The sequence below is a fragment of the Patescibacteria group bacterium genome, from assembly GCA_028717685.1.
Taxonomy (GTDB): Bacteria; Patescibacteriota; JAQUNI01; order JAQUNI01; family JAQUNI01; genus JAQUNI01.
Genome location: JAQUNI010000004.1, coordinates 1 through 101,276, shown reverse-complemented (window position 1 = coordinate 101,276; position 101,276 = coordinate 1). Strand labels below are relative to the sequence as shown.

Here is a 101,276-nt window from a genome sequence, read left to right as displayed (position 1 = left end):
TTTGCCCGCCGTGGGATTTTATGGCTTTGCGCAAGGCGCAAAGCCCGAATGCCGAGCGGCGAAGCCGCGAGGCAATCCTTTCCCAAAACGGCGAAAGTTGCGATTGGTGGGATATTCTAAACTTTGCTCGAAATTTCTTTGAACGAAACTGACGCTCCGCCCCGCCGCCGCTCGCTAACGCTCGCCACCCCGCAAAAAAGTTTTCTCTACATTTTTTATTTTGCGCGCGCCCGATTTTTTCTTCTAAAAGGAAAAGAAAACTTTTTCGCGGGGTTCTGCTCTTGGCGAGCAGGGCGGCGGGGCTTCGCTTCGGCTCGGGCGCGGCGGAATTCCCCCCACACCCCCCTTCCGCCGCGCCCTCGCTTCCGACGGCGATTTTTTCGGCGGGCTTTTTTTTCTTTTCCTTGTCCCACCCTCCCGACGCGGAAAAGATTGAAGAACTCCCTTTTTTCTTTACTATTTCCAAATATTTTGGTAATATTATATTGTGGTTCAGAAGTTCTAGCATAATTCAATTATACCACAATTTAATATTACTATTCAAATATGGTAGAGTCAAGCAAAATAAAACGATTGAGGGAAAAACTGGGCTTGTCGCAAGAAAAACTGGCCCGGCTTGCCGATGTTTCCAATAATACGATAATCAACATTGAAGCGGGCAAGCAACAAAACCCGACTGTTGATACAATCAAGAAAATCGCAAAGGCGTTAGATGTCCCGATTGAGGATTTAATCAAATGAGTATGGCCACCGCACAAAAAAATAACTTAAAATTTGTGGATTTCTGTGCTGGAATTGGCGCGGGGCGTCTTGGACTTCAAAACCTTGGCTTAAGTTGTGTCGGATTTTCGGAAATTGATAAATACGCCGAGCGAACATACCGAGAATTTTTCGGACAGGAAGAAAAAAATCATGGCGATTTGATGAAAATAAACGCAAATGATTTACCGGATTTTGATTTAATGATTGCCGGTTTCCCTTGTCAATCGTTTTCCGTTATCGGTCAGAGAAAAGGAATGAACGACCATAGAGGGCAAATAATTTACGGCTTGATTAAAATAATGAACGCCAAAAATTTGCCTTATTTTATTTTGGAAAATGTAAAAGGTTTAGTAAATCATGAGGGCGGAAAAACTTTGAAAGTCATTTTGGAAGAATTAGACAAAGCGGGATACAAAGTTTATCACCGAGTTTTGAATAGTTTGGATTATGGAGTTCCGCAAATGCGCGAAAGAATTTATTTTGTCGGAATAAGAAAAGACCTTGTGAACGGTAATAATTTTGAATGGCCAAAACCAGTTTTTCCGCCCGATGTTCAAGAATACTTAATTGACAACGGCGAAATGGAGTTTAACGAAAAAAAGAGAGCTTACGAAACATTTTTGAAATATCTAGACAATAAATACAACAAAGGATTATTCAAAATTGAAAAACTGCTCAAAGAGGATTATCTGGTTTTGGACACCCGCCAATCAGATTTAAGATTGTACAAAAACAAAGTGCCAACTTTAAGAACGGGACGGCACGGCGTTTTGTATGTTAGAGGCGGAAAATTTAGGAGATTATCGGGTTTTGAATCTTTGTTATTGCAGGGATTTCCAAAAAATTTGAGCGAAAAAACAAAAGGCAAAATCGCCGATGTTTATTTGTTGAGCCAAGCCGGAAACGCTATGACGGTTAGCACGATTGAAGCGATTGGAAAAAGTTTGCTTAATTATACAAACCATTATGAATAAAAAAGATTTAATCAAATGGGGTTCGGAAACCGCAAAAGGCGGATTTAGAAACGAGGACGATATTGTCCGAAAATTTAACGATTGGAAAAATGATATAGACGCTCAAAAATGGTTGGCGATAATGGGCTATCCGATAAAAGAAATTAATAAAGTGGAAGCGATGAAATTGCACGGATACAAAACCGATGTTCAGGTTCAAATAACGATTTATCTCAAAAAAGCGATTGCCGCCGAAAATTTGTCTGTAAAATTAGTCAGCAATCCGCAGGGATTTAACCAAATAGATAAAAGGTGGGTAGATAAGTATGTTGAGATGTGGGAAATTCCGGCGGACATAACCAAAATTTTGAAAACTTTTACAGGCGAAATAGCGCCAACAAAATCAAAATTAAAAGACAGACGAAGAATGTTTTTGAACGAAATGAGCGAAAGCGATCAAAAGAAAATTATTGATTATTTCACCAAAAACAAAATTTTGGTCGTTTCCGATATTTTGAAAGGCAGAGGCAAATTTTCGGCGGGCTGGATGTTAGTCGCTTTGGTCGCCAACGGCGAAAGCAGTTGGATTTTGAAATCAATAAATCACGCCATGAATGTTTTTGCCGACGGCCCGGTTAGAATTACAACGCAGGGCAGTTTGAAAATCGGAAAAATAACAATGCAAAGAAAAGGCGGAGACGCCGGGCGGGATTCGGCAAAAATGTTGCAGTTTAAGATTAACCCCGTTGAACTGTTCAGCAACTGATTATGTATGGACACAGTATCAAAACAAAAGCGAAGCGAAATAATGTCTCATGTCAAAAGCAAGGACAGCAAAATGGAGATATTGTTTCGCAAAGAATTGTGGAAAACCGGTTTGCGGTATCGCAAAAATTCTGGCAAGTATTTTGGAAAGCCGGATATTGTTTTGCCAAAATACAAAACAGCGATTTTTATTGATTCTTGTTTTTGGCACGGATGCAAAAAACATTGTCGTATTCCGTCCGTTCGCAAAAATTATTGGACGCAAAAAATAGAGAGGAATACGGAAAGAGACAAGGAAGTTTCAAGGCATTATAAAAAGCAAGGTTGGAAAATTTTTAGAATTTGGGAACACGATTTGCCTCGCAAAATTGAAAGTATCATTAAGCAGATATGAAAATTACAAAAATCACGATTGATAACTATAAAAGCATTAAGCATTTGGAATTTGAGCCGTCCACCGGCTTAAATGCTTTTATCGGGGCAAATAGTTCTGGCAAAAGCAATGTTTTTGACGCTATCAATTGGATTTTAGGACCAACATATCCGTCTTTTAATTCGGTTTGCAAAGAAGATCATTTTTTAGGTAAGGAAGAAAATCGTATAAAAATCAGATTGGAATTTGACGATGACCACAATCTTGAACTTAATGAATATAAAGAAGTTACTAATACCTATAGAAATGAAAAAGAAATTAAATCAGGGCTTTTTTATGATGACAATTCTTATAATTGCAAAGGAGACATAAGAGAGCAGTATTGTTCGGCGTATCTTGGCGTGGATAGAAAAATTCTTGATTATCTTCCTTCAAGCCGTTGGTCGCTTGTGGGTAGAATTTTACAAGAAATCAATAAAAAGTTTTCCGTTGAAACATATAAGCACAATAACGAAGTTAAAGCGAAAAAAGAATGGTTGAAGGATTGGCTGCAAGTAATAAGGGACAGATTGCTTTTTTCGGTTAAAGACGAGAGCGGACAAGAAGTGATGCATAAATTTTTGAATATTTTGCAAGAAGAAAGTGCGAAACAATTAAATCGACCGAAATCTGATTTTGTCGTTGATTTGAGCTTGTATGATCCGTGGAATTTTTACAAAACCTTGCAATTGATAGTTAAAGAGCAAGATATGGGTATGGAATTTCAAGCGTCTAATTTGGGAATGGGCGTTCAGGCCTCAATATCAATCGCTATTTTAAAAGCGTATTCGGAATTAAATTTGGCAAATAAAAGTCCGATATTCATTGACGAACCGGAATTATTTTTGCACCCCCAAGCACAAAGAAATTTTTACAAAATTTTGCGTGAATTGTCAGAGGATAAAAAAGATATAGATGGAAATATAATCAGGGAGGGAACGCAAGTTTTTTATACCACTCATTCGCCAAATTTTTTATCTGCTGGAAATTTCAATGAAATTTTTATCGTCAGAAAAACAAAAGATAAAGGAACATTTTTGAGATATGCCAAAGTTGGAGATTTTGTTAAAGATTTGAAAACGAGAAATAATATTGACTCATCGGAAGAAGATTTATTTTTACACTACAAAAACGCATACGAAAACACAGGCGACACTCAAAAAGCCAACGAGGGATTTTTCGCAAAGAAAATCATTTTGGTTGAAGGTCAATCGGAAACGCTTTTACTTCCTTACTTTTTTGATTTGGTCGGCTTTGATTTTATAAAAGAGGGTATCTCTATCGTTCGTTGCGGTAGTAAAAGCGAAATAGATCGTTTTTATCGCTTATATTCTGAATTTGGAATACCTTGCTATGTGATTTTTGACGGCGATAAACAGCTTGATAACACGAGCGAGAAACAGGAGAATATAAACAAAAACAAGGCAATTTTAGAATTGTTTGCCGAAAACGGAATAAATTATCCAGACGGCACACCGAAAGATAAGTATTTAGGTTTTGAAAAAGAATTTGAAAATAGTTTAGGGTTTGATACATCAAAAAAGGGTTTAGATTTATTCATTGAGGTAAAAAGAAGAATGAGCGAAAATTCAATCAGCGTGCCGTCTTGGGTGGAAACACTGAAAAACAAGATTAAAAATTTGCCAGAATCGGAGATTGAAAGTGTTTTGAGAATAAGCTAATATACTAGAAAAGCCCGCCGAAAAAATCGCCGTCGGAAGCGAGGGCGCGGCGGAAGGGGGGTGTGGGGGGAATTCCGCCGCGCCCGAGCCGAAGCGAAGCCCCGCCGCCCTGCTCGCCAAGAGCAGAACCCCGCGAAAAAGTTTTCTTTTCCTTTTAGAAGAAAAAATCGGGCGCGCGCAAAATAAAAAATGTAGAGAAAACTTTTTTGCGGGGTGGCGAGCGTTAGCGAGCGGCGGCGGGGCGGAGCGTCAGTTTCGTTCAAAGAAATTTCGAGCAAAGTTTAGAATATCCCACCACTTTTAAAAAGTCAACCTCGTTAAAAACTCGCGCGCGGCATGTTTCTAACGGGGTCAATAATTTCGTGGTCATCTCGCGGAGTTTATCAAATTAAAGGAAATTTTCCAACAAAAACTGAATTTTTAATTACTCTTTAAAATAAAAAAGGATGGTTGAAATCCGTCAACCATCCCTGATTATTAGAGAACTGTTAGAGCAGTGGTGCACTAAGGGGTGCGCCAATTCTTAATATGCAGGGTGCATCATCTGTAGTGTAAAAAAGAATGCCGCCTTGCTCTTTCTTAACAGTGCTACTTTGTACATTGTGCAAAGTAAGTTCAACCGTGGTGCTTGCGCCTCCCTCTTCAGGAGCTTCACTGACTTTTATTTTCAGGAAAGTATCGTCACCTCTCTGTTCCTGCTTTTCAGTTTCCATCTTCAGCGGGGCATTTCTTAATTTACTTCTTTCCACGGGGTCATGGGCGTGTGCATTTGCAACCCTGATTCCTTCTGGAGAGCCACACGGCTCTTTTCGCCATACTTCTTCCTCTTCTTCGGAAAGCGGTCGCATCATTTCTGCGTATGTTTGCCCTCTCTCTTCCAAAGTGTGGTCACACTGTACTCTTCCGCAAACTGGGCATAAACTCATAAATCTTCCCTCCTTCTGTTGTTTCGCTAGCTCTACTTAATATGAGCTAGACATCTTATTTAAATATACTTTAGAATAAAAGTCAAGGATTTGTAATGGTTACTTTTTATACCCTGGATGTTTTCAATATATTGAACTATTACAACTATTTGATGATTTATTTGATATATGCTATATTAAGACACCTTAAAGAAAATAACTTTAAGGTGTCTTTAGGTTGATGATCTTTGCATTTTCTAAAAATGGGAGGTAAGGAAAATGATAGGTTGGGATGGAATCAGTAGACAATTTGTGAATTGTTATGCCCTTCAGGAACTTTTCTCTAAAGGACACTATCTTGTGAATTCTCCGCAAGAATTACAGTTGGAAACAGAGATTTCTAAATACACCGGCGCGGAAGCAAGCGCTGTCACTAATTGCGGTATGGCGGCGATTGGCGCGGTGGTGAACTTTTTAATTCAGCCGGGTGACTGCGTTCTGTTTTCTAAAGCGTTATATCCAGGGGCAATACGGTTTGCGGAAAATCTGGGGCAGAAAATAGATATGATAAAGGTTCATTTCATTGATCCTGCAGATGTCGTTTCGCTACAAGAGATGATAGAGCTGCAGCCGCGGTTCTATTTCTTTGAGATGATTGGTAATAGTCCGGGGATGCCGGTTGTGAACTATAAAGCCACTTTAGATATTTTGGTTAGCATGAACACCGTTGCGGTCGTGGACACCACCTTGATTCCTACTTTTCATCCCTTTTTCCAAGAAAACTGGAGTGTCAAAGTGATTGAGGTCGCCTCTTTGTCCAAGTGGGAATCAGAAGGCAAAGTTGCTGGCGGCAGAATTTCGGGTTCTGTGGATATAATCCAAGGCATCAAGAACTCTGATTACTATCGGCAGGTAGTAATGCAGCCGATTGTGGCGGAACAAATTGCGTTGCCGCGGCTGGAGCGGTATTTTTCCCTATACTGTGAAAACGCTATCAGTGCCGCTCAAATAATGGCTCGATATCCCAGTAAGGTTGAAGTATTTTATCCGGGTTTGGTGTCACACCCCGGCTACAATCTTGTCCATTCCCAGTTTGATGGTCTGGCTGGTGGCATTTTCTATGCTGCGATGAAAGGCGGGCAAGAGATGGCAATACAATTGGCAGATAAGTTGTGTGCTTTCGACCACTGGTCTATTACCCCTTCCTTTGGCGCTGAAGACTGGCGGATTTTACCACTAGGTGTTATTTCAGAGAATTATGACCCCGCGTTAATTCGTATCGCAGCGGGTCATTCTAAAGAAGGCGTGGATATTCTTGAGGATGTTCTTACGCAATTATAGTTATTTTTTTGCGTCGATTTATGGAGCTTATCGCGATGGGCTCCATTTTATTTCGGCGCTTTTTTTATTGACTTTTTAGAGAATTTGTTTTATTTTAAAGAGAATTACCATTAAACTTTGGGTTAGGAAATACATCGTCATTGCGAAGGACGAAGCAATCTCATAAATAAGTATAAATACTGCCTGATGAGATTGCCTGCCCGCTCAAATGCTTCGTTTCAGGCGAGGCGGGCGGGCTTGGTCGGGCTTGATGTCCTCCTTCTGGTGATAGATATTTAATTTATGTTTTGAAAAAAAATAATATGACTCATCACGTCTCTATTAGTTTAATCCGAGGGAAAGAATATTGGTTTAATACAGCGCAGAATCGGTGGTATAAAATGAAACCCCCTATCCGACCATCCTCGGCTGATTTAAAAATTTACAACCAATTTTTGCATAATGCGGTCAAAGGTCAAAAATCTCCCAAGGTTCTAATTTTAGGCGCCACACCCGAATTAAGGGATTTGGCGGCAAAATATACCAAAGAAGTGACGGTTGTGGATGTGAATTTAGAAATGATTTTAGCGATGACCAAGCTGATGCGGAAAAAGAATCCCAGTGAGATTTGGGTGAAGGCGAACTGGCTTTCCATGCCGCTTGCCCATAATTATTATGATGTGATTCTCGGTGATGGCGTAGTAAACAACGTGGCTTGGTCGGAAGTAAATATTTTTTGGAAACATTTAGCCCAAATTCTAAAACCCAATGGTAAATTTACCACCCGTATCCTTTTCTATATCCCGCCCAAAATTTCTTCAGGCATAGCTAGTGAAATTATGGAGCATATGTGGAAAAGAAGAGGACCTAACGCGGCAGACTGCGCGGAGATGCACATTGCGGCGCAGGTCTTGAGCTTTGATTTTAAAACAAAGACTACCCCCAATCCGAGTGAAAGACAGTATAATCAAATTTTCCAAAATCACCCTTGGGCGAAGAAAAATAAAACAAAAATCTATAAAGCAATTAAAAAGATTTATCCCGCGAGCAAAAAATCGTGGCGCGCTCTAACCCCGCGAGAGACAAGACGCGAAGTTTCTCCATTCTTTAAAATTATTATGCAAAAGTCTCCACCCCATTCTCTGTTTGATAAATTTTTTGCGGTTTATTATTTACAGAAAAAATAATATGCCTGCTCATCAAAAATATATTTTATCGGGAAATATCAAAAAAATCGCTCAAGATTGGCAGAAATGGCAAGGCACGACGATCCGGCCCCTTGCCGAGCACATTGCGATTTATGAAAAGCATTTCCGGAAATTAGCGCAGGGTAAAAAACCGCGGCTTTTAATTTTGGGCGCCACTCCTGAATTGCGTACCTTAGGTCATAAATACAAATTTGAAATCACTTGCGCGGATCGCAACTTGAATATATATTTAGCAATGAATCTTTTGACACGCGGTCAAGTGGAAAAGGAAATCTTCGTGAAAAACGATTGGCGTGATTTATCTTTAGAAAATGGTTATTATGATTTGGTGGCAGGGGATGATGTTTTAAATATGCTCTCTTGGCCAGAATGGGACTCTTTATTTGCAAAAGTGAGTTCTCTTTTGAAATCTAAAGGTTATTTTTCTACCCATCTTATTGTGAAGCATTGCGATGAATGGAATCGAGAAAAACTGGAAAATGTTTTTAAAAAGTATGAGCGAGGGGAAATTAAGAATCCGCAGGACTTTTTAGTCCAAGCCGCAGCGACAATGTGGAATCCGCGAACTTATGAGTTTTCCTGGCAGAAGTTTTTAAAGAAGGTTAAATATTTAAAAGATAGAAAGAAAATCAAAAGTGACTTCGGCATTTATGCTCGATATAAAAATTTTGCCGGGGTTTCAGTTCTACCGCCACAAAAAAAATTTGAAAAATTAGCGCGAAAATATTTCAAGATTATTTCTTGCGATTATGCCAAGCAATTTGAATATTGTAAGAGCGAGCCGGTGTATTTGTTGCAGAAAGTTTGACCAAAACGATTTAGACGTTACCAATAAAGGTCTCTAATTCCAGATCTTTTATCAATTTGAAAAGGAGGGGACGAGGATGTTTAGGTTCAGGAAAAAAACAGAAGAAAAAATAATTTCATTTAATACATATATAGAGACAGGTTTTAAACCTGTCTCTACTGCAGAATTGGAGGTATAATAAAGTAAAGTCAAATTTCTCTTCTCATAAAGGAAGATGAAACCACTAAATCTATGCAAACCCAAAAATATTCTTGGAAAAGTCTGGCGGAAGTTTGGAAGGATTTAAAGCCGCCGATGCGGCCATCAAGAGGCGAAATTAAAATTTATGAACGTTTCTTAAAACAAATAATCAAAAAATTGGGCAAAAAGCCTAAAGTTCTATTGTTTGGCGCCACTCCTGAATTACGAGATTTATTTGCCAAATATAATCTTAGTGTTACTATGGTTGACATTAATCCGGAAATGGTTTCGGCAATGGATAAGCTCACCACGCGCCAAAATCCCAAAGAAAAAAAAGTCTGGGGCGATTGGTTAGAATTCAGGGTAAAAGAAAAATTTGACCTCGCCTGCGGCGATCATCTTTTCTGTAATATACCTTTTTCTAAATATAATGCTTTTTTTGAAAATATTATAAGGCATCTTAATCCTGATGGATATTTTGTTATTAATGTGGTTTTAAGAGAAATCAAAGAAAAAATAGATTTTCCAAAATTCTTAGTCAAATATCGCAAGGATAAGAAGCTGCGCCAAGATAAAGAGGAAAAATGGTACTGGCTATATGCCTTGATGTTTAATAGTGATTTATATCATAAAAAGGACTATGGTCATTACTGGTTGTCTATTAATGAACTTTTAAATCAAGCCCGCGCGCGTAATATAGAAACTAGCGCTGAAGAAGTTGGCGCCATTGCCGATTACATTTTTTTCCCCCGCCGATATTTATATATTGTCCCGCCCCGTAAAATTTTTGAAAAGGCATTAAAGAAATATTTTAAAATCATAGATTCCGATATCAATAAAAAACATCCCGTATATAAATGCTATCGGATTTATTTTGCGCGAAAAAACTTATGAAGAAAATGATTCAGAAGAAAATCGCTGCTTGGGAAAAAGTCGCCGGCGAATATTGTAAAATTTTAGTGCCCAATCGTCCGAGCCCTGACGATTGTAAAAATTATGGCATTTTGATTGCCAAATTTTTAAAGAACAGAAAAAATTCTAAAATTATGGTGATGGGCGCGACACCGGAACTGCGTCGGATTTTATATACTTATGAAAGCTTGGCTGGCGCCAAAGTTTATTGCGTGGACATCAACCCCACGATGTATCGCGTGATGACGAATTTTTTAGCAAAAGGTCGCCATCCCCAAGAGAAGTTTTTCCCCCGCTCTTGGCTTGCCACTCAATTTCCTAAGCAACATTTTGATTTGGTTGTAGGCGATGAAGTGATTTGCAATGTGGACGCGAAATTGCACCCCCGGTTATTCCAAGAAATAAGCCGCATTTTAAAAAATGACGGCATATGGATTACACGGCATAATTTTTATTTACCCGAAACCAAAGAAAACAGTGTCAGTAAAATCTTGATAGATTTAGCAGTTAAAATAGAAAAAGGCGAATATTGTTTTCAGCTTGCGATGAATATTTTATATCTGCGTATGTTTTATTACAGCAGCGCCATGAAAAAAATTGACAACACAATGGCGAATCTTTTAAAAATTATGCGCAGAGAATGGGAAAAGAGTTTGAAAAATCATCAATATAGCCTCATTATTGAGGAACTCATCAATTTTTATGAAGACAATTTTGTCCCGATGGCTGCTGATTATCATTGGTCTGTTTTATCAGAAAAAGAAAGCGAGAGAGAATTAAAAGAATTTTTCACCATTGAAGGCAAGGTTTATTCTTCCGATCATCCTTTTGTGAAAAACGGGCCGATATATACATTAAAGAAGCGCACTTCCCCTGTTTTGAGCAAGGAGGGGTAAGAGACTCTTCCTCTGCCCTGCCTGCCCGCTATCGCTTCGCTTCAGGCGAAGCGGGCGGGGAGGGGGTGGGAGAAAAATCAATTTAAAACTATGGAACAAGAAAAATTTATAGAGCAAGAGCCTACTCCGAAATTTGAGGCACTAGAAAAACTATTTGGGGAAAATTTTAATCCCGAGAAGACAATTAAACTGGAAAAGGATTTAGACGAAGATAATGAGCTGCGCGAGCTCGGCAATTATGAATCTTATTGGACGGAATTTAGAAATCCAGATTCTGATGAGGTCGTGGAAGGCAAGGTTTACTTGCCCAAAGAGGGGGTAGCGAAGGATATTTTAATTATTAGTCCGGGATACAAAGGCGATTTTGCCATGCAGGAAGCAAAATATGCCGATGATTTTAGCCAAGATGGTCGCGCGGTGATCTTTTTGCGGCATAATGGTTTAAGGATAGAAGGCGAAGATGTAAAAAATTATATTCACTGCCCGGAAAAGCAAAAGGAAGCTTCCGAAAAAAAGCAAAAATACATTGGCAATGAGGAAAAATTTAGTTGGCATAAAGCGAATAGGGAAATTTTAACCGCGCTTAAGTCGTTAGGGAATAAGATTGACGATATCGGCAAAATAGATATTATTGGTCATTCTTGGGGCGGCAGTATTGCCGTTAATTCAATGGTGGAATTGCATAGGGATGCAAGCGAAGCGGCGAAAAAAATTGAGCAAAAAATTGACAATGTTATTTTAATGGGCGCAATGTTGGAAACGCGGTCAGAGGTATTTGAAAACTATCGTGAATTTTTTGAAAGCGAGGCGGGGAAAGATTATTTTAAAGGAATGGACGCGGAAGCGGTGATAAATGATTTAATTTCCGACGGAGAGGCAATAGGGAAAATGACCGCCAAGGATTTACCTCTAAATGTGCGTTTGGTTGGCGTGGAATCTGTAGCTGATGCCGACATTGATTTGCAGGGCGAAACCCTGCCGTTTTTTACAAGGATGAAAGAGCTAAATAGAAAAGGCAATATTGTTTTCAAGGATCTTAAAGAATTTGACATGCCGGAAAAAATCGGCGGCAGAGACACCGAGGTGCACGATTATCCTTTGGATCGGGTGAGAAGATGGATCGCAAAAATTATTGAGAGAAAATAATAATTATTTTAACTTTATGTCCAAAACCAATCAAATCTATAATCCAAAGTGGAACTCATATGTTGAACTATGGCGGGGAATCCAGCCACCTTGGCGGCCTAATCAAAATCAGCTTAATTTTTATTTGAAATATCTCAAAAAATATCTTATCAAACAGCCGAAACCCAAGGTGCTGATTTTTGGTTCTACACCGGAAACCAGAGATATCTGCGCTAAACTAAAATTAAACGTTACCTGTTTTGACGCTAATGAAGGGATGTATTATGGAATGAAAAAAATGATGCGACAAGACCCCAAAAAAGAAAAATTTATCCAAGGCAAATGGGAAAATACTGATCAATTCTTTCAGAAGGAAGAATTTGACATTATTTTTAGTGATGAAACTCAAGTGAATATGGTATTAAAGGATTGGAGAAAAAATTTTCGAGACATAAATATAATTTTGAAAAAAAATGGCTTTTATTTTTTTTCAACAATGGTTGCAAATTTAGATCAAAAAATTACTTTTGAAAAAGTCTTCAAAAAGTATCAATATAATCCAAAATTTTTTAGGAATTTTCAAAATCAAGTAGATATATTTTATTCCCTTCTCGCTAATTATTCTTTTAATTCGGAGGCCAGAGCCTATGCCTTTCATGACTTAAAAGAGAAATTGAAAGCTTATGCTTCCAGAAATCAAATAGAATCTAAAGTGCTAGGAAAAATTTGGCCCATTCAAGGAGATATTAAGAAAGAAATACTTGGTAGTTATATAGAGGTAGATCCGACAGTGGGTGAAATTTATGAATTATTATTCCCTTATTTCTATGTAGAAGATTTTTATATTGATTCATCTCATTCTGTTTATCGTTTAAGAAGAGATATGGTTTTAAGACCGAAAAAATAAGGTGAACCATATGAAAAAGCTATTTTTAAAGTAATTGGATTTATGAGATTTATTCTTCCTTTCCTTCAAATTACAAAAAAAGACATTGCTATTGCCGGCGGCAAGGGTGCTTCCCTAGGAGAAATGACAAAAGCAGGGTTTCCGATCCCCCCTGGTTTTGTCATTTTAGCTTCGGCCTTTGATAGCTTTTTAGAACAGACTGATCTTAACGTGGAAGTGGAAAGCGAACTCAAGAAAGCTGATCCGAAAAAGACCCATACCATAGATGATGCCTCGGAAGTGTTGCGTAGTTTAATCGGCAAATATCCAATGCCCCAAGGCATAGAAAAAAAAATCGCAATAGCTTTTAACAAACTGAAAGCTCGATATGTTGCCGTGCGTTCTTCCGCCACAGCCGAAGATTCTCGTGTTGCCTCTTGGGCTGGAGAATTGGAAAGTTACTTGGGGGTTCAGAAAAAAGAATTAATGGATGCGGTAAAAAAATGTTGGTCTTCTCTGTTTACGCCCCGCGCCATTTTCTATCGCATTGAGAAAAAAATAAACGGCAAAAAAGTTTCGGTAGCGGTTGTGATTCAAAAAATGGTGGAATCAGAAGTGGCGGGAGTCTGTTTTACCGTGCATCCCGTGACGGGCGATAGAAATCAGATGGTGATTGAGGCAAGCTGGGGGCTAGGAGAAGCAGTGGTGGGGGGCAAAGTGACGCCGGATTGTTATGTGGTGGATAAACAAAAAATGAAAATTATAGATATTACGGTCAATGAACAATTAATAGAAATAAAAAGGATAGGCGAAAAGACAAAAGAAATCAAAGTTTCTTTAAGCCGTGCCAGCAAACAATGTCTCCCTCTCCCTAAAATCATTGCACTTGCCCAAATTTGCAAAAAGATAGAAGCCCATTATGGCTTTCCTTGCGATATTGAATGGGCGGTAGAAAAGGATAAAATTTATATTGTGCAGAGCCGACCAATTACGACTTTGTGATTTGAACTATCTTGAATTCGAAATTCACTCCCCCTGCCCGAGGGGGAGATGCCTGCCCGCCATCGCTTCGCTTCAGGCGAGGCGGGCGGGCTTCGTCGTCCCTCGGCAAGCTCGGGACTCCTCGTAATGACGGTGTATTCCATAATTTAGGGTATAAATAAAAAATTATGAAAAGAGCAATATTTATTTTATCCTTGTTCTTAATAATGGCTTTTCTTTCAGGTTGCAAAAAAGAAGTGGAACAAAGAGTTGATGATTTGACAGGCGTGAGCACGGTCAGAACTGGTCAAGAAGCCGAAAAAGATTTAGCAATCGCGCAATGCAAAGAGTTGTTTCAAAGAGAAAATGCAGATGGTCGGGATATTTCGGAAGGCCCTTGCCTTTCCAACGAAATTATTCCAGACTGGGTTTGTGACACAGCGCATAATCCGCGGCAAGAGGTGGATAACAAATCTGAAAACCAATGTCCCGCCTTCCGCGAGGGCAAAGCGCATCATTTTGTGGAATTAGACCAAAATGGCGAGGTCGTCAAGACATATTAAGAGGAGGTGGAAAAGTGAAAATTTTATTGTCAGTTCTTTTTTATCTTTTTCTCGTTGGTACGCCCGCGTTTCTTGTGGGCTACCTCATAATAATACCTTTAGTGTCTAGAGTGAGACAGTATTGGCCTTTATTTAAATTGGATTTGGGCACCGCTTTAGATAGACTGCCTCGACCTTCTATAGAATGGTATGGCATTAAAGCCATCTTAGATTTATTCTCTGATGACGACGAAAGATAAATTTTTTTGTAAGCATCAACCAAGGTTTGACGCTTTTTATTTTGACGAAACTGTTTTTTTATTATAGGATAAAGTTATCCCATATCTCTTGGTTGCTATATGCAGGCATATCATTTATCTTGTGCCTGTATTTTGTCCTTTTAAAGAGGAGGTATATTATGCCAGAAGACAAATTAGTAATTTTGAGTGGCAATGCTTATCCAGAATTTGCCGATCAGGTCTGCACCTATTTGGGTATTCAGAGAACCCCTGTAACGATCAAACAGTTTTCTAATACTCAATATCTTGTGAAGGTTGATGAAACAGTGCGGGGGAAGGATGTATTTATTATTCAAACTGGCCATTCGCCCATAAAAGATTCCGCGAATCTTTTTGAGGAACTTGCCATGATTGCCTTTGCGACAAAAGACGCTGCCGCCGGCCCTAAACGGATCGCCGTGATGCCCTATATGCATTCGGTACGTAGTGACAAGAAAGATGAACCAAGAATAGCCACAGGGGTAAAGTATAAAATTATTGCTTTAGAAAGGGCTTGTGGAGTAAATGGTTTCCTGTCGATGCATTTGCATGATACCCATATTCGACATTATACGGATGATGCTAGTCTTGATGAACTTTATATCCCGCCGATTTTAGCAAAAAAGTTGAATGAGGATTTAGATATAGTTCATTATCCAAATGATTTTGTTTTGGTGGCGCCTGACGTGGGGATGTCTAAATTAGTGCGCAGGATAGCTCAAGCCATTGGAGTTGATCCCACTCAATGCACTGCCGTTATTGATAAAGAGCGGATCGGGCATAATGAGCAGACAGAATGCAAAACCATCATTGGTAGTGTGAAGGGACGAACAGCAATTCTTATTGATGACGAAGCTTTAGGCGGTGGAACGCTTGTTACTGATGGCGATGAGCTAGAAGAAGCGGGCGCTAAAGAGTTGTGTACTTTTTTCACCCATCCGATCCTTTCTGGTAATTCCTATGAAGTTCTCCAGAAAAGGTTTAATCGCATCTACACTACCAACACGGTACCTGTAGATAAAAAAAGAACTACGGATAAGTTTGTGATTATTGATGTCGCACCCTTATTTGCCGAAGCAATCCGAAGGATTCATTACGGCGAGTCTTTAAGCGAATTATCCGATAGTTTTATCAAAGATTATTAGTATTGGTACTAAGAAATATATGCTTTGCGCAGATTTTAGATCTGCGCTTTTTTTATTTAACATTATTTGACTTTTCAGATAATCTGGGCTATAATAATTTTGTCTTCTAGCAAGCCGGATGATCGCTCTGGTATGTTGATTTATTTAACATACTGGGGAGGAAAGTCCGAACACCAACCCCCTCACTTTATCAAAAGTGAGGGGCGAAAGCGGCAGTCGTTAACAGCGACCGGGAGCAGTGATATTTTAAGCTCTTAAGACTTGAAATATTACGAAGCCTAGGGAAAGTGGCACAGAAACAAAACCGCCCTTTTAACACCTCACTTGCGTTCAGTAAATTTTCAATTGAACAATTTTTTGGCTTCGCCAGATCTCGCATAGCGAGACAATTTTTATTAAATTAACAATTTCTAATTTTTAAACATTAGAAATTAAATCATTAAAAATTTAATAAAAATTAAGAATTAAAAATTAAAAATTACACCGAGCGTTAGCGAGGTGTTAGGGGTAAGGGTGAAAAGTGAGGGCCTAAAAATCCTCTCTGGCTTAAGGCGACTTAAAGCTAGTGCTAAACCCTGCCTGGTGCAAGTCTGCGCTCCGCGTTTTCTAAAGACGTGGGGAAGACGCTTGAGCGCGCTGGCAACAGCGCGCCTAGATAGATGGTCATCAAGGAGTGCCCTCGTGGCTCTCCAAACAGAATTCGGCTTATAGGCTTGCTTAAAGACAACTAAAAAGCGTAAAATATGAAGGGCAAAATTTTAGTTCGCGCTTTACGCTTTTCGCTTTCAACTGTTAGCTTACATTAATGAAAAAATCAGAACTTTTTTTTAGTTTTTTATTAGTCCCCGTGGATTTCGCGATGATTCTCCTCGCGGTTTTTTTCGCTTACCATTTAAGATTTTCAGAGAGTATTACGGAGATTAAGCCGGTTATTTACAACTTCTCCTTTCGTGAGTATATGTTCTGGAGTGGCGTTGCGGCATTAGTTTGTTTGGGAATTTTTGCTTTGACCGGACTTTATAATTTAAAAACCACGCGCGGCGGTTTGCGCGAGGCTTATCGGGTTTTTATAAGCATCTCTACGGCAATGATGGCGCTAATCGTTTTATTGTTTTTTCAGCGCGAACTCTTTTCTTCGCGCTTTATTTTTTTGGCTGTTTGGCTGCTCTCGGTTGTCTTTGTAATTTTGGGACGTTCTGTAATCCGCGCGGTTCAGAGGGTTTTATTAAAATATGGTTATGGCGTGCATCGTATCGCTTTAATCGGCAATGGCAATGCTGGCAAAATTCTAGCTGAAAAATATAAAAGGGAACCGCGTTTAGGCTATAAGATTATGACCCATATTTTAGCCGAGGACGATGTTATTAAAAAGCTGGATCTGGCACGCTTACGGCGCGGTGTGGATGAAGTGATCCAATGCAGCTTGGATTTGTCGCAAAGAGAGGTTTTAAAAATTGTGGATTATTGCGATGTGCATCATTTAGTTTATAAATATGTGCCAGATATGCTTGGCGCCCAAGTGACTAAATTAGATATTGAAACTGTTTCCGGTATTCCGATTGTGGAATTAAAAGATACCCCTCTGGACGGTTGGGGTCGGATTTTTAAACGCATTGCCGACATAGTTATTTCTGTAATTTTGATTATTTTGGCAAGTCCTGTTATGATTGCCACTGCGATAGCGATTAAGCTTGATTCAAAGGGACCAACATTTTTCTCCCATCTTGATAAAGGACAGCCCCTAAAGCGGGTTGGTCAGTACGGCAAATTGTTCCGTTATTTTAAATTTCGTTCTATGCGGCCAAAATGCGACAGTTTGCGTTACACAGTTTTAGCGAAGCATAATATACGCAAAGGCACGCCGATGGTTAAGATCAAAAATGATCCTCGTGTAACCCGCGTAGGCAGATTTATTAGACGGTTTTCCATTGATGAATTAGCAGAGTTTTTTTTAGTTTTCATTGGTAAAATGAGTCTAGTCGGTCCGCGGCCGCATCTGCCTGAAGAAGTGGCAAAATACAAAAAACACCACAAAAGGGTGTTAAAGATTAAGCCGGGGATTACAGGACTCGCCCAAATCTCGGGCAGAAGCGACTTGGATTTTGAAGAGGAGGTGCGGCTAGATACATACTATATTGAGAATTGGTCGCCGCGGTTAGATCTCTGGATTTTTCTAAAAACACCGATGGCAGTGCTGAAAAAGAGAAAGGCGGAATAATCCGCCGCAAAAAGGAGGTATATTTTGAGAGGGATAGACATTGATTGTGCGATAGGCGACAAAGAAGATGGTTTTAGTTATTGGTGCGATGTAACTATTGGTTGCAACGGAAGGCTAATGATGGTAGTAGGTATAATGGTTTGGGAAAAAAGAAGCGGCAAGACCATCGCCACATTCTATGGAGATGGTATAGAGTTTAGAGAGAATGAAATCGTTCTTACTAAATATGGAAAACTCTTAATAATTTTTCCCTTCAATCCCCAAACTGTTAGTTGTAAGGAGTGAAAAATGAAAATGAAAAGGTTTATAACGATTGTATTGTTAACTTTTGCAGTTTTGATTACTGGATGCGTGACACAAGATGAATCGGCTAAAGTGCTCGATAAAAACGGAAAGATATTAGTCGATTTAGACCACATCCGGAACTGTATAGGTAAAGAGGTTGTCATTGAATTTGAAGGTTCAGATGAAACTAGATTTGACTATGGGGTTCTATACCAAGTCATAAGAAGACAATCAGGAAAATTGGATTGCTACATTTGTGAACCAACAGGTAATAATGCTAACATCGAACTTTGGGATGCGCGCAGTATTAGACTGGTTTCTGTTTCCAATCCGCCACTGCAAATTGAAGTAATGAAATTACCAGAAAAAGGAGGCGAAAAATAAATGGGGGAAGCTGTCGTATCAAAAAAAGGATACATAACGGATATCTTGGGTATGAAAGTCATCCAAGATGGCTCATTTGTTAAAGAAATTGTTACAATAATCAAGTTTGTCGTAAGCGAGTTTTATACGCCAATTGTTATCAAATTTTATGGTTTCATTGATTCAGATGTATTCGATCGATCTATTGCATATTCCGGCAAAGCATCCTGTGGATCAGGCGGACGAAAAATAGTCCAATCCTTCAGTTACACAGGCAATAAGAGCCGGGAGGTAAAATTTGAAGCGATATTTCACGACCCGAATAACCAAGAAGAAATATCAGAAAAGGATCTTGAATCTTTATTATACACAGTTGATATCGGCTAAATAGGTTATATATTAAAGTATAACCTTTTTTATTTTAAAATATTTTTAACAAAATATGCGATCCTCTTGCGTTTTATGCTTTTAATTTTACTGCCGCCTCTTCGTCTAAAATCACGGTTAGATTCGGATGTTTCTGTAAAACCGAAGCCGGCACTTTCTCTGTAATTTGTCCCTGTAAAGCGCGCGCGATAATCTCCGCTTTGTGCGCGCCATTCACCAGCATCAAACATTCTTTGGCTTCCATAATGGTGCCAATACCCATTGTAATCGCTCGGCGGGGAACTTCATTCTTATTCTCAAAAAAACGGGCATTATCCTCAATGGTTACAGAATCTAAATTTACAATATGGGTGCGGGAGGCAAAAGAAGTGCCTGGCTCATTAAAACCAATATGCCCGTCGCGGCCAATGCCTAAAATTTGCAAATCAATGCCGCCGCGCTTCTTGATTTCATACTCGTATTGCTGGCAGGACTCTTCAATATTTTCCGCGATGCCTTTGGGAATAAAAACGTTTTCTTTTTTAATATTGATGTGTTTAAAAAGATTTTCCCGCATATAATAATTGTAGCTTTGGGGATGAGAAGGGGCTAGTCCCGCGTATTCATCCAAATTAAAAGTTGTCACTTCGCTGAAATCTAAACCTTCTTTTTGGTGCGTCCTAATTAATTCTTGGTATAAACCAAGGGGGGTGGAGCCTGTAGCCAAACCTAAAACCAAATTTGGCTTTGCCAAAATTTTTTGTTTAACAATTACTGTTGCTTGTTTACTTAGCTCCTCATAATTTTTTTTAATAATGATATACATAAATGAAAAATTAAAAACCATAATTTAAAATCTAAAATTATTTTTCCGTCGCGATGAATTTTGACCTTATATTTGATCTTTTTGAATTTTGCATTGTGATTTTTCATATTTCACTTTTCATTTTTAATTGATAAAACACCTCCATATATTTTGCAATCTTTTGATTCTTTGTGCCATATCCCCCCATTTTCTGTTCAGGCACAATCGCGGAGCGGAAAGAGGCTAAATTTTCCGCCGCCCGATCAAAAGCGGTGCGTTGAAGTTGGGAACGATGCGCTCGGATTGCCCGTATTTTTTTTGCCATTATCGCGGATGGAATTGTAAAAGCGCTATTAAAACAAGAAGCGCCAAAAAGGCTCCACACCGATTCATAAAAAAATAATTGTATCCTCTTGCCGCCTTTTATCTTTTCAAAAGCGGCAAGCGTAAGTTTCGCGGCAAGTTTGTGTCGGGGTTGTAAATCGTTTTTTTGAGGCAGAAAAATAATATCGGGTTGAATTTTTTGCAAATAAGAAGCAATTTTTTTAATATCTTTTCCGAGTATCAAGGAATCATTTTTTTCATAAGATCCCAAGCGCAAAAAGATAGGTTTCTTGAGTCCTAAAATTTTTGCCTCTTTTTGCATCTCTCTTTCGCGAATTTTTGTCCCTTGTTCAGGATTAACCTTTTCCACTCCCCTGTAACCTGCGTAAAATAAGACAGGGATAATTTTATTGCTAGGCGCTAAAATCGCCATCGTTCCTCCGCAGTTAACTGATAAATCGTCCGAGTGCGGAGAGATGGCGATAATTTTTTGTTTTGAGGGATATTTTTCTATTTTTGCAGGATGTGATTTATGAAAAGCTTCTTTGGAATATAGGTGAAATATTGCCATAATACAGCGGCTTCAAGGATTGGTATATATCTAGATTAAAGGGATGGGGAAAAGATGTCAAGAAGCATTATTCTTTACATATTTTGCCTAATTTACTATAATTAAAAATTCAATAATTGTAATCAATATGAAGGTAGCATTAGTTCATGACCATTTGGCTCAAGATGGCGGCGCGGAACGCGTTTTAACTATTTTTCACAAAATATATCCGGAGGCGCCGATTTTTGTGTTGGTTTACGATAAAAAAGGGGCAAATCGCGTTTTTAGAAAAACAAAAATAAAGACGTCTTTTATTCAAAAGATGCCTCTCGGACTTAAGCGATACCAATGGTATTTGCCTTTAATGCCTCTTGCTTTTGAAGAATTTAATTTATTTGATTATGATTTAGTTATCTCCTCGGCTTCCGCTTTTGCCAAGGGAGTGATTATCCGACCTGAAACCCTGCATATTTGTTATTGCCATACTCCTACCCGCTATCTCTGGAGCGATACCCATAGTTACACTAAAGAATTGAAATATAATAAAATTATTAAAAAGTTTATCCCCCTTACCTTGCATAAGATTCGCCTTTGGGATTATTTGGCAAGCAGGCGCGTGGATTATTTTATCGCGAATTCCGAAAATATCGCTCGGAAGATTAAAAAATATTATCGGCGCGAGGCGGAAGTGATTTATGCTCCCGTGGAGTTAAAAAAGTTCCATTTAAGCGCTAAGATCGGCAATTATTTTTTAACCGGAGGAAGATTAGTCGCTTACAAAAAATTTGATTTAACCATTCAAACTTTTAATAAATTAGGCTGGCCTTTAAAAATCTTTGGCGTCGGGTCAGAATTCAAATCATTGAAGAAAATAGCGCGGCCGAATATTGAATTCTTGGGCAAAGTGTCTGATACCAAACTAGCGGAGGTCTATTCTCATTCTCGCGCCTTCATTTTTCCTCAAGAAGAGGACTTAGGGATTACCGCTTTGGAAAGCATGGCTAGCGGCAGGCCGGTGATTGCTTATGGTCGCGGAGGCGCTTTAGAAACCGTGATCCCTGATAAAACAGGAATTTTATTTCCGGAACAAACAGTAGAGAGCTTAGCGGAAGCTATTAAAAGTTTTGACCCTAAAAATTTTAATGCCAAGAAAATTAGGGAATATGTCGCGCAGTTTGATGTCGCGCTTTTTGAAAAGAAGATAAAAGAATTTATCGCGAAAGCATTGGCAGAATATCACCAAAAAAAATCTCCCCTTGAACTTCCCCTTAAAGATGTATCCTCAAAACAAGTTAGACCATTAATGGTGTAGATAATTTGTATTTGGTAGTTGATAATTTAATTAAAGAATAAATTACCGATTACTAATTACTGATTACCAATTACTAAATTATGGATTTCAAAAAATTTCTTCAAATTTTATGGCATGAAAAAAGTATTATCGCGGGGGTGATAATTTTAGTTATGGTCGTCACTCTTTTTTTCGGTTTATTTCAACCCCCTGTTTATCGGACTTACCTGGATGTAGAGGTAAAAAGAGCGAATCGACCCCCCGCGCAAGACTATCAGTATGATGAATATTACGCTATTCAAGCCGCGAATTTGGTTACCGATACAATTCAAAGTTGGTTGAGAAATAAAAATTTTAGCCGGCAAGTTTTTATTGAGGCCGGCTTTTCCGAAGATCAGTATGGAGAATGGAATAATTTCATTGCAAGCCGGAAGTTGTCCTCCCAAAATTTAGAATTAAAAATAACCGCTGACAATAAAAAAACTGCCTTGCAACTTGCCAAGATTATCAAAACGGTGATTGAAAGCAGGGTCGCTCGTTTAAATTTAGATCCGGAGGGGCAATCTGCTTTTATAGCGGATATCCAGGTCGGTTCTGTGGAGCAAGAGATGGTTAACTTTCTTTTTCTATTCCTAGCTTCGGCGGGCGGCGGTTTACTTTTAGGCGTTTTTCTGGCTTTAGTTTTCTTTTATTGGGAAAAATAAATCCGTTGTTCAATTACTTGATTACTTCAGAATTAGCTTGTCTTAGATTTTGTAATAATCAAAGAACAATAGAACAATCGAACAATCGATATGGTTATTGGCGTTGATTTAAGACCAATAAATACGGGCGAAAAATCAGGTGTGGAAGAATATACGATTAATCTTCTCTCCCACCTGTTTTTTATTGACAAAAAAAATCAATATAAACTCTTTCTTAATTCCTTTAGCGCACCGAAGTTGAATTTTAAAAAATTAGAGCTTCTTCCGAATGTCAAATTGTATTTTTTCTCTTATCCTAATAAAATATTGAATTCCGCCTTTGTGTTTTTAAAATACCCTCGGGCGGATGAAATGCTGAAAGGCATTGATTTATTCTTTAGTCCCAATCTTATTTTTACTAACCTTTCTCCCCAATGCAAACAAATCGTCACTTTTCATGACTTGTCGTTTGAGCGGCATCCGGAATTTTTTTCTTGGAAAAGAAGGCTTTGGCATCAATTTGTTTTGCCGCGCTCTGCCGCTCAAAGGGCGGCGGGTATTATTGCCGTTTCTTCCTCCACTCGTTTTGATTTGGAAAAGCTATACAAAATACCTCGCCGTAAAATAAGAGTAATCCATTCTGGTATTTTAAAAAGATTCAAACCACGGAGCAGAAATCACCCTTTCGTAGTTTCCGTACGGCAGAAGTATAATTTGCCCCCTCATTTTATTTTATATCTAGGTACGCTTGAACCGCGCAAGAATCTTGAGGGTTTAATTCTAGCCTTTAATGAGTTTAAGCGGCGCTATAAAACCCAGTATAAACTGGTCATTGCCGGTCGGCCGGGTTGGATGTATCGCAATATTTATAAGTTAGCTGGCAAATCTCCCTTCAGTCGTGATATAATGTTTATAGGATTTATTAGCGTGCAACATAAACCGTATCTTTATAATCTAGCGGATCTTTTTGTATATCCATCATTTTATGAAGGCTTCGGTTTTCCACCCTTGGAAGCGATGGCTTCGGGCGTGCCCGTATTGAGTTCAAATATTTCTTCTCTGCCCGAAGTGATAGGGGAAGCGGGTATTTTAATTGATCCTTATAATGTTAATGAAATTAGTGAGGGGATAAAATTTGTTTTATTTAATTCTCGTCTGAAAGATAGATTAATCAAAAAAGGTATCACAAGAGCGGCGGAATTTTCTTGGTCGGAATGCGCCCGCGCCACACTTTCTTTTTTTGAAGAAGTAAGCCCCGTTGGAAAGCAAGATTCTCTAACGGGGTAAACCAAGTAAACATATGACCATAGGTATTGACGCGAGAATGTATGGCGCTAAGCAGACGGGTATTGGCAATTATATTCGCAATTTAACAGATTGTCTCTTTGCCCTTGATCAAAAGAATCGCTATATCATTTTTCTTTTAGAGCCTGAATTTTCTTCCTATGAGCCTCCATCGTCTCGGGTCAGTAAAGTGAAAGTCAAAGCTTCATGGTATACTTTCTCCGAACAATTTTCTTTGCCTCGAGATTTAAATAGATATTCTGTGGATTTAATGCATTTTCCTCATTTTAATGCCCCTGTCCTTTATCGCAAGAAATATATCCTCACCGTCCATGATATTACCCAAAAGTATTTTCCAGGACTGGATTTTCTCAGCGCCTTGTTGCGCAAGCAGGCTTACGAATTAATTTTTGCCCACAATGTTAACTATGCCAAGAAAGTAATCAGCGTGTCTCGTTATACCAAGAACGATATTTTAAAAAATTTTTCCGTGGATGCAGACAAAATTCAGGTTATTTACGAAGGGATTGACTCTCGCTTTACCCCGTTAGAAAAAATCCATCCCCTTAGAAATAAATTTTTAACAGGGTTTAGTGAAAAGGGTAGGAAAGAAGCTGCCGCGACCCTAAAAAATAAATATAATTTAGACAGCCCTTTTATCTTATATGTTGGTGTACTGCGAGAACATAAAAACGTGGTTGGACTAATTTACGCTTTCAATTCGCTCTTGCAAAGATATCACTTGGATTGCAAATTAGTTCTCGTGGGTAATCCGGACCCGCGTTATCCAAAGATTCAGGAGACAATCCAAAAACTAAAATTGAACAAAAGAATTGTTCAAGTGGGTTTCGTTCCGGAGGAAGAGCTGGTTTCATTCTATCAAGCGGCAAGTGTTCTAGTTTTGCCTTCTTTTCGCGAAGGATTTGGCTTTACTCCTCTGGAAGCGATGGCCTCTGGCACCCCCGTCGCTTCCTCTAAAAGCACTTCCCTGCCGGAGATTTTAGGTGGTGCCGCTCTCTATTTCGACCCTTATAAGATTCCAGAAATGGCGGCAGCGATCCTGAAAATTTTAAACAACCGTGCGTTAAAAGACGATTTAATTAAAAAAGGGCGCGAAAGGATAAAGATGTTCTCTTGGGAAAAATGCGCGAGAGAAACCCTAGACCTTTATAATACCGTACTGGATGAATCATAAAAAGAAGTCCCCATTTTTCAGCTACCATCGGAATAAAAAGACCTTCGGGAAAATAAGAAACTTCTCCGCGAGCCTAGGTTTACGGAGGGTATTCCTCCCTGAAAAGCGCAGGATAAACCCCGTTAGAGAACCTCGTTCTCTAACCCCCGTTTAGAAATTTATTTCTAATGGGGCAAAATATTCAAAATAAAAAGATGCAAAAAGAAAATTCCACTCCTTGCGGGTGGTCACCGAAAATGGTGAAAAATCAAAATTTTTTTCCTCGCAATATCTTACTTAAAAATGGCCGCGTAGTGAATTTAAAGGTTTTGGAAAAACCAGCGCGTCAGAATGGTGTTATTATTTCGCCTTATGTTTTAAATCTTAAAACAAAACCAGAAAAGAATATTCAGAAAGACATTCCCAATCTATTAAATTTAAAAGCTGCGGCTCCAGGCTATCGCCTGGAAAAAATATATCAAAAAAAACAGGAGTCCGCTTTTCCAAATACCAATGTTATTTCTCGCTCCCTGCCTCCGAAAAATTTTATAGTCCGAGAAAAGCGCGCGTCTTCTGTTTTTGATTATAAAGAGGTTGAATCTCCAAGGAGATTTACAAAAAAAGCCCCCCGGAAAGCTCCTCATCGAAGGGCAGGTCTCGCATCGTCCCAATTTTGGAATCCGCTTCAAAAATGGTATAGGAACCAGACCAGCAAGATTAATTTCTTGACCATCCCGCGCCTTAGCTTAAAGCCCGTCAAAGTACCTATTCGCAGTAACCCCGCTTTAATTTATAAAAAGAAATCCCTGGCAGCCTTTCTTATTTTTTGCCTTCTAGGATCTACTGTTATTTCGGGTTTGTCTTTTTACCAAAAGACCTTTGATTTAAAAGAGAGTGTTTTCGCGAAAGCGAATATCGCTTACGCGCGTCTTAATGATGCCCAAAATTTCTTGGGCGAACAAGATTATAATCAAGCTTCCTCGGCCTTCGCGGAAGCAAGCCAGAATTTTGCCGCAAGTTTAGGGGAGACGCAAAAACTAGGCAAGATCACCCTCCAAACCTTGGAATTGATGCCTTTGTCTAACCAATTATCGCAAGGTCCGAAAATTTTAAAAGTGGGGGAGTATTTGGCAACGACCGGGGAATATCTAACCCTTGCTGTACAGCCATTTCAGGATGTAGAAGCGATTTATCCGTCTCAAGTTAAAACATCGGAAAAATCTAGCCATACCTTGACCGCGGCAATTTTAGAATCCCGTGATAATCTCAATATCGCTTTATCCAACCTGCAAAATGCCAAAGATGAAATCAATAAGGTGCAGGTAGACAAATTAGACAAGGACATTCAAGAAAAGATTAATCTTTTACAACAAAATATTCCTCTTCTTGAGGCGAATTTAAAAAACTTTTTTTCCTTCAGCCAAGATTTATTGAAAATTTTGGGGCACGAGAAGACGAAACGTTATCTCCTGCTCTTTCAAAATAATAACGAAATTAGAGCGACAGGAGGATTTATTGGTTCTTATGGCCTTTTGGATTTAGATGAAGGTCAAATTAAAAAGCTTGAAATTGACGGCATTTATAATCCCGATGGGCAACTATTGGAAAAAATCACTCCTCCCTCTCCTATCCGTTTTGTAAATACGCGCTGGCATACGCGGGATGCTAATTGGTTTCCTGATTTTCCCGCCTCCGCGGAAAAGGTCGCTTGGTTTTTTGAAAAAACTGGCGAACCTTCCGTTGATGGCGTAATCGCTATAACTCCCAATTTAATGGTTGAACTTTTAAAACTCACTGGTCCTATTGAAATGCCAGAATACGGGACTACGATTGACGCTAATAATTTTGTGATGCAAACGCAGAAAGAAGTGGAATTAGAATATGATCGAAAACTTAATCGTCCAAAGCAATTTTTAGCCGATTTAGCGCCCCGCGTTTTGAATGAAATTTTAAACACGGAAAAACCTCAATGGCTCTCTCTGCTTCGCGTGTTTTCTAAAATGCTGGCGGAGAAACATTTGCTTTTTTATTTCTTTGACCCGGAATTACAGAGTTTTGTGGCAGGGCAAAACTGGGATGGCAGAATAAAGGATGCCTCTCAAGATTACTTCGAGCTGGTGAATACCAACATCAACGGAGGTAAAACAGATAATATGATCAAAGAAACGATTAATTTAACGACAACTATTAATGACGATGGAACAATAGTAAACGACGTAGAAATCATTCGTCAGCATACAGGCAACTCTGAATGGCCAAGTATAAATAATATTGATTATTTGCGGCTTTATGTGCCCAAAGGCAGTGAGCTCATAAAAGCGGAAGGATTTGACAAAGTTAACCTTCCTCCTTTTTCTTATGAAGAGATGCAATACGCGCGCGATCCGCTTTTAGAGGAAATCAGAAAGACCAGCCGCACCGAAGAAACCTCGGGAACGACCATTACCGAGGAGTTCGGTAAAACTTGTTTTGGCAATTGGATTTCTGTTAAACCCCAGGAACAAGCGCGGGTGAGGTTTCAATATAAATTGCCTTTCCAGGTCAAACCTTCAATGTTGAATAATCTGGATAAATATACGCTCTTAGCGCAAAAACAAGCGGGGAGTTTTGGCAGTACTTTGAACTTTAAAATCATTCTACCCTCTGATTTAAAGTTAATTTGGCAATATCCGGAGAATGTCAGTCTTTCTTCTGAAAATATAATTTCAGGCACTATAATTTTAGATACAGATAAATACTTCGGAATAGCAGTGGAGAAAAATTAAAATTCCACGGGCTTACGCTCATGGCAATCTAATAAACGCCGCCGCTTGAAGCTGAAAATGGAAAAATAATAAATTCCGCGCCTTCCTGCGGGGTCTTTCTATTCCGCAGGAAGAATCTCCAACTTGCCTGCCTACTGGCAGGTAAATAGTAGGTAAGTAATCAGGCGGACACGTCCCCGCGAGCCTAGGCCCGCGGGGATCTTCTTCCATAAAAAGGCGCGGAATAAACCAATGAATCAATGAAACAATATAATTTAAGCCGCTCCACAATCGCTTCTGCCAGCCTTATTCTTGCTTTCACGGCATTCCTCTCTAAAATTTTAGGGCTACTCCGTGATCGCCTTCTTGCTTCTCATTTTGGCACCGGCACTATTTTAGATGCTTATCAAATATCCTTCCTTTTGCCTGACTTTATTTATAACCTTTTTATCGTCGGCGCCCTTTCCGCGGCTTTCATCCCTATTTTTTTGGAAGTCTACCAAAAAAGGAAAAAACAAGCCTGGAATCTGGCCGCGGAGTTAGTAGGTCTTTTAAGTATTGTTATCATCTTAATCTTATTTGTAAGTTACATCTTTACGCCCCAAATCGTGAATCTTTTGGGTAAATTGGCGCAGTCTGCGGGCACAAAATATAACGCCGGCGATCTTTATTTAATTATTAAACTGACGCGGATAATGTTGATTGCGCCTTTGCTTTTAGGTCTTTCCGCTCTTTTTACGGGCATTCTCCAAAGCTTTAAGCATTTTCTAATGCCCGCCCTTGCCCCTATTTTTTATAACCTCGGCATTATTGGCGGCATTCTATTCTTAACTCCCTTTTGGGGAATCTACGGCGTGGCTTTCGGTGTCCTTGCGGGTTCTTTTCTCCATTTGGCAATTCAATTGCCTTCCTTGGCTACTGCCGGGTTCCGTTTCAAACCAAAATGGGGGTTTTCTATGGAGGTAAGAAGAGTGATAAAGCTGGCGATCCCGCGCACCTTCGGTTTAGTGGCTCAACAGGCGGGTTTTTGGATTAATAAAATTATTGCCTTTACTTTAGGAGTTGGCGCTGTGTCTGTGTATTATTTTGCTAATAATCTTCAATTTTTACCCATCAGTTTATTCGGCGTCTCTATCGCGACCGCCACTTTTCCTGACCTAGCTTCTTTTAGCAATGGTCAGGGGAAAAAACAATTTATTCAAACATTGTCTCGTTCTTTTTGCCAGATTATTTATTTAACCGTTCCAGTGAGCGTTATTTTTCTCCTTTTACGCGCCCAAATTGTGCGTTTAGTTTTAGGCACGGGTGAATTTGATTGGTCTAGCACTATAAGGACGGCGGCTACTTTAGGATTCTTTTCCATTTCGATTTTTGCCCAGAGTTTAATCCTTCTTCTTGCTCGCGCCTTTTTTGCTTTAAAAGACACTAAAACGCCAGTCATCGTAAGCGTAATTTCACTTTTAATCAACATCGTCTTGAGCGTATTTTTATCCAAAAGAATAGGCGTCGCTGGGCTCTCCTTAGCTTTTTCCATTGCGAGTTTTATGGATATGTTGGCTCTCTTGATCATCTTAAGGTTGAAATTAGAAAATTTAGACGATACTAAAATTATCAAATGCGGTTTAAAAGTTATTTTGGCGACTATTCTGATGGGTGGCGCGGTTTATGGCTCTTTATACTTAATCGCGCCTCTTGTGGATATGCATAGATTTTGGGGCGTTTTGGTGCAAGCTATGGGCGCGACGATCATTGGCACAGCGACCTATTTTTTCTTGACTTTACTTCTAAAATGTGCAGAAATTAAGTTAATTCTTGAAAAAATTAAGAAAATAAATGTTAGACCAAATCAGCAGAGCCTTTGATAACTATTGGCAAATTACTCTCTATAAAATGCCGATTCTCATTATTGCCCTTTTGGTCTTTTTGATTTTTGTGGTTATTGCGAAAATCACCCGCTCTTTTTTTAATCGTCTGGGGAATAAAATCAAATTGCAAACTCAAGAAAAATTTCTCATAGGTTATATTGCTAACTTGCTCGTCATCGCTATGGGGGTAGTGATAGCGCTAGGCATCTTGGGAATTAATCTGACGGCTCTGATTACCGGTGTTGGTTTAACTGGTTTAGTGGTAGGTTTCGCGCTTCAGGATGTGATCAAAAATTTCGTGGGCGGAGCGATGATTTTAATCCAAAAGCCGTTTCGAGTTGGAGACCAGATTCGGGTGGATCGTTATTCCGGCAAGGTCAAGGAAATCAAAGCCCGTTATACCGTCTTGCGCACTTTTGATGGCAATGATGTCCTTATTCCCAATCAAATAATTTCAAACCAAATCATTGTTTGCACTACCTCTTTTCCAAAAAGGAGAAGTGATTTTATTTTCTGTATCAAGGACGATAACAGTATTAAAAGGGCGATAGAAAAAGGGATAGAGGCTCTTATCCAAACTCCGGGAATTTTAGAGAAGCCAGCGCCTCAAGTTTGGATCAATAAAATTGAAAGGGGATATATCGCGCTTAGATTCTTTTTTTGGTGGACGCATTGGCAAGAGGAAGGCGAAATCCTTTCGGTTAAATCTTTAGCGCTGAAAAATGTTAAGGAAAAATTTGACCGCGAAGGGATAATGCTGCACAAATAAAGTTTGTCCTATTCGTTTTTGCTTGTTTAGATATTGCGGCGAAAGGGCAGTTCATACTCTTTTTTTATTATTTATAATATTCCGTTAAGCCCGAGAGATATGAATCAAAGCGAAATCCGCAACTTTTGCATTATCGCCCATATTGATCACGGCAAATCCACGCTCGCTGACCGTTTTTTGGAATTAACCGGCACAGTGGAAAAACGAAAATTAAAAGAACAAACCCTGGACACTATGGATCTGGAGCGGGAAAGGGGGATTACGATTAAATTGCAGCCTGTGCGCATGGAGTGGAAGGGTCATATTTTGAACTTAATTGACACGCCCGGCCATGTTGATTTTACTTATGAAGTTTCACGCAGTCTTGCCGCTTGCGAAGGCGCGATTTTACTTGTGGACGCGACTCAAGGGATTCAGGCGCAGACTTTGGCAAATTATAATTTAGCGCGCGAACAGAATTTAAAAATTGTCCCTGTTGTAAATAAAATTGACTTGGTAAATGCCGAAACGGAAAAAGTGCGCCAAGATTTAGCAGGTCTATTGCGGATATCAACCGAGGAAATTCTGCTAGCCTCTGGCAAAACAGGAGAGGGAGTAGCGGATATCTTAGACAAGGTTATTAACATTGTCCCCGCGCCATCAGGGAACCCCCAACTGACATTACGCGCTTTAATTTTCGATTCTTTCTATAATACCTATCAAGGCGTGGTGGCCATGGTAAGAATTGTGGATGGAGAAATCACCCACGAGGCAAAAATAAAAATAATCGGCACCGAGACGCAAGCGGAAGCGTTAGAAATTGGTTACTTTATTCCAGGGAGAAAAAAAACTGAAAAATTGCAAGCGGGTGAAGTAGGTTATATTGCCACAGGGTTAAAAGAGGTGGCGAGGTGCCGCGTTGGCGATACTATAACGGAATTAGTAAGCATGAATCAGGAATTAGGAATCACTCCCTTGCCCGGCTATAAGGAAATTACACCAATGGTGTTTAGCCAGATCTTTTGCGTGGACAGCAACGAATACAATAAATTAAAAGCCGCTCTTGGTAAATTAAAATTAAACGACGCTTCGCTCTCTTATGAACCGGTTTCCTCGCAAGCTTTGGGTTTCGGTTTTCGCTGCGGATTTTTAGGCCTTCTGCATATGGACATTATCCGCGAACGTTTGGAAAGAGAGTATAATGTTAATTTAGTTCTGACGGCGCCGACCGTAAATTACAAAATCTATCCAAGGAGCGGAGAAATGACGTTTTTAAATAACCCCGCGGAATTGCCCCCGCTATCAGAAATTGACTATATTGAAGAGCCATACGTCGCAATGGACATTATTACACCTGTTCAATACCTGGGGCAGGTGATGGAGTTGGTGCAAAAACGGAAGGGGGAATATCTTAATCAGCAGTATTTAACGTCTGGCATTACGGTTTTAACCTATAAAATTCCGCTGGTCAAAATTATTTTGGATTTTTATGATAACCTCAAAAGCGTTTCTTCAGGCTACGCCTCTTTAAGTTATAAATTAGCCGGTTATCAAAAAACAGAAATTATCCTTTTGGATTTTTTAATCGCCGGAGACAAAATCGACGCTCTCTCCATGCTCGTATATCCGGATGAGGCTTTCGGCATTGGTCGCGCGATGACAGGGAGATTAAAAAAAATCATTCCCCGCCAAATGTTTGAAGTGGCAATTCAGGCGGCAATCGGCGGTAAAATTATCGCCCGCGAGACATTAGGCGCTTTTCGTAAAGATGTTACCGCAAAGCTTTATGGCGGTGACCGCACGCGTAAAGATAAACTTCTGGAAAAACAAAAAAAAGGCAAGAAAAAAATGAAAAAAATTGGACGGATAGAGTTGCCTTCCGAAGCCTTTTTAGCTATACTAAAAAGAGAATAACTTGATCTATCAGATTTAACTTTTAACCTTTTACTTGAATTCTATGCGTTTAAAAGGTAAAAAAAGAATTTTAGCCACCATTATTGTTGTGATTGTCAGCCTATCAATGGTTGCATTTTACGTTCTACCTTATTTGAGATTTTAAGTTCTAATGTGAAACATCACGATAAACAAGTCACCACATTGAAGAGAATTTTGAGTTCCAAGCTGATTTTAGTAGGCAGTTTGATTTTATTAATCTTTATTTCCATCGCCCTGGGCAAGGCGATCTATCGCCGCCACGCTATTCAGCAGGAAATTCAAGCAATCCGTCAAGAAATTGAAAAGGCTGAAGGCAAAAACAAAGAATTATCGGGGTTAATCGGCTATTTTTCCACCGATGCCTTTAAGGAAAAAATGGCCCGCCAGAAACTAAATTTGCAAAGAGAGGGAGAAACAGTGGTCGCCATTCCTGTCAAAAAGAAAACAGAGGATGCGACGATTTTAGGAACGAATGATATCCAGCAAAATTCCACTGGCGAGAAAGTGGACGCAGGCAGGGACAATCCCCGCAAATGGTGGTATTATTTTTTTTCTAATCAATAACTTTGCGAATTCGCGTTCCTTGCTTTGTAAATTAAGGAAGGCAATTCGCTACACACTCAAAATGCAAGAAGAAAAACAGAAAAATGAACCCGCGGAGGATATAAAAAAGAAAACGCAATATGGTAAAAAGTTTTTTTTATGGATAACAGGCGGCGGTCTCATTATTTTAGTCTTGGGTTCTTTGGTTGTCCTGGGATTGGGCGTCTATAAATATCCTTGGCAATCCGAAGGACTTTCCGTGAATAAAGATGGTTGGCAACAGAAAATTTTAAGCGCGGCGATTGGTAATTTTCCTTTTCCTATCGCCGCCACCAACATTGAACAGTATAACTTCTTAAATCCGCAAGGAATTTTTGCCTTCCGCTTTATTCCAATTAAAAATTGGGAGTCAAATGTGGAGGCTTTAAAAAAGTATTATGAAAAGGAAGGAATGGACTTCACTACCTCCGATGGTCAGGAACAATTAAAGAGTTTGCAAAGCGCGGTTTTAGAGAAAATGATTATGGACAAGATTGTTTCCGACCTGGCGCGAGACAAAAATATTGTCATTGAGGACAAAGATATAGAAGCGGAGTTAAAACAAGCAGAGACCACTTTTGGTGGTTCGGATGAAATCGCAAAAATGGTTCAGGAAATGTATGGGTGGAGTATGGATGACTTTAAACAGCAGGTAATCGTGCCGTATTTGGAACAGACAAAATTATTGGAGAATGTGTTTAACGCCGATCAAGAAAATGAGGAAGTCCAAAAAAAAGCCCTAGAAGTCCTAGCCAAAGTAAAAGCGAAAGGCGCTAATTTTGAAGATTTAGCGCGTGAATATTCCGAAGATCCTTCTAGCAGCGAACAAGGCGGGGATTTAGGAACGTTTGGTCGCGGCGCAATGATGCCCGCTTTTGAAGATGCCGCCTTTGCGTTGAATAAAGGGGAAATAAGTGATTTAATCCAGACAGAATATGGCTATCATATCATTAAAGTGGAAGATAAAGGCAAATTAGATACTGGCGAAGAACAAGTTCATGCCCGTCATATCCTTATCCGCACCGTTGACCCCACAGAATGGTTCCAAAAATGGCTGGAAGAACAAAAGGCAAAAATGAAGATTTATAAGTTTATTGACTTAGGCAGCACTGAATAATATTTCAATAATTTTAAAAATCAATATTAATCTCGCTCCAGCGGATGGGTTGATTAAGTTTTTGGCGCACAAATTTAATCATCAATAGGGATATGATGACATATTGCGAGAGTAGCACAGTGGTAGTGCACTTGTCCCAAAAATGTCCAAGTTTTACTTGGTAACATTTTCGAGGATCCCGTGAATTCAAAATCTATCAGTTTAGAAGCTATTTAATTTCCTCAACCACTTGGACATAACGGGATCGCGAAAAATTTGCAAAATCAAAGATTTTGAATTTTTCGGGACTTCCCGAAGTTCCATATCAATTTTGCGGAGTTAGTTGAGCGGCTCAACGTAACCTTCCCAAGGTTGAAAGACGGGTTCGACTCCCGTACTCCGCTCCATTTTTTGCCTGCGAGCCGTCGGGTTTTTCTGCCCGCCGCCTGTGGCGGCGGGCACTGGTTTTCATCAGGAATTTCTGATAAAATGAGCCCAAGCGAAGTCGTAAATATACTCCATAAACTGATATAAAATAACAGTATCGCCCCCCCCGCCATCGCGAGCCTAAGTAGCTCGTTCAGGCGAGGCGGACGCGGCCTGCCCGCCATCGCTCTCAAGCCCATGTAGCTCAACTGGTAGAGCAACGGTATCGTAAACCGTAGGTTGTCGGTTCAAATCCGACCGTGGGCTCAGTCGAAAAAATAATGTTTGTCTAAAAAACATATGGACCCTTCTAATAGTCAACCTCGCCAAATGAAATTTGAAAAAGTAAGTTCCTCTCAAATCTTCGGGAAGCCGACTTATCACATTTGCTGGGGCAGAAATGATGACGGTACTGTCTCTATCGCTGACAAAGGTTTCATTAATATTGGGCTGAAGGCAAAGGGCAGTATTGCGATTGGTATTTTTGCAAAAGGCAAGATTGCTATCGGCTTATTTACAGTTGGTTTACTTTCCATAGGCAGTTTGAGCGCTGGCCTTATCTCTTTTGGCGGGTTGAGCTTGGGATTACTGTTCTCCATTGGTGGTTTGTCAATTGGCGTTATTGCTTTTGGCGGTCTCGCCGTCGGGATCATAGCTATCGGAGGATTGGCAATCGGTGGCTATGCGGTTGGTGGTGGTGCCATTGGTTTATACGCATTCGGTGGTTGGTTTAAAAGCTTATACCCATTTTCTGAAGCACCGGCCTTTATCCAATCAATTACATCTTTTTTTCGGTAGATAACTGTTGCCGCTACTCCTCCGCTAAAGCTACGGACGTGCACAGTAAAAAGTTGGAAATTGTTAAACCCTGCAGTAATAAACTTTACTTTACTACTGGAGCTCGGACTAATTCAAAAATACTGCCCATATGAAAAGTATAGTAAGTCTCATCAAAGGCAACAATCGTTACGAAAACATAAAAAGATCCCTTGCTATTTTAGAGCCGGAAATTAAAACCAAAATCCAAGACAAGAGAAAAATTTTAGTGAAACCGAATTGTGTCGCCATTCGCGCTGATCGTACCGAAGCAGTAACCCATGTTGACGCCCTGCGTGCGGTTTTGGATTTTATTTTTGCGGTCAAAGATAAAGAAGCGCGGGTAATCGTTGGCGAGGACTCCGGAGTGGGCGATACAGCCGAGGCTTTCAAAAACTTTGGTTATTTAGATTTGCCTCGCCTATATGATCTTGAATTAAGGGCTTTGGATAATGATGAGGGAGCGGCAATCAAAATTTATTCTAAATCTTTAAAGCGGGATCTTACCCAGCATATTTTTAGAGCTTTTCTAGACAGCGATTTTCGTATTGCGGTCGGACCGCCCAAAACCCACGACGCGGTAATTTTAACCTTGAGCCTGAAAAATATGGTAATAGGGGCGCTCAAGGAGAAATATAAAACCGGCAACCGCAATTTTCATCAAGGTCCTAAAGCTCTTCATTTAACTATTGCTTATTTAGCGAAAATCATTCCTCCCCATCTCGCGGTGATTGATGGATTTCACGCTATGGAAGGAAACGGACCTTCTGCCGGCAATATTGTTCCTCTGCATCTAGCCCTCGCTTCCTGTGATTTCTTGGCGGCGGATAGTGTAATGGCAAGAATAATGGGCTTTAACCCTAAAGATATTGGCTATTTGTATTATTGTGATAAACTAAAGTTAGGAAATATGGATTTCGCTCAAATCAAAATCAAAGGCAATACCAGTTTAAAAAATAATATTCATAAATTTAAACCCCATCTTACTTACTTTTTGCAGAAAAGATGGAAAATAAATAATCGAATCAGGAATAATGAATTATGAATAAAAATAAAATATTCCTAATTCCTTATTCATACTTTAGAGAGGAGGTGATTATATGTCTCTCACTTGGATATTATGGATTTTAATCGCCATTGTGGTCATTCTGATTATTATTTGGATTGTGAAGAAAAAAGGCAATAAAGGAGGCGGTGGCGAAGGCGCCGGTCCTACAATGCCCACCCCGCCACAATAATAATTTTCTGAAGAATCCTTTCGGATAAGAAAATATAAAAACAAGATTATACTTGCCGTTTATTTTGGTATAGAATGAAATAAAACAATAGACGGAATAAAATAATCCAAAATAAAATATAGACAAACCGAACTATTCTGAAAATAAAAAGGCTAAGATGACCATTAATCTAGCCTTTTTAGTTTTTACCCCAAAATACCCAGCCTTTGTTTAAGAGGCTATATATTATTGAAACGGTCTTCCGTCGCAGTTATTATTTTCTTCAGTGCAGCCTAGCTGTACCCATTCATAAAATACTGCTGGTTTGCCTTCAATGGCAAAAATAACTTTTTTGATATTGGGGAATTGCTTTAAAGTAGTCTCTATCTCAGCCATAAATTCCGCGCTGCCGCAGCTAGCGCTGACATTGGGAATAATACTCCGAAAATCGTAAAAATTGACATAAGCCGTTTCGTCTTTTATTTTCAATTCTTTTAAAATAAGTTTAGTTTTTTCCGAAAAAAATGAGATGTAACCTTGAGAAATCTCCTCGGGAGAAGGTCCTTTCAAAAGTTCTGTAAGAGACTGCAGGGCTATATTTTCCGGTATTTTATCAAATTCCCGCGTCACCGGATAAACCTTGCGGCAATCCTCCAGATTGGGATTAAAATTACTATTATTAAAATAGAGTTGCAAGATTATTTTGTTTGTCGCTCTCTCCTTTTTACTTTCCGAGCAAGGCGGTCGTTTGTAATTTAAAAAAACAACAGTTCCTTTGTTTTCTTGAAAACCAATCTTAAGCTCTACTGTTTCCAATTTCCCATCTTTTTCTTTATAAAATTCAAAGACATTGAACCCTTCTTCATCTCGCGCATCTTTCATTTCCCAACTTTTCAGAATAAAACCTTCTTTCAAAGAATCAATCACGTATTTAGACAAATTTCTGCCTTTATAAAAGCGATAAGCATAGCTCGCCTCAAAAGAGCACTCGCCTTTTTGGGAGGAAATTAATTGCATTCCTGGAAAACGGGGCAAATGCACTGTCTCCCGCTTGCCTTCTATAATAAAATTAACTCCTTGATCGCGTGCCAAAAATTCCCAAAACCCAAAAAGGATGACTATCAAAACAGCCGCAAGAATAATAATTTTGTTCTTTCGCCGCATAATTTATCTCACCAATAAAAAAGAATATTTTAATCTTATCATAGCATAAAATCTTTATTTCTAATATAATTTGGATTTTTATTATCTTAACGTTGAAATTTCCTGATAAATGTTCTAAAATAAGAGAAAAGCGAGCTTAAAACTGTATTATATAAATATAATGGATTTATTCAACCATCAAGGAGAAAATAACGTGACTATGCCTTTGGCAGAGCGGATGCGGCCTCAAGATTTAGATTATTTTGTCGGTCAGGAGGAGATTGTGGGCAGAGGTAAAACCCTGCGCCGCGCTATAGTGGCGGATAATTTAAGTTCCCTGATTTTCTGGGGTCCACCTGGATCCGGTAAGACCACTTTAGCCAAAATTATCGCCCATAAAACGCGCGCCAATTTTGTTCCCTTTCCCGCGGTAACAAGCAGCATTAAAGATTTAAGAGTGGTAATCCGTAAAGCCAAGGATGATTGGAATTTTCGCAAATGCAAAACTATCGTCTTTGTGGACGAAATCCACCGTTTTAATAAAGCGCAGCAAGATGCCTTTTTGCCGCATGTGGAGAATGGCACGATTACTTTAATTGGCGCCACCACCGAAAATCCTTCCTTTGAAGTAATCAATCCCTTGCTTTCCCGTTCTCAAGTTTATATCTTAAAGCCATTGTCCGATAGTAATATTAAATTTATTTTAGAACAGGCTCTGGCTGATAAAGAAAAAGGGTTAGGCAGATTTAAGATTAAAATCTTGCCGGAAGCTTTAGCATATCTTGCTAAAGAAGCGCAGGGCGATGCCCGTATTGCCTTAAACACCTTGGAACTAAGCTTTAAAGTGGCTACTTTGAAAAAAGGCGGCATGCGCGAAATTAATCTCAAAACCGTCCAGAATGCCCTGCAACAAAAATTGTTATTATATGATAAAGACGGAGAAGAACACTATAATATTATTTCCGCTCTCCATAAATCCCTGCGTGATTCTGATCCCCAAGCCGGACTCTACTGGCTCGGAAGAATGTTGGAAGCGGGCGAAGACCCTTTATATATCGCGCGGCGCTTGATCCGTTTCGCGTCTGAAGATGTGGGTATAGCCGACCCTCACGCGCTTCTCGTGGCTGTCGCCGCCAAGGAAGCCTGCCATTTTGTGGGGATGCCCGAATGTGAGTTGGCGCTCGCGCAAGCTGTCGTGCATCTAGCCTGCGCTCCTAAGTCCAATGCTTTATATTCTGCCTACCAAAAGGTAAAAAAAACAATCAAAGACACAGGTGCCCTGGCTGTCCCTTTGGTGATCCGCAACGCGCCCACGCATTTAATGAAAAAATGGGGTTATGGCAAGGGTTATCGCTACGCCCATAATTTTCCGGACGCGGAAATTTCCCAGCAGCATTTGCCTGATGAAATTACAGGAACAGTCTTCTATAAGCCAACGGAGAGGGGATTGGAAAAAAACATAAAGGAAAAATTAAATCCGGAGGTTAAAAAATTTTAAATTCTAAATTTTTAATTTTAAGTCCATTTTAAATGCTTGAATTTTAAATTTTAAAACAAAGAAAAAAAGTTTTAAAATTAAGAATTTAAAATTTGGATTTGATTTAAAATTTAGAATTTAAAATTAAAAATTGGTTTATGTTTCTCGCCGATTTTCATATCCATTCCAAATATTCCCGCGCCACATCGCGCGATATGGATTTAGAGCATTTAAATTATTGGGCAAAGGTGAAAGGAATCAATGTGATTTCCACGGGCGATTTTACCCATCCCGAGTGGTTTCGCGAGCTAGCTCTAAAACTGGAACCAGCAGAGCCCGGTCTTTTCGTTTTAAAAGACAAATATCAAAAGAGCCAAATGGAAGGAGTGCCCTATGCGCTTCCGCACCCTGCATCCACCCGCTTTATTCTAACAACCGAGCTTTCCTCAATTTACGGGAAACACGGCAAAACCTACCGCATTCACAATATTATTTTTGCTCCTTCCCTGGAAGTCGCGGAAGAGATTAATACAAATCTAGCTTGGGAATTTAATTTAAAGTCGGACGGTCGCCCGATCCTGGGCTTAGACGCGAAGGATTTAGCGGGACGGATAATGGCGATTTCTAAGGATTGTATGATCGTCCCCGCTCATATTTGGACGCCTTGGTTTTCGCTTTTTGGATCCCGTTCCGGCTTTGATCGGTTAGAAGAATGTTTTGAAGAGTATTCTCCCTATATTCACGCGATAGAAAGTGGTTTATCAAGCGATCCCGCGATGAATTGGAGATTATCCGCCTTAGACAAAATTGCTATCATTTCTAATTCGGATTCCCATTCGCCGCGCAAGATCGGCAGAGAGGCTAATGCGTTAAATTGTAAAATGAGTTATAATGAAATTAAGAAGGCGCTGGAAACCAAAGATAAAAACCAATTTTTATTCACAGTGGAATTTTTTCCCGAGGAAGGCAAGTACCATTACGATGGTCACGCGGCTTGTGATGTTTCTTTAAATCCCCAAGATTCTAAAGCAAAAAATAATATCTGTCCTGTTTGCCATCGGCCGCTCACGATTGGCGTCCTGCATCGCGTGGACGATTTAGCGGATCGCCCCCAAGGTTTTATACCCGAAAACAGCATTCCTTTCAAAAATCTTATTCCCTTGGAGGAAATCATTGCGGATGCGATAGGAATCGGAGTAGGCACGCGGGGGGTAAATGAAAAATATTTCGCGTTAATCCGCGAACATCGTAATGAATTTGCGATTTTACTTAATGTGAATGCGGAAGGCTTGCTCCGCGCCACCACTCCCGAAATTGCCCAAGCGATTATTAACACCCGGCTGGGGAAAGTGGAGGTTATTCCTGGTTATGACGGCATATATGGCAAGATTAAAGTCCAAAGCCCTAAAGTAAAAAAGAAAATCCAAGAAAAATTATTTTAACTTACTTTTCGCTTTTAGCTTTATATTATGCCCACAATCTTAGGTTCAGAAATAAAAAAAGAAATAGAAAATAGGCTTCCGCAAAGCCCGCAAGACAAGATAGACCAAATCCTAATGTATAGCAAGAGGGCGGCGGAAGCAGCGGAGAAAACCCGCAAATACATCCTTTGGAACACAATTATCCAGGTGGGGATGGTTGTTTTGCCGCTGATTGGTCTTTTGATTGCGATTCCTTTTATGCTAAAAAGTTTTTCCTCGGCTTATGAAGGCCTGCTCTAAGTATTTTTTTATTTTTTAATTCTCTGTGGACTCCATAGTCCCGACCGAAGGGAGGGCTGTGGAGCCCACAAAAAAAATAAAAAAATCAATTTATGAATAAGCTGATAAAATCTCCTTTTAGTGTCAAATGTCAGAAGTCAGATGTCAAATATTCTTTGAGGGGGTTCACCCTAATTGAACTTTTAGTTGTTATTGCCATAATTGGACTCTTAGCAACCATTGTCGCCGTTTCAGTAAACAGCGCCAGAGCAAAAGCAAGAGATACCAAACGCAAAGCTGATCTGAAACAACTGCAAACTGCTTTAGAATTATATTTTGATAGCAATAATGCGTATCCATCGACTGGCGGTAACTGGTGGGGCGTAAGTGCGAATGGCGGAAGCCGAGCTACAAGCGGCGCGAACGCATATATACCAGGATTAACTCCTACCTACATTTCTGTTTTACCCATTGATCCGCGGGGAGATACCAGTGGTTGGTCTGGGTATCTCTACGCCTCGAATGGAACAAATTACAAACTACTTTCTCATGCAAATGGACCGGAAAGTTTCCCAAGCGTAGGCCAGCCATTTTACGATCCCATACGCCCTACTTGGGCATGGATGTTGTGTAGCGGGGAGCCTGCTTGCAGTTCTTGGTAGTATTCTATTCAATCTTTTGCGCTGTATTGAATTCCGTGCCGCCAGCCAAAAAATAACTGAAAATTCGGTATTAAAAATGAATTATTATAATTACAAAAATAATTTATGCTATCATCCCCGTTAGGAATAATAGGAAGTAAAAAACGTCATTTTAAAAAGTATAAATTTCCAACTGGGTTCACCCTAATTGAACTTTTAGTTGTTATTGCCATAATTGGACTCTTAGCAACCATTGTCGCCGTTTCAGTAAACAGCGCCAGAGCAAAAGCAAGAGATGTAAAAAGGTCTTCGGATCTCAAAAATCTCACCACTGCTTTGGAAATGTATTATGATAAATATAATGCCTATCCCGTAGCTACCGCTTGGACAAGCAAACTAGGCTGTTATGGTCCCGCGAGCCCTAATTGGATTCCCGGCTTAGCCCCCGAATTCATCCCCGCCTTACCCTCCGATCCTCAAGGGGATTGTTCTGTGGGCAGGGATTATTTATATGCCTCTAATGGCACTGACTACAAACTCCTTATCCATGTTCCGGAAAATTGTTCTAACCCTGTGTACAAAAACATTATTGATCCTGTAAGAATTTGTTGGGCATGGGCAAGCTATACGGCTGGCTATAGAAACTGGTAATAATTTTTTCAAATAATATGCCTCAAGAAAAAAAATCTCTTTTTATCGTCTTTGAAGGGCTAGACGGAGCGGGCACCACCACGCAGGTAGATTTATTGGCGGGCTATCTGCGCAATGAAAAGCCGGAGCAAAAAATTTTAATCACCAAAGAGCCGACTAATAATATTATCGGGGGGCTCATCCGCGGTTGCTTAACCGGCGATTGGAAAACAACGCCGGACGGTTTACAGCTATTATTCGCCGCCGACCGCGCCCATCATTTAAGCCAGGTAATAGAACCGGCGCTTCGCGACCACTACATTGTAATTTGCGATCGTTACTACCTGTCTTCTATCGCGTATGGCTCTATTGATTGCGACCAAGAATGGATTTACAAAATTAATAAGAAATTCAGAAGACCGGATCTGACTTTCTTAATTGACGTGACCGCGGAGACAGCCATGGAACGAATGAAAAAAATCCGCTACAATGTTGAATTATTTGAACGCAAAGCGATATTGGAAAAGGTAAGAAAAAATTATCTTGATATCGCGCAGAAAGAAAAAAATTTGCATATTATTAATGGTGAAGAAATAATTACCCGCGTGCGGGATGACATTAATAAGTTTATAAACAAATATTTAGACACGTAAGCATTTCTGTCTTTGGTTAATGCAATTCTTTCAATATACAAATCAAAAAATTAGTGAGGTCTTCAAGGAGTTGGATTCTTCTCAAAATGGCTTGAGCCAGGCGCAGGCGGCAGGTCTCCTTGGTGAGATTGGTTTAAATGAAATTAAAACCAAGAGGACAAATCTTCTTGATGTTTTTTTAAGGCAATTTAAATATGCCTTTTTTTATCTTTTATTTTTCGCCGCCGTTTTCGCTTTCCTCACTAAAGAAATCACAGAAGGGATAGTTATCGCGTTTTTTATTGTCTTAAATGTTTTATTCGGCTTCATCCAAGAATTGCGCGCCAACCAAGCCGCCAAAATTCTCCAAGGTTTTATTCCTGAAACATCTAAGGTTCTGCGGGACGGCAAAGAAATGCTCCTTGACAAAAAATACTTGGTGCCGGGAGATATTATTCTCCTCGCCGCCGGAGATATCGCGCCGGCGGATTTAAGAATGCTCAAAGGGGTAAATTTTTGGATCAACGAGGAAGTTTTAAGCGGCGAAGCGACGCCAATTGCCAAAAATCCAACTGCCTTAAAAATGAAAACAGAAGAAATCTTCCAAGCTAAAAACATTATTTTTTGCGGCACAGAGGTTATCTCGGGTGAAGGAAGGGGAGTGGTAGTGGCTACGGGAAAAAACACCCTTTGGGGCGCGATTGCCAAATTAAGCACCCAAAAACCCAAACAAAGTATCTATGAAAAAAAGTTATTTGATTTTAGCAAGTCTATTATTAAAGTCGTTGTGCCGACCATCGCCGCCATATTTCTAGTTTATCTTATTTCAAGAGGTCTAAATCATTTTTTTGATTTTCTCATTTTCTGCATCGCTTTGATCGTCAGTATTATTCCCGAAGCTTTGCCTCTCATTACCACTTTCGCTTTGTCTCGCGGCGCTTTAAAACTAGCCAAGAAAAATATGGTTGTCAAAAGATTGGCGGCGATTGAAGATTTGGGAAATATTGAAATGCTCTGCGCGGATAAGACAGGCACCATTACGGAAGGAAAACTCACTTTGCAAGATGTTGTTTCCAAAGAGCGGGATCAATGTTTCCTTTACGCTTTGCTTCTCTCCTCATATCAGGAAGGGAACGCGGAAGGAGAAAATTCTTTTGACAGGGCGATTTATCAAAAAGTTCCTTCTAAAATTAAGATGGCGCGGGAATTAAAAGAGTTCAAAAAAATTACTTCCCTGCCCTTTGATTCCTTTCGGTTCCGGGAAAGCGGTTTATTTAAAGAAAAAGGGAGCGATAAATATCTTCTTGTTGTGAATGGGGCGCCTGAAACTGTGCTCAAGCTTTGCGCGACCTTTCCCGGAAAATTAAATAAAGAAACAATTGAAAAACAAATTCAAAAGAAAGGCCAGGAAGGTCAGAGGGCTTTAGTGGTAGCCTACAAAGAAATATCCAAAAAGCTTTCTCTGAAAAAAGAAGAAAAGGAACTGAATTTTTTAGGCTACTTCATCTTTAGCGATCCTTTGAAAAAATCAGCCTATCAAGCGTTAGGGCTCGCTAAAGATCTCGGGGTCAAAATAAAAATCTTAACCGGGGATAGCTTTGAAGTAGCGGGAGCAGTGGGGAAGAAGGCAGGTTTGATTCAGGACGCGAAAAAAGAAGTGATTTTAGGATCAGAGCTTAATTCCCTCTCCCCTCGCGATTTTTCACAAGCTTGCGATAAATTCAGTATTTTTGCCAGAATTTCTCCAACCGCTAAATTTAAAATCGTGCAGGCGCTGCAGAAAAAATATACCGTTGGTTTTTTAGGAGAAGGGATGAATGACGCTCCCGCCCTGAAAACAGCCGATGTTTCCCTCGTGGTGCGCCAAGCCGCTGATATCTCTCGTGAAAACGCCGACATCATCCTTTTGGAAAAAAATCTCCATGTAATTATTCAGGGCATTCAACAGGGACGGCACATTTTTGCGAATATTAACAAATATATCAAATGTGTTTTAGCCAGTAATTTTGGTAATTTTTATTCCATTGCCCTGATTTCTTTATTCTTGCCATTTTTACCGATGCTCCCCGCGCAGATTCTGCTTGCCAATCTACTGCCCGACTTTTATTTAATTTCTCTGATTACCGACAGAGTTGACTTTGCCGAATTAAAAAGACCGAAAAAGTATCAATTTAGCAAGATGTTTCTATTAGTAGCTCTTCTGGGCGCCGTAGCCACGGTTTTTGATGTAATCTTTTTAGCCATTTTTTACCATAGTAGTTCCGGCGTCATTCAAACCCTCTGGTTTATGGAAAGCGTGCTGGCGGAAATTGTGCTCATCTTTTCCATTAGAACCCACAAATTTTTTCTGAAAGCCCGAAAGCCTAGTATTCCGTTGGTGATCCTCGCCATTTTAGCCGTCTTCTTCACATTCGCGCTTCCATTAAGCCAATTGGGGCAAAAGTTTTTTCAATTTTCATCTCTTCGCGCTTCTCATCTATTGATCATCAGTATTTTAGTGATAGGATATTTTATTGTGAGCGAAGGAGTAAAATTAACCTATTTCCGCTTGCACAAAAATAATTTTTAAAAATCGCTTTTAAGTCAGGAAAATTAATTGTTCTTTTCTGAAAAATCCTTCGGACAAGATAGGAGATGATGCAAATATGGTGAATGAAAAATTAATCTTGAGCGAAATTATAAAAACCCATTACCTCGCTTGGATTGCCAGCAGGATTCTACGCTTCTGCTACTTCTGCCTCAAGAAACTTTCATTCCTTTTTAAATAGACAGGTCTGGATTATAAAACATTATCCAGACTTTTTTTGTCCAATCTTGGATTACGAAATGCTTCGTCATTGCGATAAGCTTGATTACACTCCCCCTGCCCTGCCTGTCCGCCTTGGGCGGAAGGGGGAGATGCCTGCCCGCCATCGCTTCGCTTCAGGCGAGGCGGGCGGGGAGGGGGAGGGAGAATATTCATCTATTAGACCCCTCCCAAACCTCCCGCAGGTCAAGGGGAGGAGAATTCCTCGCTAATAGACAAAAATGAATTTCGTAATTTAAGGTCTAAAGATCACTCCATAAAAAAGGGCTGGCGCGCAGGCAAAAAATTATGTTATAATATCTAATATTATGAACGAAACGCGCAATGAAAAAATAGCTATTTTAGAAAATAAAAGCCGCGAGATAGCGGACCGGCTTTGAAATACAGAAGTTAGAGAGAAGAATCAAAAATTTAGAAAAAGAAGTCGCCGCATCTGGCTTCTGGCAAAATAAAGAAGAGGCACAAAGGACAATCCAGAAGCTGACGCAGCAGAAAGAAAAATTCAAGGAATGGGAGGAAATTAAAAAATATTTGGGAAAATTAGAGACTTTAGCCGAACTCTTGGCAGAAGAAAATGACAAAGAACTCGCGACAGAATTCGCGCAAAAGTATAAAAAATGCGATAAACATTTAGACGCTTTGAAACTTAAAACTCTTTTGGCTGGCAAATATGATGCTGGCAACGCGATTTTGTCTATTTACGCGGGAGCGGGCGGCGTAGACGCGCAAGACTGGGCAGAAATGCTCTTAAGGATGTATTTGCGCTACTCTGAAAGGAAAGGTTGGCGAGCCAAAATTTTGGATAAATCCGAAGGAGGCGAAGCGGGGATTAAAAGCGTCACCCTGGAAGCAATGGGGCACTACGCTTATGGTTATTTAAAAAACGAAGCCGGCGTCCACCGTTTAGTGCGGCTTTCTCCTTTTGACGCGGATAAAGCGCGCCATACTTCCTTTGCTTTGGTTGAAGTTTTACCCGAAATATCAGCCAAAGATGTTAAAATTCAAGATGAAGAATTAAAAATAGAAACCTTTCGTTCCGCCGGCGCCGGCGGTCAATCGGTCAATAAAACGAGCTCCGCGATAAGAATTAAACATCTGCCTACTGGCTTGGTAGTGCAGTGCCAAAACGAACGTTCGCAGCTGCAAAACAAAGAAACGGCGCTGAAAATTTTAAGGGGGAAGCTGGAAAAGCTTTACGGCGAACAAAAGGACAAAGAAACTCTGGAAGCGCGCGGCGAACATATTTCTGCCGCTTGGGGCAATCAAATCCGTTCTTATGTGCTTCATCCCTATAAAATGGTTAAAGATCACCGCACCAAATATGAAGTAAAAAATACCGACAAAGTTTTGGATGGTGAAATTGATAATTTTATTCAAATGGCGCTGAAGAGCCGAATCGTGAATTAGGAAACTCACTCCCCCTGCCCGAGGGGGAGGTGGAGGGGGAGGGAGAATAGTCATCGTAATTCATCATTCCTGCTTCCAAACTATGATCGACTTCAAAAACGTTACCAAAATCTACAACCATGATACAGTGGCTTTGGACCATGTTAATCTTTTTATTAAAAAAGGGGAGTTCGTTTCCGTGGTTGGCGCTTCGGGCGCCGGCAAGTCCACTCTGATTAAGCTCATGATTGGAGAGGAAAAACCAAGCGAGGGCAGTATTGTCGTTGGTGAGTGGCGCGTCAACGAATTAAAAGACCGCGAACTGCCGCGCTTTCGCCGTAATGTCGGCGTGGTTTTTCAAAATTACCGCCTCCTCCCCAAAAAAACCGCCGCGGAGAATCTTGCTTTCGCGATGGAGGTTTCGGGCACCCCCAGAGAAGAAATTAATGAATGCGTGCCGCAGATGCTGGATATTGTGGGCTTAAAAGATAAAACCGACCGTTTTCCAGTCCAGCTTTCCGGCGGCGAACAGCAAAGGATCGCGATCGCCCGCGCCCTGATTCACGAACCGGAGCTTTTGATTGCCGACGAGCCGACAGGCAACTTGGACACCTTCGCGACTTGGGATATTATTAAATTACTCTTAAAAATCAACGAATTGGGAACAACTGTCGTTCTCGCGAGCCATGACAAAGAAGTGGTCAATGCCTTAAATAAAAGGGTGATTACTCTGGAAAAAGGAGCCGTAATCCGCGATCAGGAGCACGGACAGTACGTGATATAAGTGTAAAATGTAAAATGCAAAATGCCTACCCGCCATCGCTTCGCTTCAGGCGAGGCGGGCGGGTAAAATGACAATGCAAAATTTTAAAATTATTCAATTCCTCAATTTTGAATTTTAAATTGCAATTTTTAATTTTGAACTTTTAATTTTTAATTTTATTATTGTGCCTCTTTATTCTTTATCTCGCATTTTTAAGATGGGTGTCTTGAACTTCTGGCGAAATATTTGGCTATCCGTCGCCACTACTTTGGTAATGGTACTGACCCTGCTCTCTTTTAGCATCCTTTTTATTTTAAATCTGATGGGCAATGTGGCGATTCAAAATATCAAGGAAAAAATCGACGTTACCATCTATTTAAAGAATAATCCCGACGCGGAAAAAACAGATCTTCTCAAGCAAAGCATCGCGGAGATTGACGGCGTAAAAAGCGTGGAATACATTTCTTCGGAGCAAGCCTTGGAAAATTTTCGCCAGAAACACCAAAATGACCGCATGATCGCTGAAATTCTCAAAGATTTTAAAGATAATCCCCTGGAAGCTGTTTTTATTATTAAGGCTAACGATCCTCAAGACTACCCGGAGATTGCCAAAAGGCTGGAACAAGAGCGCTATCAGGAATTTATCCGTAAAGTCAACTACAAAGACAACCAAACAATGATCAATCGCCTCACGGCGACAGCCGGTTCGTTAGCGAAAATAGGAATTATCGTAAGCGGCGTTTTCGTGGGGATTGCCATTCTGGTTATGTTTAACACGATTCGTCTGTCTATTTACTCGCGCAGTCAAGAAATTGAAATTATGAAAATCGTTGGCGCTACCAATTGGTATGTGCGCTGGCCGATGATTGTTGAAGGGATTTTGTATGGATTGATTGCCGCCTTTATTTCTCTCGTGATTCTCTATCCCGTGACGCGAATGACCTCTCCTAAAATTGAAGCTTATTTCCAAGGGTATGGTATCAATCTAACCCAATATTTCACGAGCCACCTTTTACAAATTGTCGCTATGCAAATTCTGGTAGGGGTTCTATTAGGCGTCCTCTCCAGCGCCATCGCCGTAAGCAAATATTTAAAAAGATAACCTTTAAATGGAGAATCAAACCTCTCCCCTGACAAGGGGAAATTAGAGAGGGGTTTAATTAAAGAGATAATCTTAAAATTCCAACTCTAAAGTGGGTAAAGCCCTCTTAATCGCCAGAGGGCTATTTTATTCCCTAAAACAGCTCGGGAAATCTTTACTTTAAGGCAAAAATTTGGTATAATTTGCAGTGAAGAAAATGAAATTCATGATTCACAATTTCCTTATTCCGTAAAATTTTAAAATTATATTTTTTACTTTTAACTTTTTACTTTTGAGATTTAACTTTTCATTGGGGAGTAGCCAAGCGGTAAGGCAATAGGCTCTGAACCTATCATCGCAGGTCCGAATCCTGCCTCCCCAGCCATCCTTCGCCAAGGCTTCGGAATGGCTTACGCCTCAAATCTGATAAAGTTTAATAAGAGGCAAATATGTATTATTGCTATATTCTTTATAGTCTAAAATCAAAAAAGCTTTATTTTGGCTATACAAACAATCTCAAAAAAAGATATACTGAACACAACCAAGGCTTATCTAAATCAACTAAACCTTTTATTCCTTGGCAACTTGTTTGGTATTGTGGATTTTCAACAATTAAAAAGGCAAAGTTGTTTGAAAAATATTTAAAAACTGGTTCAGGTAAAGCATTTACATATAAAAGACTTATTCCCGAAGCCTTGAAGAAGGAATAGTTTTGGAGGTAATTAGGTGCTCCGAAGCCGCAGGCGAAGGACACCTGCCTCCCCAGCACTTCTTCGCCTCCTTTGAGACGGAGGCTCATCAGTGCCTCCGGCTCTATATAAAAAAGAAGAAGTCCCTGATACTGAGCGTAGCGAAGTAGAAGGGTATTATCTTTGACCACCTACTATATAGTTAGATGAAAATTAAAGACACTGAGGAACTCTTAAGGAGCGAAGCGACGAAGAAGGGACGAAGTGCCGAAATTATAAGATGAATTACACTCCCCCTGCCCGAGGGGGAGATGGAGGGGGTGGGAGAAAAATACTCCGTAGCCCAAAGAGCGTAGGAGGGCTCTTGCCCCGTAGTAGAGAATCCCTCGGGACTGAATGTTCCTCGGGACTGAAGTCTCACTACAGGGCTTGAGGGATGGTTTAATGAAATAAAAATGGGAAAGCTTAAAGACATTCCAAAAATTAATAGGCCACGCGAAAGGTTTTTAGAAAAAGGTCCAGATGCTCTTTCTAAAAGCGAGCTTTTGGCTATTCTTATTGGAAGCGGAATTAAGGGAAAAAATGTTAAACAACTTTCCGAACAGATAATCAGAAAATTCGGAAATAAATTTTTAGACATAATAGTTGATGATCTTTTGAAAATTTCTGGAATTGGAGAGGCAAAAGCCCTACAAATTGTTTCTGCTCTGGCGTTAATAAAAAGATTTTATGAAGAATTGGAACCAAAAGATAACATTGTTTTATCCGCCCAAGATGCGATTTCTTTAACTTCCGACATACGAGACAAGAAAAAAGAGTATTTGGTATGTCTATATCTCAACGCAAGAAATGCGCTACTGAAAAAAGAAATTATATCTATCGGTATATTAGATAAAAGCATTATTCATCCACGAGAAATTTTTGGCCCCGCCGTCGAGTTACGAGCGGCTGGGATCATTTTGTTACATAATCACCCATCAGGAGATGTTACCCCCAGTAAACAAGATATGGAAGTCGTGAATAAAATTCTCGAAGCAGGTAAAATAATGGGTGTGAATGTTATTGATTTTATTATTGTTAGTGAAAATGACACTCACAGTTTTTTTTCTGAAATACAAAGCTCGGATAGTAAAGTAACGCATTATATTTCTGATGGTGTACAAAATTCCCTTTTCGATCTATTAGAAACTGCACAACCAACTTATACCCCAGAAATAAAAAAAATACATAAGGTATATTTTTACCCTGAAAGTAGAATTAAGTCGGGGCGTTTCCAGCTGCAAAATAGAAGATTTTTAGGAAATAAATATAAACTGCTCGGTCTTATTGAGGATATTGTCAACGAAAAATGCAACGGCTTCGGTGTGTTCTGTGATATTTTTGCGGGTACTGGTGTTGTTGGTGAACGATTTAATGAAAAAGATATAAAAGTTATTGCCAACGACTTTTTAGTAAGTAATTATCTACCATTAAAATCTTTTTTGGGAACTTCGAAAATTGATTTTAAGGAAATAGAAAAGAAAATAGAGCTGCTCAATAACTTAGAAGTGCACAATGACAATTATTTTTCTGAACATTTCGGCAATACCTTTTTCACCTTAGAGAACGCTCGCAAAATCGGCGCTGTCAGAGAAAAAATTGACGAGATTGCAAAAAGCGATAATGAGAGAGCTGTTTTGATTACTACATTACTATACGCAGTTGATAAGGTGGCAAATACAGTTGGCCACTATGATGCATACAGAAAAAAACTAGACACAATCCAACCACTACGTCTTTTGGTTCCGGATTTTGAGCCAGAAAATAACTCAAATAATGAAATATATAAAAAAGACGCAAATCAGCTTATCAAAAAAATAAGGTGTGACGTTTTATATATTGATCCACCTTATAATTCTCGCCAGTATTCTGACGCCTATCACCTTCTAGAAAACCTTGCTACTTGGGAAAAACCATCAGTGTATGGCAAAGCAAAAAAGATGGATAGGTCACATATTAAAAGTGATTACTGTCTACAGTCAGCATCGAGGGCATTTGCTGATTTAATTTCGAACGCAAACTGTAAACATATTTTGGTTTCTTATAATAACACCGGCGAATCTAAGGACGGAAGATCAAATGCTCGCATTAGTGATAAGCGAATTATAAATATATTAAAAACTCGTGGCAATGTTGATATTTTTGAAAGGGATTATAAAGCATTTACAACAGGCAAAAGCGATACTGATGGACACACAGAACGAATCTTTTATTGTAAAGTAATAAAATAACAATTATGAAAAAACCTTGGTCAATATCAACAACAGTGAGAAACCCCGATAGATTACGGGATTTCTTGCGCGTTCTGAAAGAACTAGAGGGACAACCCTTTAATTCAGAGAATCAAATTAAATACCAAATTCTCCTCATTCAAAATAGGTTTTACAAACCAACTAATTTAACCAGAGAACAACAAGAATATTTTGATGATATTGAAACAGAAATGCCATTTTCTGTTGCAAAAGAAATTTTTAATGTACAAGGTTACGAAGATCCGGCAATGCGTGGCAGAAATTCTGTTGCGCCACTTAATAAAATGGGTTTGTGTATAGCCAAAAATTCAGTCGAAGGCGTTAAGATTACCCCACTAGGCGAATATCTTCTTTCTGAAAATTATGATTTGGGTAAATTGTTCTTTATACACTTTTTGAAATGGCAACTTCCTAACCCAGCAAGTACAACATTTTCAGAAAATGACGGATTTGCTATCAAACCATTTATAGGAGCATTACATCTTATAAACGAAGTGAACAAGAGATGGGTAAAATTAGGAAATAACCCTATCGGAATAAGTAAAGATGAATTCTCTTTATTTGCACCAACGCTTATAGATTACAAAAATATCAAAAAGCAAGCGGAAAAACTAATTGAATATCGAGTTGGGCTGCGTTCACAAAAAGACGACAAGAGAAGAAAGCAATTTAAAAAAAAGTTTGGAAATAATTTTTCCAAAACATTTTTAAGAACAAACAAAGGCAGTGAAATTAAAAAACTTCTTAACAACCTTAAGGATTATGGCGACAACGCGATTCGATATTTCAGATTAACCAGATATCTACATATTCGGGGCGGCGGGTTTTATGTTAATTTGGAACCAAGAAGGTCTATCGAGATTGATAAATTACTCTCTACGGATAATGCCGCTCCTCTAGCATACGAAAATGCCGACAAATACATAGAATATCTTGCCGATATTGAGCAACCTGTTTTGCCGTGGGAAACAAAATCGGAGTTAGGAAAAATTGCAGAAAAATTGAGTCGGGATGTGCAAGAATATGTAATCGATCTGAAATCAAAAATAATAACAGCACCGCCCTTTCATTTTAAAAAGATTGAGAGCTTAATTGAGGATCAACTAAAAGAGTATATCGAGCAATTGCGAGGTTACCGTAGAAAACTACAAGAGCTTGAAACTCATTTTGAATCGCAAGATGTCGCTAAAATTCAAGAATATATTAACGCACTTAGGGGTATTTATCAGTCAGACAATAAAAAGAGTATTGAACTTGAAAGGCTCTCAACGCTTGCACTCAACGCTCTTAACGACGCACTAGAGATTAAACCAAACTATCCGGTTGGAGATGACAACGAGCCTACTTTTACTGCGCCAGCCAATAAGCCGGATATAGAATGCTTTTATGAACAGTTTAATTCCGTATGCGAGGTTACAATGCTGACGAATCGTTCACAGTGGTACAACGAGGGACAACCTGTTATGCGTCATGTGCGCGACTTTGAAGAATCCCATACCGACAAGACAGCTTATTGCCTATTCATTGCTCCACGACTACATCAAGATACCGTTGAGACATTTTGGATGGCGATAAAATACGGCTATAAAGGAACTGCACAAAAAATTGTTCCCCTCTCTATTGCGCAATTTGTCAGACTACTTGAAAGTCTTTTAGAAATCAGAAAACAAGGAAAACGATTTACGCACGATGAGTTATTAAATCTTTATGAACAAATCCTCAGTCTAACGAATCGTGTTGCTCATTCCGAGAAGTGGATTGAGCAAATACCGGAAACAATTACTGAATGGCAAAAATCTATTTTAGCAAAGCAATAATTATGAAGCTCAACACTATTTACACTGACGATTGCATAAAAATATTGAATGAAAAAATTGATAAAAAGTCAGTTGAGTTGATTTTTGCCGATCCGCCCTACAATCTTTCGGGCAATGGTCTTAAATGGGAAGGAAATAAAACTGGCGGTGATTGGTATATGGTGAACGAAGAATGGGATAAAATGACCGCCCCAGAATATATACAGTTTACGAAAAAATGGATTGGTGCTTGCCACAAAATATTGAAAGATAATGGCTCAATCTATATTTCTTGCACCTACCACAATCTTGCAGAGGTGATCATTGTACTGAAACAGTTCGATTTCAAAATTAATAATGTCATTGTTTGGCAAAAAACAAACGCGATGCCCAATATGACAAAAAGAGTTTTTACTCACTCAACAGAATTTGTCGTTTGGGCGGTTAAGGGTAAAAAATGGATTTTTAACTATGTCGAATTAAAAAAAATAAACCCTGAAACACAGAAAAATGGGGCACTCAAACAAATGAGGGATGTTTGGTCATTGCCTTTAGTACAAGGAAAAGAAAGATTACATGGAAAGGATGGTAGAGCATTACACCCAACACAGAAACCGGAAGAGATGCTAAAAAGGATCATCGTTGCGTCCTCAAATAAAGGCGATCTGGTTTTAGACCCATTTTTAGGTAGCGGCACCACAGCTGTAGTTGCAAAAAAATTAGGCAGAAAGTGGATAGGGATAGAAAAAAATGCCAAGTATTCTAAAATGGCTAAACATAGGATGGAAACTATTACATAGAATTATGAAAAATAATCACGGAAACAAATATGCTGGCAATCTTGGAGAGCAGGAGGTTGTCAATTTAGTATCTTGCCCAAATTGTAAGAAAAAATTGATGTTATTGCCGGAGAGCTACCCTCTGTACGACGTGCAATGTACAGCTTGTTCGTTTCGCGCTCAAATAAAAACAAACCTATGCAAACCAAAGTCCATCATCTTTGGAGCGGGATGGGAAATTATTGATAAAGTTTTGAAATCAGGATTTATTACCCCACCATTAATAGTAAATTTCAAATGGAACGGGCAAGGTGGTAAACGCCAAGAAATTAGATTTTATCCATTCATTCCAAAAGTAAATTTGAGAAAAAGATTTACTACAATAAAAAAATCAGGCCGAGAACTTTGGATGTTTAATTATATTGGGTTAGATAAGTTGCCTTATTTTGTTGTTTATAAAAAATAATCCTGGCAACACGCCATTTTTGCTGGCGCGAAATTCGGCGGCGGCGGATAAACTCTATCATTTCTTTGCGATCTACTTTTACCAAAGTTAATGAGTGAAAAAAATAAAGTTAATCCCTAAGACATTTTATTTAAATGACAGAACTAAAAACGTTAAAATTTATTTCCGAGAAATTTAATCTTAAAGAAAGCTATTTAAAACAACTAATAAAATCAGATTTATTAGATTATACATTAGGGAAGGATAAAAGATATTTAATCCCTACATATCAATACCCGAGATTAAACCTTCTTTCGTCAAATAAAGAATACCAAAAAGAAATATTAAGTGGACCGAAACACTTCTTATATGAATATCACCCAGAATTGGAAGGATATCTATCATATCATGATATTGTAGATAGATTTGCTTGGATGTTGAAAATGAGATTTGCTGATCGTGAAATGATGAAAAGCAGAAGATATAAAATCGACACATTATATCAATTATTTATTAAAGATTTGGATTATAATCATTTAAAATTTAAAAATGTTTTAGTCGGTAAAAATTTTTCAGAGACTAAATTTAAGTTTCATTTAATGCAAGGCTGGTATAATGAAATAGCAGGAGGTTATCCCTTTTCACAGGATTTTAATATTGGCAGTAGTTTGGATTATATAGATGATGATGCTGGAATTTCATTATTTCCTTCTTGGAAAATCATCAAATATTATTATTCTATTTATTCTTATTTTACTTCCTTTGTTTTCACCGAGAATCCAAGCTTAAAAACCGAAGAACATAGAAAGTCATCGATATATTTTAATAGACATCAGCTATCTAAATATTCAAAAATAATATTAAAATTTCCATTTAATATTTGTTATAAAAAAGGATTGATCAAAAAAAGTTTTTTAGATATTAATAAAAGAGAGTGGCGGTTTAAATATGCTCAATGTCCGAGAGGCAATAAAAATATATATCAATTAGAAAATGAATATCGTAATGATCTTAAAAGAACTTTTTTTTCAAAAGCAAATAATAAAGATATCTTTACCATTCTAGATATTTTGTATAAATTTAGAGTTTGGAGTAATTATCAGGGAATTGAGACTCTCGCCAAATTAAAGCAAGGTGGATTGCTTTTATTTTTGGAAAGAAACCTTTATACAATATGTTTTTTTACGGCTGGAATAGCCGAATTAGTTGCTATTTCTTTTTTAGGTGAAAAAAAATTTAAGAAAATTTTTGAGAGCTTTTATTTAGAATATATTAAAGAAAATGACCTACTTTATGAAAAATGGCATAGAATACCACAAGTAATAAGGTATAGAATTTATAGTCATTTAAATATTCTAAAAGATTTGCCAAAGGGATTTATTCCTCCGAATAAAGATGAACTAGAATTGGTATAAATATGATTAAAATTAACGAAAATTCATTGGTCGAACAACCAATTATAGATCGGCTCAAAGAGCTTAAAAAATATGGAATTACAATCTTCTAAAACAAAAACTTTATATGATTTAAAACGTGCAGGACTTATAAATTTTTCTAATAGCTTTGGAGGAGGTTTCTCGGATATGGACAAGTTTGAAACTGGTTTGAATAAAATATTTTTAGAAAAGGCCGAATTAAACACGGATAGTCTGAAAATATATGCTATAGACAACCAAAGCAAAGAAGTATCCCAACTAATAAGTTCTAATGATAAAACATTGTTGGCCAAAATAGAAAAAATCTTGAATGATGATTTATTTAAGTCGCTCAATATTGGCGAGATTTATAACACCAAACTTTTTTAAATTACCCAATAAGAAAATTGTAAAAAAATTATGCAAAAAGAAATAATCACATTGAAAGAACATATTGAATATCAACAAGGTTCGGTAGTGAGCAAAGAAATTTTAAAAACAAAAAATGGCACAGTAACAATTTTTGCTTTTGGCGCAGGTCAAGGGCTAAGCGAACACACAGCCCCGTTTAATGTGCTGGCTTATATTATAGACGGTGAAGCGCAAATTAAAATTGAAAAAACAGCATACACGCTTATTGAAGGGCAAATAATTAAACTTCCTGCCCATAAACCCCATTCCTTAAAAGCGCTAAAAAGATTTAAAATGCTTTTAGTAATGATAAAGTAGAAAAAAATAGGGTTAACTCCATCAAGCGCGCCCTCGGAAAAATTTGAAACTGGTTTAAATAGAATATTTTTAAAATATGAAGCTAACGCCAAAAATTCAAAGAGCTATTGTAAAATCAAGCGTGCTTCATTTCGGACAAAAAAGGAAAGACGCGAATGTGCCTTATATTACTCATCCTTATTCCGTTGCTTTTATTTTAACAAACTATACAGACGATGAAAATATAATTGTTGCCGGGTTGTTACACGATGTTTTAGAAGATGTTCCGGGTTGTACGATGGAAGATATAAAAAGAGATTTTGGTGATAAAATAGCCCAAATAGTAAAAGAGGTTTCGGAAAATAAAGACCCAGAAGATAGCCCAGAAAAAGCAAAAGCGACGTGGGAGCAAAGAAAGAAGGAGTATCTTGATAATTTAAAAAACGATAGCTTTGAAGCAATGATGGTTTGCGCGGCAGACAAAATTCATAATTTAAAGTCTATAACAGAAGCATATAAAGAACAGGGTGAAAAACTATTTGATAACTTTAATGCGCCAATAGATAAAAAAATGTGTTACTACGGGGAGGTTCTAAAAATTTTGAAAGGAAGGTTAAATAACGATATAATAAAAGAGCTGGAAGAAATTTATTCTAAATCAAAAAATCTATTAAAATAACAGGGAAATGTTGTATAAATATTGCCCAAAGTGCGGAGATTTGCTAACCGAAAAAATAATAGGCGGACGCTCCAGATTGCAATGTTTGAAATGGAAATGTAAGTTCATTTTCCACCAAAACTCAAAACCCACTTCAAGCGCCTTGATTTTGGACGGAGATAAAGTTTTGTTAGGAAAAAGAAAAATAGATCCTTCAAAAGGCATGTGGGATGTTATTGGAGGATTTTTAGAGCCGGGAGAGCATCCCGAAAAAGGCATGAAGAGAGAAGTCCGTGAAGAAACCGGTCTTAAAGTTGAACCCACAGATATGATAGGATTTTTTATGGACGTTTATGACGGCTCGTTCCCGACCATGAACATATGCTATACGGCAACAGTTACTGGCGGAAAACTAAAACCAGGTGATGATATTGAAGAACTGCGATGGTTTGAAATTTCCAAGTTGCCGAAAAATATTGCTTTCAAAAATGGAAGAGAAATGTTGAAGCAATTGATAAGATGGCATAGGAATAAAAAAAAGTCCTATATTTGTCTCCTTTTGAAAAATAAAAGACCAAAAAATTTAAGATAAAGAATTTCCGCCCAAGGCGGATCAGCTCTTCGAGTCTGAAGACTCGTCAGAGTATGAACGACCTAGGGCTGAAAAAATAAAACTATGCCCAAAATCAAAAAAAACATTCAGCTCATCACTCTATTGTTAATCCCAATAGTATGGGTGGTGATTTTTAGCGGCTGTATTATTCAAAAGAAGAGTAATAATCCAGCGCTACCGTCGCCAAGTCCAGCGCCTAACCCAAGCCCTGCAGGCGAAGAAGAATGGCAAACCTATCAAGATCCCCAAAATTTATTTTCCATCCGCGTGCCGAGCAATTTTACTTTAATCTCGGACACCCAAAGCGGGGTGACCCACCAAGTTACCCTTGAAGTTCCAAATAGCTGCCCTGAAGATATTGTTGAGGGTTATTGTTTTCCGCAAATAATTACAATCAAATATCTATATAACCAAGGCGGCTTAACCGCCGAGGAATGGTTTAGCGAAGCAGGCAAATATTTTGAGGTAACCGGCAATCAAGAAATCGCGGGATATGAAGCGCTGGTCGCCACTCCCCGCGAAACAGAAGGGTATGCGATCCGATATGTTTTTACTGCCGGGAATCCATTGCCTAACAACACGCACCAATATATTTTTGACCTTTCCGTTAGTTCCGGCATTGAAGATTCTTTAAGAGATCAAATCCTAGCCACCTTTCAAATAATCCCAAGTGAGTGAAGCAACTATATTTAGCGCGCCCCTGTAAAAATTTTCTTTAAAATTTAACCGGAGCGTTGTTCTAAATAATCTATGCGAAAGTTAAATCGTCCAGGGTTTGAAAAAATTGTAAAAGAAGGAATAAAGGCAATTCCGGAAAGATTTTTACGGAAATTAGATAATGTGGCGATCGTTATTGAAGCGGAACCGACATCAGCCCAAAAAAAGAAACTAAACATCCATCCCAACTGGACACTATTCGGCTTATATGAAGGTGTGCCGCAGGCAAGGCGGGGAATAAACTACAGCGCGGTGCTTCCTGATAAAATAACTATTTTTCAAAAGCCGATTGAAATGGCGGCTCGCAATGAGAAAGATATTAAAGAAATGGTGAAAAATACCGTCTGGCACGAAATCGCCCATCATTTCGGAATGAGCGAACTGGAGGTGCGCCAAGCCGAAGCGAGAAGGCGAAAAACTCCGCAATGAATCACAGAATTACAGAACTCACTCCCCCTGCCCGAGGGGGAGATGCCTGCCCGCCATCGCTTCGCTTCAGGCGAGGCGGGCGGGGAGGGGGTGGGAGAATAGTCATCGTATGGAATAGATCAAAATAAAAAATTTTGGTTCAGGTCTTGAATTATGACTTGACCCCCAAACTTCAAAAATTTAAAAAAGAGGCGCAAAATTTTGCGTCTCTGTGGATCTCTGGTTTTTTGATCCCGTGCAATTTTTTAAGCTTTCATCCGATCGATCAATTTGTCTAAATCTTCCTTAAGACTCTTCTGCAAGGATGCCACTTCTTTAACATACCAGTTATCAAAAATCCCTCTTATCTGAATAACAGCTTCTTCGTCAGGGATGTCTTTAAGATCAATGGAGGAGCCAAGTCCAATACCCTTGAGATAGCCTGTGATCGCTAATCTTGCTTTCCTTAATCGTTCTCCATAATATTGCCTGTTCCCGTTTTCAATATCCCTTGTATAATCTTGAACGCTATAACCTGTATAAATCCCTTCAAAAAAAATTTTATATTCTCTCAACGCATCCAATCGATTCTGGTATGAATCACTGATTGCCTCTATCGCCGCCTTGAATTGTGGCGCTTGCTGATCCAAGTGCAAAGAAATATCTGACTTTTTTTCTTCAGAGCCTTGTTGTGGCATTTTCAAATCTCCTCTTTTTGGTTATATAGGCTAGATCAACCTGTAAAGAACTTTCAATACATTGAATTAAACAACGGTTTACTAACTATATCTAAGCACAAAGATACATTATTGTCAAATTTAAGTCTCTCTTTTTCGTCAACCTCAACAAGCCCGTCCCCGTAAAAATTTTCTTTAGAATTTAAAAATCTACTCCAACATGCCTCAATCAACCAAAAAAAATCCAAAAAAATTTAATGTTACAAGTTTGCTTTTTCTGGGGATTATCGCGTTTTTGGCATTGATCACGGCTGTTTTAATTATGTCTTACTCTAAAGACATTCCCGATCTGGAATTTCAGGCGCTGCGGATGGCTTCATTTTCTCCGCCCTCTGGCATTACCTCTTATACCCGTAAAAATATCCAGACCAAGCGCGGCACTTTTAATATTGATTTAGCGGTGATTGATTTAGGGAAAAACAAGATTGATATGTTGACTGAAACCGCCGCCGGTGGAGACTGCTGGAATAATTGTCCCGCGCGTTCTTTAAAAGATTATATCAGTGTTAACCAGGGTTTTGCTGGCATGCATGGCGCTTATTTTTGCCCGCCGGATTATGCCTCTTGCAAGGGAAAAATAAATTATTATTTCTATCCTTTTTATAATACGCGCGGGAAATTTTTAATGAATAGCGGACAGATCAAATGGCTGCAAGGTTCAATTTTAGTTTTTGATCAAAATTACAATCATTATTATTTTGTGGATGGACGGGAATTTAAGGGATTAACTGAATTTGAAAATAAATATGGTGTTAAGGCGCAGGCGCTGCTTTCCAATTCTCCCACTTTGATTTTTCAAGGCAAAAACATTGTCGCAACGCAAAAAATGGATGATAAACAAAAGAATACCAAGGGTTACCGCGGAGCGATTGGCGTGAAAGGCAAAGTCGTCTCCTTGGTGATCGCGCGGGGAGCGACCGTGCCGGATATGGCGAGTGTGATGGAAGCGCTCGGCGTGACTACAGCCCTCAATTTAGACGGCGGCGGTTCCTCCGCTTTATACTGGAACAATGCTTACAAAGTGGGACCAGGCAGGCTTTTGCCCACGGCGATTATTTTTAAAATAAAATAAACCCCGTCTAAAAATTTATTTCTAACGGGGTAAAGGGTGCATTATATGACCCCAAAATTTCGCCTAAAGCAAGACAGCAATCTTGCCCTTTAGCGCTCTCCCTGCTACAGTATAAAGCCGCATAAGATACACGGCAATAGATATTAATCAGTTCTCAACAGAAAGGATGGTATATAATGGACATTGTGCTTGGTATTGCGTTTCTTCTGCTCAATATCCCGATTTACTTTTTTCTCTTTTTAATTGTTGGCGTGGTTGTCCGACAAAAATCCGGCAAACGGTGGCACTTGTATCTTTTAGCGGGATTTGCGTTCGTGAATCTTTTCTTGGATCCTTTTCTTTTCGCGTTTTGCGCCATTCCCGGCTTTGTGGTAGGACGGCTTGTCCAAATTTCAAAAAGGCGAGTGCGTACTATTCTTAAATGGAGTTTGATTGGAATCTGTGGGTATATTGCTCTCGAACTTTTTAATCTGCGAGACCCTGAAGTAATTATTTCATCGCTGTTCACCGCGGTCGTACTCGGTATATTATTTCTTATTTTTTGGGGTCTTCTTGCCTTATGCCGGGCGTGGAATCCAATCGTTTTCTTTTTTGTGGGATTATTGGTCGGCACGGTTATCTTTGGTTCGCTCTTTTTTTCTGGGGTGCCCAACGATGGCAACTGGCATTGGTTTGATGCAACCTGGGTAATAAGTCGGATCGCGTTTATAGAGACAGCGGTCGCCTCTATTATTTTCGCGGTGGTCTTTATGTTTATAGCGGAGATTGCGTCAAGCTATCAGCCGCGGTATTTAGCATTGCTCACGGCGATTATTCTCACCTATGTCATTGAGCCGCAGCTGCACGGTCAAATTAGCCATCCATACTGGGTCCATCACCCAATTATTATTCCCATTTTTTTGATTATGGTGTTCTTCGGCATAGTCCTTTCCCGCCTAACAGAATTTCGTGAAATCTTTGCGAAAGAATCGTGCGCGTGGTATTTCGGAGCGGCGGCATTAATTTACTTTTTTTACCACGCCGCTGTTGAAACATTAGAGCTTCCGGTAACATTTGGGATCTCTAATTACTCCGAAATCATGATTCTCGAAAGCTATATGGCATTAGCGCTAGGCATAGTCTGCGGTCGGACTGCTCAAGAACTATAAGAAAAATGTGATACTTTACAGGCGCTTACCTTCTATTTTATCGGTACGCGCTTTTTTGTTTGGCATAGCGCGTCGCAAAAACGGTGTCAATTCCACTTTTTGTAAAAAATATAATATATATGATAAATAGTGAATTAGGGTAAAATATGATAAATTAATCCTGTCCCGCAATGATAACTAATTGAAAGAGTATGGCGAGCAATTTAGTTTGTTTTTCTGGCAGAAAGTGTTAATCTTCATTAAAAGATTGTTGACTTTTCCAAACAAATAATGCAGAATTATCTATAACGTTCTTTTTACTAGACATTAATTCATTGATTCAATGGTCCCGGCTGGAAGGCAAGGGCATATAAAGCTCACTATGTTATTTATTATCCGTAATCACTGTAATGGCTGAAAACTAAAATTTCAAAAGAAAGGAGACCGCCGCATGAAAGCAACAGATTGCAACCCGAAAGATATGATAAACGAGCTGGCGAAATACGCCGAAGAAAACGGAGCAACCGCAGTCAAGACTCTAAAAACGATTGCCGCGGAAAATGAAGGCTCAATCCGAGTCATAACCATAAAAAAGATTGTTGTCGCGCCTTGGGTGAGCCAAAAATGCCAATTTGGATGTCCTGAATTCGGCAAACACTTTAACTGTCCCCCCTTTACCCCTACGCACGCGGAAACGAATTTAATCCTCCCTTGCTATCAGAACGTTGTATTGTTTGAATTTGCAAACCTATCAAGCAGAGAAGGGCAAGAGCAAGCGCGGCAAGTGATGCTTGAATTAGAAAAAAGGGCTTTTTTGGCTGGTAATTACAAGGCATTTTCTTACGCGGGAGGACCCTGCAGGCTTTGTGAGAAATGCGTAGCCGCGGAAATAGAACACGCCACAATAGCTGATACCAGATTATGCCGCCACCCGGAAAAGCTTAGACCTTCAATGGAAAGTTGCGGGATTGATGTCTACGCGACAGTCCGCGCCGCTGATCTTGAAATTGAAGTTATTAAAAGCAGAGATCAACATTTTAAAAGTTTCGCTCTTTTAATGTTTTAAACGAATTTTGCCTTAAGGTATTTTTAAAACAACTATTGCGAAGAGGTGATTTTAATGTGTAATATTGATAGTTCTGTTATTGAAGCATTCAGAAAGAAACTTCAGGACGTTCAGTGGACAAATGATGCTGCGAAAATTGAGTTCTACAACTTAGCCAAAGGGGTAACAAAAGAGATGGAGGAAGCCCTTTTTAAACTTTTAAGTCATTATCGTCCATCCTTGGCTCAAAAAATTAAGGATGAACTCAAAGAGGTTTGAACACAAAAAAAGGAGACAGAATATGAAAAATGATAGTGAAATCTTAGTTATCTTGGATGTGGAAGGTCCTCAAACTTTAGGCGACATTGCGTTTGAAACTACAATAAAGCTGGCAAAACTCTGCGGTCTAGGCGAAGAAATCGGCAGAGAATTCTACAAGCGAATCAGCAATATTGATGACATCTGGGGCGTTTTTCATAAAATCCCTTGTGATCCATCATACTCTCCCGGACACACTCTGAAAGTAATGCTGCCATTCTTTGTAGCGATGGCGGCAACAGAGAAAGAACTGTGTCAGATTGCGCGGGAAAATTTAAGGGTCGTGCCAGACATCAAAGAAGTTCTCGCGGCTCTTCAGAGGCACTATGAAGTTTGGATGATTTCTACAAGTTATGACTGGTTTATCCAGGCATACTGCGATTATGTAGACTTCCCATTTGATCATACGTATTGCACTCGGGTAGAAAATTACGAACAAACCCTGATTACAAAAGAACAACACGCATTACTCCTGCGCTTTATGGAACATACTGCCACGCTGGCGCCAATAATTGAATATGATCATAAGACCGGCGAAATCGCGCCCGATCACCAAAAGTGCTACGATACGATTACGAAGTTCGTCTGGGAAACAATCTATAATATGCCGCTAGGCAATCTATTGCGAACCGTGCGTCCGATAGGTCAAGCCCAAAAAATAGAAGCAGCAAAAGAGATTAGGCAACAAAAGAAATTTCTGAAGGCAAAAGTAATGTATGTCGGGGACAGCATCACTGACGAAGGAGTGATGCGGTGGTTAAAGAAAGTAGGTCTTACAATGGCGTTTAATGGCAAAGGGCGGGTGTGCGATCTTTCTGACCTGATGTTCATTGGAAAATCCGCCACTGCTATTCTGCAAGTAGCCAGGAATTTTGCGGAACACGGAAGGGACATCACTTTAAACTGTCATTATAACACCCCGCAAAATATCTTCGGCGGAGTAATCACCGCCGTCACCAAAGAAAACATAAAAGAGCTAAAGACGCGAAGCGAGAAGATGCGGAAAGAGTTTAGAGGAGAGCATATTGGCGCGTTAACCTAAATTTATTTCTTAATTCCAAGCGGTAAAAACGGCACAGCACCATTACCGCTTTTTTTGTTTGTTTGCTTTAAGATGCCTTTTTAGTTAAAATAAAGAAGAAGCTATCACTTATTATCCTTAATCATATGCGCGAAAATTTTGAAGAAGATATAAGCCTATATAACGAATCCGCCAAGGAAAAACTCAAAGAAATGCCCGCTTTATTGCTTGATGAACCATTTTTCCAACGCCCTCCCGAAAAAGAAATTGATGAAATTAAAGATATTTCAAAAACAATCTATCATCTTCAAGTGGAAAAACAAAGAATTATGAAAAGATTGCATCGTGAACTTGCCGCTCTGGATGAGGCACCCGAAGAAAAAAATCCCGAAATAAAAAAAAGAAGGGGTCGTTTTGTGGTTCAAAAGGATGAAAAACTTTTTTGGCAGCGCAATGAGGGAAAAGAAATGGAAATAACTTTAGGCGAAATTCTCACCGATGATTCTTGGGATATTATCTACGCCCTGGATCCCAAAACGGTTCCGCGCAATATTCGCAAAAGATATCTAATTGAACAGGCGGAAAATGAACTCCGCGCTCTATATGATTACCAAATTATTATTGCGGAAGGAGTAAACCCCAAACTGGACTCATTCAAGCAAGACACCTACAAAAGAATTTTCAAAGACAATCAGAATAGGGAAGGACATCCTGGATTAATCGCGGAAAAAATGGTTGAAAATTTTCTTAAAAAAATCTCTCTGGATTATGATGTCTCATTTAAAATAATTCCGGCGGACGTGGCGCAGGACGTAAACGAAAAAATAGATTTCATTATTCACCGCCGCCAGCATTATCGCGGTGTTGGTATTCGGGCGGAAAAAGAAAAAAAAGATATTGGCATTCAATTTACCACCATCAAAGATCCCCTTAAAATTTATGATAAAGAAAAACAAGTCGCGAAGGCTAAGAAACGCCTGCAGGATCAGGGCAAGGAAAATATGATTGAAGATATTGTTTTAGTCAGTATCCCTATTAATAAATTTATGAACGGATATAATATCTGGAAAAGTGCCAAAAATCCCGGCGGTCCTGATAAGCTTTGGCCCCCTGAAACAAAAAAGGAAATTTTTTCTAAAATTTTAAGCGGCATGTTAACATCCGATGAAATTGAAGCAGAATGGCAAAAAGTGCGGGAAACTTAATTACACTCCCCCTGCTCGCCTCGCTGACGCTCTGGCGTAGCGGACCCGCTACGCCGGAAGTAAAACGAAGGAGGAAGGGGGAGACAAGAGGGGGTGGGAGCGGCTCTCCCCCTGCCCGAGGGGGAGATGGAGGGGGTGGGAGCTGTTGGCTCCATAGTCCCGAACTCAAAATGAGGGCTGTGGAGCCGCAATGCAAAACGTTATTAAAGTCTGATCATACTTTCACGGCTTGCATCCTGGCTCCATAGGGCTAACGCCACTATGGAGCCAACAAACAATATATCTTATGTTAGAAATATGAAACCAGCCCAAATTAAAAAACTAACCGCCTTTTTCTTTGAAATTGGCAGTTTAAGAAAGGTCTTAAGGGCGCATCAGCAAATGCTCCTGACTTATGATTTAACCGACAATATCGCCTCCCACTCCTTTCGTGTCACGCTTTTAAGTTATTTTCTCGCTCGCGAATTAAAAGCCGATACGGACAAGATAATCAAAATGTGTCTCCTTCACGATTTGGAAGAGTCGCGTTCAATGGATCACCATTGGGTCAGCAAAAGATATGTCAAAATCTTTGAGAATGAAATTAGGGAGGAACAACTAAAAGACCTGCCGCACAGTAAAGAGTTAATCAAAATCTCCAACGAATATCAGGAAAGAAAAACCTTAGAAGCTAAAATTGCTAAAGACGCGGATCTGTTAGACCAGATTTTTCTTTTAAGAGAATACGCTTGGCAGGGAAATAAAGAAGCCCAATCTTGGCTAAAAGAAAGTCACCAAGGCAAAAATATGGTCAGCCAACAAGAAAAACTAATGAATACAAAACTTGCCAAACAAATTGCCAAGGAAGCGAAAAGGGAGCGCCCGAGCAGTTGGTGGCAAAATCTCTGGACATCGAAAAGAAGAGAATGAAATTCTTTAAAAAAGGTAAAAAATAAAACCATGAAACAACTCAAAAAATACGGGAACGCGCCTTTCAATATAGCAATCATTCACGGCGGTCCCGGCGCCCCCGGAGAAATGGCGCCTGTAGCAAGAGAGCTTTCTAAAAACCATGGCGTGTTGGAGCCGTTTCAAACGAAAAACTCCATTGATGGTCAGGTAAAAGAATTAGGGGAAATATTGGAACAAAACAAAACTTCGCCAATCAAATTAGTCGGTTGGTCTTGGGGCGCTTGGCTTAGCTATATATTTACTGCTAAATATCCTGAATGGGTAGAAAAACTTATACTGGTGAGCAGCGGGCCATTTGAAGAAAATTACGCGAAGCAAGTTGCAGAAACTCGCTTAAGGCGATTAAATAAGAAGGCAAAAGCGCAATTGCGAATTTTAGAAAATTCCCTTAATGATCCGGGCATAAAAAACAAAGATGCTATTTTTGCTCAATTTGGAAAATTATTTAACAAGACCGACTCATATAATCCCATTAATAACAAGTCTGAAATTATTAAAGTTCAATTTGATATTTATCAAAATGTCTGGGAAGAAGCGGCAAAATTCAGAAAAAATGGAAAGCTTTTAGAATTAGGAAGGCAAATTAAGTGTCAAGTGGTGGCAATTCACGGCGATTATGATCCGCATCCGTATCAAGGAGTAAAAGAACCATTATCACGAACTTTAAAAAATTTTAAATTTATCCTGCTAAAAAAATGCGGACATCACCCTTGGCTAGAAAAAAATGCAAAAGAAAAATTTTATAAAATCCTCAAGGAAGAACTAAAAGATAAATAGTTATATTCACCTCGTCATTTGTTGGCTCCATAGTCCCCGAGCGAAATGAGAGGCTTATGGAGCCAGAATAGGAAACCTATGCCTTACATTAATTCCACAAAATTTGGCGAAATAGTAATTGATGGCAAAAAATACTATCAGGTTTTGATTATTGGGAATGAAGTAGAAGAGCGACAAGTGGACCAGCTTGAAACATTATTTGGCACAACCCACGAAATTGGCGATTGGGAAAGAAAAAGGCTTCTCAAGGGCAATCCTGAAATAATTTTAATTGGCACAGGGCAAAGCGGGGTAATGAAAGTGAAAAAAGAATTAGTGGATTACTTTAGGCAACATCAAATTGAGGTAATTTCCGCCACCACATCTGAAATTATCCAAATTTACGAACAAAAAACAAAAGAAGGCAGGAAGGTAAATGCTTTAATTCATACGACCTGTTAAATATTCTAACTTACTTGAATTATAAAAATCCCTTTTCATCTATTAGTGAGGAGGGCTTTTTTAGTCAGATCCCTCGCTAATAGACAATGCATTTCGTAATTCAAGGTGAAATAAAAAAGCTTTCTGTAAATTTCGCAGAAAGCTAAATAAATTTAAATCTCTAATGGCTTTAAAGGACATATTTCTTTCGCAAGACGTGCGTAAGCGTCAAAATCCCAGCTGGGCATCATTGCTGTAATGAGCGCGCCGCGCGCCGCGCTTTGGCTCGCGAACGGCTCTTCCAAAGCGCTAACAAAGATCTTAAATGACCCAAAAAATTCAAGGAAGTGCCTTATTGTTATTTGTATCAGTGGCGACTGTTTCAAGCCGCCAGTCAGTATCACTCGTTCAATCTTGGGCGCTTGGGGATCATTAACTTCCTTGAGCATACCCCCTACCATTTCTACCATCCTAAAAGCGATCGATTTCTGGATAGTAGCTATCTGTTCGTTAAGCGTCCGATCATTCCAATCATCGGGATATTCATTTGGCTTGATGACTCTTATATGAACATAAGAAACATTTTGCGCCAGATTATTTAATTCTGCATAACTCAACTTGCTTGCTTCCGAGTTGTCGCGTATGAATTTATTATACCAATTCGCGCAATGCTCCAGCATATTAAGCAAAAGGCGATGGTGAAAATACTCAAAGGTGAGAGCATTTCCAGCTAGAGCGGCAAGAGTCCGAGCAATTCTTGTTACTGTCCCGCTGCTGCCAAAGGACATTATAATGGTCACAAAGTCATCTAAACCCGCACCTCTTGCTCCGGCGTCATTATCACCTAAGCCCGCGCGGTAATCCCAGCCGGCAAGGCGCTCTTTAATCGGATCCCAGTCATCGCCTTTGCCAGGATCTTGAATAATTCCTACGGACATACCGCTTTGAATCGGTGCCGGAAACCAAGAGGTCTCAAACCCAAGCCCTCGCAAAACTTTCAGAGCCAGTTTCTTATTCTTGTCCAATATAGCGTTGCTCATCCCATCGGAAGTGCCGATACGCGCATTTCCCGTCAGCCAATAACCAATGGCGTCGCCCGTGGTCATTACTTGCCGAATCAACGGCGCTATATCAGGTATACTATTAATAAGCCATTTTAGTTTAACAGCGATAAAACGCTTGTTCGTCGGACCCACTATTTTTTCGTAGCCTCTTTCTCTAAAACTCTGTAACTCTTCTACCCCCGCCTTTGGATCAAGTTCAAATTCCCAACTTAACGCATCAACAATGGGTTCATTATTACAACCCAACAAAACAAGATCATGCTGGCGCACGGAAAAACAAGTAGCCCCTTTCTTAGTGAAGGTGAATCCTTGCGCCTCAATCTTTTCTAAAACTGTGTCCATCATCCAAGGAACTAGATTTAAATTATGCGCCGGTTGACCCAGCAGATCTGTCTTTCCTTCCGTGGGCACGGAAGCAAAAACCTCTCCTCCCTTCTCCGTCCTGCCAACGGCAGTCAAAGCTGTTGTGCTCAAATCCCAACCAATCCACTTAATTTCTTTATTCATTAACTTTTACCTCCCTATTGTTCAAATACCCGACATAAAGAACCAACTAATCAACACAAAATATCAACCGCGCCAATCTAATCAGTATAAAAACCTTAGCGACTTTTGTCAAAGATTATTTACTATTAAAAAAGCTTTCTAAAAAATTAGAAAGCAATCTTGGAAAAAACTATTTAGATTTTCTTGCCCAAGATTCAATCATTTCCACAGCTTCACAGAACTGCGGAAATCCCTTGCCTTCGGATAATCCGAACGCCGCGAGCCCCGCGTGCGTCGCATTATGCGCGAAATAGGGAACAATTACTTCAATCCCCAACTCACCAAGGGCTAACTTGAAGAATTCATTTTCCGCCCAACCGCCGGTAATAGCGACTTTTGTCGGCATATCCAAACCAAGAGCGTAGGCAACATTCTTTAAATCATTCGCGCAGGCTTTAGCAACTGATTTAATGAAACTAAAGATAGCCACACGTAGAGAAATTATTTTTTTATCATCTTCGCTTAAATTTGACTTGAGTCCTGCCGCGCATTTTTTTACCAACCAATCCACCGCTTCTTCAGCTTTATTCGGTAGTCCTTTCAAATCAAGAATACGGCTATCTTCTTCCCAAATTCTCTGTGATACAATATTTTGTACTTCAGAGTATTTCAGACCTGCTCGCCTTAACAATTCCTTATAGATTATGCCATACATACCAGTATTGGTAATTGCTGCCTCGGTCCAGCCCGCGCCTTCAAAAGCAATTCCCGCGTCAAAAGTTGTCTTGCTCGGCTTTGCCAAAAGTCCTTGCATAAACCGCGCCACGCCAACCCAGGATCCGGTCCATAACACCCAAGGCGAAAGAAGGAATCCAATCAACCTGGAGAGGATTGAATCATGATCGCCAGGATAAACACCGGCAAAATTTTGTCCTAATTCCCACGGCGGCCAATGCGCGATTTTTTGGTGAAAATTCGGGAAAAGTCTCTCTAATATGCTGTGGACTAATAAACCTTGAGACTTATACATACTTGGACCACCCATCATTGCCCCGCCATTTGTTAAATAAGATGAGATCAAATCACTCAAAGGCACAATGCTCTCAATATGGTCACTCTCAAAATCCCAGCCCATATCCAACATATATTGAATTTGTGCCCAGGGTTGGAAAGTTTCAACATGCACTCCTGTCGCAAGGTATATTTCACGCGGCGGTATAATATCTTGAATTTCTTTTAGTGATTTCTCTGGTACTGAAGTATAATTCAAGAATTCATACACCATCGGAATTCTTGGATTCCATTCTTCGCTTTCACTACGGCATACTGCCAAATCTGCCCCCGGCACCCCCGAAACAAGACAACCATCTGTACCCTGATAACTTGCAGCTAAATTGCAAAAACTCAAAAGCCAAGGTTTACTCCAATATCTGCCATATGAATCATAATCCCACTTTATGTCCGCTTTTGCCAGTTGTCTTACCCCATCTGGCGCGAACCTGTAAATTGTTCCACCGTCACTCATTCCAAGCACCATTGTTACCGCGCTTTTAAAAACCATTGTAATACCTCCTCACAATAGATTGAGACCACTTATTATCTAAAGAACCTAGCCAAAACGATCATTTTAATGTACTTTAAAAGTAGATAACTGTCAAAATATTTACCTTCTGTCATCCCCGACCCGATTCAGCCTTCGCAGCCAGAAGCCCTGCTTCGGCGAAGTAGGCTCGGGGATCCAGGTTAATAGCACTAATCCTGGATTCCCGCTGGAGTTTATCCCATATTTATTACGGGGCGGGAATGACAATAATAAAATTGTCTTTGTCCATCGGCATTGTTGGCTTGCCCAATGTCGGCAAATCAACTTTATTTCAAACCTTAACTAAAAAAGAAGTAGATCGGGCGAACTACCCTTTCTGCACCATTGATCCCAATGTGGGCGTGGTTGTGGTACCCGATGAACGGGTAGACAAACTCGCCAACCTTACCCATTCCGCCAAAAAAATATATACCACAATTGAATTTGTGGATATTGCCGGCTTAGTCGCTGGCGCGCATAAAGGCGAAGGTTTAGGCAATCAATTTTTAGCCCATATCCGCGAAGTGGACGCCATTATTTATATCCTGCGCGCTTTTAAGAATGAAAACGTCGCAAACACGCAAAATATTATTGACCCTATTAAAGAAAAGGAGATTCTAGATTTAGAGCTAATTTTAAAAGATTTAGACACAGTAAATAAAATTATACAAAGAGCGGACAGGGAAGCGAAAACCGGAAGTAAAGAGGCGGTCAATAAACACATTTTTTTTCAAAAAATAAAAAATCTCCTTGAGCAGGGCAAAATCTTAACCGAACAAAGCTTTGCTCCGGAAGAATTACCTTTCATCCAAGAATATCAGCTCCTGACGCTGAAACCCAGGCTGTATCTTTTGAACGGCGAAGCAAAAGAAGTGTCATTAGAAATATTAAAAAAGTTTAAAGAGAAAAACTGGCCTTATCTTATTATGAATATTAAAAATGAATTTGAAGCAGGGGATTTAAGCGCGGAGGAACGCGCCGCTTTAGGACTGCCCAAGGAATCGGAGATGGATATTTTAATCAAAAAAGCCTACGTGCTTTTAAATCTCATTACCTTTCTGACAACCGGAGAAGATGAGACGCGCGCTTGGACTACTGTGCGAGGCGCTCAAGCCCCTCAAGCGGGCGGCGTAATTCATAGTGACTTTGAAAAAAACTTTATCCGCGCCGAGGTGATTAATTGGCGGGATTTAGTGAGCGCCGGCGGCTTTTCCGAAGCCCGCGCCAAAGGGCTAATCCGAACCGAAGGTAAAGAATATGTTATTCAAGACGGCGATGTGATTGAGATTAAACACGGCGCATAAACTATTTTCCTCCCCTGCTAAGGGGAGGTTTGGGAGGGGTCTATTCTTTTGTTCCTTTCCAGGACCACTGATATAGACCATCTGTAATCTCATTTTATTAACAATTTCGTGCCCCAAACAACTAATAAACAAAAATTAAACTGGCTCTTCTTTGATGTAGGCGGTGTTTTGATAGACAAAACTCGCTATGAGAACTGGCTTATAAAAAATATGCTAACGATTTTGCAACGTTATCACCAAGAAATTACGCCTATTGCACTCCTCGGAGCTAGTATCAAAGCAAGTGGGAAAACAGGTAGTTTAGTCCTAAATACTTTCCAAATAATATTAAAAAACCAAAAGAAAGCCGAGAGAGCTTACGAGGAGCTTAAAGCCAAGCGAGCCGAGGAGAAAATGGAATATTATCAAATTACGCCCATCCGACCCGAAGCCCTCCCTGTGGTGCAAAAATTATCTTCTCGCTTTCGTCTCGGAATCATTGCCAATCAAGCAACGGAAATAAAAGAAAAATTATCAGGAGGAGCACTATTATCCTATTTTCAGTATGTAGGCATCTCGGAAGAATATAATTTATTCAAGCCCGACCCTATTTTTTTTCAAACTGTCTTGCGCGACGCAAAAGCCAAACCCGAAGAATCGGCAATGATTGACGATAATATAGAAAGGAGTTTAGCCACTGCCAAAAAATTAGGAATGACAACTGTATTTTATAACTTGGACCAGCGCGAAGAAATTCCAAAAAATACTATTGATTTTACGATTTATTCTTTAAAAGATTTATTGAAAATTTTTAAGGGATAATTTTATGAAAATTATTTCTTGGGGTGGCTAACCCGAAGCCGAGCGGATATTGTTTGCTTGCAGGAAATTAAAGCCCAAAAAGATCAAATCCCCCCGGATTTGTTTACCCCCGCCGATTACCTCGTCTATGTCAATCCCGCGCGCCGCAAAGGCTATGCCGGTACTCTTGTTTATACCAAACAAAAGCCGAACAAGATAAATACAAAGATGGGATTAAAAAAATTCGATGAGGAGGGGAGAATACTTGAATTGCATTATCCGGGGTTTGTTTTGATTAATCTATATCTCCCCCACGGCGGAAGACAAAAAGAAAATTTGGATTACAAGCTTCAGGTCTATCAATGCCTTTTGCGGCGTCTAAAACGACTAAAGGATAAAAAGGTGGTCTTGATTGGCGATTTTAATATCGCGCATCAAGAAATTGACCTTGCCCGACCTAAAGACAACCAAAATAATACTATGTTCACGAGCCTGGAGCGAAAACAGATAGATAAAATCATCGCTCTAGGTTTTACAGACACTTTCCGTAAACTTCATCGCGAGAAAGGCGGCCATTATACTTGGTGGCCCTATTTTTATAACGCCCGTTCTCGCAACCTAGGCTGGCGGATTGATTACGCCTTCATCTCTAAGCCGCTTGCTCCGCATTTAAAAAAAGCTTTCATCCTTCCTAAAGTAATGGGTTCGGATCATTGCCCAATAGGGATAGAGATATAAGTCCAAAAACAATGCCCAAAATTACAGATTTCTTTATTCAAAAAAAGAAATTTATTTTTGTCTTATTTCTTTTGCTTACTTGGTACTCTCTTTTTTTAATTCGCCCCATTGATTTAACCACGGCAGACTTAGGGCGGCACCTGAAAAATGGCGAGCTTATCCTGCAAGGCAATTTTCAACATCTTTTTGAAAATTATTATTCTTACACTTATCCTGATTTCCCCTTTGTAAACCACCATTGGGGCAGCGCGGTAATCTTTTACCTTGTTTTGCAATTTACGGGTTTTACTGGCCTACATCTTTTCTATGTTGTTGCCAGCTTTATCGTTTTCACGCTCTTTTTCATTCTAACTAAAAAAGAGGCGGGATTAGGACTTGCGAGCATCGTTTCTTTTTTAGTCCTTCCCCTCATTGCGGAGCGCGGCGAAGCGCGGCCGGAAATCTTCACCTATCTTTTCGCAAGTTTGTTTTTTTGGCTGCTTTGGGAATACCGAAATGGTCGGCTTCCCTTTAAATGGCTTTTTCTCCTGCCGATCATCCAAATCCTTTGGGTCAACACCCATATTTATTTTTTCCTAGGACCGGTTTTAATCGCTGTTTTTTTATTAGAAAGGCTTGTTTTTTTCTCCCCCCAAAAAATCAAAAAAATCGGTCTCATCTTAATTTTGGTTTGCCTTGCAAGCCTTATTAACCCATTTTTTGCTAAAGGGGCGATCTATCCGTTCAAAATTTTTCAAAATTATGGCTATGAGATTTTAGAAAATAAATCCGTGATTTTTTTAGAAAAATACGGATTGCAAGATCCTAATCTCCTGCTCTTTGAAATCATCTTCGGCTTGCTTATTTTAAGCTTTGCTCTCTTACTAATCTTTCAGCGACGAAACCCTTCCGAAGCCTACCCTCCTTCGCTCCTTCGGAGCTACGGAAGGGTACCCTCTTCGCCTATATCCACGGGCTTACAGCCGTGGCTTTCGGCGAAGGAGGGTAAATTTTCATTGCCCCTTTTCTGCCTTGCCGCGATTTTTAGTTTTATGGGCTGGTGGGCTTTGCGCAATTTTACGCTTTCTGGGCTTTTTACTTTACCTATCTTGGCGATTAACTTAAAGAATATTCTTGCCTCTCGGATTTCATTTCATTCTTGGTCCTTTAAAATCGCATATGTTCTCACTGCTATTTTTATTTTGATTTTCTTTCTATCCGACCCCAAATGCCAAATAAATTATAATGTCCGTTTAGGACTTTCCCCAGGAAATAGCGCGGCGGCGGAATTTCTGCAAAAGGAAAAAATTAAAGGACCTATTTTTAATAATTACGATATTGGAAGTTATTTAATCTTTCACCTTTATCCGCGGGAACGTATCTTCGTTGATAACCGACCAGAGGCTTATCCCGCTTCTTTCTTCAAAGAAGTCTATATTCCTATGCAGGAAAAAGAAGAAATCTGGCAAGCGCAAGAACAAAAATACAACTTTAACGCGATCGTATTTGCTTATCACGACCTCACTCCTTGGACGCAAAAATTTTTAGTCGAGCGCGTTGAAGATCCTGCTTGGGCGCCAGTCTTTGTTGATGATTACACCCTTATTTTCTTAAAACGCAATGCCCAAAATCAAAAAGTTATTGAACAATTTGTCCTCCCGCGTGAAAGATTTAAAATTGAGAATAATAAAAAATAAGCCTCTTTTAGGCTTGCTCGCCTGCCTTGTCCTGGCTGCGCTTTTTATTTTTGACCACCTCGGCGCAAGGGCTCTCTGGCTGGATGAAGCGGCGGTAGCCAAAATTATCGCGCTGCCTTTTCCTCAAATTTACAGCCGAGCAGTTATGGATGGCCACCCTCTTTTTTACATCTATATAATGAAAATTTGGAGTTTGATCTGGGGAAATAGTGAGACGGCTTTGCGCGGCTTCTCCGCCTGTATGGCTTTGGTTTTAATCGGGTTCATTTTTAAAGTCGCCAAGGAAATTTTTCAAAGTCCAAAAGCAGGCCTGCTGGCCAGTATCCTCGCTAGCACCAGCTATTTCCTGCTCTGGTTTGGCGCCCAAACTCGACCCTACACTCTCGCTGCTTTTTTAGGCCTTGCCTCTTTTTACTTTTTTTGGAAAATCACGCGCGAAAGTGAAGCTCCACGAGCTCATAGGGCGGCGAGCAGGGATAAAATTTCCGCTTACATTTTTTATCTTCTTTCCACGCTTGCCGGCATCTATACCCATCCTTGGATTTTTTTAATTCTGGCTAGTCAAATTTTAAGCCTTTTTATTTTTCGTCTCAAAAAATATCCTTTGCCTTTTAAAAAAATCTTGGGAACAATATGCCTGATCCTGTTATTAATTGTGCCGAATATTCTAATCATCATCCATCAAAGCCAAATGGGAGTAAATGCCTGGATAAGTAAAGTAAAAATTGAAATTTTAGGGCAAAGTTTTAAATATTTCACCTTCGGTGTTTTTTGGCCTTACCTTATTTTTGCGATTATTGCAGGTTTTTATATATTTTTTCTGCGGGAACTCCAAATATCCTGCCCGAAGTTAGACGAGAAGCATCTTACTCGCGACCATCAGCTAAAAACCGTAGTATGGACCAGTCTCGTCCTATATTTTATTTTTCCCTTAATCGCGGCCTTCGCTGTTTCAAAGTTTAAACCTATTTATGTGGCGGGACGCTATGAAATAATTGTCTTGCCTGCCTTTCTTTTACTCTTAGCTTATTTCTTTGCCCAAATCAGAAGCCGTTTCCTGCTTGCGATTTTAACCATTACTCTTGTAATCTTTGCTGCCAAAAAAGTGGTAGCAGAACAAGATCTTATTCGCCAATATCAAAGCACGGACAAAACCATAAGCCTCTCTTTACTCAACCGCTTACGTGATCAGGATATGGTTATTGCCACAGACCTGTCCGGTGCCACTTTTGATTATTATTTCAGCCGCGAGAATCAAGGCAAAAAAAAATTCAGTTTGTTTTACTATCCCGCGGAGATGGGCATTCATACTGGTTGGAAAAATCTGAAGGATATGCTCAAGAAAGAAAACAAATATGCGCAAGAGGCGGAAGATTTAGTCCAGCAGCTAAAAACGCAAAGTGTGTCCGGTCGCAAGATTTGGGTACTCTATAAAACAGATAATCCCCTGAATGAAATCTTGCGCCAAAAATTACAAGCTAACTTTCGTCTAATGGAAATTGAGGAGCCTGCGCCGCCGCGCGCGCCTTCTTGGCTGGATGTGATTTTGATTTTTGAGGCTAAATAAAAAAATTTATGGACGCTACCCAAGGCTCATAAGCAACGCCTTCTCGCGAAAGACAGATAAATTTCATATGAAACTCTCTATTATCATTCCTGTTTTTAATGAAGAAAATACGATTGCTAAAATTTTAGAAAAGGTCCAGCAAGCATCTTCTTTAAATTATGAAAAAGAAATTATTATTATTGATGATGGCTCTTCTGACCGCACATTAACAATATTAAAAACACTCAAAAATCAATTGCCTTTGCGCTTAATCCATCATTCCAAGAATCTAGGCAAAGGAAGGGCAATCAGAACCGCGTTGAATAAAGCGGAGGGCAGTCTCATTCTTATTCAAGATGCGGATTTAGAATATGACCCTGAAGATTATAAAGTGCTATTGCGATCTCGGAATAAAGACACGCCTGTAGTTTATGGCTCTCGCAATTTAAAACCAAAACAAGAAGGCTATCTGTGCTGCTCTTTAGGAGTGCAAATTCTAACTGGCATTACCAATCTTCTTTTTCGCGCAAAGTTAACGGATATCTACACGTGTTATAAGCTGCTGCCCCTTACTTTAGCGCGCTCCCTAAATCTGCGAACAAATGGTTTTGAGATAGAAGCGGAAATCACGGCAAAAATATTAAAAAGGGGAATCAAAATTAAAGAGATACCTATTCATTACTATCCGCGCACCTTTGCCCAAGGCAAAAAAATTCGTTTCCAGGATGGTCTAAAGGGTTTATGGACGATTCTAAAATGTCGGCTTTAAAGGTTGACCTTTAGATAAAAGAAAGATAATCTATAATTACTTTCGATTTCTAGTGTTAATTAACAACCCTATGCCTAAATTTCTCTTAATCTCTGGCAGTCCGCGGTACGGCAATACAGAATTTATTTTGAAAAAAATTTTTCAAGGTCTTAAAACTAAAAGCAAAAGATTGATTTTATTAAGGATTCAAAAAATCACCCATTGCAAAGGTTGTCTCGCCTGCGACAAGAGCAATCAATGCGCGCTTCACGATGATATGGATACACTTTATAAACTAATGACTTGGGCAGATATTTATGTGATTGGGACGCCGAATTATTTTGACAATGTCCCTGGACTCTTAAAAAATTTTATAGACCGCACTAATCCTTTTTATGAAACTGACGTGCTGGCAGGAAAAAGAATATTCTCTATTGTTGTGGGCGGCGGTAAGATTAAAAATTCACAAAGAGTAGCAGGGGAAGCTCTGCAATATTTCGCCTCCGCGCATAAAATAAAAACGGAAAAAGCATACTATTTCCAAGCCTTAAAAAATAATGAAGTTAAAAATAGCGCGGAAGCAAATAAAAAGATAGGGAAAATTATTCAAAAATTAAATGGCTTAAATTGATTCTGCTCCGAAAGTGTCTCTAAACTTTTCTCAAATCAAAGAAGTAATCATATGAAAACCTCAAAACAAATCGTGAAAATAACCGGTGTGATTGGGATTATTGAAAATGAAAGAGGGGAGATTTTAATTAGCCAACGGTTTAATCCCGAAGTGCCCAAAGCCCATCTAAAGTGGGATGTGCCCGGCGGCAAGATAGAAACAGGCGAAACATCAAGGCAGGCGCTTTTGCGGGAAATCGCGGAGGAGACAGGGCTTAATGTGAAAATTTTAAAAAAGTTAAAAAAACCCATCTCTGCCATTTGGGAACATCAGGATTATATTTTGCACATTACGCTTCACGCCTACCACTGCCATTTCGTAAATGGCAAACTACACCTTAATGATCCTAAAATCCATGACTTGAAATGGATTAAAAAATCCGAAATTGCCAATTTTGATTTTCTACCTACCACGAAATCATTCCTTAGTCTTATTAAACCTTAAGTTATGAAATGTATCGCCTATTAACGAAGGAGGCATCTAATGCCGACCGAAACAATCTCATAAATCTGTATAATATAGCTCGATGAGATTGCGAAGCCTGTCCCGAGCGGAAGCGAGGGATCTGGCTAAAGGCTCTCCTCGCAATGACAATATGAAAATTAAAAACATCTTGATTACCGGCGATGACGGGTATAATTCCATCGGTACGAAACTTCTGGTTCATTTTCTAAAAGACCAATATAAACTCACGATAGCAGGCACCAAAAAACAGCAAAGCGGCGTAGGAGGCAAGCTAACCTTTGATCAAAAAGTGCGATGGGGCGAAACTACGGTCAATGGTATAAAAGCGATTTGGGTTGACGGCACTCCTTGCGACGCGGTGGAATTTGCCTGGAATTATTTTAAAGAAATATTTGATTTAGTGATTTCAGGGATTAATTTAGGAGCCAATGTGACCGGAGCCATAATGTCCTCCGGCACTTATGCCGCCGCCTTCCGCGCCCTAAATTTGCCAATAGCGAAAAAGGGGCTGGCAGTAAGCTGGAACTGTCCGCCCGAACGTTGGTATGAAAATGGCGATCTTAAAATGGATCTTGAATCCTATCTCGAGTACCCAGGACAAAAAGTAAAAAAGATTATTGATTTGGTTTTGAAAAATAATTTCTGGGGCTATGAATTATTGAATATCAATCTGCCGCTCTTAAAAAGTAACGAAGTAAAATTTACCAAACCCTTGCCTTCGGTAACCGATTTTTATTCTTGCTCTGTCAATATTAATCACAAAGAGCATTATTATATCCATCCTTCAGCAGTCACGGTCGCGAGCAAAGAAAAAAGTGTGGAATTTGACGGCAACGCGATTAGAAAAGGATATATCTCCATCACCCCTTGCCAAACAACCTTTTCAGAAGAAGATGTCTGTTTAAAACTCAAAAATTTCACTATTGAATTATAATAACTATAGAAGAAACACTAAAATTCATTAAAAAATATTAACTGTTCTTAAATTACGCAACTCACTTCCCCCGCCAGAAGGGGAGAAAGGAGGGGTGGGAGCGGCTCTCCCCCTGCCCGAGGGGGAGATGGAGGGGGTGGGAGAATAGTCATTTATTAAACCCTTCCGCAGGTCAAGGTGAGGAATGTTTTATGATTCTATGAAAATTTCGTAATTCACAATAAACTATGCGAATTTATTTAATCCGTCATGGTGAGAGTGAATCTGATGTTAAAAATCTTTTTGGGGGCGATTATGACGATCATCTGACAGAAAGGGGTAAAGAGCAAGCCGAAGCATTGGCTAAAAAACTTACAGACAAAAAAATTGAAATCATTTTCAGAAGCCCTTACTTGCGCGCTAGCGAAACCGCCAAGATTCTAAAAAATACTTTAGGAATTCCAATAAAAACTATTAAGGACCTCCGCGAAAGAAATAACTATGGTTTTTTAACGGGAATGAACAAGGGAGAAGCAATTCAAAAGTACCCTAAAGAAATAGAGCTTCTAAAAGATTATCGCAACGCCATCAAAGGTGCCGAGACCTATGCCCGCTTTAAAGAAAGAGTGATCAGAACTTGGCAAAAAATTGCAACGATGAATTATAATACCATTGCTATTATCACTCACGGCGGCCCTATCCGTTGCGTTCTGCGAGAAATTATCAAAACAGGTGAATTGGCGCATCTTGGAGATTGTGCTATATTAGAATTAGAAAAACGGGCAGGAAAATTTTCTCTTGTAAAAATAGAAAACGCGGAATTAAAACACAAATGATCACACTTATTGACATTTTTTACAAAGTCTAAAGAGGAGGTCTCTTTAGACTTTTTTAGATGGCTCATTTAAAAAAACATTGATGTTCAAGGCGGTGAGAATAAATGATTTACGAGATTAAGGCAACTGTCTTAAAGAACCAAAAAATAGGTCCTCTAATTTACCAAATGAATCTTGAGTGTCCAGAAGTTGCGAAAGAGGCAAAACCAGGGCAATTTATCACTGTAAAATGTGGGGGAGGAGTATTGTTTTGGCGACCATTTAGCATTGCCGGTGCGGAAGAAGGGTGTTTTATTTCCTTATTTTATAAAACAGTCGGACCGGGTACAGAGTGGCTAGCGCAAGCACAAGCAGGAGACACGGTAGATCTCCGAGGACCACTAGGAGGCAATGGCTTTACCATCAATCCTGAAATTAAGAACCCTATCCTTGTCGCCGGAGGAATGGGCATCGCGCCTTTAATTTTTTGGGCTAGATCTCTCTGTTCTCTCGGACATACCAAACCTCTATTTTTGATAGGGGCAAAAAATGAATCCTCAATTATCTGCCCGCCTGTGGAATACGAAATAATGAAGGTCAGGATGACCACGGAAGATGGGTCACTGGGATATAGAGGAACAGTCACAGAACTTCTAGAAAACACTCTTTCCGCAAAACAATTACCAGCTGATATGAGAATGATCTATGCAGTAGGACCTCGCCCAATGCTAAAAGTAGTAGCCGAAATCGCAAAAGAGCATCAAATCCCTTGCGAAGTAAGTTTAGAGACGATAATAGTTTGCGGCGTAGGCGCGTGCTTGGGCTGCGCAATTCCCACAACTTCTGGCAACCAAAGGGTTTGTGAAAAGGGTCCGGTATTTGATGCCGCAAAGGTGGTCTGGGATAAATATGACCCTCAACGAAAAATCCTGGACACTACAATAACTAGCCCCGCAACTAGTCCTACTGAAAAAGAAAAAAATGTCAACCCCGTTACAGAACAAAATTCTCTAACGGTATGCGCCGACCCCATTAACAGCGCCTTTAAGCTACTAACTTCGTCAATGGCTTCCTCTAACGGGGTAAATCTTACTGTGAATATCGGCGATATAGAACTAAAAAATCCAGTGATGCCGGCTTCGGGCACGTTTGGCTACGGCAAAGAATTTACTGATCTTGTGGATCTCAATACTCTGGGCGCCATAATTACAAAAGGAATTACTTTAGAACCAAGAGATGGCGCGGATCAACCTCGGCTCTGTGAAATACCTCAAGGTATGATCAACCGTATCGGTCTGCAAAACCCGGGGGTCAAAAAATTCGTTGCTGAAAAGATGCCCTTCTTAAGAACTCTAAAGCCGCCGATTATTGTCAATATCTGCGGCAGTACGGTGGAAGAGTATCAAAAACTAGCAAAAATCCTTGATGTGGTGGAAGGCATCGCCGCAATAGAAATAAACATTTCGTGCCCGAACACGGAAAGAGGCGGAATGGCTTTTGGTCAAAACCCGAGAACGGCTTTTGAAGTAGTAAGCGCGGTAAGAGAGGCAACTTCTTTGCCTCTTATTACGAAACTCACTCCCGCGGTTGCCTCAATTGTCCAAATCGCCGAAGCCGCCGCAGAAGCAGGGACCAATGCTCTCTCGGCTATTAACACCATACCCGCTTTAGGATTTGTGAATGGCAAAATCATTCTTGGCGGTCAATCTGGACCAAGTATTAAGCCCATCGCCCTGCGGTTTATCTATGAATTAGCGCGAGCGAAGCTAGGAGTGCCGCTTATCGGCTGCGGCGGGATTATGACTTGGCAAGATGCAGTAGAGTTTTTAATAGTTGGCGCCCAAGCAGTAGAAATCGGCACTGCCACTTTTACAAATTCAAAGACGATGGAGGAGGTGATTAAAGGATTAGAAAATTACTTGCAGGAACAAGGGATCAAAGACATTAACGAAATTATCGGTACGGCATTGAGTTGAAAGGAGAATAAAAAATGAAAATTTCTGATTCACATTGGCTAACGCCATTAGAACAAGATGAAGTTTGTACAGAGCTACTTCGCTTTGACCTGATTAAGTGGGACAATAAAAGGCAACTCCCACTTAAAAGTGGTGGCAAAACAGATGTCTATATTAATCTAAGAGAGGCAAGGAGCAATCCCGAGGCATTACTATGGCTCAGCAATGTCTATAGCAATCCCTTGAGACGTTTAAAACCTGACCGTTTTGTGGAGGTACCAGACTCGGTAAGTTGCCTCGCAGGAGTACTTGCGGTTCAAACTGGCATTCCCTATATAACAATAAGAGAGGAAGCAAAACAAGGAAGGGTCGCCAAAGCAAAAGTGATAGGAGAGGCTAATTACAATGATCTCGTGTGTGTCATTGATGATGTAATTACTACCGGCGGCTCGGCTAGTATGCCCTACGAGGAATGTTTGGCTAGCGGTCTTGAAATTCTGCCGATGGTAGTTCTGGTGGACCGCCAGGAGGGATGGAAAAAAACATTTGCTGCTAAGAATATCCCAATGGAGGTTTGGTCTGGGATGACGCTCCACGATGTGCGTAAGTATTTAATCACGCACAATATTATGCAGCGCTGTGATCCTGCTCTAGAGGAAAAAAATCCGCTCATTATCGCTTTGGACGGAATGGACTGGGAAACCGCCTTGAGTATTATGGATCCCTTGCGCACAAGTGGGTGCATTTTCAAGGTGAACAACCTACTGCTCAACACTGGAATAGCCAGCCTTATTCCTAACCTTCAGGTTTATGGAAGGGTGATGGCGGATCTTAAAATCCACGACATCAAGAATACTGCAGATAATATCGTAAAAGATTTACAGGAAAATCCTCCTTGGGCAGTCACTGTCCATGGTACAGGCGGAGATGAGATGATTAAAACGGTAGTGGACGGTCTTAAAGATACTCCGACAAAAGTGCTTGTGGTCACCGTTCTTACCTCCATAGACGAAAAAACCGGTATAGAAATATACAATCGGTTACCTCGAGAAGAAGTAAAAATACTAGCCGCGATTGCTAAACGCGCCGGGGCTCACGGCTTAGTTTGCTCACCCGAAGAAGTGAAAGAATTAAGAGAAATCTACTCTGATATGACACTGGTAACGCCGGGCATCCGATCGTCAGAGGTCGGCAAAGATGATCAAAAAAGAACGGGCACGCCCGCTCAAACGATCGCTGACGGCTCAAATCATCTGGTGATGGGCAGACAAATTACTCAAGCCAAAGATCCCGTAGCGGAAGTAAAGCGGCTGCTCACAGAAGAATTGCAAATTACTATTTAACAAATTCCAAAGTTCTTTTCTAAAAAAGCAGTCTCCATAGCAAGCCCTAAGGCTTGCTTTTTTTATTTCCTTTTCCCTATTTCTGTAGTAAAATAGGAATATGTCAAAAAATATGCGCAAAATTATCCTTGCTTCCAATTCGCCGCGGCGCAGAGAGCTTTTAGAAAAAATCGGGCTGAAATTTGAGGCGGAAGACAGCGGCTATGCGGAAAAAATCAATCCCGAACTAGAACCTAAAAAGCTGGTAAAATTTTTGTCGCTTGAAAAAGCAAAGGCGGCGGCTAAAAAACATCCAAACGCGATTATTATTGCCGCGGACACGCTGGTTGTTTATCAAAACAAAATCTTAGGCAAACCCAAAACCTTAAAACACGCCTACAGAATGCTTCAATTGTTAAACAATAAAAAGCATTCGGTCTTTACTGGCTTTACAATTCTGGACACTAAAAATAAAAAAACTGTTTCCAAAGTTGTGGAAACAAAAGTCTATTTCCGCAAACTTTCCAAAGAAGAGATCAATAACTACATTCAATCTGAAAAACCCTTAGATAAAGCAGGCGCTTACGCTATTCAAGGATTGGGCGAACTTTTAATTAAAAAGATTGAAGGAGATTATTCTAATGTCGTGGGACTCCCCATGTCAGAACTTGCCCAAAGTTTAGAACATTTCGGTGTTCACCTTATTTAAAATACACAAAAAATTAATATGATCCCTCAATACTGTTTTTTCACCAAGGGCGTCGGCGTGCACAAAGATCACCTCGCTTCTTTTGAACTGGCGCTCCGCAAAGGCGGGATTGAAAAATGCAACCTCGTGAATGTTTCCAGTATCTTCCCGCCTAACTGCAAACTGGTTTCTACGCCCAAAGGATTATCAATGCTGAAACCCGGTCAAATTACTTTTGTCGTAATGGCGCGCAGCGATACTAATGAACCCAATCGGCTGATTTCCTCCGCCGTTGGTTTAGCTCTCCCGATGAATCAGACCGGCTACGGTTATCTTTCCGAGCACCATTCTTTTGGCGAAACAGCCAAGAAAGCGGGAGATTATGCCGAGGATTTAGCTGCGACGATGTTAGCCACGACTTTAGGATTGAAATTTAACGTGGCAATGGCGTGGGATGAAAGGAAACAAGTTTATAAAGCGAGCGGTAAAATTTTCAAAACTACCAATGTCGTGCAGTCTGCGGAAGGCGATAAAGACGGACTTTGGACAACCGCTATTGCCGCCGCCGTGTTTATTATTTAATTAGTATATATGACAAATTTATGAGCAACCAAAACTTAAAAAAAACAACTCTGGCTTATCTTATCAAGGGCGACCAAATTCTCCTCGCAATGAAAAAAAGAGGCCTCGGTCAAGGAAAATTTAATGGTTTTGGCGGTAAAGTCAAAGAAAAAGATGGAGAAACTATTGAAGAAGCCTTAGTCCGCGAAACAATAGAAGAAATCGGAGTCAAACCATTAAACTACGCGCAAAAAGCGACTTTAAAATTTTTCGCTTCTGATCATAAAGATTGGAACCAAGAAGTGCATGTTTTTCTTATTTATAAATGGGAGGGCGAGCCCCAAGAATCAGATGAAATGAAACCCCGGTGGATACCGATGAATGCAATTCCATACCCCCAAATGTGGTCTGATGATCCTTACTGGCTTCCCGAAGTCTTGGCGGGAAAAAATGTACAAGGGGAATTTAGTTTCAATTCCGAAGGAGAAATAATCAGTCATTCTGTGAACTATCCCATCGTAAAGAGGGATGAGGCTTGACATTACTTTTTCAAAATTTTATACTTAATGTTGAAGAAAAAGCATAAACCTATTTGCAACTTTCTCCGACCTATATCAGAATCAAAACCAATCACGGTCGGCGAAGGCCAAATAATATTTTTAAGTTCTGATTATTAAACATTTAATAAATTAAAACAAAAAAAATGAAAAAACCTCTCGTCGTCGGTATTGCTGTTGCTGCCATCCTTGCGGTCGGAGGAGGAGTCACAGCTTATGCCTGGCAAAAAGGAGTACAAACCAGATCTTATGCTGAACAAGTAAGTTTAATAATGAAAGATAGCAACAGTAAATGGACCTCGGAAAAGTTGGATGTCAAAACAGAAAATACAACCCCAAAAGAAATACAGACCGAGATAATGGTCGTTAAAACTGACTCCGAAAATCAATTGGCTCGGCTTAACGCCCTGAAAGCGCCTAAAAAGGCAAAAGCCCTGGAAGCAAAAACGAAAGAATATTTCACGATAGCTCGCGACACCGCAGGAAAAATCATTACTTGGACAGAATACGGACAAATATGGATGGACATTGGATCCTCTTTTCAATCCATGGGCAGTTCCAAAGCCAATACCGCCGCAGAAGCGATTGCTCTTTTTGACAAGATGCACAATACATTAACTGAAAGCTTAGACAAACTAAAGAAAACAAGTCCCCCGGAAACTTACAAGGATGTTCATATTCAACTGATCCAAAAGTTGGAAAATCTTGATCAAATCTTAGTGCAAATGACTGACGCTCTTCGTAAGAATGATATGAAAGCATTAACTAAATTAGGTACCGACTTTCAAACCGCGGGTAACGAATTTAGCAATCTTAAAATGCCTGAAGATACAGACGTGGTCGCTTCTATTGTCACGGAAGAAGTTAAAAACAAACTAAAAAATTATCCAGCCGAAATTAAAGCCGAAGTAGACGAATTAATGAAAACTGGTTTTACTTTCTAAAATCTGGTGAAAAAAAGAAAAAATTCATTCTCTAAATACCGAAGTGTCCCAAAAAATCTGCGGATTTTTTGGGTTTTGGTCCAAAGTCATCCTGACCCTCCAAAACTGTTGACCTTAATTTTCGGCATTCTCTTCTGGGTTGCTGGAGTAGGGGGCTATTTTTTATTCTCTTTTCCTGATATTCTGATAATCTCTTTATTAATTATTTCTACGGTGATACTTCTATTAGGATCAATATTGAAAAAAATATGAAAAGCCTGAAAAAATTAATAAGCCCCCCGCGTTTAATTACAATGATTGCTGCTTTAGGCTTGCTTCTGACAGGAATTTTCGGTACTATTTTACCCCTGCCTTTCTATAGAGTAGATTTTGAAGTAGGGATGTGGGCATTAATGGGAGCGCCACTACTTCTAATCTTAGGAGCGCTGTTTCGGGGAATCTAGATAAAATTAAAAATTAAAAATGCAAAATGAAAAATTATCATCGCTTTGCAAGATCTCGCAAAGCGAGACAACTTAAAATTCAAAATTTTTAATTTTGCATTGCAATTTTACATTTTTAATTTTAAATTTTGAATTTTTATGTTTCGTTTTCCTCCCAACTTCCTCTGGGGTGCTGCCACAAGCGCTTATCAAGTGGAAGGTAATAACTATAATAGCGACTGGTGGGAATGGGAACAAAAAAGGGGGCTGAAATCTTCAGGGCTCGCCTGTAATCACTATAATCTATTTCAAGAAGATTTTGAGCGGGCAAAAAATTTGAATCACAATGCCCACCGTTTATCTCTTGAATGGAGCCGCCTTGAACCTCAAGAAGGCAATTTTAACACCCAAGAAATCAATCACTACCTGCAGGTATTCAAAGCCTTGAAAGAAAAAGGCTTCAAGGTAATGCTTACCCTCCATCATTTCACCCTGCCTTTATGGCTCGCGAAAAAGGGGGGATTTTTGCATCCCAAAGGTGTTTTTTATTTCACCCGTCTTGCGGAATTAGCGGTCAAAAAATTCTCTGGCTATGTTGATTTTTGGATCACCATCAATGAACCAAATGTTTTCGCTAGCCACGGCTATCTAGCAGGCGACTGGCCGCCGGGTAAAAAAAGCTTCTGGCAATATAAAAGGGTTATCAACAGACTTGCGGAATGCCACAAGCAAGCCTATGAAAAAATTCACGCGCTTCTCCCTGAAGCCCAAGTCGGGATTGCGAAAAATTATATTTATTTTGACGCCGCCAGCTCTCCCTTAGACAAATTAGCTTGCAAGATAGCAAAAAAATTTTGGAATAATGTTTTTTATAAAAAAACAAAAAGGTGCCACGATTTCCTGGGCATTAACTATTATTTCCATTATAAAATTCAAGCTCAATTAGCGCCCCCTTTTTACAAAATGAAAGATGCCATCTCTCGCGCACAAAATAATACAACCTCGGATTTAGGATGGGAGATATACCCCGAGGGTTTATATCAGATTTTATGGGAATTAAAAAAGTTTAATTTGCCCATTTATATCACCGAAAATGGCTTGGCGGATCAAAAGGATAAATACCGCGCCCAATTCATCACTAAACATATTGAGATGATCCAAAAGGCAATAGCTCAAAATATTGATGTTCGCGGTTATTTTCATTGGTCTTTAATAGACAATTTTGAATGGGCGCGCGGATTTTCACCACGTTTTGGCTTAATTGAAATAGATTATCGCACTCAAAAGCGAATCATCCGACCATCAGCGCGCGTTTATGCCGACATCATCAAGAATTTCTAATTTTCAATTTCTAATTTCTATCAAATTTTTAATTTTGAAATTTTCAAACCCAATTAGAAATGAAAAATCTCTAAACGGAGCAAACGGTTTAAAAATTAATTCATTGAAAATTTAATGAAAATTAAAAATTAGAAATTAAAAATTATTTTATTATGTGGCTTCTCTTAGTTATTGCCGCTCATCTTCTTTATGCTATTGTTTCCGTGGGCGACAAATATATTTTATCCCGCGAAGTTAAATCCCCTTTAGCCTACGCTTTCTATAACGGCCTTTTGGGGGGATCGGCTATATTTTTATTTCCCCTCGCTTGGCAGATGCCGAGAGGGAAAGTTATCGTCGCCGCCCTTGCCGCAGGCGCTTTTTTTGTTATTGCTCTCATTTTCTTTTTCTCGGCAATTGAAAAAAATCCAACCTCTCGCATCATCCCTTTTATTGGCACAATGGTGCCGCTCTTTACTTTCATTTTAAGCTCCATCTTCTTACAGGAAAAATTAAACCGAGACCAATTTATTGCTTTTTATCTCTTAATATTAGGGGGCATATTGATTACCGCCGAACGCCGCCGCCGCAATCTTTTTTCCAGACAAGGCGTAATGTATGGCTTGGCTGCCGCGTTTTGTTTCGCGGCTTCCTTTATTCTTACTAAATATGTCTATAATCTGACTCCGTTCTGGGTAGGGTTTATTTGGATTAAAATAGGGAGCCTCGCTCTGGCATTGTCTATCTTTCTCGTACCTCTCTGGCGTAAAAAAATTAAAAAAGCGCCTCAAAAAGCGGGAACGAAGGTAAGCTTAAGCTATCTTGGTATTCGTGTTATTGCCGCCCTTGCCGCGATAATGCTGAATTATGCTATCTTTCTTTCCTCGGTTATTATAGTAAACGCCCTTCAAGGGGTCCAATACATTTTTCTCCTGATCATCGCCTTGATTCTGTCGGAAAAAATTCCTGCCCTTTTTGCTGAGGAATTTAAAAATCAAAAAGTGCAAAAAATTATCGCCGTAGTTCTGATTACCTTTGGATTGGCGATTTTGGCGTTTAAATAAATTCTCGCAACTTGTAACGTGTAATTTGCAACTTAAAAATGCGTTATAAGGATTACTCTATGAAGAAATTTTTTATAATATCCATAACTGTAATTATTGGCTTATTGGGAGTAATTCTAATTTATTTTTTACTCGGCATCTCTGACCCGGCTAATAATGTGGAATATGGGGTCAACTTTTCCGCAAAAAATATGCGAGAGTATAATCTGGATCCGGAAGCCGCTCTGAACGCGATTTTGGATGATTTGGGAGCGCAAAAATTCCGCTTGATGGCTTACTGGGATGATCTGGAAAAAACAGAAGGGGAATATGACTTCTCGGATTTAGATTGGCAGATTGCGGAAATTGACAAAAGGGATGGAGAAATTATCCTCGCCTTTGGGGAAAAAGTCCCCCGCTGGCCTGAATGCCATATTCCCGCTTGGGCGTTTTCTCTTCCCGCGGCAGAAAGGCAAAAGCATCTCTTATCGCTCATTGGAAAAATTATCGACCGCTACAAAAATGACGACCATATTAAAATCTGGCAGGTAGAAAATGAACCCTTTTTCTTTCGTAGCTTTGGAAATTGCCCCCAAAGGGATAAAAAACTTTTTGAAGAAGAAATCATCTTTGTGCGAGCGCGAGATTCCCGTCCTATTATGCTTACCTCATCGGGCGAATTCTCCCTTTGGCTCGGCGAATATCGCCGCGCTGAAATCTTTGGCACATCGCTTTACAAATATGTTTACAATCGTTTTGCCGGCTATACTAAATATCGAATCCCAGCGATTTTTTACCACCGCAAAGTGGCTTTAATGAAATTCTTATTCGGGAACAAACCGGTGATTGTTTCGGAGCAACAAGCCGAGCCATGGATCCACGGCGGCGATATTAAAAACGCTGCCCCCGAAATAATAGCTAAAACAATGAGTCCGGAAAAATTTCAAGAAATTGTGGATTATAGTAAAGAATGCGGTTTCGATACCGCCTATTTTTGGGGCGTTGAATGGTGGTATTATCTTAAAACAAAAGGAGATAGTACCTACTGGGAAATGGCGAAAAAATTATTTGAAAAATATTCCCTCTAACCGTGTCCCGCTAAAAGTCCGCCCATGGCTGACGCAGGAGGAAAGGGAGGTTAGATTTACCCCTTGCCTCTATAATACCGGGGGAAGGAGAGCTATTGTAAAATGGCTTAAGTAAGCCATTTTTTCATTTATTTTAGCCAAAATACTTCCAAATCATTGACCTTTTTCTTAAAATATGATATAACTATACATCCGACAAAAGGCACCTTTCACAATATAATACCTCCCAACAACTAATAATTGTTGGTTTTCAAATGGTGAGCTTTGGGCTTTTAGCCGAAATGCTGAGTAGGATTTATTAGAGAAAAAACCAATAAGAAGTTGATAATACTTAATTAAATTGGTTTTGTTTATTTTGTATTAAAGAAAAAGGAGAATTATAATGGAAAATAGTGAAGAACGATTTAAAATGATGAGCAAAACCGAAATTCTCGTCAATCTCGACGCGCCACCGAAACTGCTCTCTGATGATGCGAAAATTGAAAAGAATAATGGTAGCGGATGGGTTAAGGTCGAGAAACGCGAGGCCAAAGGTCCTGATTCCGGAAGGGACGAACTGTATATAGATGACCGTAAGGTCATTCTGTATCTATCCGAACGACAGAAGCATGGCCGGATAAGCGGGCATGAGCTTCACAAAGAACTTTCGGGAAAACCTGTACTCCATCCCAACATTTTGGATGCTCTGCTTGAGCATCCAAATCTCATCCCTGAAGGCTGGAAGAATAATAATTACTACATCTTCTTCTGGGGGACCATCTTACGCTCCTCTTTAGGCAACCTCTGTGTCCGTTACCTCTGTTTCAGCGACGACAAGTGGAGCTGGGGCTACCTCTGGTTTGACGTTGGCTGGATTGAGAGCGACCCCGCGGCATTGCTCGCAAGCTGAAAGTCCTGACGAAGGAAGGGTTAGCTCTTTCTTTAGAATATTGTACGCTTACAATTCCAGGCTTCACATAGAAATGTATGAGGTCTTTTTTATTATCTTAAATAATTTTTCTTCAAAGTGTGGCAAGACAATATCCCTCCCCCTTACCAGCCTCGCCGAGTCTAGGCGGGTCAAGGGGAAAGTTGCGGCTTCACCTTGGTCGCTCTTAAACCATAAAAAGGACAAAAAAACTCTTGTTTTTTTGATTTTGGAATTCAAAATTCCCGCTTTTATCCGACAAGGACTGACACTAGAAAAAAGCTATTATTGAAAATAACTGACTTTTACCTGCCATCCCCAATCCTTACCAATTATTTGTTATTGGTCGCTGGTTACCAAATATCTTTCCCTTCCCGCCAAAATCAAGTTATGCTATAATATCCTTGCGCTAATTTTATCCCGTCTAGAAAAAAAGGTGGATATTTGGCAACATGAAAGAAGACAAAAATTCTACAAAATTATTATCAATGCGATGTATAAACATAAAGTGCTCTCTTCCATTCAACTAGAAAAAATTAAAGAATTAGGAATCTTCTAATTATATTAAAACTATGAAAGTCAAAATTTATTCCACCCCTGCCTGCCCTCATTGCGTCACTGCGAAAGAATATTTAAAACAACATAATATTGTTTTTGAAGAAGTCAATGTTGCCGCAGATCAAAAAGCAGCCGAAGAAATGATCCAGAAAACTGGTCAGATGGGCGTCCCCGTAATTATTGTGGAAAAAGATGGCAAAGAAGAAATTATTTCAGAATTTGATAAGGAAAAAATAGATAAAATAATCCTGGAAAAATAACATTTTAAAATCTTCGATCAAAAACGGAAAGGTTTTGAATTTTGAAAATTACAATTTGAGATTTATTTAGAATTTGGTGCTTGGAATTTTAACTATCTTAAATGATTTTAATTATTATCTATTAACCTATGACTTGTGGTTCCTGCGGTTCTCCAAAAGAGGACAAAACAGAAGAAAAATCAAAAAAAATGTGTCCTTGCGATTGCGGTGAAACAGTGGAAAAATGCACTTGTCCGCCGGATTGCTCTTGCCATCAAGACACCTGCAAATGATATCTTTATTGAATAAATGACATCTTCTTTAAAACACAAAGAAGGAGATTTGTAATTGGATTAACCTTAATTAAAATAAACCGTGAAAATCACCCTTGACCAAGAAAAATGCATTGGTTGCGGCACTTGCGCCGCAATGTGCCCTGAAATCTTTGTAATGGATAACGAAACCTCTAAGGCTAAAGTCATAAAAAACGACGGCTGCGCTACTTGCGATGCAGCAGAAACCGCCAAATCTTGCCCTGTAGAGGCGATTATTATAAGTAATGCGTAACCGTAATGAGTAATGAGTAATGTAAATCGGCTTCAATAACGATAATATTCATTACACATTACTTCCTATGCGATATAATTTAATTCCTGACGGAAAAAATCGTTTCCGCATCAAAAAACAAGGATATATGATTGTGGATGCGGTAGTTTATGTTAAGCAAGAGTTGAGACAAGAAATCTCCAACGACCGCTCATTAGAACAATTAACCGCCGCCGCTTCTCTTACTGGCGTTCTGGAACCAGTAATCGGTATGCCGGATATCCATGAAGGTTTTGGACTGCCGATTGGAGGAGTAATGGCGATGGATAGTAAAAATGGTCAGATCTCGGCTGGAGCAGTCGGCTATGATATTAACTGCGGCGTGCGCCTTGTAAAAACCAATCTCCCCGCTAACTACTTCTATCTTTCTGGCACAAAAACAATTAATAAACCTAAGTTAAGAAGCTTGATGCAGGACATTGAGAAACATGTGCCAATGGGCACGGGAAAATCAGGCTGGCAGGGGGTGCTTCCTAATGTGGCTTTAAAAAAAGTAGCCGAGGAAGGAATTAAAATTTTGGTCGAAAAAGGATATGGCTCTATAGAAGACATTTCCCACACAGAAGAGGAAGGGTGCCTTATTGGGGGCGCTTTAGAATTCGTCTCCGATCGCGCCCAAAAAAGAGGTCGCGATCAGCTCGGGACTTTAGGGGGAGGCAATCATTTTATTGATATTCAAGTTATTGATAAAATATTTGATCAAAAACTAGCTGACCAATTTAATCTCAAAGAAAATAATGTTTGCGTAATGATCCACTGCGGCTCGCGCGGCTTTGGTCACCAAATCGGGGATGATTATATGCGATTGATGTCCCAAGAGGCACAAAGAAATGGTATCCACATCCCCCTGAAAGGACTTGCCGCTATGCCTATCGCATCAAAAATAGGACAACAATATTGGAGCGCTATGGCCGCCGCAGTCAACTTTGCCTTTGGGAATCGGCATCTCATTATGCACTATGTCCGCGAAGCTTTTGAAAGACATTTTGGAAAATCGGCCAAAGAATTAGGTATGGATCTTTTATATGATGTTGCCCATAATATTGCCAAATTTGAACCTGCTCAAATCCGCCAGGGCGGGCAAAAAGGTGGACAATATCTTATTCACCGCAAAGGCGCGACTAGAGCGCTGCCCGCCGGACACCCCCAAAATCCAAAAATTTACCAAAAAACTGGTCACCCCGTTTTAGTCCCTGGCTCAATGGCTACGCCTTCCTATGTTCTAGTGGGCACCGAAGCCGCGGCAGAAACCTTTTATTCGGTTAATCACGGCGCGGGCCGCTTGATGAGCCGCAATGAAGCGAAAAGAACAATCACCCCCCAAGAATTTGAACAAAAATTAGGTTCAATCTTAACTAACTTCCGCAATGTCCGCGAAGTTTTAGATGAAGCGCCGATGGTCTATAAAGATATTGATCTAGTTGTGGACACTCTCGTGGAGTGCGGCATCACTAAAAAAGTGGCACGCCTTGCTCCCATTGCGGTGATGATTGGGAAAGAATGACTAAATTAAAATCTGTTATTATGGAACAAAATAAATGGCTTAAAAGATTTGACTCTCGCCATTCTTTAATGAGTATTTACACCGCATTGTCCACTTTCGCTCATAAATCTTTAGGGGCTGAAAATAAAAATATTTTAGTTGTCGCAAAAGGCATTAAGATTTCGTTTTATCGGCTGTCGCAAGAAAATGAAAAACTAAAAAAGCAATGGTTGAAAGTAACCCTAAATAGAAAAAAGATGTTAGGGAATATTAGTTTTTCTAAGCAAATTATAGATCAGATGGATATTTTTTTAAAAAAGCTCAACAGCATTGACTTAGTAAAGACCAATAATTCAGCGCTTTTAGATTGTTATCAAGAATATCTCCAATGTTTTCGTAATATTTACGTGGCTTACGATATGAGTCAACCAGAAGTCTTTGAAGCTACCGAGATTTATTTAAAAAACGAGATAGTAAAAATTATCAAAGATGAAAACCAAGCTCTTTATTTTCTGCAAAAACTCACTCAACCCATAGAAACTCATCTGTTAACCAAGGAAGGACTGGACTGGCTGAAAATATTGAAGGAAATGCTAAAACGGAAATTGAAAGGTGCAAAGATCGCAGAAATTTTAAATGATAAATATACTAAACAAGTTATCAGCGCTCATTCTAAAAGATATGGCTGGCTTCCTACGCTTGAATCACCTTTTAAAGACTCGGGGCATTATTTAGAATTATTAAAAACAAATTTAGTAAAATTAAGTTTGAAGGAAGTAGAAAAATCTATTAGAAAGATCAAGGAGCTTCCTTCTCAAGTGGAAAAAGAAAGGCGTAGGATTATAAAGCTCATTTATAACAACCATCTCATTGTCAATGCAACAAAGTCAATGCAAGAGATGGGACTTTTAAGGATTAATCTTCGCATTGCTTGGACCAAAGGCGCTTATTACACTAAAGCACTCTTTAGGCAAATAGGAAAAAGATTAAATGTGAATTCACTTGATGTGAAATTTCTTCTACCCGAAGAGGTGGCAGTCTGTTTAAAAGGGAATAAAAAAAAGTTTCCTTCCGAGAATCAAAGAAAGGAAAATTCAATATATTGCTCGGTTAGATAATGGGAAATTTCAGTTATTCACAAATAAAGACGTGGATCGGATTATCAAAGAAGAAGGTCTTGATCAAATTATTGTAGACAATGACATGGTTTTAAGAGGTACACCAGTTAGCCCTGGTCGTGTGAAAGGAAGGGTAAAAATCATTTATTCCCATTCTAATTCCCAGAAAGAAGAGATAAAAAAGATGCAAAAGGGAGATGTCTTGGTGTCTGGCAGCACCAAACCACAACTTATAGAGGCTTGTCACAAAGCAAGCGCCATTGTCACTGATGAAGGCGGGATCTTATCTCACGCGGCTATCATTTCCCGAGAATTAGAAATTCCCTGCGTGGTGGGGACAAAAATAGCTACCAAAATACTTAAGGATGGAGATATGGTGGAAGTAGATGCTTATAAAGGCATTGTGAAAAAAATCTAATACTAACTGTTAAAAAAAATTAGCCTCCAATTAAATAGTTAGAATTAAATATGGGGATAGAAAATATGGAAAATATTGAGCGAGAGCAACCTTTTGACCAAGAAAAATGGCGGGAGGTTACAGAGAGATATACCAGGATGTGGCTGGAGAGCCGTTCTGGCATCCCTAAATCCCACTCATGGAACCATATGCAAATGGTGGCTCAAGAATCACCGCGGATAGGAAAAATGCTTGGCGCTAACGAGGAAGAGCTGGAAGCCATTTTTATCGCCGGTTTAGGCCATGACGCTATTCAGCCGGGTTTAGTGCAAGATGAAAAACTAATAGAGAAAATGGAAGAAGAGTGGGACTATGATCCTGATGGCGACGAGGCAATAGAAAGCGCCAAGGCTACTAAATATGTCATTTCCAACGAAAGTTGGCAAAAGAGACATCCTATTTCACAAGAGATGATAGATAGAATAACTAATGCTATAGCAGGGCATGGTTTTAGAATTGGTCCTGGCGGGACTTTGGAATATACTGATGATAAAGATAAAAAATTTAATGAAAGGGATGTCATAGAAAGAAGTTTGTATATCGCCGACAAAATAGTCAACCAAGAGCCAACTATTTTTTTCGCTTTTTGCAATTTTACTCCCTATGAAAATAGCAACAAAAGACCGTTTGCCGATCTTGATGTAGAGGATATTCCCAATTTTATGAACCTTTGGTTTAAAAAAAGAGAGCACCTCCTGGAAGACCCGGAATTGGCCGAGTGGCTGGAAAAGGCGGATCCTCAAATAGAAAACAAAATTAAATATTTAAAAGAGGTCATTGATGAGTTTAATAGGGAACTTGCAATAATGAAAGATAGACCGGATTTGAAGGATTTTATTGAAAGTTACGGCGTTATGGCGATTATAAGGCCCTCCCAAGAAAGAGGCCGAGATACTATCAACAAAGGAGACTTTGAGATTGCTCGAGGGTTCATTGATTATTTTGAAAAGATTAACCAACAGGAGAGCATTGGCGACGATGCGGAAAAAAGAAAAATATTTAATTTTGTGCAAGATTTTGTTAAACGTTTAAAAGAGGTTCTAAATAAGTATGAAATTAAATAATAATGGAGATTTAAAGGCACTGGAGGAGGTATTATTGGAAATCAGCCAAATATTTTCGAAATGGGGCATTAGACCGTCGGATTGGATATTGGCTTTGCATTATGCAGAGATTTTGCAGGGATACAAAATTAAAAAAAGCTTGAGACCAGGCCATTTTAACATTTTTGTAAGAACATCAAGAATTCCCTGGCAGGTAGATAAAAATCTTATAGGCGTAGAAACAAATATCCCTAACAGAAGTAGATATGACAGGGAATATAAAAAGTTTCAAAAAAAATCTGGTTTTAATTTTGATTTAATTCCTTATCTAGATCGGAATTTTTCTATTTTACTCAAACAGCATTCTTTCAAATATAAACTTAAAAGTGCGCTGACCCAAAACAAAGAAATTTTTTTATTAGACGCAGGCGGTAGTTTGATGGTCATAGAAAAACATTTAGATAAACACTTTGAAAAAATTGGAGAGAAGGCTAAGCGTATCTTTACTCATTTACAAGAGATAGCATTTTCTGCGAAAAAGATGCATAATATTTCTATATATAAAAAAGCCCAAAGCATAATAAAAAAGTATAAAGGGTTGGTTTCGGAAAAACCTATTAGCAAGAATTTGTTAGCAAATATTCAAGAATTAAAGGGGGTCGCAACATTCAAGACTAATCAACCTATTTTGGGAACAACTTTAGTCATTAAAAATCCTGATCAGCCAAATATTACTGCCAAAATTACGCAGGACTGCGTTCTTGTCTGTCCGCGTATGGCCCAACCGTTAATTTTTTTGGTTACAGGATGTAAAGCTATTATCGCTGATGATGGGGGTATTCTAAGTCACGCGGCTATAATCAGTCGTGAGTTGAAAAAGCCTTGCATCATTAACACCAAAATCGCAACTAAAGTATTAAAAGATGGGGATATGGTAAAAATAGATACCCAGAAGGGAACCATCTTAATTGTTAAATGATTGATACATAACTATAACTTATGCCTGAACTTCCCGAGGTTGAAACAATCGTCCGCCAACTTAATCGTGAAATCAAAGGCAAAACGATTACCGGTTTTTCTTGCAGTGTGCCCAAAATGGTGGCAACGCATAAACTTGCTGACTTTCAAAAACAAATCAAAGGCAAAAAGATTTTAAATGTCAAAAGGCGGGGTAAGATTATTTTACTGGAACTCTCCGGCGGATTGGTCTTAGCGATTCATCTTCGTCTCACTGGTCAATTATTCGTGCGCAAATCCACTCACCCCGAAGATCCTTTTAATCGCGCAATCTTCCAATTGGGCAAGAATCTGGAACTGCGCTTTAATGATCTGCGCCTCTTTGGCCAAATGTGGCTTTATTCAAAGACACAAATAGAAAACAATTTTGACAAAATTCAAAAATTAGGACCAGAACCCTTTGACAAAACATTTACCTTGCAGAATTTTAAAAGTATTCTGCAACGCAACAGAACGAAAATTAAAGCTCTCCTTTTAGACCAATCAAAAATTAGTGGCTTAGGAAATATTTATTCAGATGAAGTTCTATTTTATGCCGCAATTCATCCCAATACACCAGCAAACAAAATTTCGGATGAAAAAATAAGGAAGCTTTACATAGGTATTAAAAAAATCCTTAGAGATGCTATCAGGGCGCAGGGTACTAGCGTGGATACTTACCGTGACATTCGTGGCGAAAAAGGGCAATATGCAGTGAAACTAAAGATTTATCGTCGTACGGGAAAACCATGTTTCAGGTGTGGAACAAAAATTGCACGCGTCAAAATCGGCGGCAGGTCAGCACATTTTTGCCCTAAATGCCAAGAATTATAGTAATCAGTAATCAGTAACTGGTAATTAGAAAAAAGGGGAAATTACTAATTACTGATTACTAGTTACCAATTACTAAATTATGTTTGACACAATTATTATCGGCGGAGGCCCTGCCGGAGTTTCGGCCGCCATTTACGCCGCACGCAAAAAATTAAACTCTCTGCTTATTACCGAAAATATTGGCGGTCAAATTTTAGAAACTTGGGAAATTGAAAATTATCCCGGATTTTCAGACACAACCGGCGCTAAACTCGCCCAAAAATTTACAGAACATTTGCAAAAATTTGCTGTCACTACTAAAAATGAAAAGGTAATAGATATTCGCAAAACAACATCTACTCACTTTGTAGTGAAAACCATAACAGAAGAATATGAAGCCAAAACATTAATCCTCGCTATGGGTAAAAAGCCGCGTCCTTTAAATGTGCCAGGTGAAAAAGAATTTCAAGGCAAAGGTGTAACCTATTGCGCCACTTGTGATGGTCCGCTTTTTGCCGACAAAATAGTCGCCATTGTCGGAAGCGGGAATAGCGGTTTAGAAGCGATCATTCAAATGGAAAAAACCGCAAATCAAGTTTACCTAATTGAAAAAGAATCAAAATGCGCTGGTGATCCTTTACTTTTGGACAAAATAAAAGCTCAAGCGAAAACGCAAATTCTCAACAATACTGAAATTATGGAGATCTATGGCGATAATTTTGTGCGTGGCGTCAAAATAAAAGATAGTAAAACTGATGCAATCAAAAATTTAAAAATAGATGGTGTATTTGTTGAAATCGGAAGTGTACCCAGCACGGAACTGATTAAAGACTTACTAGAATTAAATAAGGAGGGCAAAATAAAAATAGACAGATTCTGCCAAACAAGCCAAAAAGGCATCTTTGCTTGCGGTGACATCACGGACATACCGTACGAGCAGATTGTCATTGCCGCGGGCGAAGGGGCAAAGGCCGCCATTTCGACATTCAACTACTTAGCAAAAATGAGGTAAATTTCTAGTTTTTTAATTTTTATTGAATTAATTTTTAAACCGTTACTTTTTTTCAAAAAATTTCAATTCTAACATGGTCTGAAAATTGAAACATTAAATCATTGGTGCTTGATTGAAAATTGTAAATTGTAAATTGAAAATTATTCACAATGGATTCCATCACTTACCAAAAATTCATCAACTGGCTTCTTCTGCGGTTTGAAGTTTATGCTCCGAGAGAAAAGAGGGGGATTGTGCGGTTCGGGAAAATTCAATCCTCGCGCGATATTGAATACAGCCGCAAACCTTTTTACCCCTTGCGAAGGCTTTTTCTGCCAGGCAAAGAAAAACTGTACTGTTATCATAATAAAAAATATCACTCTTCAGGCAAAGAAAAAAAGAAAAGAATCGTTCTCGGTATCCCCCTCTTTGATTTGGAGGCTTTAACATACTATTCCGTAATTTTCAGCCGCGATATTTATTTCCAAGCCAGCCTAAGGAACAGTATTATTTGCGGAATTTCTCCTGTGCCCGATGAAAACTCTTTTTATCAAGAATTTGAGGATAAAATATTGCATCATCTCAAATTTGATCTTTATTTTGACCAAAATCAAAATAATTCTTATCGTCTTTTTTCAGGATCCGAAGAAGGGCAAAAAATTCTGGAGAGTTTTGGGGAAGAACATTATGAGCATGTTGAGTATCAAGGCCCCCTTAAAGACCAAGGCTATTCTATCTATCTGCAAAAAATAGCGAAAAAAATCAAAGCCTCTTATTGTTTTCCATTCTGGAAAAAATTAGGGGAAAAATGCCTTGCTTGCGGCAAATGCACTCTTGTCTGCCCTATGTGCTACTGCTACGATTTAAAAACTGAAAGCAATGGCAAAGCATTCCGCGAATGGGGCAACTGTTTTTACTCTGAATTTTCCGAAGTGGCAGGCGAGCATAAGTTTCTAAAAAATAGGACAGAAAGAATATATAATTGGTATGACCATAAATTTGTCCGCATGCCTCAAGAATACGGTTTTGTCGGTTGCGTCCAATGCGGCCGCTGTACTGAAGTGTGCCCCGTGGGAATCAATATCAAAAAAAATCTGGAAAAGATAAAAAGGTTAAAATAACCTCTTTGAATCTAATCCTATCTTATGTTTAACACTTTTCTTCCTCAAAAAACGAAAATCATTGATGTGTACCTGGACGCCCCTCAAGTCAAAGTTTTTACTTTCAAACCGGAAAAAGAAACAATTTTTGAAGCAGGCCAATTTTTAGAACTTTCCATTCCCAAAGTGGGTGAAGCGCCTTTCGCCTTTTGCTCCAGCCAATACAACAGCAAACAATTTCAAATCACGGTTCAGGAAAAAGGTATTGTCACCTCTGCCCTCTTTCATAAGCATC

106 protein-coding genes, 3 tRNA genes, 1 other RNA gene and 1 pseudogene are annotated in these 101,276 nt (G+C 39.5%); 101 read left to right on the top strand and 10 right to left on the bottom strand.

Annotated features, from left to right (window positions below; translation table 11 throughout):
• Positions 1–508 (bottom strand): hypothetical protein (locus tag PHW01_05370; protein ID MDD5627406.1); only part of this gene is annotated, 508 nt, incomplete at its 3' end.
• A gap of 38 nt (positions 509–546) precedes the next feature.
• On the opposite strand from PHW01_05370, the gene PHW01_05365 reads away from it, so the two are divergent.
• The 5 genes from PHW01_05365 to PHW01_05345 are packed head-to-tail and all read left to right on the top strand — an operon-like array spanning position 547 to position 4,574.
• Entirely contained in the window at positions 547–741 is a 195-nt protein-coding gene (locus PHW01_05365; GenBank protein MDD5627405.1) for a helix-turn-helix transcriptional regulator, read from the top strand.
• Positions 742–743: 2 nt separating this feature from the next.
• Complete coding sequence (gene dcm / locus PHW01_05360) at positions 744–1,736, top strand: DNA (cytosine-5-)-methyltransferase (protein MDD5627404.1); 993 nt, start codon at positions 744–746, stop codon at positions 1,734–1,736.
• Entirely contained in the window at positions 1,729–2,481 is a 753-nt protein-coding gene (locus PHW01_05355; protein MDD5627403.1) for a type II restriction endonuclease, read from the top strand. Before dcm ends, PHW01_05355 begins: the two co-directional genes overlap by 8 nt.
• A gap of 6 nt (positions 2,482–2,487) precedes the next feature.
• A complete protein-coding gene (locus PHW01_05350) occupies positions 2,488–2,874 on the top strand; it encodes a very short patch repair endonuclease (protein ID MDD5627402.1) in 387 nt (128 codons plus the stop codon).
• Positions 2,871–4,574: an AAA family ATPase gene (locus PHW01_05345; protein ID MDD5627401.1), complete on the top strand. Its 1,704-nt coding sequence runs from the start codon at positions 2,871–2,873 to the stop codon at positions 4,572–4,574. The genes PHW01_05350 and PHW01_05345 overlap by 4 nt, the downstream gene beginning before the upstream one ends.
• A gap of 488 nt (positions 4,575–5,062) precedes the next feature.
• Here the strand turns inward: PHW01_05345 and PHW01_05340 are convergent, their stop codons facing one another.
• On the bottom strand, positions 5,063–5,500 hold the full coding sequence (locus PHW01_05340) for a hypothetical protein (protein ID MDD5627400.1): 438 nt from the start codon (positions 5,498–5,500) through the stop codon (positions 5,063–5,065).
• Between the two features lie 258 nt (positions 5,501–5,758).
• On the opposite strand from PHW01_05340, the gene PHW01_05335 reads away from it, so the two are divergent.
• The 16 genes from PHW01_05335 to PHW01_05260 all read left to right on the top strand — a co-directional run bounded on the left by PHW01_05335 (position 5,759) and on the right by PHW01_05260 (position 19,013).
• On the top strand, positions 5,759–6,820 hold the full coding sequence (locus PHW01_05335; protein MDD5627399.1) for a PLP-dependent transferase: 1,062 nt from the start codon (positions 5,759–5,761) through the stop codon (positions 6,818–6,820).
• Between the two features lie 302 nt (positions 6,821–7,122).
• Complete coding sequence (locus tag PHW01_05330) at positions 7,123–7,986, top strand: class I SAM-dependent methyltransferase (GenBank protein ID MDD5627398.1); 864 nt, start codon at positions 7,123–7,125, stop codon at positions 7,984–7,986.
• A 1-nt stretch (position 7,987) separates the two neighbouring features.
• Entirely contained in the window at positions 7,988–8,815 is an 828-nt protein-coding gene (locus PHW01_05325) for a class I SAM-dependent methyltransferase (GenBank protein ID MDD5627397.1), read from the top strand.
• Between the two features lie 231 nt (positions 8,816–9,046).
• The gene (locus PHW01_05320; protein MDD5627396.1) at positions 9,047–9,889 is read left to right on the top strand and encodes a class I SAM-dependent methyltransferase; all 843 of its coding nucleotides are present in this window, start codon (positions 9,047–9,049) and stop codon (positions 9,887–9,889) included.
• Complete coding sequence (locus PHW01_05315; GenBank protein ID MDD5627395.1) at positions 9,886–10,803, top strand: class I SAM-dependent methyltransferase; 918 nt, start codon at positions 9,886–9,888, stop codon at positions 10,801–10,803. Before PHW01_05320 ends, PHW01_05315 begins: the two co-directional genes overlap by 4 nt.
• 90 nt (positions 10,804–10,893) lie before the next feature.
• Positions 10,894–11,949 (top strand): alpha/beta hydrolase, encoded by a 1,056-nt coding sequence (locus tag PHW01_05310; GenBank protein ID MDD5627394.1) that lies wholly within the window; start codon positions 10,894–10,896, stop codon positions 11,947–11,949.
• A 16-nt stretch (positions 11,950–11,965) separates the two neighbouring features.
• Positions 11,966–12,835: a class I SAM-dependent methyltransferase gene (locus PHW01_05305; protein ID MDD5627393.1), complete on the top strand. Its 870-nt coding sequence runs from the start codon at positions 11,966–11,968 to the stop codon at positions 12,833–12,835.
• Between the two features lie 42 nt (positions 12,836–12,877).
• On the top strand, positions 12,878–13,816 hold the full coding sequence (locus PHW01_05300) for a PEP/pyruvate-binding domain-containing protein (protein MDD5627392.1): 939 nt from the start codon (positions 12,878–12,880) through the stop codon (positions 13,814–13,816).
• A gap of 167 nt (positions 13,817–13,983) precedes the next feature.
• Positions 13,984–14,358 (top strand): hypothetical protein, encoded by a 375-nt coding sequence (locus PHW01_05295; protein ID MDD5627391.1) that lies wholly within the window; start codon positions 13,984–13,986, stop codon positions 14,356–14,358.
• 14 nt (positions 14,359–14,372) lie between these two features.
• Positions 14,373–14,597, top strand: coding sequence for a hypothetical protein (locus PHW01_05290; protein ID MDD5627390.1), 225 nt, complete (start codon positions 14,373–14,375; stop codon positions 14,595–14,597).
• A 158-nt stretch (positions 14,598–14,755) separates the two neighbouring features.
• Positions 14,756–15,760 (top strand): ribose-phosphate diphosphokinase, encoded by a 1,005-nt coding sequence (gene prs / locus PHW01_05285; protein ID MDD5627389.1) that lies wholly within the window; start codon positions 14,756–14,758, stop codon positions 15,758–15,760.
• Positions 15,761–15,866: 106 nt separating this feature from the next.
• An RNA gene (rnpB, locus tag PHW01_05280) (RNase P RNA component class A) lies at positions 15,867–16,484 on the top strand.
• Between the two features lie 81 nt (positions 16,485–16,565).
• The gene (locus tag PHW01_05275; GenBank protein MDD5627388.1) at positions 16,566–17,978 is read left to right on the top strand and encodes a sugar transferase; all 1,413 of its coding nucleotides are present in this window, start codon (positions 16,566–16,568) and stop codon (positions 17,976–17,978) included.
• A 24-nt stretch (positions 17,979–18,002) separates the two neighbouring features.
• The gene (locus tag PHW01_05270; GenBank protein ID MDD5627387.1) at positions 18,003–18,263 is read left to right on the top strand and encodes a hypothetical protein; all 261 of its coding nucleotides are present in this window, start codon (positions 18,003–18,005) and stop codon (positions 18,261–18,263) included.
• A 9-nt stretch (positions 18,264–18,272) separates the two neighbouring features.
• Entirely contained in the window at positions 18,273–18,647 is a 375-nt protein-coding gene (locus PHW01_05265; GenBank protein ID MDD5627386.1) for a hypothetical protein, read from the top strand.
• Positions 18,648–19,013, top strand: a complete 366-nt coding sequence (locus PHW01_05260) for a hypothetical protein (GenBank protein ID MDD5627385.1) — start codon at positions 18,648–18,650, stop codon at positions 19,011–19,013. It abuts the gene before it with no gap.
• A 73-nt stretch (positions 19,014–19,086) separates the two neighbouring features.
• Here PHW01_05260 and nagB read toward each other — a convergent pair whose 3' ends face one another.
• A complete protein-coding gene (gene nagB / locus PHW01_05255; GenBank protein MDD5627384.1) occupies positions 19,087–19,818 on the bottom strand; it encodes a glucosamine-6-phosphate deaminase in 732 nt (243 codons plus the stop codon).
• A 103-nt stretch (positions 19,819–19,921) separates the two neighbouring features.
• The gene (locus PHW01_05250) at positions 19,922–20,692 is read right to left on the bottom strand and encodes a PIG-L family deacetylase (GenBank protein ID MDD5627383.1); all 771 of its coding nucleotides are present in this window, start codon (positions 20,690–20,692) and stop codon (positions 19,922–19,924) included.
• A gap of 127 nt (positions 20,693–20,819) precedes the next feature.
• Here PHW01_05250 and PHW01_05245 point away from each other — a divergent pair, with 127 nt between their 5' ends.
• From PHW01_05245 to PHW01_05175, 15 genes are all read left to right on the top strand, one after another.
• The gene (locus PHW01_05245) at positions 20,820–21,983 is read left to right on the top strand and encodes a glycosyltransferase (protein ID MDD5627382.1); all 1,164 of its coding nucleotides are present in this window, start codon (positions 20,820–20,822) and stop codon (positions 21,981–21,983) included.
• Between the two features lie 80 nt (positions 21,984–22,063).
• Entirely contained in the window at positions 22,064–22,666 is a 603-nt protein-coding gene (locus PHW01_05240; protein ID MDD5627381.1) for a Wzz/FepE/Etk N-terminal domain-containing protein, read from the top strand.
• Positions 22,667–22,756: 90 nt separating this feature from the next.
• On the top strand, positions 22,757–23,932 hold the full coding sequence (locus PHW01_05235; protein MDD5627380.1) for a glycosyltransferase family 1 protein: 1,176 nt from the start codon (positions 22,757–22,759) through the stop codon (positions 23,930–23,932).
• A 13-nt stretch (positions 23,933–23,945) separates the two neighbouring features.
• On the top strand, positions 23,946–25,124 hold the full coding sequence (locus PHW01_05230) for a glycosyltransferase family 1 protein (GenBank protein ID MDD5627379.1): 1,179 nt from the start codon (positions 23,946–23,948) through the stop codon (positions 25,122–25,124).
• A gap of 167 nt (positions 25,125–25,291) precedes the next feature.
• A complete protein-coding gene (locus PHW01_05225; GenBank protein MDD5627378.1) occupies positions 25,292–27,868 on the top strand; it encodes a DUF4012 domain-containing protein in 2,577 nt (858 codons plus the stop codon).
• A 239-nt stretch (positions 27,869–28,107) separates the two neighbouring features.
• Positions 28,108–29,709: a murein biosynthesis integral membrane protein MurJ gene (murJ, locus tag PHW01_05220; protein ID MDD5627377.1), complete on the top strand. Its 1,602-nt coding sequence runs from the start codon at positions 28,108–28,110 to the stop codon at positions 29,707–29,709.
• Positions 29,681–30,481: a mechanosensitive ion channel family protein gene (locus PHW01_05215; protein MDD5627376.1), complete on the top strand. Its 801-nt coding sequence runs from the start codon at positions 29,681–29,683 to the stop codon at positions 30,479–30,481. Before murJ ends, PHW01_05215 begins: the two co-directional genes overlap by 29 nt.
• Before the next feature lie 99 nt (positions 30,482–30,580).
• Positions 30,581–32,374 carry a translation elongation factor 4 gene (gene lepA, locus PHW01_05210; GenBank protein ID MDD5627375.1) on the top strand — a complete coding sequence of 598 codons (1,794 nt, stop codon included), beginning with the start codon at positions 30,581–30,583 and terminating at the stop codon, positions 32,372–32,374.
• A gap of 153 nt (positions 32,375–32,527) precedes the next feature.
• Positions 32,528–32,959 carry a septum formation initiator family protein gene (locus PHW01_05205; protein ID MDD5627374.1) on the top strand — a complete coding sequence of 144 codons (432 nt, stop codon included), beginning with the start codon at positions 32,528–32,530 and terminating at the stop codon, positions 32,957–32,959.
• Positions 32,960–33,020: 61 nt separating this feature from the next.
• Entirely contained in the window at positions 33,021–34,094 is a 1,074-nt protein-coding gene (locus tag PHW01_05200; protein ID MDD5627373.1) for a peptidylprolyl isomerase, read from the top strand.
• 312 nt (positions 34,095–34,406) lie between these two features.
• Positions 34,407–34,480, top strand: a tRNA-Gly gene (locus PHW01_05195).
• A 213-nt stretch (positions 34,481–34,693) separates the two neighbouring features.
• Positions 34,694–34,766 (top strand) — tRNA-Thr (locus PHW01_05190).
• An 18-nt stretch (positions 34,767–34,784) separates the two neighbouring features.
• Positions 34,785–35,297 (top strand): hypothetical protein, encoded by a 513-nt coding sequence (locus tag PHW01_05185; protein MDD5627372.1) that lies wholly within the window; start codon positions 34,785–34,787, stop codon positions 35,295–35,297.
• Between the two features lie 130 nt (positions 35,298–35,427).
• Positions 35,428–36,360, top strand: coding sequence for a DUF362 domain-containing protein (locus PHW01_05180; GenBank protein MDD5627371.1), 933 nt, complete (start codon positions 35,428–35,430; stop codon positions 36,358–36,360).
• 55 nt (positions 36,361–36,415) lie between these two features.
• Positions 36,416–36,553, top strand: a complete 138-nt coding sequence (locus PHW01_05175) for a hypothetical protein (GenBank protein ID MDD5627370.1) — start codon at positions 36,416–36,418, stop codon at positions 36,551–36,553.
• A 225-nt stretch (positions 36,554–36,778) separates the two neighbouring features.
• Here the strand turns inward: PHW01_05175 and PHW01_05170 are convergent, their stop codons facing one another.
• Complete coding sequence (locus tag PHW01_05170) at positions 36,779–37,696, bottom strand: GerMN domain-containing protein (GenBank protein MDD5627369.1); 918 nt, start codon at positions 37,694–37,696, stop codon at positions 36,779–36,781.
• Between the two features lie 160 nt (positions 37,697–37,856).
• On the opposite strand from PHW01_05170, the gene PHW01_05165 reads away from it, so the two are divergent.
• The 7 genes from PHW01_05165 (at position 37,857) to PHW01_05135 (ending at position 45,324) form a co-directional block, all read left to right on the top strand.
• Positions 37,857–39,173, top strand: coding sequence for a replication-associated recombination protein A (locus tag PHW01_05165; protein MDD5627368.1), 1,317 nt, complete (start codon positions 37,857–37,859; stop codon positions 39,171–39,173).
• A 137-nt stretch (positions 39,174–39,310) separates the two neighbouring features.
• The gene (locus tag PHW01_05160; protein MDD5627367.1) at positions 39,311–40,594 is read left to right on the top strand and encodes an endonuclease Q family protein; all 1,284 of its coding nucleotides are present in this window, start codon (positions 39,311–39,313) and stop codon (positions 40,592–40,594) included.
• Between the two features lie 27 nt (positions 40,595–40,621).
• Complete coding sequence (locus PHW01_05155) at positions 40,622–40,873, top strand: hypothetical protein (GenBank protein ID MDD5627366.1); 252 nt, start codon at positions 40,622–40,624, stop codon at positions 40,871–40,873.
• Positions 40,874–40,965: 92 nt separating this feature from the next.
• Positions 40,966–41,514: a prepilin-type N-terminal cleavage/methylation domain-containing protein gene (locus PHW01_05150; protein ID MDD5627365.1), complete on the top strand. Its 549-nt coding sequence runs from the start codon at positions 40,966–40,968 to the stop codon at positions 41,512–41,514.
• Between the two features lie 105 nt (positions 41,515–41,619).
• Complete coding sequence (locus PHW01_05145; protein MDD5627364.1) at positions 41,620–42,144, top strand: prepilin-type N-terminal cleavage/methylation domain-containing protein; 525 nt, start codon at positions 41,620–41,622, stop codon at positions 42,142–42,144.
• A gap of 17 nt (positions 42,145–42,161) precedes the next feature.
• The gene (gene tmk, locus PHW01_05140; GenBank protein MDD5627363.1) at positions 42,162–42,776 is read left to right on the top strand and encodes a dTMP kinase; all 615 of its coding nucleotides are present in this window, start codon (positions 42,162–42,164) and stop codon (positions 42,774–42,776) included.
• 19 nt (positions 42,777–42,795) lie between these two features.
• Positions 42,796–45,324: an HAD-IC family P-type ATPase gene (locus PHW01_05135; protein MDD5627362.1), complete on the top strand. Its 2,529-nt coding sequence runs from the start codon at positions 42,796–42,798 to the stop codon at positions 45,322–45,324.
• A 210-nt stretch (positions 45,325–45,534) separates the two neighbouring features.
• Here the strand turns inward: PHW01_05135 and PHW01_05130 are convergent, their stop codons facing one another.
• Positions 45,535–45,717: a hypothetical protein gene (locus PHW01_05130; protein MDD5627361.1), complete on the bottom strand. Its 183-nt coding sequence runs from the start codon at positions 45,715–45,717 to the stop codon at positions 45,535–45,537.
• Between the two features lie 152 nt (positions 45,718–45,869).
• Between PHW01_05130 and prfB the strand changes: the two genes are divergently transcribed.
• From prfB to PHW01_05050, 16 genes are all read left to right on the top strand, one after another.
• Positions 45,870–46,968 (top strand): peptide chain release factor 2 gene (gene prfB, locus PHW01_05125; GenBank protein MDD5627360.1). Its coding sequence is split into 2 segments (ribosomal slippage): positions 45,870–45,938 and positions 45,940–46,968, totalling 1,098 coding nucleotides; the frame shifts between segments, so codons are not numbered across the junction.
• A gap of 82 nt (positions 46,969–47,050) precedes the next feature.
• On the top strand, positions 47,051–47,731 hold the full coding sequence (gene ftsE, locus PHW01_05120) for a cell division ATP-binding protein FtsE (protein MDD5627359.1): 681 nt from the start codon (positions 47,051–47,053) through the stop codon (positions 47,729–47,731).
• 163 nt (positions 47,732–47,894) lie between these two features.
• A complete protein-coding gene (gene ftsX / locus PHW01_05115; GenBank protein ID MDD5627358.1) occupies positions 47,895–48,812 on the top strand; it encodes a permease-like cell division protein FtsX in 918 nt (305 codons plus the stop codon).
• 290 nt (positions 48,813–49,102) lie between these two features.
• A tRNA-Gln gene (locus PHW01_05110) sits at positions 49,103–49,176 on the top strand.
• Between the two features lie 64 nt (positions 49,177–49,240).
• Positions 49,241–49,501 carry a GIY-YIG nuclease family protein gene (locus PHW01_05105; GenBank protein MDD5627357.1) on the top strand — a complete coding sequence of 87 codons (261 nt, stop codon included), beginning with the start codon at positions 49,241–49,243 and terminating at the stop codon, positions 49,499–49,501.
• 434 nt (positions 49,502–49,935) lie between these two features.
• Positions 49,936–51,750 carry a DNA repair protein RadC gene (gene radC / locus PHW01_05100; GenBank protein ID MDD5627356.1) on the top strand — a complete coding sequence of 605 codons (1,815 nt, stop codon included), beginning with the start codon at positions 49,936–49,938 and terminating at the stop codon, positions 51,748–51,750.
• Positions 51,751–51,755: 5 nt separating this feature from the next.
• Entirely contained in the window at positions 51,756–53,588 is a 1,833-nt protein-coding gene (locus tag PHW01_05095) for an AlwI family type II restriction endonuclease (protein ID MDD5627355.1), read from the top strand.
• Positions 53,558–54,367, top strand: coding sequence for a site-specific DNA-methyltransferase (locus PHW01_05090; protein ID MDD5627354.1), 810 nt, complete (start codon positions 53,558–53,560; stop codon positions 54,365–54,367). The genes PHW01_05095 and PHW01_05090 overlap by 31 nt, the downstream gene beginning before the upstream one ends.
• A gap of 4 nt (positions 54,368–54,371) precedes the next feature.
• A complete protein-coding gene (locus PHW01_05085; GenBank protein MDD5627353.1) occupies positions 54,372–54,812 on the top strand; it encodes a hypothetical protein in 441 nt (146 codons plus the stop codon).
• Between the two features lie 134 nt (positions 54,813–54,946).
• On the top strand, positions 54,947–56,206 hold the full coding sequence (locus PHW01_05080; protein MDD5627352.1) for a hypothetical protein: 1,260 nt from the start codon (positions 54,947–54,949) through the stop codon (positions 56,204–56,206).
• 72 nt (positions 56,207–56,278) lie between these two features.
• The gene (locus PHW01_05075) at positions 56,279–56,596 is read left to right on the top strand and encodes a hypothetical protein (protein ID MDD5627351.1); all 318 of its coding nucleotides are present in this window, start codon (positions 56,279–56,281) and stop codon (positions 56,594–56,596) included.
• Positions 56,597–56,626: 30 nt separating this feature from the next.
• Entirely contained in the window at positions 56,627–56,935 is a 309-nt protein-coding gene (locus tag PHW01_05070; protein ID MDD5627350.1) for a cupin domain-containing protein, read from the top strand.
• 76 nt (positions 56,936–57,011) lie between these two features.
• Positions 57,012–57,593 carry an HD domain-containing protein gene (locus PHW01_05065; protein ID MDD5627349.1) on the top strand — a complete coding sequence of 194 codons (582 nt, stop codon included), beginning with the start codon at positions 57,012–57,014 and terminating at the stop codon, positions 57,591–57,593.
• Positions 57,594–57,600: 7 nt separating this feature from the next.
• Complete coding sequence (locus PHW01_05060; protein ID MDD5627348.1) at positions 57,601–58,164, top strand: NUDIX hydrolase; 564 nt, start codon at positions 57,601–57,603, stop codon at positions 58,162–58,164.
• Between the two features lie 84 nt (positions 58,165–58,248).
• Positions 58,249–58,863 carry a hypothetical protein gene (locus tag PHW01_05055; protein ID MDD5627347.1) on the top strand — a complete coding sequence of 205 codons (615 nt, stop codon included), beginning with the start codon at positions 58,249–58,251 and terminating at the stop codon, positions 58,861–58,863.
• 72 nt (positions 58,864–58,935) lie between these two features.
• Positions 58,936–59,331: a metallopeptidase family protein gene (locus PHW01_05050; protein MDD5627346.1), complete on the top strand. Its 396-nt coding sequence runs from the start codon at positions 58,936–58,938 to the stop codon at positions 59,329–59,331.
• Positions 59,332–59,576: 245 nt separating this feature from the next.
• Here PHW01_05050 and PHW01_05045 read toward each other — a convergent pair whose 3' ends face one another.
• Positions 59,577–60,008 carry a hypothetical protein gene (locus tag PHW01_05045; GenBank protein MDD5627345.1) on the bottom strand — a complete coding sequence of 144 codons (432 nt, stop codon included), beginning with the start codon at positions 60,006–60,008 and terminating at the stop codon, positions 59,577–59,579.
• A 199-nt stretch (positions 60,009–60,207) separates the two neighbouring features.
• On the opposite strand from PHW01_05045, the gene PHW01_05040 reads away from it, so the two are divergent.
• The 6 genes from PHW01_05040 (at position 60,208) to PHW01_05015 (ending at position 65,835) form a co-directional block, all read left to right on the top strand.
• Entirely contained in the window at positions 60,208–61,119 is a 912-nt protein-coding gene (locus PHW01_05040) for a phosphodiester glycosidase family protein (GenBank protein MDD5627344.1), read from the top strand.
• Positions 61,120–61,295: 176 nt separating this feature from the next.
• A complete protein-coding gene (locus PHW01_05035; GenBank protein ID MDD5627343.1) occupies positions 61,296–62,267 on the top strand; it encodes a hypothetical protein in 972 nt (323 codons plus the stop codon).
• 430 nt (positions 62,268–62,697) lie between these two features.
• Positions 62,698–63,312, top strand: a complete 615-nt coding sequence (locus PHW01_05030; GenBank protein ID MDD5627342.1) for a DUF2284 domain-containing protein — start codon at positions 62,698–62,700, stop codon at positions 63,310–63,312.
• Between the two features lie 54 nt (positions 63,313–63,366).
• On the top strand, positions 63,367–63,570 hold the full coding sequence (locus PHW01_05025; GenBank protein ID MDD5627341.1) for a hypothetical protein: 204 nt from the start codon (positions 63,367–63,369) through the stop codon (positions 63,568–63,570).
• 22 nt (positions 63,571–63,592) lie between these two features.
• A complete protein-coding gene (locus tag PHW01_05020) occupies positions 63,593–64,651 on the top strand; it encodes a hypothetical protein (GenBank protein ID MDD5627340.1) in 1,059 nt (352 codons plus the stop codon).
• Between the two features lie 125 nt (positions 64,652–64,776).
• A complete protein-coding gene (locus tag PHW01_05015) occupies positions 64,777–65,835 on the top strand; it encodes a hypothetical protein (GenBank protein MDD5627339.1) in 1,059 nt (352 codons plus the stop codon).
• On the opposite strand, the gene PHW01_05010 is transcribed toward PHW01_05015, so the two are convergent.
• Positions 65,832–65,990, bottom strand: coding sequence for a hypothetical protein (locus PHW01_05010; GenBank protein MDD5627338.1), 159 nt, complete (start codon positions 65,988–65,990; stop codon positions 65,832–65,834). The two genes, PHW01_05015 and PHW01_05010, sit on opposite strands and share 4 nt — an antisense overlap.
• Positions 65,991–66,132: 142 nt before the next feature.
• Between PHW01_05010 and PHW01_05005 the strand changes: the two genes are divergently transcribed.
• The 3 genes from PHW01_05005 (at position 66,133) to PHW01_04995 (ending at position 68,004) form a co-directional block, all read left to right on the top strand.
• Positions 66,133–66,744, top strand: a complete 612-nt coding sequence (locus PHW01_05005; GenBank protein ID MDD5627337.1) for an HD domain-containing protein — start codon at positions 66,133–66,135, stop codon at positions 66,742–66,744.
• 30 nt (positions 66,745–66,774) lie between these two features.
• A complete protein-coding gene (locus PHW01_05000; GenBank protein ID MDD5627336.1) occupies positions 66,775–67,563 on the top strand; it encodes an alpha/beta hydrolase in 789 nt (262 codons plus the stop codon).
• A gap of 78 nt (positions 67,564–67,641) precedes the next feature.
• Positions 67,642–68,004, top strand: a complete 363-nt coding sequence (locus PHW01_04995) for an MTH938/NDUFAF3 family protein (GenBank protein ID MDD5627335.1) — start codon at positions 67,642–67,644, stop codon at positions 68,002–68,004.
• A gap of 152 nt (positions 68,005–68,156) precedes the next feature.
• Here the strand turns inward: PHW01_04995 and PHW01_04990 are convergent, their stop codons facing one another.
• Together PHW01_04990 and PHW01_04985 are read right to left on the bottom strand one after the other, a co-directional pair.
• Positions 68,157–69,554 carry an FGGY family carbohydrate kinase gene (locus PHW01_04990; GenBank protein MDD5627334.1) on the bottom strand — a complete coding sequence of 466 codons (1,398 nt, stop codon included), beginning with the start codon at positions 69,552–69,554 and terminating at the stop codon, positions 68,157–68,159.
• A gap of 169 nt (positions 69,555–69,723) precedes the next feature.
• Positions 69,724–71,094, bottom strand: a complete 1,371-nt coding sequence (locus PHW01_04985) for a hypothetical protein (protein MDD5627333.1) — start codon at positions 71,092–71,094, stop codon at positions 69,724–69,726.
• 242 nt (positions 71,095–71,336) lie between these two features.
• On the opposite strand from PHW01_04985, the gene ychF reads away from it, so the two are divergent.
• The 33 genes and pseudogenes from ychF to PHW01_04820 all read left to right on the top strand — a co-directional run.
• On the top strand, positions 71,337–72,419 hold the full coding sequence (gene ychF / locus PHW01_04980; protein MDD5627332.1) for a redox-regulated ATPase YchF: 1,083 nt from the start codon (positions 71,337–71,339) through the stop codon (positions 72,417–72,419).
• A gap of 108 nt (positions 72,420–72,527) precedes the next feature.
• Positions 72,528–73,220, top strand: a complete 693-nt coding sequence (locus tag PHW01_04975; protein ID MDD5627331.1) for an HAD family hydrolase — start codon at positions 72,528–72,530, stop codon at positions 73,218–73,220.
• Positions 73,221–73,238: 18 nt separating this feature from the next.
• Entirely contained in the window at positions 73,239–73,937 is a 699-nt protein-coding gene (locus PHW01_04970; protein MDD5627330.1) for an exodeoxyribonuclease III, read from the top strand.
• A gap of 11 nt (positions 73,938–73,948) precedes the next feature.
• Positions 73,949–75,613, top strand: coding sequence for a hypothetical protein (locus PHW01_04965; GenBank protein MDD5627329.1), 1,665 nt, complete (start codon positions 73,949–73,951; stop codon positions 75,611–75,613).
• Complete coding sequence (locus PHW01_04960) at positions 75,537–77,180, top strand: glycosyltransferase family 39 protein (protein MDD5627328.1); 1,644 nt, start codon at positions 75,537–75,539, stop codon at positions 77,178–77,180. Before PHW01_04965 ends, PHW01_04960 begins: the two co-directional genes overlap by 77 nt.
• Positions 77,181–77,247: 67 nt before the next feature.
• On the top strand, positions 77,248–77,928 hold the full coding sequence (locus PHW01_04955; protein ID MDD5627327.1) for a glycosyltransferase family 2 protein: 681 nt from the start codon (positions 77,248–77,250) through the stop codon (positions 77,926–77,928).
• A 70-nt stretch (positions 77,929–77,998) separates the two neighbouring features.
• Positions 77,999–78,538, top strand: coding sequence for a flavodoxin family protein (locus PHW01_04950; GenBank protein MDD5627326.1), 540 nt, complete (start codon positions 77,999–78,001; stop codon positions 78,536–78,538).
• Positions 78,539–78,589: 51 nt separating this feature from the next.
• Complete coding sequence (locus PHW01_04945; protein MDD5627325.1) at positions 78,590–79,021, top strand: NUDIX domain-containing protein; 432 nt, start codon at positions 78,590–78,592, stop codon at positions 79,019–79,021.
• A 151-nt stretch (positions 79,022–79,172) separates the two neighbouring features.
• Positions 79,173–79,976: a 5'/3'-nucleotidase SurE gene (gene surE / locus PHW01_04940; protein MDD5627324.1), complete on the top strand. Its 804-nt coding sequence runs from the start codon at positions 79,173–79,175 to the stop codon at positions 79,974–79,976.
• A gap of 227 nt (positions 79,977–80,203) precedes the next feature.
• The gene (locus tag PHW01_04935) at positions 80,204–80,791 is read left to right on the top strand and encodes a histidine phosphatase family protein (GenBank protein MDD5627323.1); all 588 of its coding nucleotides are present in this window, start codon (positions 80,204–80,206) and stop codon (positions 80,789–80,791) included.
• A gap of 704 nt (positions 80,792–81,495) precedes the next feature.
• Positions 81,496–81,654 (top strand): annotated as a pseudogene (locus PHW01_04930) (dihydroorotate dehydrogenase electron transfer subunit).
• A gap of 180 nt (positions 81,655–81,834) precedes the next feature.
• Positions 81,835–82,746, top strand: a complete 912-nt coding sequence (locus PHW01_04925; protein ID MDD5627322.1) for a dihydroorotate dehydrogenase — start codon at positions 81,835–81,837, stop codon at positions 82,744–82,746.
• Between the two features lie 14 nt (positions 82,747–82,760).
• Positions 82,761–84,068, top strand: coding sequence for an orotidine-5'-phosphate decarboxylase (gene pyrF / locus PHW01_04920; protein MDD5627321.1), 1,308 nt, complete (start codon positions 82,761–82,763; stop codon positions 84,066–84,068).
• Between the two features lie 112 nt (positions 84,069–84,180).
• Positions 84,181–84,756, top strand: coding sequence for a Maf family protein (locus PHW01_04915; protein ID MDD5627320.1), 576 nt, complete (start codon positions 84,181–84,183; stop codon positions 84,754–84,756).
• An 18-nt stretch (positions 84,757–84,774) separates the two neighbouring features.
• Positions 84,775–85,317, top strand: a complete 543-nt coding sequence (locus tag PHW01_04910) for an arginine decarboxylase, pyruvoyl-dependent (GenBank protein ID MDD5627319.1) — start codon at positions 84,775–84,777, stop codon at positions 85,315–85,317.
• Between the two features lie 20 nt (positions 85,318–85,337).
• Positions 85,338–85,835 (top strand): 8-oxo-dGTP diphosphatase, encoded by a 498-nt coding sequence (locus PHW01_04905; GenBank protein ID MDD5627318.1) that lies wholly within the window; start codon positions 85,338–85,340, stop codon positions 85,833–85,835.
• Positions 85,836–85,999: 164 nt separating this feature from the next.
• Positions 86,000–86,797, top strand: a complete 798-nt coding sequence (locus PHW01_04900) for a hypothetical protein (GenBank protein ID MDD5627317.1) — start codon at positions 86,000–86,002, stop codon at positions 86,795–86,797.
• A gap of 293 nt (positions 86,798–87,090) precedes the next feature.
• Complete coding sequence (locus PHW01_04895; protein MDD5627316.1) at positions 87,091–87,240, top strand: hypothetical protein; 150 nt, start codon at positions 87,091–87,093, stop codon at positions 87,238–87,240.
• Positions 87,241–87,378: 138 nt separating this feature from the next.
• The gene (locus PHW01_04890) at positions 87,379–88,560 is read left to right on the top strand and encodes a glycoside hydrolase family 1 protein (GenBank protein ID MDD5627315.1); all 1,182 of its coding nucleotides are present in this window, start codon (positions 87,379–87,381) and stop codon (positions 88,558–88,560) included.
• A gap of 152 nt (positions 88,561–88,712) precedes the next feature.
• Entirely contained in the window at positions 88,713–89,603 is an 891-nt protein-coding gene (locus PHW01_04885; protein ID MDD5627314.1) for a DMT family transporter, read from the top strand.
• A 59-nt stretch (positions 89,604–89,662) separates the two neighbouring features.
• Complete coding sequence (locus tag PHW01_04880) at positions 89,663–90,670, top strand: hypothetical protein (protein ID MDD5627313.1); 1,008 nt, start codon at positions 89,663–89,665, stop codon at positions 90,668–90,670.
• A 382-nt stretch (positions 90,671–91,052) separates the two neighbouring features.
• A complete protein-coding gene (locus tag PHW01_04875; GenBank protein MDD5627312.1) occupies positions 91,053–91,559 on the top strand; it encodes a hypothetical protein in 507 nt (168 codons plus the stop codon).
• Between the two features lie 590 nt (positions 91,560–92,149).
• On the top strand, positions 92,150–92,395 hold the full coding sequence (locus PHW01_04870; GenBank protein MDD5627311.1) for a glutaredoxin domain-containing protein: 246 nt from the start codon (positions 92,150–92,152) through the stop codon (positions 92,393–92,395).
• A 354-nt stretch (positions 92,396–92,749) separates the two neighbouring features.
• On the top strand, positions 92,750–92,941 hold the full coding sequence (locus tag PHW01_04865; GenBank protein MDD5627310.1) for a ferredoxin: 192 nt from the start codon (positions 92,750–92,752) through the stop codon (positions 92,939–92,941).
• Between the two features lie 67 nt (positions 92,942–93,008).
• Complete coding sequence (locus PHW01_04860) at positions 93,009–94,484, top strand: RtcB family protein (protein MDD5627309.1); 1,476 nt, start codon at positions 93,009–93,011, stop codon at positions 94,482–94,484.
• 20 nt (positions 94,485–94,504) lie between these two features.
• Positions 94,505–95,581: a hypothetical protein gene (locus PHW01_04855; protein MDD5627308.1), complete on the top strand. Its 1,077-nt coding sequence runs from the start codon at positions 94,505–94,507 to the stop codon at positions 95,579–95,581.
• A gap of 31 nt (positions 95,582–95,612) precedes the next feature.
• Complete coding sequence (locus PHW01_04850) at positions 95,613–95,999, top strand: PEP-utilizing enzyme (protein ID MDD5627307.1); 387 nt, start codon at positions 95,613–95,615, stop codon at positions 95,997–95,999.
• A gap of 65 nt (positions 96,000–96,064) precedes the next feature.
• A complete protein-coding gene (locus PHW01_04845; protein MDD5627306.1) occupies positions 96,065–97,102 on the top strand; it encodes a hypothetical protein in 1,038 nt (345 codons plus the stop codon).
• Positions 97,089–98,060, top strand: coding sequence for a PEP-utilizing enzyme (locus PHW01_04840; protein MDD5627305.1), 972 nt, complete (start codon positions 97,089–97,091; stop codon positions 98,058–98,060). Before PHW01_04845 ends, PHW01_04840 begins: the two co-directional genes overlap by 14 nt.
• A gap of 20 nt (positions 98,061–98,080) precedes the next feature.
• Positions 98,081–98,911 (top strand): DNA-formamidopyrimidine glycosylase, encoded by an 831-nt coding sequence (mutM, locus tag PHW01_04835; GenBank protein MDD5627304.1) that lies wholly within the window; start codon positions 98,081–98,083, stop codon positions 98,909–98,911.
• A 79-nt stretch (positions 98,912–98,990) separates the two neighbouring features.
• On the top strand, positions 98,991–99,902 hold the full coding sequence (locus PHW01_04830; GenBank protein ID MDD5627303.1) for an FAD-dependent oxidoreductase: 912 nt from the start codon (positions 98,991–98,993) through the stop codon (positions 99,900–99,902).
• A gap of 149 nt (positions 99,903–100,051) precedes the next feature.
• Positions 100,052–101,002 carry a 4Fe-4S dicluster domain-containing protein gene (locus PHW01_04825; protein ID MDD5627302.1) on the top strand — a complete coding sequence of 317 codons (951 nt, stop codon included), beginning with the start codon at positions 100,052–100,054 and terminating at the stop codon, positions 101,000–101,002.
• Positions 101,003–101,026: 24 nt separating this feature from the next.
• Positions 101,027–101,276 (top strand): hypothetical protein (locus tag PHW01_04820; protein ID MDD5627301.1); only part of this gene is annotated, 250 nt, incomplete at its 3' end.

What these genes read in the sequence shown, in the direction of transcription:
- PHW01_05130 (MDD5627361.1), bottom strand. Translation starts at nt 45,717, where the DNA reads ATGAATATTCTCCCTCCCCCTCCCCGCCCGCCTCGCCTGAAGCGAAGC.
- PHW01_05085 (MDD5627353.1), top strand. Translation starts at nt 54,372, where the DNA reads ATGAAAAATAATCACGGAAACAAATATGCTGGCAATCTTGGAGAGCAG.
- ychF (MDD5627332.1), top strand. Translation starts at nt 71,337, where the DNA reads ATGACAATAATAAAATTGTCTTTGTCCATCGGCATTGTTGGCTTGCCC.
- PHW01_05215 (MDD5627376.1), top strand. Translation starts at nt 29,681, where the DNA reads ATGTTAGACCAAATCAGCAGAGCCTTTGATAACTATTGGCAAATTACT.
- PHW01_05320 (MDD5627396.1), top strand. Translation starts at nt 9,047, where the DNA reads ATGCAAACCCAAAAATATTCTTGGAAAAGTCTGGCGGAAGTTTGGAAG.
- PHW01_05020 (MDD5627340.1), top strand. Translation starts at nt 63,593, where the DNA reads ATGAAAAATGATAGTGAAATCTTAGTTATCTTGGATGTGGAAGGTCCT.
- PHW01_05340 (MDD5627400.1), bottom strand. Translation starts at nt 5,500, where the DNA reads ATGAGTTTATGCCCAGTTTGCGGAAGAGTACAGTGTGACCACACTTTG.
- mutM (MDD5627304.1), top strand. Translation starts at nt 98,081, where the DNA reads ATGCCTGAACTTCCCGAGGTTGAAACAATCGTCCGCCAACTTAATCGT.
- PHW01_05260 (MDD5627385.1), top strand. Translation starts at nt 18,648, where the DNA reads ATGGGGGAAGCTGTCGTATCAAAAAAAGGATACATAACGGATATCTTG.
- PHW01_05080 (MDD5627352.1), top strand. Translation starts at nt 54,947, where the DNA reads ATGACAGAACTAAAAACGTTAAAATTTATTTCCGAGAAATTTAATCTT.
- PHW01_05145 (MDD5627364.1), top strand. Translation starts at nt 41,620, where the DNA reads ATGCTATCATCCCCGTTAGGAATAATAGGAAGTAAAAAACGTCATTTT.
- PHW01_04960 (MDD5627328.1), top strand. Translation starts at nt 75,537, where the DNA reads ATGCCCAAAATCAAAAAGTTATTGAACAATTTGTCCTCCCGCGTGAAA.
- PHW01_04925 (MDD5627322.1), top strand. Translation starts at nt 81,835, where the DNA reads ATGGCTTCCTCTAACGGGGTAAATCTTACTGTGAATATCGGCGATATA.
- tmk (MDD5627363.1), top strand. Translation starts at nt 42,162, where the DNA reads ATGCCTCAAGAAAAAAAATCTCTTTTTATCGTCTTTGAAGGGCTAGAC.
- PHW01_04945 (MDD5627325.1), top strand. Translation starts at nt 78,590, where the DNA reads ATGAAAACCTCAAAACAAATCGTGAAAATAACCGGTGTGATTGGGATT.
- PHW01_04905 (MDD5627318.1), top strand. Translation starts at nt 85,338, where the DNA reads ATGAGCAACCAAAACTTAAAAAAAACAACTCTGGCTTATCTTATCAAG.
- PHW01_05300 (MDD5627392.1), top strand. Translation starts at nt 12,878, where the DNA reads ATGAGATTTATTCTTCCTTTCCTTCAAATTACAAAAAAAGACATTGCT.
- PHW01_05055 (MDD5627347.1), top strand. Translation starts at nt 58,249, where the DNA reads ATGCCCAAAATCAAAAAAAACATTCAGCTCATCACTCTATTGTTAATC.
- PHW01_05155 (MDD5627366.1), top strand. Translation starts at nt 40,622, where the DNA reads ATGCCCACAATCTTAGGTTCAGAAATAAAAAAAGAAATAGAAAATAGG.
- PHW01_05305 (MDD5627393.1), top strand. Translation starts at nt 11,966, where the DNA reads ATGTCCAAAACCAATCAAATCTATAATCCAAAGTGGAACTCATATGTT.
- PHW01_05330 (MDD5627398.1), top strand. Translation starts at nt 7,123, where the DNA reads ATGACTCATCACGTCTCTATTAGTTTAATCCGAGGGAAAGAATATTGG.
- PHW01_05310 (MDD5627394.1), top strand. Translation starts at nt 10,894, where the DNA reads ATGGAACAAGAAAAATTTATAGAGCAAGAGCCTACTCCGAAATTTGAG.
- PHW01_05035 (MDD5627343.1), top strand. Translation starts at nt 61,296, where the DNA reads ATGGACATTGTGCTTGGTATTGCGTTTCTTCTGCTCAATATCCCGATT.
- surE (MDD5627324.1), top strand. Translation starts at nt 79,173, where the DNA reads ATGAAAATTAAAAACATCTTGATTACCGGCGATGACGGGTATAATTCC.
- PHW01_05090 (MDD5627354.1), top strand. Translation starts at nt 53,558, where the DNA reads ATGGCAAAAATCTATTTTAGCAAAGCAATAATTATGAAGCTCAACACT.
- PHW01_05135 (MDD5627362.1), top strand. Translation starts at nt 42,796, where the DNA reads ATGCAATTCTTTCAATATACAAATCAAAAAATTAGTGAGGTCTTCAAG.
- PHW01_05230 (MDD5627379.1), top strand. Translation starts at nt 23,946, where the DNA reads ATGACCATAGGTATTGACGCGAGAATGTATGGCGCTAAGCAGACGGGT.
- PHW01_04990 (MDD5627334.1), bottom strand. Translation starts at nt 69,554, where the DNA reads ATGAATAAAGAAATTAAGTGGATTGGTTGGGATTTGAGCACAACAGCT.
- PHW01_05050 (MDD5627346.1), top strand. Translation starts at nt 58,936, where the DNA reads ATGCGAAAGTTAAATCGTCCAGGGTTTGAAAAAATTGTAAAAGAAGGA.
- PHW01_04875 (MDD5627312.1), top strand. Translation starts at nt 91,053, where the DNA reads ATGGAAAATAGTGAAGAACGATTTAAAATGATGAGCAAAACCGAAATT.
- PHW01_04840 (MDD5627305.1), top strand. Translation starts at nt 97,089, where the DNA reads ATGAAATTAAATAATAATGGAGATTTAAAGGCACTGGAGGAGGTATTA.
- PHW01_05070 (MDD5627350.1), top strand. Translation starts at nt 56,627, where the DNA reads ATGCAAAAAGAAATAATCACATTGAAAGAACATATTGAATATCAACAA.
- PHW01_05355 (MDD5627403.1), top strand. Translation starts at nt 1,729, where the DNA reads ATGAATAAAAAAGATTTAATCAAATGGGGTTCGGAAACCGCAAAAGGC.
- PHW01_04825 (MDD5627302.1), top strand. Translation starts at nt 100,052, where the DNA reads ATGGATTCCATCACTTACCAAAAATTCATCAACTGGCTTCTTCTGCGG.
- prs (MDD5627389.1), top strand. Translation starts at nt 14,756, where the DNA reads ATGCCAGAAGACAAATTAGTAATTTTGAGTGGCAATGCTTATCCAGAA.
- PHW01_05315 (MDD5627395.1), top strand. Translation starts at nt 9,886, where the DNA reads ATGAAGAAAATGATTCAGAAGAAAATCGCTGCTTGGGAAAAAGTCGCC.
- PHW01_04830 (MDD5627303.1), top strand. Translation starts at nt 98,991, where the DNA reads ATGTTTGACACAATTATTATCGGCGGAGGCCCTGCCGGAGTTTCGGCC.
- PHW01_05045 (MDD5627345.1), bottom strand. Translation starts at nt 60,008, where the DNA reads ATGCCACAACAAGGCTCTGAAGAAAAAAAGTCAGATATTTCTTTGCAC.
- PHW01_05275 (MDD5627388.1), top strand. Translation starts at nt 16,566, where the DNA reads ATGAAAAAATCAGAACTTTTTTTTAGTTTTTTATTAGTCCCCGTGGAT.
- PHW01_05295 (MDD5627391.1), top strand. Translation starts at nt 13,984, where the DNA reads ATGAAAAGAGCAATATTTATTTTATCCTTGTTCTTAATAATGGCTTTT.
- PHW01_05350 (MDD5627402.1), top strand. Translation starts at nt 2,488, where the DNA reads ATGGACACAGTATCAAAACAAAAGCGAAGCGAAATAATGTCTCATGTC.
- PHW01_05225 (MDD5627378.1), top strand. Translation starts at nt 25,292, where the DNA reads ATGGGGCAAAATATTCAAAATAAAAAGATGCAAAAAGAAAATTCCACT.
- PHW01_05105 (MDD5627357.1), top strand. Translation starts at nt 49,241, where the DNA reads ATGTATTATTGCTATATTCTTTATAGTCTAAAATCAAAAAAGCTTTAT.
- PHW01_04880 (MDD5627313.1), top strand. Translation starts at nt 89,663, where the DNA reads ATGAAGAAATTTTTTATAATATCCATAACTGTAATTATTGGCTTATTG.
- PHW01_05335 (MDD5627399.1), top strand. Translation starts at nt 5,759, where the DNA reads ATGATAGGTTGGGATGGAATCAGTAGACAATTTGTGAATTGTTATGCC.
- PHW01_04885 (MDD5627314.1), top strand. Translation starts at nt 88,713, where the DNA reads ATGTGGCTTCTCTTAGTTATTGCCGCTCATCTTCTTTATGCTATTGTT.
- nagB (MDD5627384.1), bottom strand. Translation starts at nt 19,818, where the DNA reads ATGTATATCATTATTAAAAAAAATTATGAGGAGCTAAGTAAACAAGCA.
- PHW01_05010 (MDD5627338.1), bottom strand. Translation starts at nt 65,990, where the DNA reads ATGGAGCCAACAGCTCCCACCCCCTCCATCTCCCCCTCGGGCAGGGGG.
- PHW01_05000 (MDD5627336.1), top strand. Translation starts at nt 66,775, where the DNA reads ATGAAACAACTCAAAAAATACGGGAACGCGCCTTTCAATATAGCAATC.
- PHW01_04935 (MDD5627323.1), top strand. Translation starts at nt 80,204, where the DNA reads ATGCGAATTTATTTAATCCGTCATGGTGAGAGTGAATCTGATGTTAAA.
- PHW01_04890 (MDD5627315.1), top strand. Translation starts at nt 87,379, where the DNA reads ATGTTTCGTTTTCCTCCCAACTTCCTCTGGGGTGCTGCCACAAGCGCT.
- PHW01_04965 (MDD5627329.1), top strand. Translation starts at nt 73,949, where the DNA reads ATGCCCAAAATTACAGATTTCTTTATTCAAAAAAAGAAATTTATTTTT.
- PHW01_04895 (MDD5627316.1), top strand. Translation starts at nt 87,091, where the DNA reads ATGATTGCTGCTTTAGGCTTGCTTCTGACAGGAATTTTCGGTACTATT.
- PHW01_05175 (MDD5627370.1), top strand. Translation starts at nt 36,416, where the DNA reads ATGTCTCTCACTTGGATATTATGGATTTTAATCGCCATTGTGGTCATT.
- PHW01_04870 (MDD5627311.1), top strand. Translation starts at nt 92,150, where the DNA reads ATGAAAGTCAAAATTTATTCCACCCCTGCCTGCCCTCATTGCGTCACT.
- PHW01_04855 (MDD5627308.1), top strand. Translation starts at nt 94,505, where the DNA reads ATGGAACAAAATAAATGGCTTAAAAGATTTGACTCTCGCCATTCTTTA.
- PHW01_05160 (MDD5627367.1), top strand. Translation starts at nt 39,311, where the DNA reads ATGTTTCTCGCCGATTTTCATATCCATTCCAAATATTCCCGCGCCACA.
- ftsE (MDD5627359.1), top strand. Translation starts at nt 47,051, where the DNA reads ATGATCGACTTCAAAAACGTTACCAAAATCTACAACCATGATACAGTG.
- PHW01_04915 (MDD5627320.1), top strand. Translation starts at nt 84,181, where the DNA reads ATGCGCAAAATTATCCTTGCTTCCAATTCGCCGCGGCGCAGAGAGCTT.
- radC (MDD5627356.1), top strand. Translation starts at nt 49,936, where the DNA reads ATGGGAAAGCTTAAAGACATTCCAAAAATTAATAGGCCACGCGAAAGG.
- PHW01_05180 (MDD5627371.1), top strand. Translation starts at nt 35,428, where the DNA reads ATGAAAAGTATAGTAAGTCTCATCAAAGGCAACAATCGTTACGAAAAC.
- PHW01_05030 (MDD5627342.1), top strand. Translation starts at nt 62,698, where the DNA reads ATGAAAGCAACAGATTGCAACCCGAAAGATATGATAAACGAGCTGGCG.
- lepA (MDD5627375.1), top strand. Translation starts at nt 30,581, where the DNA reads ATGAATCAAAGCGAAATCCGCAACTTTTGCATTATCGCCCATATTGAT.
- PHW01_05150 (MDD5627365.1), top strand. Translation starts at nt 40,966, where the DNA reads ATGAATAAGCTGATAAAATCTCCTTTTAGTGTCAAATGTCAGAAGTCA.
- PHW01_05170 (MDD5627369.1), bottom strand. Translation starts at nt 37,696, where the DNA reads ATGCGGCGAAAGAACAAAATTATTATTCTTGCGGCTGTTTTGATAGTC.
- PHW01_05065 (MDD5627349.1), top strand. Translation starts at nt 57,012, where the DNA reads ATGAAGCTAACGCCAAAAATTCAAAGAGCTATTGTAAAATCAAGCGTG.
- PHW01_05075 (MDD5627351.1), top strand. Translation starts at nt 56,279, where the DNA reads ATGGAATTACAATCTTCTAAAACAAAAACTTTATATGATTTAAAACGT.
- PHW01_05095 (MDD5627355.1), top strand. Translation starts at nt 51,756, where the DNA reads ATGAAAAAACCTTGGTCAATATCAACAACAGTGAGAAACCCCGATAGA.
- PHW01_05235 (MDD5627380.1), top strand. Translation starts at nt 22,757, where the DNA reads ATGGTTATTGGCGTTGATTTAAGACCAATAAATACGGGCGAAAAATCA.
- PHW01_04995 (MDD5627335.1), top strand. Translation starts at nt 67,642, where the DNA reads ATGCCTTACATTAATTCCACAAAATTTGGCGAAATAGTAATTGATGGC.
- PHW01_05325 (MDD5627397.1), top strand. Translation starts at nt 7,988, where the DNA reads ATGCCTGCTCATCAAAAATATATTTTATCGGGAAATATCAAAAAAATC.
- PHW01_05245 (MDD5627382.1), top strand. Translation starts at nt 20,820, where the DNA reads ATGAAGGTAGCATTAGTTCATGACCATTTGGCTCAAGATGGCGGCGCG.
- murJ (MDD5627377.1), top strand. Translation starts at nt 28,108, where the DNA reads ATGAAACAATATAATTTAAGCCGCTCCACAATCGCTTCTGCCAGCCTT.
- PHW01_05265 (MDD5627386.1), top strand. Translation starts at nt 18,273, where the DNA reads ATGAAAAGGTTTATAACGATTGTATTGTTAACTTTTGCAGTTTTGATT.
- PHW01_05015 (MDD5627339.1), top strand. Translation starts at nt 64,777, where the DNA reads ATGCGCGAAAATTTTGAAGAAGATATAAGCCTATATAACGAATCCGCC.
- PHW01_05005 (MDD5627337.1), top strand. Translation starts at nt 66,133, where the DNA reads ATGAAACCAGCCCAAATTAAAAAACTAACCGCCTTTTTCTTTGAAATT.
- PHW01_04860 (MDD5627309.1), top strand. Translation starts at nt 93,009, where the DNA reads ATGCGATATAATTTAATTCCTGACGGAAAAAATCGTTTCCGCATCAAA.
- PHW01_05365 (MDD5627405.1), top strand. Translation starts at nt 547, where the DNA reads ATGGTAGAGTCAAGCAAAATAAAACGATTGAGGGAAAAACTGGGCTTG.
- PHW01_04985 (MDD5627333.1), bottom strand. Translation starts at nt 71,094, where the DNA reads ATGGTTTTTAAAAGCGCGGTAACAATGGTGCTTGGAATGAGTGACGGT.
- PHW01_05060 (MDD5627348.1), top strand. Translation starts at nt 57,601, where the DNA reads ATGTTGTATAAATATTGCCCAAAGTGCGGAGATTTGCTAACCGAAAAA.
- PHW01_04900 (MDD5627317.1), top strand. Translation starts at nt 86,000, where the DNA reads ATGAAAAAACCTCTCGTCGTCGGTATTGCTGTTGCTGCCATCCTTGCG.
- PHW01_05025 (MDD5627341.1), top strand. Translation starts at nt 63,367, where the DNA reads ATGTGTAATATTGATAGTTCTGTTATTGAAGCATTCAGAAAGAAACTT.
- dcm (MDD5627404.1), top strand. Translation starts at nt 744, where the DNA reads ATGGCCACCGCACAAAAAAATAACTTAAAATTTGTGGATTTCTGTGCT.
- PHW01_05040 (MDD5627344.1), top strand. Translation starts at nt 60,208, where the DNA reads ATGCCTCAATCAACCAAAAAAAATCCAAAAAAATTTAATGTTACAAGT.
- pyrF (MDD5627321.1), top strand. Translation starts at nt 82,761, where the DNA reads ATGAAAATTTCTGATTCACATTGGCTAACGCCATTAGAACAAGATGAA.
- PHW01_05240 (MDD5627381.1), top strand. Translation starts at nt 22,064, where the DNA reads ATGGATTTCAAAAAATTTCTTCAAATTTTATGGCATGAAAAAAGTATT.
- PHW01_04845 (MDD5627306.1), top strand. Translation starts at nt 96,065, where the DNA reads ATGGAAAATATTGAGCGAGAGCAACCTTTTGACCAAGAAAAATGGCGG.
- PHW01_05250 (MDD5627383.1), bottom strand. Translation starts at nt 20,692, where the DNA reads ATGGCAATATTTCACCTATATTCCAAAGAAGCTTTTCATAAATCACAT.
- PHW01_04950 (MDD5627326.1), top strand. Translation starts at nt 77,999, where the DNA reads ATGCCTAAATTTCTCTTAATCTCTGGCAGTCCGCGGTACGGCAATACA.
- PHW01_05165 (MDD5627368.1), top strand. Translation starts at nt 37,857, where the DNA reads ATGGATTTATTCAACCATCAAGGAGAAAATAACGTGACTATGCCTTTG.
- PHW01_05345 (MDD5627401.1), top strand. Translation starts at nt 2,871, where the DNA reads ATGAAAATTACAAAAATCACGATTGATAACTATAAAAGCATTAAGCAT.
- PHW01_04955 (MDD5627327.1), top strand. Translation starts at nt 77,248, where the DNA reads ATGAAACTCTCTATTATCATTCCTGTTTTTAATGAAGAAAATACGATT.
- PHW01_04910 (MDD5627319.1), top strand. Translation starts at nt 84,775, where the DNA reads ATGATCCCTCAATACTGTTTTTTCACCAAGGGCGTCGGCGTGCACAAA.
- PHW01_05200 (MDD5627373.1), top strand. Translation starts at nt 33,021, where the DNA reads ATGCAAGAAGAAAAACAGAAAAATGAACCCGCGGAGGATATAAAAAAG.